This is a genomic window from Thiothrix sp., from assembly GCF_028714775.1.
GTDB lineage: Bacteria > Pseudomonadota > Gammaproteobacteria > Thiotrichales > Thiotrichaceae > Thiothrix.
Genome location: NZ_JAQTLS010000001.1, coordinates 1 through 111,775, shown reverse-complemented (window position 1 = coordinate 111,775; position 111,775 = coordinate 1). Strand labels below are relative to the sequence as shown.

The window sequence follows — 111,775 nt, the reverse complement described above, 5'->3', positions numbered from 1 at the left end:
AACTTTTTTCAGTGCCTCGGATACGTGTGGTGAGGTGTTGCCAGTGATCAGGATAGCGGGAATGCAAGCCCCCGCCTGCTCACGCAATTGCTGGATAGCCTCAATGCCGGATTGCCCTTCCTCTAACTGATAATCGCTGATGATGCACTGAATATGCTGGCAATCTGCCAATACTGCTGGTGTAACGGTAGGTGTGGTGATTGCTTCATAACCCCAGATTTCGAGCAACATCTTGAGTGAGTCGGCAACGTTTTCATCATCCTCAATGACAAGCACCCGTCCTGATTTTTCGGGTTTGTCGTGGAAATAATGTTGGAAATCTGCTGTGTGTAATAGGGGAGTAGGTTTTGCTAACGGCACTGTGACCGAAAATATGGTGGCTTTGCCGGGGGTGGATCGCACATTTATTTCATGCCCCAGCAGATCAAGCAAGCGTTTGACGATGGAAAGTCCCAAGCCCAGCCCTTTGTTGCGGTTACGTTCCGGGTTGTTCAATTGGTAAAATTCGCGGAAAACCTCTCCCAGTTTGGATGCAGGAATGCCCACACCGTTATCCCATACTTCGATACGGAACTTGCCATTATGCCGCCGTCCACCGAGTACAATACGGCCTTTTTGCCCCATGTGTCTGATCGCATTGACAATAAGGTTTTGAATGACCCGTTCCAATTGTTTTGGGTCGGAGTAAAGGTAAACGCTGCTGGGTACGTAGTGCATGGATAACCCTGCATTGGCAGCGACGATGGAATATTGGTAATACAGTGGCCCCAACAGGTCATCGACAGGAAAGGCGTGCGGGCGAATGTCCACTGTACCTGCATCCAGCTTGGAAATATCCAGTAAGGAATCTAATAAATCCGCAAGTGACGTTGTGGACTCCTTGAGTTTATCGAGGATTTGTACTTCGCTGGGGTTTGTCAGTAAGTCCCCTAGCGCGTACTGGAAAAAGTGCATGGCTTGTAACGGTTGGCGTAAGTCGTGGCTAGCAGCCGCCAGAAAGCGGGTTTTATCTTGGTTTGCCTGTTCGGCCTGTTGTTTTTCGTGCGCCAGTTGTTGTGCTAACTGGCTGTTTTTCTCCCTCTGCTCCAAGGTGTTCATCAGGAAATAGTGGACATTTAGCCCAAAGGTCAAACAAACAAAGGTAAAAACGGGAGTACCCACAGCAAACCACGGGTAAAAAATACTATTTTGGGCAAGGGCGCTGAACATGGTGGGTATGACACTACACCCGACGAAGGCAAACATGGTGGGCAGGTGGAAGATGGTTGCCATAACGCCGCCAGCGACCACGGCAATTAAGGCGACGGTGAACATAATTGTGACCGTATCGTTACCGCTGTGTGAAAATAATTCCCATCCGATGCCCCAAATAAGACCTGAAAGTGTGCTGGTTGCGGTAGAAATGTAAGGCCATAACCGTCTTGCTTGTACAAGGTAGCGGGTATATGTACTGGCAAAAGCCAGCCATGTCCCGCAAACAACAACTTGCAGTAAAAACCACCATCCGATGAGATGCGCTGTGGGGTTATTTTGGGGGTAAAAGGCGAACAGTACTGCCGCACCGAGCGTCGCGCCTACCACGCCCAAGCTGGCGTTAGTCCTCTCAAGACGGATGCGCTCATCCAATGCGATTTGGCTGAGCAATGCCATCAGGTAATAAGTCCTAGCAAACGCGCCCGTTGCACCGCTTGGGTACGGTTGGTGGCACTCAACAGTTTGAGGATGCTGTTGAAATGGACTTTTACAGTACCCTCAGTTAGGTTGAGTGCTTGCGCTATTTGCTTGTTGGTTTGCCCGGTAGCGGCTAGCCCCATGATTTCTTGCTGACGTGGGGTGAGGAGTGGCGTTTCCTTGCTTTGGCGGTAAAAGTGTTCCGGTATGTAAATGCCACCAGTCAATACCCGTTTGATGGCAGCAACCATGATGTTGGGATCAACTGTTTTGGGGATGAACCCGGCAGCACCTGCATCCAGTGCTTCGCGTATATAGCGTGGGGAGTCTGCTGCTGAAATCATTACAATCCGTACTGTTGGTGTAACATCCCAGAAGGCTTGTAGGTGCTGAAGGCTGTCTGTGCCGGGGAGGGTGCGGTCGAGTAAAATTAAGTCAACTGAATGGTGCTTGATCTGTTGTTTTGCCAGTTCCAGCGTGTTTGCCTGTAATAGCTTAAAAGCAGGCTCTCGCATTTTGAGGACAAGGCTAAGCCCTTCCATAAACAACAGGTGGTCATCAACGATGAGTAATGTTGGCATACATGCTTACCCTCCAATGGCGACTGGCATGATTCATCAAGAAGCTTAGCAGGGTAATCATGGCACATAGTTTTGGGAAAATATCTATCCAGCGCCCATAAACGCTGGGGGCGGTATCCGTTAGAGCCACGGTTACTGAATATGCGCCAGCTTGGCGGCTATTATCCCGCATTTGCCAATTACCGAGGTAATCAATCACGCCCACCACGCCGGAGGTGCTGGTGCGTACCACCGGACGGCGCGTTTCGATTGCCCGTAGCCGTGCGAAGGAGGCTGCTTGCCAGCTTTCTGTCGCGCCAAAGTGGATGTCGTTGGCTAGGATGAATAACGCATCTGCCCCATCATGTGCCGCGTTTGCTGCCAGATGGGGAAATACCGCTTCATAGCAAATAAGCGGCGATACGGTGAGCGCTTGCCCCGTGCGGGTGGAAAGGTGCAGTGGTGGGCTACTTTGCTTGGCATATTGCATCCGCGCTGGCAGGTATTGTTCCAGCGTTGGGAAAAGGCGTAGCAGTGCGTCAGGTATCAGTTGTAACTCGGTATGTGGCACAAGCCGTTGCTTGCGGTAATGCGGCTCTAACAGCGTCAGTACAGGGCCTTCCATAATCCGCGTTATGGTAGCGTTGTCCATCATCATGGCTGCGGCATATTGATCATCAAAACCGGGGCGGCTCATATTCGGCTGGTTGCCAATGAAGCTTATCAGGATGGGCGTATCCCAGCGACGGATATTGTCAGCAAAGTCTGGATTGTGGAATGGCATATTAGGAAAGATGGACTCAGGCCATACCACCATATCTAACTGGCGTTTATCTAAGGTATCCATTAGGGCATAAATGGCTTTTTCCCCAGCTTGCTGTTGTGCATCAGGTTCGAGTAAGACTAGCCGTAATTCAGCTTTTACCCTTGGTGTGGGGGCGTGAATGTACCATTGCGCATATAGCACGGGGGGGAATAAGAAAGCACAAAGCGTAGCGGCAATAGTGGTAAGCACGCTGGATTTTGCCCAATATTTGTTGATAGCCAGTTGGTAAGCTAATGCGGCATTCAGCGCCACTATCCAAAAGCTGATTCCCCACACGCCAGTCAAATCAACGAACTGCACTAACCACGTTTGATTGGATTGGGTTGCTCCCAATGCTCCCCAAAAGAATGGCTGGTTATTAGCAGCGAACCATTCCCAAGCTGTCCAGCAAAACGGGAGGGTGAATAATCCAGCCGTATAACCTTGCTTGCTGACTTGCCAGCGAAATAACCATAACGGTAGGGCAACAATCAAGCCATGCCACGCGACTGCTAGTAAACCGAGGCTCCAGCTATTCCCTAATGTCCAATGCCCCGCTATCAGGCTGCCGAATACACCAAATAGTAAGGCGGTGTAGAAATAACGCCAGAAGGGTAGTCGCACAGACCGGGGTAAGAGCAATGGTATCAGGGAAATCCACGCCAGTGGTGCAAGCTCTACGCCCTCCCATGATGGAAAAGCTAAGCCGTACAGCAAACCCGCCAGTAGCCAATGCTTCATTCATACCCCGCGTTAGGCCATGTATCAATTAGAACCCAGCATTAGTATTAATACCGCAAGGCGGTAGGTCAATCGGGTATGCATTTATGTCGGGCGGGTTAATTCTGGGGCAGGATTCATTGCAGTATCCAAAATTATTATACCATCCGGGATTGCGACCAACATTTCTTATGAAATTAGTTTTACAGCCCTGATGGTTAAGTCCAAACAGTCCCCAATGTCCTGCGCAAGACTCTGCTGCTGCACTATCTAACATGCTGCATTTGCTCATGTTGCGCATGTAAGGGGGGCGGTGTTTATACATTTCCCGCACTTCCATTAAGCAATTTCCTAATGCACGAGTCGTTCCATCGTTAACAGTTTGGTCTACATCCCGAATATAACCACCACAGAAAGTTCTGACTATTTTGGATTCACTACTGCTTTGATAACCAAAAGTTCCGTCACCATCGCCCCTGCCAGTGCCGCCATTAGCAAATGCTATTTCAGTGTTTGCAAAGATCATCAATAGTAATAAAAAAGCAAGTTTAATTATTGAATGTTTCTGATAAAGCATCGGGCATTACTCCTTGGGTGATTATTAATAATGATTTATGGTAAAGTCTGGCCTGAGAAATAAGCATCGGTATCGTCCCAAGCATAAAATGTTGGTGATTCACCATTTATTTCAACATAAATGCCCGCAGGGTCTAATCGAGTAATCACCGTTGAAGCATTCGCCCCAGTAATTTTGTATTCCCCCATGGTTTGGTCAAAGTCAACCGGACTCGTGGTTTCTACCATAAATGTCCCCTCTAACATCGCTTCACCACTTTCATCTGTGCCGTGACTAGTCACTTTGCCCATTAGGGTTTGTGTTCCGGCTTGCCCATCTACGGTGATGCTGAAGTCTTGTGTGGCAATGCTGTAATTGTAGTTCGTCCCTGTGGAGGTTCTTCCGCGATTGCTTATGCTCATGTTCATATTTTTGATGATGTAGCCCGTGTCGCTGTAGCCAGTGATGAAAGAGCCTTGTTCTGTTATGGCCTCTTCTTCCCCATCACTAGTGGTTGAGCTATCTGTTAGGTTAAAGCTCACCATTTCAGCTTCGGGATAGCCGTCTACTGTGCTGTCAGCAAAAGTAATTGTGCCATTCGTGATGTTTGTTGATGAATAGGCGGGCGTATTGTCCGTCGCCGCAATATTTTCGCTCTCCGTGCAGTTTTCGAAGGTGAGGATAAATTGTGTATCAGTTTGGTCGGTAATGATTTTTCCACCGCCATCACAGGCTTCTTCTTCACGACTGGCGCTCATGCGGGCAGCAATGCCTGCTTGTCTTGCCGTTGTGCGGGCTTCAATGTCTGTCACGACATCAGTGGGGATATCGGATGAGAATCCCTCCATAAAAGACATGACGGCACTGGGGGCTGTCATTGAGAGTTCTGCTGCCTTTGCAGCGTTGCTTGAGGACAGCGTGACCGTCAGCCCATTGCTGCTGGCGGTTGAGCCGCCCCTGCAACCGCTTAAAATAAATACAGCGGTATATAATAGAACCCGGTGTTTTCTCATGATTCTCCCTCGCAAGCCATGGGGGTTAATGTTTTATCACTAGGCTTCTAGTCTACAGTGCGGATTTAGGAGGGGAATATGACTATGGTAGCGGTAACTATAACTATGGATATAGTTGGATATTATTTGAACGCAAAAAAACACAGCCCCCGACGAACGGGGGCAGTCAACACGGGCAAAAGTTATTATTATTGGTATTTATTGTTGTTGTTAGCTTGTTTAGCTTCCCTGCTAACGTTTTTCCTCTTTCGGAAGGAAACCGATGCCCCCTGCGGACAGGGGGTTTCGTTGGGCGAGCAGCAACTTATTGTTATTGATATGCTGTGGCTGCTTTCTACCCTCTTGGGGCTTGCTGAAACTTGTTGTAAAACCACCGGACTCCCGGTTTAAATTTCCCCCGCGTCGTCCGCAGGGGATAGAGGAGTCGAAGTATGGTCAGGCGCTTTATTGTTATTGATGCTTATGCCTGCTCTCTACCTCTTGGGGCTTGCTGGTAAAAATCGTCCTTTAACCCTTTCTTATTGTTTTTGTCGTCCCTTATGCAAATAGGTATTTGCAACCCCCGTGCCAACTCATCCATTAATTAATTAAGTTTATGTTCTATAAGGATAAGTTGGATTTTCTGGTTCGGGCTTGGCAGGTTTGGCAGGCAGTATTTCTGTCAAAAAGTGACAGGATTGACAGATCGCAACTGACAAGAGCGTGTCAGGTGACAATACGGCAGGTGAATACTGTCACTTCAGGCTGGCACGCAGCGCTTGGCGGATCATTTCTTCCACACTCAAGTTCTGGTTTTCGTAAGCGGCAATCATTTGGCTGGCTTGGGTAGGTTTGTACCCCAGTGCCAACAGTGCATTGATGGCTTCGTCACTGTTAGAAACGGTCGGGGTTTGTGGTGTGCTAGGCAACGAAGTGTTGTTGCTGTCGTCAGTTTTCGGCAAACGGTCACGCAATTCGATGACTAGCCGCTCGGCAGTTTTCTTACCGACGCCGGGGATGCGGCTCAAGCGGGCAATGTCTGCCGCGTGGATCACTTGGTTGAATTCCAGCGGATTCATGCCGGAAACGATAGCCAGTGCCATTTTCGGCCCTACGCCATTCACTTTCAGTAGGTGGCGGAACAGTTCGCGTTCGGTTTGGGAACTGAAACCGTAGAGCAATTGGGCATCTTCGCGCACCACAAAATGGGTGTAGAGCGTGACTTCAGCGTGCAATTCCGGCAGGTCATAAAAAGTGGTCATGGAAGCCTGCACTTCATAGCCGACGCCATTCACATCCAGCATCAAGTCGGGTGGTTGTTTGACCAGTAGTGTGCCGCGCAACAGTCCAATCATGCCTGTTCTCTCCTGTATCTTGAGTCTTACATAAGGGTTATGTTACCGCCCGGTGTGGGCTGCTATCCTTGCCACATTTTGGATTGCAGGCATCATACCATGAGCGATACCACTCCTGTTGAATTCACCGGCGGCGCTGATTCCCGTCAATTGCTGAAAAATGAACTCGCGCAACGCCAAGCGCAGCTAATGCAGCTTACCCCCAATAGCAACCCACTGGAACGTGCCAATGTGCAATACGAAATTGCCGAAATCATGCTGGAATTGGAAGAGCCGGGAATGCGCGAAGCCGCGTGGGGCATGACCCGCGAATCGTTTGCCATTTTCCGCGATGGCGAGCGTTGGGAAGAGGCTGTGCGTTGCTGCGATGTGCTGTACCGCTGCGATTTGCCTGCTTCCGTGCCTGCTTTGGGCAATGGTATTTGGCTGGCGGTCACTTACCCGATTGATCCACAACTGACGATTATTATGCTCAACCACTTGATTGATGCCACTCCAGCGCAGGCAGATGGTGCAGCGGTAGCGGCTGCGGTGGCGCATTACATCGCTGATTTACGGTTGGAAGGCGAAAAGCGCGACAGCGTAATGTTCCTTACTGGCGCAATGCTGGCGAAAGTTGCCGAACGTCACAGCAATGTCAACTCGCAGGAAGCAATGAACCTCTGGCTGAACCGCTTGGATTTGCTCAACCCGAAAGTGTTCCTGCCGCGTTTGGGGCAAGTGGTCGATGCTATCGTGGAAGGCCAGTGGTGGTATGACCGGGACGAGTTGCGCTCACGTCTCCCTGTGCATTGAAATAGCGGTAATGCCCAATAATAGGCCAGAAAAACAGCGCATTTTCGATGTTCGTGCCATAACCAACGTTATGCCCCATGAGCGGCACGCCATCCGGGGTTTTGTACTGGGTGGTGATGCCGATATGGCCTTGCCCTTTGCCTAAATCCCAAGCCACCACATCGCCGGGCAGGTAATCGTCCGGGTTGTTGGTAATCGGTAAAGATTTACCCTTACGCTCGAAAAACTTCATCAGGTTGTAGACCCGACGGTGGTCGATATTGGTGTCAGGGGCTTTCATGCCCCATTTTTTCGGATATTCATTGAAAGCCTTGCGCATGTCTTCGTGCAATGCCGCTTGCAGATCAACGCCTTGGGCGCGGAAGGCGCGAACCACCACATCGGCACACACGCCCGTGCTTTCCTTGACATCGCCGCCGGGGTATTTCAAGTTGACATAGCTAGGGTCATACGAGCGGGTAACATCCACTTGTTTGAATACGGAGTTCAGCAGTTTTGTCACGTGTGCGGGTGGAATGGGTTTCAGTACAGGCGGTAAGCTAGGTGTTGTGTAGGGCGGGGTGGGGATCAGTACAACGGGTGGTGTGGGAGGTGGCGTGATGAAATGTCGGTACGCCCAAATACCTGCCATTAACGTAGCAATTATTAGCAGGATAATCAGGGTAACGCGCAATAACATATCAACACCAGAGCTATTATTAAGTCAGGGCAAGGGTGGGGTCTATTTTGCCATTTTCAAGGCTGTTGGTGTATCTCAATACGGGGATGGCAAGGGAATAGGTGGGTTAAACCTGCGCCAGTTTCCCGGCACAGGTTGATTTGCAGTTCAATACTGTTGTATTGCTGTCATTAGTGCTTAGGCGGCTTGCTAAACAAACAGCCGCCAATCATAAGTGACAGTATATGTACCGCCGTGACCAACGAAGCGAGCTTGAAGTTCGGGGCCATCGGTTGCACCATTTGCCCATGTGGCTTCCATTGACGGTATCCCAATACGGGCAATGACAGGATCGAATACATCGTCAGCGAACAAATTACGAATCCAATCAAGAAGCCTTTTGACAACATTCCATACTACAGCAGCGACTTGTGCCCAAAAACCTCTGATGTTACGCAGGTATGTGTCAACTCTTGCCCTTATTTGGTCAAATAGTCGGTTAATGATAGTGCTAAATCCACCCGAATCTTTTTCCGCCAACAGTAAAGCGACAGAATAGTATTTGGGCCAAGTATTTGCACCGTCACGTAGATTAAAGATGTGGAGGCTCATCGGGGGTGTGTAATCTCGATAACGACCATCACTAAATGAACCAACGAAGCGTTCACCAATGGGGTTACTCGTTGCACTCGCTGCATTAGTGGCAATGCCTGCAATGGCAATGCTGTCATCCCCCCACCATTCAGGATCTGTTTCGTCATTGCACATTACGCGGTGGATGCGTAACTCCAACTTGTCACGCACTAATTGCGGCGTTGGGGGAATAACACCACCTCCAGTAATACGATTTCCGCCGAGAATATTGCCATTGATGCTGGATAAATAGTTGGCAGGCAATAACAGGTTATTGAAAGTAGCTGTTGCTTTGAATTGTGAATCAATCGTTACAGCTTTTTTCAAGTCTAACCCGCCGAGATCATTACCGTAGAGGGCTGCCCGTTTTGCGGTTGGCATTGTCACCATGGAAAGTGCTGTCTTTGCAACGGTTACTTTTTTGTCGGCGGGATATTTGTTGAAATAGGTTAGCATGGTTTGCTCTACAGAGTTTGGGTCGGCTGGTAGTTTATATGCCGCATCTGCTTGGGAGGCAAAAGCCTTTTCCGTTTCAACTTTCAGGGTGTTGAGAATTTGGGTTGCAATGTTTTGCAGTTTAGGGTCAGTGATTTCAATGGTATCTGACATGGTAATCTCAGCCATGATACGTTCTCCTTGATTGATGATTAATATATTCCATAGGGTTTCGATCAAATGATCGGGCATATTGGCGTAGCTGGCGCAAGATGTAGCTATAATCCTCCTTTAAGTTTAGAGATTAAGGTATTTCTTGTTTTAATTGATCTGTTGGTAATTAAACAAGTCGCTATGCCACCAGCAAGAACACAAGCAGCGGACGATCCACTTCTCACGGTAATGTCATTATTTTTTGTACATCCAGGAATTAAATAGCCGGGAAATAATAAATCTGGCTTTGGGTTTTCACAGCATTCGGGTAGTTTTCTTCCATCCCAGCCCATTGAGCCAACACTTATCACGGAGGGGTGTCTTGCTGGGAAATAAGTATTGGCAGGGTAGCCATTTCCAGCAGCAGCAAAAACAAATATCCCTAATGAGTTGGCAATGGCGAGCGTTTTGCTGATCTCGGCATGACTTTCTGAACCACCAAAAGGCATAACGATGATATTGGTGTTTAATGAAATTAACCATTTTAATGCTTTATTTACAAGGTTAAAATTGATGGCATTATTAATATCCGTTATGTCAGCATAAATTATTTGCGCATTAGATGTGATTCCTTGGTTTTTATTGGCGGGTGAGTTTGATAATAAGCTTAAAGAGAATGCGCTATGATCTTGTATGCTATCTTTACTTCCGGGATTGAATTTCTTTATTATTATGGCATTGTTTCTTATGCTGCCAATATCAATTAATCCAATGGTTTTATGCTGCCCTTTGGTTTTCATTATTTTCTTGAATTTTCTTATGGTTTCGTATTTGCTATAAAGCTCATGAATTAAGGTTGGCATTTGATGCTCCGCGATGTTTTCTATTGAGCCTATCTTAGGCTTTTTGTGTTTTGTTTTTAAGTATCACTTTGAATGTATTCAAATGAATAGTGCGATTTTTACTTATTGCTGAAATTAGATTTTCAATCAAAAAAAAGCCCCAACAAGTGAGGCTATAAACGGATGATCAAAAAACTCAGATTAATTATTTTAGGAGCGATAACCTTCATCCATGACTGCGTATTAAATTAAATCAGGGCTATTGCCGCTATCGGTATTATCCTGCGGATTGCCGATACCACCAGCACCGCCGCCCGCGCCTGTCGAGCCGCCGCCGTTATTTCCCGAATCCGCAAGACTCTCAATTAACTGCGCAATAATACCCGGCATACCCGGATTCCCTAACTGGCTTGCAGGATTATCCATCAATGCATGAAAACCCTGATAAGGGAAATTAGGCAAGCCTTTTCCACCGCTGACTCCTTGATTAGAAAGAAAGTCAACGTAGGGGCTATTTTCCAGTCTCTCCCACGGTGGTGGTACACGATCGCCTTATTCGTGGTCTTGTGCGTGTGCTTGCGCTCCGCCATTCATATTGATTGGCATAAAACCTCCTTATCTTAGAACGGTGCTCTCCATTTACAACGACAGTCTGTCTGTCATGAGGTTAAGTGTAATCAGTTATTTTCCGTTGCGACACTATCACTTCGGATACATTCGTTTGGGTCATGTGGTTTGTATTGATTTGGTTAAATGACTGAACTCGTAAAGGTTAATGTGTCCGTATAAGTACCTGCTTCAGGTGTGTAATTAATCGTTGCCCTAAAATACAAAGGGGCGGAATAATTGCAAACATCGCCAGTGACATTAGCCGATACTTCTGCTGGATTAATGCCACCGCTATTCAAGGCTAGGGCTGTCGAGCTATTGGTGTGGATGGTGTATGGAATCGGTCTTCCGGGTTGCCCCGCGCCGCTTTGGGTTGCTGTTTCATTCACCAGCATCCAGTTTCTGGTGGATTGGATGGCAACCCTGCACTGGGTGCTGGTTGCAGGTAGACCAGTAGCACTAAATGCCAGTGTCCCCAATGCTATCGAGCCACAGCCCGTTGACCCACCGCCACCTGCACCGCCACCTCCTGCGCCGCCAATGCCGCCAGCACCACCGCCGCCACCTGTACTACCGCAGTTAAAGTTGAAATCGTCGAAGTTGAGATCGGTAGTGGTGATGCCGCCGTTGGTGTTCCCAAACAGGTTAAGCGATATTTCCGGTTCAGGTGCGCCAACCACCAGATTAATCTCGTGATCGCCTGTTTCCTCTGCATGGATTGCACCACTAGAAAACAATAGTAATGCGGTGGTAAGTAATATTTTTCTCATGGTGCGTACCCTCTTAAATAACGGTAATGGTATAAGTAACGGTGTCTGAATAAGTCCCTGATTCTGGTTGATAAGGAATATTAGCTAGAAAGTACAAATTGCGGTCATAACTGCATGAGTTATTGACGACCGGAACAACTTTCGGGACTTGCAAGAAATAGCCTTGGTTGTACCCGTAAAGCATTCCTTGGTTATCTTCTGATGACAGCAAATAGGGAATGGGTCTGCCGGGTTCACCTTCGCCACCTTGAATGGCATTCTGTTTAATCAGAAACCAATTGTTGGTGGAACTGGCGGATAATGTGCAGGTTGTGGCAGCAACAAGGTTTTCGCCACGCATACTTAGCAGCCCCAATGGCGCGAGTAAACGTCCGCTCGGTGCTATTTGGGTTTCCATATCAATATTGACGGTTTCATTTGCCAGCACGATGCTCAGTAAGGGATCAGGCACACCCACTGCCAAATTAATTGTATGCGAACCGCTATCAGCGGCATGGGCAGAAAAACCGCCCAATGCCAACGCCAACAACGGCACAAAAACAACTGCTTTCATGCCATCACCCCTTTAGCTTGCTGATACCGTAAACCGAATAGTATCAGTATATGTGCCAGTAGCAGGTCGCTGAGCTGGATAAAGGTTTTCGGTGGCTATGGTTAGGTCTATGGAGCCATCGCAAGTTTTATTTGGCGCTACAGGTGCGCTAAATTCGCTATCTGTGATTAACCATGATGCGCCAACATGGTTATATCCATACTTTGCTTGTTCTCCAGTGGAATCACTTATTCCATATTTTATACCTGTCGAAATGCCTGGTGCTTTTAACTCCCAAGGAGAACCAAGTGTGCTGTTATCAGAGCTTATATGGAGCCTGCATATCGTTTCATTCGTGAATCCGTTTCCAGTTAGAGTGAACGTACCTAAATTACGACGAAACTGATTGGCTGGCCAACCTAGTCTGTCGACATCAAAAACCCAGTTGGTTGCTCCACCTAAAATACCCGCAGGGGCGGTGAATTCTAAGGTGGAGGTTGGGGCATCAACTGTGAGATTGATTTGGTGGCTACCTTCAGTAGCGGCGAAAGCCGTGCCGCTTACAGCGCAGGCGATAGCGGCAATAATGAGTTGCTTTTTCATGGTATGTACTCCTGTACAAAAGATGAGGGGAGAGTAAATCGCTGGGTCGGGGCATTTCATGAGGTTGCCCTCAAGTCCAGCGTTTGGGTTTCGCCGGGTTTGCCCGTGACCCGTATCGGCGGGTTGCGCAAATCCGGCAGGGAAAACAGTTCGACACGGTAATTGCCTTGACGGATGTGCGATAAGCGCATGACACCTGCGTCGTCGGTGAAGAATTGAATGGGTTTACCGCCCTGTTTGGCATCCAGCGCGATCAATTGCCCGCCTTGCAGTTTGAGCGATTGCCCACTGGCATCGGCTAAATGCGCTTCTAACATTGCGCCGCGTTCCCCGCCCACTTTCACGCGATAGCCGCTTTTGTAATCGGGCATGACATCAAACTCGGTTGCATCGAGGTCAAAGCCTTCCGGCAATACCGCGCTGTCGCTGCTGACGTGTTGCACCTGATACGATGCGAGGTTATTAAGCACCGCTTTGCTGCCCGGTTGCATCACCGCGTCGTAACGCTCCGGCAAGCTGTCGAGCGTGTTTTCTTTGCGTTGGAATAAATTCTTGCCACGGCTGGCTGCCATTGGGTGTTCCAAACCTTCCGGCGGTTCGAGGATGGCGAAACTGTCATGCACCGGGCGGCTCATCGCCACCGCGCCGTCAGCAAACACAATCGCGGTATTCACATTCGCCGAACCGCTGTAACCCACTTTGCTGCTGGCAAGCTGCGGCGTGATGGATAAATTCGCGTCAAACGCTTCGCCTTGGTAGCGCACATCTGCCCCCAACCCGGTTTTGCCGCGTTCGGATTGCAAGCGCACCCCGCCGCTCAAACTGTCCACCCCGCGCTTACCCTTGCCGGAAATGCGGTACGCCAGTTGCGAACGCCCTTTATCATCGTGCGAACCGCTCACCGATTGCCCACGCCCGGAAGCGGTAGCATCCAGCGGCATACTGAAACCGACCCGCACCGACATATCCGCCGCACCCTTGGCATCACGGCTTTGCGAGCCATACACCGACACGTTGAGGTTTTTACCCAAACGGGTACTCACCCCTGCATTGAGATTGGTGCGGGTTTTGCCGTCGTGCTGGGTGGTGTGCGCTACGCCAAGATTGCCGCTGGTGCGGTCGCTAAACGCTTTGCTGACACTGGCATTGAGTTGCTGCTTAACCGCCTGAGTGGAGGTAGTGCTAGTCGTGCCGTCGTCTTGCGGATTGAGGTTTTGGTAATCCGGGGTGAAGCGTTCGGCGGCAATATCCCACTGGATCGGGCGTTGTTTGTCGCCTTCCCCACGATTATCGGGGCGGCGGCTGATTTGCACCCGTGCCGCCTGCCCTTTTTTGCCGTTGCGACTTTGGCTGTGGCTGACCCCAGCGGTGACATTGCCGATTTCCGTTGCCCAAATAATATCGCCGCCGAGTTGATGCGCCTTACCATCGGTTTGCACATCAACCCCGGCGGTGAGATTCTCGGTCACACCTTGCTGGTAATAGGCACTGGCAACCGGGCGTTTGGTGTCGTATTTGAGTTGGTCGGCTTCGCGGCGCGAGGGGAAACCGACGCTAATGGAATAGCGCGAAAATTCCGGGCTTAACAAGCGGCTGTCGGTAAAGCGGCTGAATTCTTGCGTGGTGATTTTACCGAGATCGTCTTTGATGCGCAGCTTGACGCTAGTGCCGCCGAGCGCGTCGAGTTCCGCCAATTCGTGTTCCCCGGCTTGTAAGCGCACACTGCGGTGTAAGCGTCCATCAAGGTAAATATCGACTTCGGCGGGGCTGCTCAGGCTGAAACGCTGGTTGCCTTGCGGGGTGTATTCACCCGAGCTTGCCCAAGTTAAATCGCGTGTCACTTGCACCCCACCGAGGGGTAACGAGCCTTGGAAATTACGGCTCTCGGTGTTGATGTCGCCAATGCGATAGCGGTGTTCCTCTTCCGCGTCGTCGATCACTAAACGGGTGTAATCGCGGGTCAACGTACCCGGTTTACCGTTCGTGCCGTGTTGGTAGGTGTGTTGGTTTTCCAGCACAAAGCCGTGGACATTGACCGCACTTTCCGCCCGCACATTGAGGCTTGGTTCTGCGGAGTTATTGCTGAAATCTTGCGAAATCCCACTGCTGAGGTTGATGTAACCGCTGACTTTAGCAGGGTCAGCCAAGCGTTCGGGAATAACATGCTGCTTGTCACCGGGTAACGCACTGAGTAACGAGCGCATCCGCCGGTTCATGCTTTTTTTGTCGATTTTGACCGCGACGGCTAATTCCTGAATATCGTAACGGGTGCGGATACCCGCCGCTTCAAGTGCGCTGGCACTGAGCCAACCGCTGTTCGCCGCGTTTTTTTCCAGCGACTTGAGCAAAGATTCTTTCAGGTAAGGGCGTAATTTGGGTAGCAATGCCTCGCGCTGCAATTGGGTAATGGTTTTGCCATTGGTGCGGGCGAGGATTGTGCCTTGAACATTGCCATTCACCCGCAAATCGGCTTCGAGTTCGCCGGGGAGTTGCTCGTTTTCTTTACCGAAGGCTTCCCGGAACAGCGCGTCCAACTCTTCTTCGCTGTTGCCATTCGCTGCAATATTAGCGTGACTCGCCCCCGTCGCCAGCAGCAACGGGGAGAGGTAAAGCCAAAGGTGAGGGTTCAGGGCTTTCATGGTGTTAATCGGCAGCGGTTAGCGACCGGCTGCCAATTGCCCCTGCCACTGGACGCGCTCATCAAATCCAGCAGGCAGTGGCATTTGGAAGTGGCGAGTCGCGCCGCCCAACAGGTTTTGCCCTTGCAGGTTGCCGAGTTGCGCACCGCTCAGGTTCAAGGTTTTGATGCCTGCCTTAAGTTGCAAACGGGTGGCATTGAGGATGATGTGTTCTTGCGCGGGGTTATGCACGCTGATAACCAGATATTGCCCTTGCTTGCGTATATCTTGCACTTGCAACATCGCAGGGGTGGTGCTGGTCTGGTTGGCGGCGGCTTCGGTGGCGGCAATTTCTTCGCGGGTAGGGGTGTAATCGTCGCCTTTGCTGGCGGCAGGTGCGCTGTTGCCCGTACCCGGTTTGACGTAAAGCGCACCTTCCATCGTCATTACCACATTGATGCTAATGTCGCCGCCTTGTTCGAGTTTGACCGGCACTTGTTTGGCAATGAAACGGTAGGCTTGTTCGCGGCTGACATTACCGCCTTGCCATTTCACTTTGACTTTTTGCGTGCCACCCGCCGGAATCACCACTTGCGAAGGCTGTACGCTGAAATGGTTATTGGCAGCTTGGCGAGTTTCTGAACCATCGCTGCGCTGTTGGCGGGTGGTAACATCGAACTGGATCGCGGCAGGTTTTTGGGAGCTGTTGGTGAGCAAATACACCTGTTCTGATTTTGGACCCGTTGGCTCAAATGCGGCAACCACGGGGGAAAGCTGGAAAGCATGGGCAACAGGGGCGAGGCTTGCTAAACCGAGTGCAGCCAAGAGTGGCAGGAAAAAGGTACGTGAGGTTTGCATGAGGTATCTCCATCTGACATTGGGGTGATGGAGCTATTGTGGGCTGAAAACCCAGTGCGATGTAACTGCCTAAACGAATATATCCATTTGAATAGTAAGTATTTTTTATGTTTTTATTTTTACTGGGAATGCCAGTCTTTAGCGATTAGGGGCGTTTTATTTCAGATAAGGGGAATGCGTAATACCACGCGATTGTGTGGTTTGGGTTTAGCGCGTAATTGGAATGTCACGTCACCGCCCAGCCGCGCAATCCGTGTTTGAATCGAGCCTAATCCCGTCCCCGCTTGCCATGTGGCAGGGTCGGAAATCTGCCCGTCATTGCCCACCAAAATCCGCAAGGTGCTGGCATCGACATGGAAGCGCAGGCTGAGTTGGGTGGGGGCGGCGTGTTTCAGCGCGTTGCTGACGGTTTCGCGCAATAGCTGGGTGATTTCCAGTACCAGCTTGGGGGTCAAGGCGTGTTCATCTGTGCTTCCCGCTTGTTGCCAATGCAGGTGAGTGCCGGAAGCATCAGCACGCTCGGCGATTTCCACCCGCCAATCCGCGAGGTGATCTTCCAAACGTAACGGCGTGGTTTTCAGCGACAGGCGGATCGTGTCACGCAAAGTCATCAGGGCTTGTTTGGCTGATTCCTTGTGGTGAGGGTCGGGTAGCTGATGGGTCAAGGTCAGCAGTTTTGAACCCAAGCTGTCGTGCAGGTCGTGCATAATGCGCCGCCGTTCTTCCATAATGGTTTGCTGGCGCATTTCGCTGGCATTGCTTGCCATCCGCGCTACAGTCAGCAGCGATTCGGTATTTTTTATGTCGGTGTTGTTGAATAACCGCGCTGCCCGTTGTTTGCCACTGAGCCGATAAGCATGGGTGTTATCAAGGCTGGGGACTTGCAGGTGCAAGCCGTTATCCGACAATTGGGTGTGCGGGACGGGTTCAGGCAAGTGTTCCAGATGTAATGGGTAAAAACGCTGTTGCAGCGATTCCAGCCAGCGTTGTTCAAAGGTGTCTTGGGAAACCGCATCTGACAAGCTGCTACTGAAGGCGGGCAGAAAATCCTGCAAGTTTTGCTTTTCCGCCGGAATCACTTTCCCCAACAGCCATTGGCGCAGCGGGAAATACAAAAAGCCCGCGATCATCACCGACACGCCCAGTGCGTAACTGTCGGAGAGCTGGAACAGTGCGGTGACGCTCAAATCAATCGCCGCCACCAAACAGCCACCGAGTAACCACAGCAGCGATTTCAACCACCAAAATTCAATATCAAACAAGCGGTAGCGCAAGATACCGACCGCTAGCCCGACAGCAATCAGCAAAAACAGCATCAAAATCGACGTATTCCCCACCAAGGGCAGTTTGCCGAACAAAATAGGGAGGACGTGTATCGCCACAATCAGGGTGCTAGGCAACATAAACGATAGGGCTAGCACCAGCAATGCGGCACGTTCAACGGGTTGTTGGCGGGTGCGCCGCCATTGCAGGATGATGGCGGTTGCTGCTGAGATATAAATCAATGGGTGTTGCGAGTAATACATATGCCCCGGTGATTCAAACCAGCGGTAATGGTAATTGGCGATGGCTAATGCCGATCCGCCCAAGGTCAACCATAACAGCCCATTCCCCCGCATCAGCGGTGATGGCGCGTAACACAAGATAATTACCATCAACGGGGCAGCGATGCCGATCCCCACCACTTGCAACAGTAACGCCTGACGCAGTATGTCGGGCGGCAAATAAAATTCCGATGCCACCACACACACGCCACCGATGACAAAGGCGTAGTAAAACAGCCCGTGCATCAGCAACAACGCAGACGCTTGCTGATGGGGGCGGTATGTCCATACCAATACCCCCACCAGCGGCGAAATCAGGTTAATGGCATTCAGCAACCAAAATACCAATGGCAAGGCGGATAGTGGGGTGTATGTCAGTGGTGTCAGCACCACGTTTTCCCCAGAAAGCGTGACAAACGTCACACCCGCCGGATCAGTGAAGGCACGGTGTAAGTCAGCTTGCCGCTGATAAAATGCATCCAATTGCGCGAATGTCGCTGGTGAAAGCGGCGGGAAATCGTAGAGCAGTGGGGCGAGTTTCAATAGCCCTTGCGGGGTTTGTACCCCTGTCAGCACTGCGCCAACAGGTAATTTGCCCGTAGCGGGGGAATCCGCATCCAACGATGCAACCACCACGGTGTCGGGTAGCGTACCAGTCACCGCATTAATCCCCGTCCAAGGTGTTTGCATCAGTAAATAAATGCCAGTGATTTGCGCAACGGTGACGAATAGCAGTACCGCCAACAGCACATTCGCCGGAGTGATGAAGGTTTTGGGTAATGACCAATTCATGGGCATTGCGGTGGTGGTTGGAGCGGGACGCGGATTTGCACCCGATTATGCGGGCGTGGCGTGTGGCGTAACTGAAATTGGATGCCACCACCCAACTGTTGGGTGCGGCTGCGCAGCGTGGTTAAGCCCGTGCCTGCTTTCCACTCGCTGGGTTCAGACACCTTGCCATCATTGCCAATCAAGATGTGTAACTGCCCCTGTTGTACCACAAATTGTAAACTGACAGTGTGGGGCGCGGCGTGCTTGAGCGCGTTGCTAATTGCCTCGCGTAACAATTGGGTGATTTCCAGCACTTGTTTGGAGGTCAGTAAGTGCGGTGCAATGTCGCCGGATTGCTGCCAGCGTAACTGAACCCCAGCGGCTTCAGCACGGTCAGCAATTTCTGCCCGCCAGTCGGCTAAATGGTCTTCCAGTTTGAGCGGGGAGGTTTTCATCGACAAACGGATGGTATCACGCAAGGTCATTAAGGCTTGCTTGGCGGTTTCTTTGCCATCCGGGTCAGTGAGTTTGTGGGTCAAAGTCAGTAATTTTGCGCCGAGACTATCATGCAGGTCACGCATAATGCGCTGGCGTTCCTCGGCAATGGCTTGTTGGCGGGTTTCGCTGGCATTGCTTGCCATGCGTGCAATGGTTAGCAGTGCATCCACATTTTTGACATCCGCCGAATTGAATAGGCGCGAGGCACGTTGTTTACCGCTGAACTGATAAGCATGGTTCGCATCCAACGTGGGGATCAACAAGTGCATCCCGTTATCGGATAACATTGTGTGGGGGATGGCAGCGGGGGACACCTCCCAATGCAGCGGGTGCAAGCGTTGCAGTAAAGTTTCACGCCAGCGTCGCTCAAATTCCGCCAATGAAGTGGCGTTTGCCATCGCATGGCTGAAAGCGGGCAAAGCGGCTAACAAGGGTTGACGTTCCGCTGGCAATAATGTTTCCAACAGCCATTGGCGCAGTGGAAAATACAAAAAACCCGCAATCAGCACCGCGCCGCCCAAAGCATAGGTTGCTGAGGTTTGGAAAATGCCTACCAATACTAGGTCAAGCACCACTACCAGGCTGCCGCCAGCAATCCACAGCAGGGATTTCAGCCACCAGTATTCAATGTCAAATAGCCGAAACCGCAAAATACCCACTGCCCAGCCTGCAAAAATGGCAACCAAGATACTGCGGGTAGCAACATCACCAATAATGGCAGAGCCACCCAACATCACCGGAACGGCGTGGAGCAAAATGATTAACCAAGCGGGCAATAACATCGATAATTGTAATGTTAACAGGGTGGCGCGGCTTAATGGATTGCCGATTGCCTTCTGCCATTGCTTGTAAAATAACCATGTCGCGTATGACACAAAAGGGATGATGGGTAGCATGAAACTGTGGATCGGCACTTCCCACCAGCGCATCGGGTAATTCACTGAATGCAACAGCAACATGGCAGCGAGGAAGGGCAATGCCCAACGCGGCGCAACCCGGTGCGGGTAGTAACACAAAATACTGAACAAGCTCAGCATGAATAAATTAAAGCCAGCCGCCTCAATGCCTGCCATCGTCACGGTCAATTCTGGTGGCAGGTAAAATTCCTTGCTGATCGCAATACGGAACACACTTTCAGCCACGAAATAACTGATGCTTGCCATTAACAGACTGTTGGCTTCTAGGGTGTTGGGTTTGTACGCCCACACAATGACCCCCAGCATCAGCCCCACCACATTGGCTAACAGCATCCACCAGAAAACACCGGGTAAATCTTGGATGTGGGTATGGGGGGAGGGCGTAAATACATGGCGTTGCCCGCGTTGCGTGACCAGCGTTAACGGTTCACCGGAAAGGAATGCCTGCTGCAATTGCCCTTGCGTTGCCAGCAGTGCATCAATATCCGCATAGGTGCGTAAAGTCAGCGGCAAGACCAACAAGGGTTTGGATAGGAGAATGTTTTCCCCGCGAAATTCCAAATGTGATAACACCTCGCCCACCGCCAACGTCGCCGCTAGTGGTGAGTCGGTATCCACCGCTGTGACTGCCACAAACTCGCCTTGAATTTCTAAGCGCACCCCAACCCACGGTTGTTGCAGGCGAATGCCCAACACAACGGCTTCGATCATCATCACAAACAACACCGCCAGCAAAAACACATTGGCGGGGATGAATGACTTGTCGTGCCCTGTTTCCAACATACCCTTACGAGGCTTCGGTGCTGACCAACCCCATGCGGCAGGCTTCCACCGCAGCTTCGGCACGGCTGGAAATATTGAGCTTTTGGTAAACATCGCGGATGTAACGCGCCACGGTATTACCTGATAGCCCTAACAATTCCGCCACTTCTTTGCGGCTCAAACCTTTTGCTACCAACACCAATACATCGCGCTCACGTTGGCTGAGGCTGGTGGTATCTGACGTTTCTGCATGGCTGGGTGTTGCCGTTGCAGGTTTGTTAGTGGGTTGCGAAAAACATTGCAGGATACGGCGGGCAATGCTGGGGGAAAGCGGTGGGTCGCCCGTCAAAATACCGCGCAATTTCTGGATGAAAACTTGTTCGGAAGAGTCTTTTAGCAAGTAACCGTGTGCACCATTGCGTAGGGCGGTAATAATATGCTCGTCGTCATCGAAGATTGTGCTGGTGATGATGTAAGCGTTGGGCGAGGCGTTGCGGATACAGCCAATCAAATCCAAGCCATTGCCATCCGGCAAATTGATGTCAACCAAGGCTACACTGACTGGATTCGTTTTCACAAACTGGCGTGTGGCGGCGCATGTCGGGCAAACCTTCACCGCAACGCCCGTGAATGCCCGTTCTAACAAGGCTTGTAACCATTCCCCGGTCTCAGGAATATCTTCAACAATTAGTGCGGTGTTCATAAGCTATCCTCCCTAAAACACCGCGCTGACGCACAGTATCTTGCCTTGTATTTTTATGTGTATGTAGAGCGCAGCATAGCAAAAATCTTGCTTGTTATTTCGCTAAAATTCGATAAACCCCGTGAACTTTAAGACAAGACGGCTAAATTGGCAGTAAATATCCTGTCATCATTTCACCACTTTCCAATATTTTGGGTATATTCTCAATGCAAGTAATTTGGAAATTATGAAGGGTGAAACCATGCCAGATAGTGTCTGGATTATGTGTTGCGGTGAAGTGGGGCGTCACGTAGCGAAACTTTACCAGCAGGATGGTGTACGGGCGATTGGTTGGGTAAGGACAGGTCATGCACTACGAGCAGGGCAAGCACAGGGAACCAGCCTGCGTCGGGGGAAATTTGATGCCAGTTGCTATATCCCTTTTTACACCCATGAAAACGCGAAAGTATTTTGGTTCGCCCCGCCGCCCGCCCGAGGCGAACAGGACATCCGCTTGCGCCGCTTCCTTTCGGCGACGGGTGGTTCCCTGCAACGCTTGGTATTGCTGGTGCGGGTCGGTTGTGGGCAAGCGAATGCGCGGGGTAAACGTTATGCCGATGCGGAAGCTGCCGCGTGGGAATGGGCGCAACAGCACCGCCGCGAACTGGTGATTTTACGCCTTGCCGATTGTTATAACCCCTGTTCAGCAGATCGCTTGGCAACGGTGTGCAAGTATGCGATGGACGAGGCTGATCACGGTTCCTGCCATGAAGTGGCGTGCGTTTAAAGGGTGATGAAAATACGCCCGTCTTCAATGCTGACTTGGTAGGTTTGCAGTGCAACTTCTGCCGGTTCTGCCAATGCTTCCCCGGTTTTGACGCTGAATTCCCCGCCGTGCAGCGAGCAATGAATCCTGTCACCTTTCAAACAACCCAAGTACAGCGACGAATCTTCGTGCGTACAGCGGTCATCCACTGCGAAAAATTCCCCGCCGACATTGCACACCAAAATGCGTTTGCCGTTGCCAGCCTCCACACGTTTGGTCTTGCCGGGTTTGATTTCGTTTATACTGCCTGCATCAAGTCGGGAGTTGTTCATGGATACGTCTAACCAAAAAGTGTGGATTATGGGCTGCGGTGACATCGGTCGCCGGGTGGCACGGTTATACCAAAACGAGGGTATCAAGGCTATAGGCTGGGTGCGCAGTGAGGAATCCCTCCAATTGGGTTTGGCGCAAGGGTTTGCCATGCGCAAGGGCGATGTTGACCGGGGCAGCTTTTTCCCGATTTTCGCGCTGGATGAGGCATTGGTGTATTGGTTCATGCCGCCGCAGCCGAGCGGGGAAAGCGATGACCGCATCCGGCGCTTCCTCAAAGGTGTGGATGCCGCACCCAAACGGGTATTACTGATCAGCACCACGGGCGTGTATGGAGATTGCGGCGGGCGCTGGATTGACGAATCCGAACCGCTGAAACCCGTGGCAGACCGTGCCAAACGCCGTGCCGATGCAGAAAACGTGGTGCAAGAATGGGCAGCGCGTTTCGGTGGGGAAATCGTGATTTTGCGCGTCCCCGGCATTTACGCCCCTGAGCGTTTGCCGTTGGAACGCTTGCGGCGCGGCGAACCTGTGTTGCATGAGCAAGAAGCGCCGTGGACAAACCGCATCCATGCCGATGATCTGGCGATGGTGTGCAAACGTGCGATGGAAGTTGCCCCGTCGGGTGCTATTTACAACGCCACCGATGGGCATCCCTCAACCATGACGGATTATTTTAATCAGGTAGCGGATTTTGCTGGGTTGCCACGTCCGCCGCAAATCAGTATGGCAGAAGCGCAAACTGCGATGAGCGCGGGGATGTTGTCGTATTTGCAGGAATCGCGGCGCATTGGTAACGAAAAATTGCTGCGGGAATTGGGGGTGAGTTTACGCTATCCGTCGTTAGCGGATGGGTTGGGTTCATCGGCTATAGCCAAAAAACCGTAAGGAAAAGTAATGCCTTTCACGCCGTTCCACATGGGGCCGGGTACAGCAATCAAAGCAGTCACAGGTCGCCATTTCAGCCTAACCATTTTCGGTTTTGCGCAAGTACTGATCGACATTGAGCCGTTGGTGCGGATGCTGCATGGCGATGCGGTACTGCATGGCTTTTCGCATACGTACCTTGGGGCATTATTGTTGGCGATAATCACGGCGGGAATCGGTAAGCCCTGTTGTGGCTGGATGTTACGCAGTTGGAATGCATCAGCACGGCAGGCGCGTTCTACGTGGGCGTGTGTCCATGCCGATATTTCGTGGCGGGTGGCGTGGGTAAGTGCATTGGTGGGAACGTTTTCGCATGTGTGGCTGGACAGTTTCATGCACTACGATGTGCGTCCTTGGTTTCCGCTGAGTGAGGCGAATGGTTTGCTGGCGTTGTTTCCATCCAGTTGGATTTATGTGTTTTGCTTGATGGCGGGGGTGATCGGTTTGGTCATCCTGTTGCTGAAATTCTTGTGGTTGCGGGTGTTGGGCGATGGGGAGGATTGATGGTGTTGCGCCTTTCCTTTAACCGCATCAGTGCGCTCGTGCTGTTATCCATCGTGGGGTTGGGCTTCGTGCTTCCCGAAACGCCGCGCATCCCGGTCAGTGGTGCAAGCCGTTCTGACTGGAACCAGCAATCGTTCTGGTATTACCCGTGGGGACGTTCCGGTACTCACAAGGGCATCGACATTTTCGCGCCGGAAGGCACACCCGTACTCGCCGCTACGACAGGTCTGATTATCAGCACGGGGGAAGACAGCTTGGGCGGGAATTACGTGTTCATGCTGGGGGCAAAATGGCGTTTCCATTACTACGCGCACCTGCAAGAGATTGATACACAAGCGTTGCGCTGGGTATGGGGCGGGAGTGCCATCGGCAAGGTCGGGACGACGGGCAATGCCAAGGGAAAGCCGCCGCATTTGCATTACGACATCCGCACCCCTTACCCGCAGCCGTGGTTGTATGATGCTGCCTTGCCGCAGGCGTGGAATCGCTTGTTTTTCGTTGACCCGAATGTGTTTTTGGTAACGGGCAGATAAACAAAATGAAATCGCTGAACACCCGATTCTAGCAGGAGTTCCGCCAGTGCCATCCGCTTTCCAAGCCCGTTGTAGAAATAATCTGATGTGTTGTGATGCGAGGTATTTTTCCATAAAATCAAGTGCACAAAATTATTAGGCCGTAGCACATGAAAAATAAACTAACAGTCCTTTTTAGCCGCACGTTTTTGCTGGGTGCATTGGCTTGTACACCTTTACTGCAAGCCGCAGAACCCGCATCACCCCCTTCAGCATCAACGCCATCAGCCCAAGAAGTTGCCCAACAAACGGAATTTGAAGCAGCTTCTGCCGCTGCCAACAAGTCCATGCAACGCGGCCCAAGCAATATACCTTTGGCAGGGCAGGCGACCTTGAAGTTGCCGGAACATTACAGTTTCATCCCTGCCGCTGAGGCAAAACGCTTGATGGTGGCAATGGGCAATAGTGCGAATGACACTTTGGGCATGATTGTCCCGCAAGAGGGCGACGCTAATTGGTTTATTGACATCACCTATGAAGATGCTGGCTATATCAAAGATGACGATGCTAAAAGCTGGAACGCGGATGAGTTGCTCACCAGTTTGAAAGAAGGCACGGAGGCAGGCAATGCCGAGCGTAAAGCGCGGGGCTTTACTGAATTTGAAGTGGTCGGTTGGATCGAAAAACCCAAATACGATGCGGCTAGCCGTCAATTGGTGTGGTCTGCTGAAACCCGCGATAAAGGACAAGCCGCCGATGAGGTCAATGGCATCAATTACAATACCTACGCTTTGGGGCGCGAAGGTTATATCAGCATGAATCTCGTGACGGACGTGGCAACTGTCGAAGGTTTGAAACCAACGGCGCAAACCTTGCTCACCAGCCTGACCTTCAATGAGGGAAAACGTTACAGCGATTTCAATGCAGATACCGACAAAGTGGCTGAATACGGGCTGGCGGCCTTAGTTGCAGGTGTGGCAGCGAAAAAGCTGGGTTTGTTGGCAGTCATTGCAGCTTTTGCTGTTAAGTTCTGGAAACTGGGGATGATCTTGTTGCTGGGTGGCGGTACATTTATCCGCAAACTGTTCACGAGAAAAACCGATAATACCTAATTTAAGGGAGCCTTTCGGGTATGGCAAAGTTACTCTTTCTGCTGTTCTCGGCAGGCAAACTTGGCAAGCTGTTAACGACAGGGGGGACAATGATCCTCTCCGTGTTTGCCTATGCCTTGTTCTTTGGCTGGCCTTACGCAGTTGGTTTTGTGGGTTTGATTTTGGTACATGAAATGGGGCATTACATCGCCGCCCGTCAACGCGGGTTGGATGTGGGAGCGCCAACTTTCATCCCGTTCGTGGGGGCATGGATTGAGTTGAAAGAGTTGCCCCATGATGCCGAAACCGAAGCCTACATTGGGTTTGCGGGGCCGTTGGCAGGCTCGGTCGCGGCGCTAGGGTGTTATTTTGCCGCCCGTCATTGGGATAGCCAATTATTGCTAGCCTTGTCTTATGCTGGTTTCTTTCTCAATCTCTTCAACCTGATTCCGCTGTCGCCTTTTGATGGTGGGCGTATCACGGCTGTCCTCAGTCCACGCTTGTGGTTGGTAGGTGTTCCCATTCTGGTTGCTTTGTTTTTTTATCGTCCTAGCCCGATGCTGATCCTCATGGCGGTGTTAGCTGCCCCGCAGGTGATGAAAGCATGGCGGTTTGATCCCAATGCGCCGGAAAATCAGGCGTATTACAGTGTTAAGCCTGAACAACGAGTGACGTATGGTTTTTATTACATTGGGCTGGCAGCATTTCTAGCGATCATGAGCCATGACGTGCATGAAATGTTGGGGGCTGTTGCGACAGGGATATGAATGCCCGAGCTTTGAGCGCACAAAAAACAAGAGCGACACCCCGAAAGATGCCGCCCTCGCTAGGAAGCGTGTTGCCTACCTTGGAAATTACTTCGCAGTAGCGGCTGGAGCAGTTACTGTTGCTGTTGCAGCAGTAGGAGCTACTACTGGAGCAGCAGGTGCTGCTTGCTGTGGTGCTGCTGGCGTCATCATTGGCATTAAGTAGCCGCCGTTGTTGCCTTCTTGTGCAGATTGGCCATTGCCATAAACGTTGCTGTTGCCATTGCCGTAGCCTTGACCGTTGCCAGCACCGTACCAGTCGCCATTGCCTTTGCCGTTAGCAGCCATGTCGCTAGCCATATCAGTTTTGCCTTTGCCTTTGAAGTTGATGCTGAATTCAACTTCGCCGTCAGCGTTGCCCTTACCAGAGCCGAAGCCGTTAGCGGCTGTGTCGCCAGTGCCGTAGCCATTGCCGTTAGCAGCAGCATTGCCAGCACCGTTGCTTGCGCCATTACCAACAGCAGAACCGTTGTCCATGCTGGGGAAGAAGTCACTTGCAGAAGCAGCAGAAGCGAAAGCGACCAGAGCAGCGAAAGCGATAGTTTGCAGTTTCATAATATATGTTTCCTAGCGGATAAAGTTTGTGTGCGTTTCAATATGAGAAGATTCTAATATTAGAATTCTCTAATGTAAAGTCTTTTTTACAAGATTTTTGCAGTTTCGCAAACCATCTGACAAACGGGCGGAATATTGCGAAAATGCTATGCTTTGAACCATGAAGTGATGCCATGCCTGATTTGTTACCCTACCTGCGTGCGGATTTGATCGCTGCGGGGCAATTTTTCCACCATCGAGGGTGGGTTCCCGCCACCAGCAGCAACTTTTCGGCACGTTTGGGGGCGCAAGAAATTCTTGTAACCCGTTCCGGGCAGCACAAGGGCAGGTTGGATGAAAACGGTTTCCTGCGGGCTGATTTGCAGGGGATGTCGCTGGAAGAAGGTAAGCGCCCGTCGGCGGAAACGGGCTTGCACGCTTTGATGTACCAGCGTGATGCGGAAATCGGGTGTGTGCTGCACACCCATTCGGTCAATGCCACGGTGCTGTCGATGCGGCTGGATGCGGTGACGCTGGAAGGCTATGAATTGCAGAAAGCCTTTCCGGGCATACAGACCCACGAAGGGCAGGTGGTGGTTCCGGTATTTGCCAATAGCCAAGACATTCCGGCATTGGCGGCGGAAGTGGCGGCGTATTTGGATATGCACCCTGAAACTGTGGCGTATTTGATCCGGGGGCATGGTGTATATACGTGGGGGGCGACGGTGGCGGATACCCTTCGCCATATCGAAGCGCTAGAATTCCTGTTTGAATGTGTTTACCGGCAATTATTGCTGGATAGGTAATAGCAATGAGTGAATTGAAGATTTACGCGGATAACAACCCGCAAGTGCTGGAAGCGCACAGCGATTACGCCACCATCAGCGGCTTGCTGCAAGCGTTTGGTATCCGTTTCGAGCGTTGGCAGGCGAATGCACCGCTGGCGGAAGATGCGGGGCAGGATGCGGTGATTGCTGCATACCGCGCTGATATTGAGCGGTTGATGGCGGAAAACGGTTTCCAAAGCGTGGATGTGATCAGCTTGAACCCTGATCACCCGGACAAGACGGCATTGCGCCAGAAATTCCTCAATGAGCATACCCATGCGGAATTCGAGGTGCGCTTTTTTGTCGATGGGCAAGGCTTGTTCTACCTGCATTTGGGCGACAAAGTGTATACCGTGCTGTGCGAAAAAGGCGACCTGATCAGCGTTCCAGCGGGAGCAAGCCACTGGTTCGACATGGGGGCGAATCCGCGCTTCAAGTGCATCCGCCTGTTCACCAACCCGGATGGCTGGGTGGGGAACTTGACCGGCAGCGATATTTCTACCCGTTTCCCCTTATTGGAAAACTGATGGCTATCCAAGCGATATTGACCGACATCGAAGGCACAACCACCAGCTTGTCGTTCGTTAAGGATGTGTTGTTCCCGTATGCGGATCAGCACATGCAGGATTTTGTGGTGGCGCACCGTACTGACCCGGCGGTCGCCAAGCTGATCGACGATGTGCGGTTTGAAGTGGGCAATCCGGTACTTTCCTTGAATGACAGCATTGCGCAACTGCGCCAGTGGATTGCCGAGGATAAAAAAGTTACCCCGCTCAAGGCTATCCAAGGGCTGATGTGGGAAGAGGGCTACCGCAAGGGTGATTTCACCGGGCATGTATACGACGATGCGGTGCGTAACTTGCGCCATTGGCACGATGTGGGTTTAAAGCTGTATGTGTACTCGTCTGGGTCTACCCATGCGCAGAAATTGCTATTCGGCTATTCCGACGCGGGCGATTTGATGCCCTTGTTCAGTGGTTATTTTGATACCCAAATCGGGCATAAGCGTGAGGCAGGGGCGTATCAGCGCATTGTCGTGGCAATCGGTTTGCCTGCGGCAGACATCTTGTTCCTGTCTGACATCCGCGAAGAGTTGGATGCGGCGCAACAAGCAGGCTTAAAAACCTATTGCCTCGTGCGTGAAAACCAATCAACCGACGGGCTGCTACATCCTTGGGTCACGGATTTTGACAAAATAGCCCTAGACGGCCTGTAAAACTTAAGTGGTAAAACAATCTGTATGAATATCTTCCCCATCATTTTGGCGGCGGGTCAAGGAACCCGGATGCGTTCCGCCCTGCCGAAAGTGTTGCACCCGATTGCGGGCAAACCGATGTTGCAGCACGTGGTTGATGCTTGCGCCCGTTTGGATGCCAGCCACATGGCAGTGGTGTACGGGCACGGCGGCGAAACCGTGCGCGAACGGATTTCCGGCGAAAACCTGCATTGGGCGCTGCAAGCTGAGCAAAAAGGTACGGGTCATGCGGTTGCCCAAGCGATCCATTTGGTGGCGGCGGATGATGTGGTGTTGGTGGCTTACGGTGATGTACCGCTGATCCGTAGCGAAACTTTGCAGGCGTTGGCTTCGGGTTTGCAAGATGCGGCTTTGTGCATCCTGACCACCACGCTGGCAGTGCCAAAAGGTTACGGGCGCATCGTGCGTAATACGGAAGGGCATGTGCAAGCGATTGTGGAAGAAAAAGATGCCAGTGACGCGCAACGCCTGATTACTGAAGTTAATACAGGTTTCATCGCTGCCCGTGGCGCAGATTTGCAGCGCTGGTTGCAGCAACTGACCCCGCAGAATGCGCAGGGCGAATATTACCTGACCGATTGCGTCAGCTTGGCGGTCACGGAAGGTGGCAAGGTCAACACCGTGTTGTGCACCGATCCGCTGGAAGTGGAAGGTGCGAATAACCGTGTGCAGCTTGCCCGTTTGGAACGTGCTTGCCAGTTACGCCAAGTCGAGGAACTGATGCTCGCGGGTGTTACTGTGGCTGACCCGGCACGCTTGGATATTCGCGGTACGGTTGAGGCGGGGCAAGATTCCTTCATCGACATTAATGTGCTGCTGCTGGGCAAAGTAAAAATCGGTAACAACGTGGTGATCGAAGCCAACTGCGTGATCGAAAATGCCGACATCGGCGACAATACCCACATCAAAGCCAACTGCGTGATCGAAAATGCAGTGATTGCTGCCAACTGCGACATCGGCCCCTTCGCCCGTTTGCGCCCTGGTACGGTGTTGGAAGAAAAAGCCAAGATCGGCAATTTCGTCGAAACCAAAAAAGCCCACATCGGCAAAGGCAGCAAGGTCAACCACCTCAGCTACATTGGCGACACCGAAATGGGCGCTGATGTAAACATCGGTGCGGGAACCATTACCTGCAATTACGATGGTGCGAACAAACACAAAACCGTGATTGGTGATAAGGTGTTCGTCGGTTCTTGTACCCAATTGGTTGCCCCGGTGGAAGTGGGGGACGGTGCTACCATTGGAGCGGGTTCAACCATCACCAAATCTGCGCCTGCCGGGGAGTTAACCTTGTCCCGCGCTAAACAAATGACCTTGAAAGGCTGGCAGCGTCCAGTTAAGGAGAAAAAATAATGTGCGGTATCGTTGGAGCCATTGCGCAACGCCCGGTGGTCGAAATCCTGTTGGAAGGTTTACGCCGTTTGGAATACCGGGGTTATGACTCCGCTGGGGTCGCGGTTGTGCGTGATACGGGCGATCTGGTGCGCAGCCGTGCATTAGGCAAAGTCATTGAACTCACCAATAAACTGGCAGAGGAACCGATTGACGGTAAGTTAGGCATTGCCCACACCCGTTGGGCAACCCACGGTGTGCCTGCCGAGCGCAATGCCCATCCGCATTTCAGTGGTGAATGGGTTGGTCTTGTCCACAACGGCATCATTGAAAACCACGCGGAACTGCGCAAACGTTTGCAGGACGATGGCTACAGCTTTACTTCCGACACCGACACCGAAGTGGTCGCGCACCTGATCGAAGTGTTCCGTCGTCAAGGCATCAGCATGTTGGATGCAGTGATGGCAGCGCGTTGTGAATTGCAGGGCGCGTATGCACTGGCAGTGATTTCCCCCAACGAACCCGACACCTTGATCGTGGCGCGGCAAGGTAGCCCGCTGGTAATTGGGTTGGGTATCGGGGAAAATTTCATCGGTTCCGACATTCAAGCGCTGTTGCCTGTGACCAGCCGTTTCATCTATCTGGAAAACGGCGATGTGGCGAAAATTACCCGCCACAAGATCGACATTTACGACAGCACCGGCGAGCGCGTTACCCGTCCGATGAAAGAATCGAGTGCGGCAATGTGTTCTGCCGAATTGGGTGGCTACCGCCATTTCATGCTCAAGGAAATTTTCGAGCAGCCGCAATCGGTTGCAGCCACGCTGGAAGGGCGCTTGGCGGCTGACCACGTATTGCCTTGCCTGCACGGTATCCCTGATGCGATGGAGCGTTTGGCAAAGGTGGAAGAAATCCAGATCATTGCCTGCGGAACCAGTTACCACGCGGGGATGGTGGGGCGTTATTGGATTGAGGCGAACACCGACATCCCTTGCCATGTGGAAGTCGCCAGCGAATACCGCTACCGCCGTCAGCCGCCACGTAAAAACATGCTGTTGGTGACGATTTCCCAGTCCGGCGAAACCGCTGACACCTTGGCGGCGCTGGAAAAGCTCAAAGCCAGCAATGCTTGCCTAGCTACGTTGACCATTTGCAATGTGGCGGAAAGCTCGCTGACCCGCGAATCCGATATGTCATTGATGACTTTGGCGGGGCCGGAAATTGGTGTGGCTTCCACCAAAGCCTTTACCACCCAGTTAGTGGCCTTGCAGTTGCTGATGGTGTTGCTGATGCAAGCCAAAGGTGCGGATCAGGCCAAAGTTACGCAAATTGTCGAAGACCTACGCAAACTGCCTGCCTTGGTTGAACAGGCGTTGGAGATAGACCCGCAAATCGAAGTGTTGGCGGAACATTTCATCGAGAAACACCATGCGCTATTCCTTGGGCGCGGCGAGTTGTATCCGATTGCGATGGAAGGGGCGCTCAAGCTCAAGGAAATTTCCTACATCCACGCCGAAGCTTACCCGGCGGGTGAACTCAAGCATGGCCCCTTGGCATTGGTTGACAGCGAAATGCCGATTGTTACGGTTGCCCCCAATACCGCCTTGCTGGAGAAGCTGAAATCCAATTTGGAAGAAGTGCGTTCCCGTGGTGGCGTGTTGTATGTGTTTGCGGATAAGGATGCGCACATCCAATCTGCGGATAATTTACACGTATTGGAAATGCCGCATGTGCCTGAATTGCTTGCGCCTATTGTTTATACAGTCCCTTTGCAATTGTTGTCCTATCATGTAGCTGTACAAAAAGGGACTGATGTGGATAAGCCACGTAATTTGGCGAAGTCTGTGACCGTCGAATAGTATTGAAGAATCCTATGGTGGGTGCGCTTTAGCATTGAATCCCTTCGCTGTCACTCTGATAGCAATTTTAGTACAATCTTATATTCTAATGAACCAGCGGCACGCCGCTGGTTTCTTTTTAGGGTATGACATACTAAATCTAAGTTAAGAGGTAAGCACCGCAATGGGTAGCTGGCTAGCGTCGCTGTTGGGCGACTGGAAAGACCGTTTCACACCGTACATGGAGTGGGTCGGCGAGTTGAAGAATCCTGAGGTATTAAAAGCAGACGCGATGGCCGGTTTAACCGTGGCGCTGGTTTTGATCCCTCAGTCGATGGCATACGCACAATTGGCGGGTTTGCCTGCTTACATCGGCTTGTATGCATCCTTTCTGCCAGTCATGGTGGCAGCACTTTTTGGTTCCTCCCGTCAATTGGGTACAGGGCCGGTGGCGGTGGTCTCCCTGATGTCAGCAGCGGCAATGCAGCCGTATGCAGCACTGGGGCCAGATACCGTGATTGCCTATTCCGCAATGTTGGCGTTGATGATTGGGGTGTTCCAATTGTCGTTGGGCTTGTTCCGCTTGGGTATCTTGGTCGACTTCCTGTCGCATCCGGTTGTATTGGGCTTCACCAACGCGGGCGCATTGATTATTGGTACGTCCCAGTTGCCCAAAATTTTTGGGTTAGGCATCAAGGCTGACCAGTTTGATCACCATTATGAGTTTTTGTGGGCAACCTTGACCGCCTTACCTGATACTAAAATGTTGACCTTGATTATTGGTGTGTTTGCCTTGGCAACCTTGATGGTGTTGAAAAAGTATGCTCCGCGCTTGCCGGGCGTGTTGATTACGGTGGTGATTACGACTCTGATTTCTTGGGTGATTGATTTCAAAGGTTTGGGTGGTAGCGTGATTGGTACGATTCCAGAAGGATTGCCGTCATTTTCGATCCCGCTGGTTAGCCTAGATTTCCAGACCTTGAGTTCACTGGCGATGACCGCTGCGGTGATTGGTTTGATCGGGTTCGTGGAAGCCATTTCCATTGCGAAAGCGATGGCCTCCCAAACACGCCAACGCTTGTCCGCTAACCAAGAATTGGTGGGGCAGGGTTTGGCGAACATCACTTCTGGGGTGTTCAGTGGTTACGCGGTATCCGGTTCCTTCTCACGCTCGGCGGTAAACTTCTCCGCTGGTGCGATGACGGGGTTCTCTTCGGTAGTTACTGGTTTGCTGGTGGCGTTGACCTTGTTGTTCTTGACTCCGTTACTGTACCACTTGCCGCAAGCAACCTTGGCTGCGGTCATCATCATGGCGGTCGTGAACCTGATTAAGATTGCACCAATCAAGCACGCTTGGAAAGTGGAACCGCACGATGGTGTGGTGGCAGTGGTAACATTCTTTGCCACCATGATCTTTGCGCCGCATTTGGATAAAGGTATCCTGTTGGGTGTTGTGTTGTCCTTGGGCTTGTTCCTGTATCGCACCATGAGCCCCAATTTGGTCGAGGTCGCACGCGGTGATGATGGAACCATGCGCGATGCAGATGCCCATCACCTGAAAACCAGTGATACCATTTCCGTGTACCGTTTTGACGGGGACTTGTATTTCGCTAATACTGGCTATCTGGAAGGCAAGCTGCTGAACAATGTAGCGAAAAAGCCAAGCCTGAAAGTGTTGGTGCTGGATATGGAATCCATTGACCAAGTAGATTCTACCGGGGAAGAAATGTTGGAAAAACTGGCTGACCGTCTCAGGGCGGCAGGTATTGAGTTTTACATTGCCCGTGCGAAACTGCGTGTGTATGAAGCGTTCCAACGTTCCGGGCTGGCTAAGCATATCGGTGAAGAGCGTTTCTTCCGCGAGCGTAAAGATGCCATCCGCTATGCCAAAGCGCAGTTGGGTGATGCCATTGATATAACGCCATTGCAGCAATACATTCCTGTTTAAGTCAGGTAGCGTATTTCTGGGAAGGCCGCGTTTGCGGCCTTCTTTTTATCTGCCCGTTTGTGTAAGAGGGAATTGTATGTCAGTTAAGGTATTGTTCTTCGCCAGCCTGCGCGAGCGTTTGGGGCATGGGCAAGTCACGCTGGATATTGCTGAACCCTTGAGCGTGCAGGAAGTCTGGCAGCGCAGCAGCGGTGAGGAAACCTTGCCCGCCAACGTGTTGGTATCAGTCAATCAAGACTATGCCGATGCCGCAACGCTGGTGCAACTAGACGATGAAGTGGCTTTCTTTCCACCAGTGACCGGGGGGTAAAATGATACAGATTGAATTACGCGCAACGCCTTTCGATCCGTGGCAGTACCTTGCCGACTGGCAAGCGCAGCAGCACCAAGGCAACACCCATTCCGGCGCGGCTGCGGTGTTTGTTGGCACGATGCGTGATTTCAATGAAGGCGACGATGTTACTCGCATGTATCTGGAGCATTACCCCGGCATGACTGAGCGCCAATTGGATAAAATTGTGGCTGATGCGGTGCGGACATGGAAATTGGATGATGCGTTGGTGGTGCATCGGGTGGGGGAAATAGAACCTGCCCAACCGATTGTGTTGGTTGCTGTATGGTCAGCGCACCGGGGAGAAGCGTTTGATGCTTGCCGCCATATCATGGAAGTCCTTAAACACACCGCCCCTTTTTGGAAAAAAGAAACCCTCCCCGACGGTTCCGTGCGTTGGGTTGACGGGAATACGCCCCTCCAGCGTCAGCCGTTGGCGTGATCCATTGCCACTTTGACAATGTTTTCTGTTTCGCTTTCAACGCGGAAACTTGTTTGCTTGATGATACCATCTAGCCTAACGATTGCGCGGTATTGGCCTGCGCTGAGGAAGACAGTGCCACTGTGACGTGGCAAGGTCGCCGCAGGATGGCGCTGGTCATTTACGCTAAAAATAGTCCAGTTTGCTTCTTGCAGTGCGGGTTGTCCGTTTAGCGTGGCAACCAGTCTGACCCGGTTGAATGCATTGGTATTGGTTGCAGCACTGGCGTTAGCAGCACCCACGGCACACAGAAAAGCCAGCCCTGAAGACACGAGAATACGGGAATAACGCAGTCGCATGTTTTCCCTCCTTACACTTGGTTGTTGCTCTGTAATTTCTAGTCGCCCCATGAAACATAAAAAACACCGCTAAACAACATCGGGCTGACATCTTTTATGTCTAAAAGTTAATCATGTTTCTCAAGGAAAGTACAGCAGGAAATTACGTATGATTCCACTCGCCCGATTTACCACCTGACTTATGCAGCAGATGGATGTTTTCCATGATCATACCTTTGTCGACAGCTTTGCACATGTCATAAATGGTTAGCAAGGTAATTTGTACAGCAGTCAGGGCTTCCATTTCCACCCCCGTTTGACCGCGTGTTTCAACCGTGACTTGGCAGTAAACGCTAGGTGGTTCGGTTTGCGGGGTCAGTTCCACATCAACGCGGGTGAGGGCTAACGGGTGGCACAGAGGGATTAGGTCGGCAGTTTTCTTTGCTGCCATGATGCCCGCAATCCGTGCGATGCCGAGCACATCGCCTTTTTTATGGTTGCCTTGGCAGATTTTTTCCAGCGTGGCGGGGAGCATCTGGATGGTTCCGGCAGCAATGGCAACCCGGTGGGTGGCTTGCTTGTCGCCAACGTCTACCATGTGAGCTTGCCCAGCCTCATTGAAATGCGTCAGCCCGTTCATGGGCGTTGCAGGGCGGCTTCCACTTGTGTGCGTACCGCTTTGCCTTGCAGGGTTTCGACCAATTGCAGGGCAAAATCCATTGCCGTGCCGGGGCCGCGTGAGGTAATGATTTTGCCGTCTACCTCCAGCGGATTGTTTGTCAGGGTAACAGCGCTGGTATCCATGCTGCCCAGTGAACCGGGGTAAGCCGTCAGCGTGCGTCCGCCCATGAGGCCGTTGGTTAGCAATACTTTGGGTGCAGCGCAAATAGCAGCAACATACTTACCTGCGGCTGCGGTTTGACGGATAAGCTGGTGGATGCGCGGGTCGGCATTCAAGTGATCAGCGCCCGGTAAGCCGCCGGGAAGCACGATCAGGTCGAAATCTTCCTGCATGACTTCATCCAGTCGTTTATCCGCCAGCAACACCGTACCGCGTGAGCAACGCACGGGTGCGTCCCGTAAGCTGGCAGTGATAACGTCGATATTTGCCCGCCGCAACAGGTCAATGACCGTTACGGCTTCCAACTCTTCGCAACCGTCTGCCAGTGGTACAAGGACTTTAGGCATCACATTGCCTTTTCAGCAGTAGGGTCTTTGGGCGCAGATGCAGGAGCCGCACGGTTTTGTACCAAGTCCATGCCTTTGAGGATGTTCAGGGCTTCAAACAGTTGGTAATCCTCTTCCGCTAATCCTGCTTTCTTATCTGTTGCTTTGCCTTTGGCGTCCTTATCCTTGCTTTCTGGCTTGTCAGCTTCTGGTGTTGCTGGTGCAGGGGCAGGTTCAGCTTGTTCGGCAGGTTTGGCTGCCTCTTCTGCGGCTTTGCCGTTAGGGTTTGCCAGATGCTTGGTCAAGTTAGCTTCGGATAGGGGATCAAAGTCGTCCGCCGCATCGTTTTCTGCGTCCTTAACTTTTAAAGGCTTAAGCTCAATGTCTGGCACGATCCCTTCTGCTTGGATAGAGCGTCCAGAAGGGGTGAAATAACGGGCAGTGGTCAGTTTGACCGCCGTCTTTTCATCCAATGGCAGGACGGTTTGCACCGAGCCTTTGCCGAAGGTTTTTTGCCCGACAATCAGGGCGCGTTTGTGGTCTTGCAGTGCGCCAGCCACAATTTCGGAAGCAGAAGCGGAACCCCGGTTGACTAGCACCACCATCGGTGCAGAGCCTAAGGAGTCGCCTTTGTTGGCGGTGTATTCCATTTTGGCATCGGCGACGCGGCCTTCGGTGTAGACGATCTTGCCTGATTCAAGGAAAGCATCCGATACGCCGACAGCGGCATTTAATACACCGCCCGGATTGTTGCGCAAGTCGAGGACAATGCCGCGCAAGTTGCCTTTGTTATCCTTTTTCAGGGTATCCAGTGTTTCCAGCAGGGCTTCTGTTGTTTTTGCTTGGAAACTGGTGATGCGCACGTAGCCATAGCCCGATTCGAGTATCCGGCTTTTTACGCTCTTGACTTGGATGATGTCGCGTTTGATGCTGACTTTGAAAGGCTTGTCCTTGCCTTCGCGCACCACCATCAGATTGATGCTAGTGCCGGGTTTGCCGCGCATGAGCTTGACTGCATCATTCAGGGTCATGCCTTTGACGGGGGTCTCATCCAAGCGGATGATTAGGTCGCCAGCTTGTAAGCCTGCTTTTTGTGCTGGCGTGTCATCAATTGGGGAAATGACTTTAACGAAACCGTCTTCCATGCCGACTTCAATACCCAGCCCACCAAACTCGCCGCTAGTGCCGACTTGCAGTTCCTTAAACTCTTCTTCATCCAAGTAGGAGGAATGCGGGTCAAGGCCATTGAGCATTCCCCGGATAGCATTGGTCATCAAGTCCTTGTCTTTGACTTCCTCAACATAATTGTCTTTGATGCGGGAATAGACCTCGGAAAACTGTTGCAACTCATCCAGCGGTGGCGCGGCTTCAACGTTTTGTCTGAAAGCGAAAACATTCAGGCTGATGCTGGTAGTGACACCGATCAGCACGCCAGCCATAGTGCCAGCCAGAATGCGGTAACGTGTATGCATAAATGTCGTTCTCCGGTATTAGTCTGCCTACATCCGTATAGTCAGGTATGTACTTGTCGCGGCGGTGCGCCTGCGTGTTGGCGCAAGTGTACCATCCTGTAGCGGAAATGCACTTTAGTTGTTGTAAAAAGGGCGCAGTTCGGTGGCATTTCCTATATTAACGGCACCAACGGGCAGGGTTTTGCGGGCTTGTGCCTTGGCGGATTGCAAAGTACAGCGAATCTTGGTTTTGCCCGCCGGAATTCCCTACTGTGGCAATGGTTTCGTTGGCATTGACCACCGCCCCTTCTTTCTTGTAAACGGCGCGGTTGTAGCCGTAGAGGCTCATGTATTTATTATCATGGTCAATGATGATCAAGTGTCCGTAGCCATTCATCCAACCCGCAAACGAAACCCGCCCTTTGGCGACGGCCTTGACTTTGGTTCCGCCAGCAGCAGCAATGACCACCCCATCCCAGCGCTGTTTTTCATTGCGGGGGGAGCCGTAACCGTGGATGACCTTGCCTTGGGTGGGCCAAGACAATGCCCCTTTCAGCGAAGAAAACGGTTTGTTGGGGGTGAGGCTGGTGTTGACCGCAATGCCTTGCGGTTCGCTCTTGTTGGGGGCTTTAGTGGTTGGGCGGGGATCGGGTTGGCGGCGCGGGGGGCTGGCCTCGTCCTCAGGTGCTTTTTCCGGTTGCTGGTTAAGTTGCTCAATAATTTGTTGCAGGCTAGCGTCCGCAGCGTGCAGTTTATCCAGTCGTTTTTGCTTGGAGCGCATGTCACTGTTGAGCTTGTTCAAGCTGCTTGAGCGGGCGCTCAATGTCGTTTCAATCTCAGCTTGTTGCTGCTTTTGTTGTTTGTTCAACACCTGAAACTCGGCGTAATCTTTGTCGATGGCGGCGCGGGTAACGTTGAGTTCATTCAGGGTTTTTTGGATGGACTGGATGCGTGTTATCCGGCTTTTGTTCATGTACTCAAAGTAACGGATATTGCGGCTGATTTCGGAGGGTTCATCCTGCCGCAACAAGAGGCGCAGGTGGGACTGCTCCCCGGCGGCGTAAAGCGCCTGAAGCTGCTGGGCTAAGCCTGCTTTTTGCGAATCAAGGTCAGCCTCGTATTTGAGCTTTTTTTGGCTATTTTCCTGAAGCCTTCTGCGGGTCGCGTCGATCTTTTCTTCTGTGCGGTAAAGCTGTTGCGCCACATCGCTCAGTTTTTTTTCTAACTGGGTTACTTCTGCCTGCCAGCTATCTGACACATCTTTTTGTGAGTCAAGATTGACCGACAGTTGGCGAATTTCGCTCTGTAATTGTGCCTGCTTCTGGGGATTGGCGGCATTTGCGGCTGCCCAAGGAAGCAATAGCAGTAGGAGTAAATAGAAGTAACGTTTCACCGCGATTCGGCATTCCGGGTAGTTATACTGAGGTGGAGTCTACCATAAGATACGGTAGGTGTTGAAATGGTTCCCTGCAAACGCAACTGGGCAAAACGTTTGTCGGATAGTGTGCAAAAAACTTGTAAATACCCCCGGTAGGGGTGACACTGCGTTTATCAAAGTATATTATTCTATTTGTCTATACTAATATACCTGTGTTGCCCTAGCCGGGGCATGTTTCAGAATGTCGTTATGCTGGATGAGGAAACTATGGGAACCATAGCTATGGGTAGCACCTGTGATTTTACGATTGATGATATGTTGGTCAAGGAAGAAGACATCGACCGTGCTTCCCGTTCCCTGAAAGCCATTTCTCATCCGTTACGCCTGAAAATTCTTTGTGTGCTGGGCGATAAGGAAGTCAGCGTGCAGGACATCGTGGACAATGTGGGCACATCCCAAAGCAACATCTCCCAGCATCTCGCCATCTTGCGCGACAAGGGTATTCTTGCCTCACGCAAGGATGCTAACCGCGTCTATTACCGTGTGGGCGACTACCGCACGCTGCGCCTGATCAGCATGATGCAGGAAGTGTTTTGCTCGGTTCCGCATTAAGTATCCATTATTAGATTGTAAAATTCTTAAAGCAGGGGTTTACGCCATTCTTCGGGGTGTATATCTTTAGCTCCTGTTTTTAGCTAAAGGGCTTAGTGTGGAAGAGTATCTCGTTTTTGCCCGTAGCCACTCCATGCTAGTGATGGGGTTGGTTGCCATTGTGGGCTTGATCATCTGGACAGAGTTCAGCCGTCTTACCCGTAAGTACAAGCAGATTAGCCCTACGCAGGCGGTATTGGTGTTGAATCGTGATGATTCGGCAGTGCTGGACGTGCGTGAAGAGGCGGAAGTCCGTGCCGGTAAAATCAAAGGCGCACGCCATATTCCGTTGGCGCAGTTAAAATCCCGCATGGCGGAGTTGGATGCGTTCAAGGACAAGCCCGTGCTGGTCTATTGCCGCAGCGGGAACCGTTCTGCCCATGCCTGTAGCTTGATGACCAAGGTAGGTTTTCAGGATGTCAGTAATCTGGCCGGAGGTATTGTGGCATGGGAATCAGCCAGCCTACCAATCAGCAAACGCTGAACAAACCGCCTCATATCAAGATGTACTCCACCCGCTTTTGCCCTTATTGCACGAGGGCGCGGGCATTGTTCAAGAAAAAAGGCGTGGCTTACGAAGACATTGACGTTGGTTCTACCCCCAAACTTTGGCGGGCAATGGAAGCCGTGAGCGGTCGCACTACGGTTCCCCAAATATTTATTGGTAGTTTGCATGTGGGTGGCTATGATGACATGGCGGCACTGGAGCGTGCAGGCAAACTGGATGCCTTACTTTTTAATCAAAATTTATCCCAAGGGGTATGCTCATGAGTACAGAACAACAAGAACAGCAATTCATCATCCAGCGTATCTACGTCAAGGATGTTTCCTTTGAAGCACCGAATTCCCCTTCCATGTTCACCCAAGAGTGGAACCCAGATACTAACCTTGACTTGAATACTGTGGTCAACCCTTTGCCGAATGACAACTATGAAGTTGAATTGGCGATCACCATTGTGGTGAAAAGTGCCGACAAGACGGCGTTTTTGGTGGAAGTGAAACAGGCCGGGGTATTCTTCATCACGGGTTACTCTCAAGAGCAAATTAACCACCTGTTGGCGGCTTACTGCCCGAACATCCTGTTCCCGTATGCGCGTGAAGTGATTGCGAGCCTCGTGTCTAAGGGTAGCTTCCCTGAGTTGCATCTGTCGCCGATCAATTTTGATGCGCTGTATGCTCGCCGTTTGCAGGAAGAGCAAGCTAACGGGGCTGCTGCGTGATAGCGGGGCAAATCCAATCCATTGCGGTTTACGGGGCCGGGTCGTGGGGAACTGCGCTGGCCTTGCAATTGGCGCGTAATGGGTTGGATGTGCTGTTATGGGACATCAGTTCCGAACATATTGCGACGATTAGCCAGCAGCGTTGCAATGCGCATTACCTGCCGGGCATCCCCTTTCCCGATAACTTGAACTGCTCCAGTGACTTGGCGGTGGTGGCGGGCTTTTCCGATTACCACTTGCTGGTTGTGCCTAGCCACGGTTTCCGTAGCCTGCTGCAAAAGATTTCCCCGTTACTGACGCAAGACGATGCGGTTTTGTGGGCAACCAAAGGCTTGGAACTAGATTCTGGCAAGCTATTGCATGAAGTGCTGGAGGAAGAAGTGCCGCAGTGCCGCGCTTACGGTGTGGTTTCTGGCCCGACCTTCGCAGCGGAAGTGGCGCGGGGTTTGCCGACGGCCATGACCGTGGCGGCAACCTCAACAGCATTGGCGCAAGCGGTGGCGACGGCATTCAGTGCTGCCAATTACCGCGCTTACCTCAGTAATGACATTATCGGTGTCGAGTTGGGTGGGGCAATCAAAAACGTGCTGGCGATTGCGGCGGGCATTTCCGACGGCTTAGGGTTCGGCGCGAATGCACGGGTGGCTATCGTTACCCGTGGCTTGGCGGAAATCATGCGGCTGGGGGCAAAACTCGGTGCGCAACCGGAAACGCTGATGGGCTTGGCGGGCGTGGGTGATTTGGTGCTGACTTGTACCGATAACCAATCACGTAACCGCCGTTTGGGCTTGGCATTGGGGCAGGGTAAAGATAAAGATGCCGCCATTGCCGAAATCGGTCAAGCGGTGGAAGGTGCGAAATCTGCCCGTTCCATTGGCAAGCTGGCGGATTTGGCGGGTGTGGAAATGCCGATCTGCCAACAAGTTTACCGCATCCTTTACGAGCAGCTTTCTCCCCGCGATGCGGTGCAGGAATTGCTCGCCCGCGACATCAAAGCAGAATTCTAACGCAGCAGGGCTTGTTCCCATGACTACAGCGCAACACTACGCTATCGGCGTCATTATGGATCCGATCAGCAGCATCAATACCAAAAAAGACAGTACCTTCGCGATGATGCTGGAGGCTCAGCGGCGTGGTTGCCCGCTTTTCCATATCCTGCAAGGCGACTTGTTTGCCGACGATGGGGTGGTCTATGCCAAGATGAACCCTGTTACGGTTAAGGATGATCCAGCGGCTTGGTTTGAATTCGGTGAAGCGGTGATCCGCCCCTTGCACGAATTGCCGGTGGTGTTGATGCGCAAAGACCCGCCGTTCGACATGGAATACATTTACAGCACTTACTTGCTGGAGCTGGTGCAACGGCGCGGTACATTGGTCATCAATCGCCCGGAAAGTGTGCGCGGCGCAAACGAAAAGCTGTTTACTGCGTGGTTCCCGCAATTCTGCCCGCCTACCCGCGTGACCCGTGATATGGGGTGCATCCGTGAATTCCTTGCCGAGCAGCAACATATTGTGGTCAAACCCTTGGATGGCATGGGTGGCTCAATGATTTTCCAAGTGCGGCAAGATGAGCCCAACCGCAATGTCATCCTCGAAACCATTACTGCACACGGCACGCGCACGGTGATGGCGCAACGCTTCCTGCCGGAATACAAGCAAGGCGACAAACGTATCCTATTGATAGATGGTGAGCCATTCCCTCATGCGCTGGCACGGATTCCCGCTGAAGGTGAGGGCCGGGCAAACCTTGCGGCAGGTGGGACAGGCGTCGGCGTTGATTTGACTGCGCGTGAGTTTGAAATCTGCGCAGGCATTGCGCCAGTGTTGCGTGAAATGGGCTTGGTGTTTGTGGGCTTGGATGTGATTGGTGATTACGTCACGGAGATTAACGTTACTAGCCCGACCTGCATCCGCGAGTTGGATAAAATTTATAGTGCTAACATCGCCAGCCTGCTGTTCGATGCGGTTGAGCGCAGGCTGGCGGTGGGTTAATACAGCTTATGCAGCCTGTCTGAGTATGTCATACAGCTCATCTTTCAGGTGCAGGCGTTGCAGTTTCAAGCCCTCAACGAAATCGTCGGCGTGGGCTTCGATTCCCTGTTCAATGCGGTGTAACTGCGCGTCTACTTGATGGTAGTCGTCGAACAGGCGAGCAAAGTGGCGATCCTCCATCTTCAGGGCATGGATACGCTCTTTGTACTCTGGAAATTCGGTTGCAAGATCGTGTGACTCTCCAAACATTTTCTATCTCCTTGTTTAAACTTCGTCTCAGGTTAACAGAGTGTATTTTACACGTTGTGAGAAAAGTCAAACAGCTATCTGTTAGAATCCCTTTTTCGGCAATGATTAGGAAGTAGCGCGTGAAAGCAAGGGTCAAGTGGCTGGATAATATGAGTTTTGTGGGTGAATCCGGCAGTGGGCATTCGGTCGTGATGGATGGGCCACCAGAGCTGGGTGGGCGAAATCTGGGGGTGCGCCCGATGGAAATGTTGCTGTTGGGGTTGGGTGGCTGTGCTTCCTTTGACGTGGTATTGATCTTGCAGAAATCCAAACAGCAGGTCACTGACTGCGAAGTGGATATTGAAGCCGAGCGTGCCGACAAGGAACCCAAGGTTTTCACCCGCATCCACCTGCATTTTATTGTCAAGGGACACGATTTGTCGGCTGAAAAAGTCGAACGTGCCATCCGCCTGTCAGCAGAAAAATACTGCTCTGCCTCTATTATGTTGGGCAAGACGGCGGAAGTAAGCCATGACTTTGAGTTGCGGGCGGCTGATTAAGGTCGCGCTGGTTTCAACTTTCCCCCGCTACCTTGCCGTCGACCATGCGGATGCGCCGTCGGGCGCGTTTGCCAATTTCCGTATCGTGCGTCACCACCACCAAGGTAATGCCCCGCGCATTCAGGTCTTCAAGGATGCGGATCACTTCCGCGCTGGAATGCGAATCAAGGTTGCCGGTCGGTTCATCCGCCAGCAGCAGCGGGGCTTGCAGGATGGTGGCGCGGGCGATGGCAACACGCTGTTGTTGTCCGCCGGAAAGCTGCGCGGGGCGGTGGTCGGCACGGTCGCTTAAGCCTAGGCTTTGCAGCGCAGCCTGTACTTTGGGGGCGCGTTCACTGCTGGGCATTCCGGTCAGCATCAGCGGTAATTCCACATTTTCAGCAGCGCTCAAACGTGGGATCAGGTGGAACGATTGGAAGATGAAGCCGATCTTTTTCCGCCGCACTTGCGCCCGTGCTTCTTCCGGCAGGGTTGCCAGCTCGCGCCCTTCAAAGCGGTAAGAACCCGCATCGGTCTGATCCAACAGCCCCAGCATATTGAGCAGGGTCGATTTGCCGGAGCCGGATGGCCCCATGACGCTGATGTAATCGCCTGCGTGGATGTCGAGGGTAACATGATCCAGCGCGTGGACAGTTTCATCCCCCACCTGAAAGTTACGGCAAATGTCATGCAGGGAAATAAACGTTTCACTCATCCGTCACTGCCTTTGGCTTAGCAGCAGCCCCTTCTTCAACCCCAGCAGCACCCGGCGTGGTGACGATGCTGTCGTTTTCTTCCAACCCAGCGCTCACTTCGGTAAAACTCCAGTTGCTCAGGCCAGCGGTAATCTTGCGCTTTTCCAGCGTACCTACGGGATTGAGGCGGTAAACATACTTGCTTTCCAGCACCGCTTCGGTGGGGACGCGCAGGACATTGGCGCGGGTTTCGAGGATGATGTCCACATCCGCACTGTAGCCAACCAGCAAATCCTTGAGGTCGGCGGGATTGGTGAACGCCAATTCCACTTCGACAGTACGTGCCTGTTTTTCCAAATCAATCACGTAAGAACCAACCCGCGTGACCTTGCCGGGGAAATCACGCCCCCGCCAAGAATCCAGTGTAATGCGGGCGGGTAGGCTGGGTTTGATTTTCGGCGCATCGACTTCATCAATCGGGGCGCTGACGAGGAAACAGCCGGGTTCAATCAGGTCAATGATTGGCAATGTTTGGATGCCGGGTGGCGAGGGCGTGACGTATTCGTTAAGTTCTCCATTAATGTCAGCAATCACCCCGGCGAACGGTGCGGCAAGCACTGTGCGTTCCAGTTGGGATTGCGCGGCCTTGCAATTGGCCTCGGCAACCTTGGCGGCAGTTTGTGCCTGATCCGCTGCTTCGCTGGAAATGCTCGCGGATGTGCGTAAGCGTTCGGCGCGGGTGGCGGCGCGGCGGGTTTCTTCGGCTTGCAGGCAGGCGGCGTTGAGGCTGGCTTGCAAGTCCTTGTTCCACAAGCGTAATAGCACATCGCCGGTATTGACGTGCGCACCTTTGGCAAAAGGTAACACACTGATTTGCCCGCCAATGGAGGGCGATAGTTTGGCACGGCGGCAGGCTTTCACTGTGCCTGCGCGGGTATTGGCTACGCTGGATTCGACCGTGCCATGGCTGACCTTGGCAATGCTGACTTCCAGTGCTGTCGGGTGTTGTTTGTGCCAGAACCACCAGCCAACCCCGGCGATGACCAGCAGAATGAGTAGAATGCGGAGAACACGCATGATGAAACTCCTTGTATGCCCATTTTCATTATAGTCCACAGGGGTCATTGTGCCTGATTCCGGTATTCATTACCCTCTCACCCATCAATGACTTTAAGGATTATGGAAATGAACCCACAAACGATGAATGCGGCAGAAGAACTGCTGTTGAAAGCCCAGTCCGGCGAATTGGACAGCGAAGCTTTCATCCAGCAGTTGATGGAAGTGTCGGTTTTCATGCCGATTTACGAAAAGCACCAAATCGGCGGGCTACAACCCACCACCGGCGACCAAGCCGTGCCGCTGACACTGGACGATGAATCTGGGCAGAAAGTGCTGATCCTGTTCACCAGTCCCGAACGGGCGAAAAACTTCGTGCGTGATTTCCCCGGTTACGGCGGTGGCTTACTGGCAGAATTTAAGTGGGTCATCGAAAAAGTGGGTGTGGGCTACAGCATTTCCATCAACCCCGACAGCGAGCTGGGGATTGATTTGGAAGTGGGGCTGTTGCAGGGCTTGCACTAACTTTCGCCTAAATACTGTGACCAATCGTGGTAATCGCGCCCAAACACGAAGAAGTAAGGGTTCAGCAACGAATCCTTGGTGTTGTAACGCATTGGTTGCATGTCAGTGCGGGTGAAATACCCGCCTGCTTCTTCCACGATGATCTGCGCCGCTGCGGTGTCCCACTCGGAGGTTAGCCCCAAGCGTGGGTAAATGTCCGCCGAACCTTCCGCCACTAGGCAGGCTTTCAAAATACTGCCCATCACCCCGTAATCGTGTGCGCCGATACGTTCCAGAAACTGCGGCATGATCGGGTCACGGTGCGATTTGCTGCCCATTACTTTCAGCGGGCTGGCGGTGGCGCGGGTGGCGATCGGGAAGGTTTCACCTTTGGCTTGTTTGAAAGCGCCATTGCCGAGGCTAGCAAACCAGGTTTCGTCTAGTGCGGGAGCGTGGACAACGCCAATGATCGGCTCATGGTTGTGGATCAGCGCAATCAGGGTGCTGAATTCGCCATTACGCTTGATGAATTCACGGGTTCCATCCAGCGGGTCGACCAGCCAGTAGGTTTGCCATTGGCTGCGTTCGCTGAAGGGCAGTTTCGCCGATTCTTCAGAAAGCACGGGGTATTGCGGTGTCAACGCGGTCAGGGCATCAACAATGTGGTGGTGCGCCGCCATATCAGCCGCAGTCAGCGGGGAAGCGTCGGCTTTGTGCTCAATGCCAAAATCCGCCGAATTGTAAACGGTCATGATTTTAATCCCCGCTTGCTGGGCAATCTGGACGGCGGCGTGCATGAGGGCGGGTAAATTCATTGCGTGGTTTCCTAGCCGTGTTGTTTTAGCCAATCTCGTGCCAAATACAGCGCTAGCAGGCTGCGGCCTTCGGTGAAATCGGGTTGTAATAATAATTCGTCAAAATTGTCGAGCTTCCACGGTACGACTTCCAACGGTTCGGGTTCGTCGCCCTCGCAGCGGTGTGGGTATAAGTTGCGGGCGAGCACGAGGTTGGTGTGGTGCGCCATGTAGCTGGGGGAAACGCTGACGCTGCGTAACAGGTGCAATTCGTGCGCCGCGTAGCCGACCTCTTCCTGAATTTCGCGGTTGGCAGCGTCGAGTATGTTTTCGCCGCGTTCGACGTGGCCTTTGGGGAAAGCAAGTTCGTAACGTTCGGTTCCGGCAGAATACTCGCGGATCAGCAATAACGTGTCGTCATCCAGCAGCGGCACGATAAGCACCGCGCCGTGACCCCGGTTGGCAAGGCGTTCGTAAATGCGCCGTTCACCGTTGCTGAATTCCAAGTGCACCTCTTCCACATGGAACAGGCGGCTGCTGGCAACGGGGCGCGTTTCGTGTATGGTTGGCAATTTTGACATGCGAAGATTCTAGCACGATGAATGATACAAAAAATGAATTCCTGCCACCGATCAAACTGGACTGGGACGATATTCAAACCGTGTTTTTGGACATGGACGGAACCCTGCTGGATTTGCATTTCGACAACCATTTCTGGCTGGAACATTTGCCAGTACGTTTGGCACAACAGCGTGGCACAACCCCGGCGGAAGTCAGTGCATGGCTGCACCAACGTTACACTGAAATGGAAGGCACGCTGGAATGGTACTGCTTGGATTACTGGCAGCAACACTTGGGCACGGATTTAGTGGCGCTCAAGCACGAAATCGCCGACCGCATCGCCATCCGTGCGCATGTGGAAAGTTTCCTCGAATCCCTGCACCAGCGCGGCAAGCGGGTGGTGTTACTGACCAATGCCCACCAGAAAAGCGTCGGCCTGAAATTCGGCTATGTGGCGCTGGAGCGTTACTTCGACCACATCATTACCTCGCACTCGCTGGGTTTGCCGAAAGAGGATGCTAATTTCTGGCAGAAACTGCATGAAGTGGAAGCCTTCGACCCGGCACATTCACTGTTCATTGACGATAATTTGCACGTACTACGTTCGGCGCAAGCACATGGGGTGCGTTATTTGCTGGCAATCCATCAGCCGGATTCGCAACAGCCGCCGAAAAATACCGAAGAATTTACCGCCGTTGCGTGTTACACCCAGTTGATGGGATAACGTGTGTGAAATCACACAGTTTCAGCATTTGCAAAGTTTGCTACGATGGCTATACGTAACCATCGACAGGAGAAAATACTGATGAAGCCTTTGTTCCGTGCCGCCGTTTTGGGCGTATTGATTTCCCTGACTGCCGCTTGCAATGCTGAAAATGACGCCGGGAAAGCCGCAGCGCCAAAAGCTGCTGCCGTTGCTGCGAAAGCGGCTGATAGTGTCAAAGTTGAAAACCCGTATGCCCGCGCAGTGCCGCCGGGTCAGCCTAACAGCGGCGCATTCATGACCTTCGTGAATACGGGGGATGTTGATCACAGCGTGAAATCGGCTGCCAGCCCAGTTGCCGCGACGGTGGAATTGCACACCCACACCAACAACAATGGTGTGATGGAAATGCGCCAAATCCCACAAATTGATGTGCCAGCGAAAGGGCGCACCGAATTAGCACCGGGTGGCTTGCACATCATGCTGATCGGCCTGAAACAAGACCTGAAAGCAGGCGAAAATGCGCAAATCACCCTGTCCTTTGAAGACGGTAGCACTACGGTAGTGAATGCCCCCATCAAGGAAGTCACCCCGCCTGCAATGGGCGGAATGCATCACTGATGGCATAGAAGAAACTCCTCCTCTTGTTCCTCCCTTGATAAGGGGAGGTTAGGAGGGGTTTTTCAGGAATACATAGGGCGGCAAGCACCTTGGATGCGCCCGAAGCCGACCAAACGGCGTTTCCAATAGCCACTTAATTTGCTGGTAGTAATGCTTTTGCCTGTGCGCGGTGCGTGGATGAAGCGGTTGTCACCGAGGTAAATGCCGACATGGCTGACCCGTTTGCCGCGTGTTTTGAAAAACACCAGATCACCTTTCCGCGCTTCCGTCTCGGATACTTTCGTGGCGGCGCTGTATTGTGCAGCGGCGGTGCGAGGGAGACTGACGCCCGCCCCTTGCTGGAAGGCGTATTGGGTCAGGCCGCTGCAATCAAAACCCGTTGTCGGGCTGCTGCCACCCCAACAATACAGTTTGCCTTGCTGCTTGCGGGCGCACCACGTCACTTTTTCCAAGGTGTTATTGCTTGCTTTACCCGAGCGTACCAGTAGCGTTTTGTGCGGTTTCGCGGATTTGTGTGCTTGCGCTTGCCGGTTTTTATCCGGTTGCGTGGTTTGTGCGGGTGTTGCACCCGCCATGTTGCGTGGATTGACACTGCATCCTGCGAGCACCAACATTGCGCCGCCCAACAGGGAATATTTCAACGCTGAGATTTTATCTTGCCACATGTTCCATACCTCCAGTAATGAAACCCGTATGCAACCAGTTTGGTTGACAGGCTTTGGAGGTGGGTATGCATTCCCGACATGAGGCGCAAAACAGGCGCTGCCCTGAAAAGGCTGCGCTCGCTGTTACGCCATCGCTTGTTTTTTCAGCCGATAGTTCAGCGCGTCGCGGCTAATCCCCAACAGTTTGGCGGCGTGGGTTTTGTTGTTTTGGGTGCGTTCCAGCGCTTGGTTGAGCAGGTCGCGTTCCAATTCGTCCAGATTGACGCCATCTTCCGGCAGGTTGAAGGGGTTGGTGGAAACGACCCGTTTGGCAGGTGAGCGGATGTCCGCTGGCAAGTTGTGGAAACCGATTTCGCGCCCTGCGAGCAAGATGCTCAGGCGTTCGCACAGGTTGCGCAGTTCACGCACATTGCCTGTCCAGCCGTAACGCAACAGGTGTGCGGAAGCCTCCCGGCTCAAGGTGGCGGCAGGTTGCTTGTGCTGGCTGGCAAATTGTTGCAGGAAATGTTTCAAAAGCAAGTCAACGTCTTCGCGGCGGTCACGCAAGGGCGGGAGTTCGACCGGGATGATGTTGAGGCGGTAAAATAAATCTTTGCGGAATGTTCCTTGCCCTGCCATCGCATACAAATCGCGGTGGGTGGCGGCAAACACACGCACATCCATGCGTTTGGGTTGGGATTCGCCCAGTGGCAAGACTTCGCCGGATTCGAGGAAACGCAGCAGTTTGGCTTGCAAGTTCAACGGCAGTTCGCCGATTTCATCCAGAAACAGTGTGCCGCCCTCGGCAGCACCGATCAGGCCGGATTGGCTGTTGTCTGCGCCCGTAAATGCACCTTTGCGATGCCCAAACAGCAGGGATTCCGCCAAAGTTTCAGGTAAAGCCGCGCAATTGACCGCAATGAAGGGGCGCTTGCTGCGTGGGCTGGTCGCGTGCATGGCATGAGCCACCAATTCCTTGCCCGTGCCGGATTCGCCCGTAATCAACACGCTGGCATCAGTCTGCGCAATCAGGTGCGCGGAACGCAACACGGCTTCCATCAACGGGGATCGGGTTAGGATGTCATCAAAATGCATGGCAACGGCTACCAGTTTTATGTAAACAGGGGAAAACGGGCGTAATTTACCACTATTCCCCGGTTGAGAGTCATGACTTATTTCAAGTTTTGTGCTATTTGCTAACACAATCAACACAATAAGGTGGTGTGTGTGCATATTGGAATCGACCTCGGCGGTACAAAAATCGAAGCCTTGTTGTTGGATGGGCAAGGTCATGACTGTTTCCGCAAGCGTTTGCCCACACCGCAAGGGCAATACGACGCGACTTTGCGGACTATCCGGCAATTGGTGGAGGAAGCGGAACAGGTGGCAGGGCAAGCCTGTACGTTGGGTATCGGTACGCCCGGTGCGATTTCCCCCGCCACCGGCTTGATGAAAAACTCAAATTCGGTGGTGTTGAACGGCAAACCAGTGCGCACGGATTTGGAGAGCTTGTTGCAGCGCCCGATCCGACTGGAAAACGATGCCAATTGTTTCGCCTTGTCGGAAGCCACTGATGGCGCGGCAGCAGGGGCTTCTGTGGTCTTCGGCGTCATCGTCGGCACGGGTACGGGGGCGGGTATCATCGTGCATGGCAATGTTTTGACGGGTGCAAATGCCATCGGCGGCGAATGGGGGCACAACCCTTTGCCGTGGCCTCAAACGTCAGAATTACCCGGAAAACCTTGTTATTGCGGCAAAAACGGCTGCATCGAAACTTGGCTTTCCGGCCCCGGCTTTGAAGCAGAATACCGCTTGGTAACGGGCGCGGCATTTTCCGCTGCTGCCATCGTGCAACTTGCCGCGCAGGGCGACACGCAGGCTGAACAACTCATGCAGGCTTACGAAGAACGGATGGCGAAAAGCCTTGCGCACATCATCAATATCCTCGACCCAGACGTGATCGTGCTGGGTGGTGGCATGTCCAACATCCTACGTTTGTATGAAAACGTGCCGCAACGCTGGGGGCGTTATGTGTTTTCTGATCACGTCGCGACCCGCCTGTTGCCGCCGCTGTACGGTGATGCCAGCGGGGTACGCGGTGCGGCGTGGTTAGGCGCTGTAACCGCCCCGGTAAAAACGGTTATTGACCCGCGTTGGTGCGGTAGCGGGGATGGCTGCGGGTAACGGCGCTTTTTCTATGGGGCGTTCAAACGGCAAGACGGGGCAGATGCCGAGGATGTCCAACGCGGATTGGTGGGGGATTGCTGCTTCGGCACGGAACGGCACAAACTGGCTTTCCGAAAAAGAGCAGGAGCCACCACCGATATTGAGCAGGCTGTGGATGGCTGCTACGCCGTGGTCACGCCCGTGGGTGCAATGGGTGATTTTGCCGCTTTCCAGTGAAAACCGGCACGATGTATTGGCATCGGTAGCAATGAAAAACGTGCCAGATTGTTTCCAGCCCAGAATCTGTGCCAGCCGTGCCAGCATTTGGGCTAACGTTAATTGTGAATTCCTTTCCATGAATCGCCTCGCCTGTGGGACTATGTTTATTGATTACCGTTGGAAAGGAAGCAATAAGCGTACCACCTGTGCGAAATCTTCGGGTAAATCACCAGAAAGTGTTAGCGTTTCCCCGCTGTGTGGGTGTGTGCAATGCAAGCTGGCAGCGTGCAGCAGTAGGCGTTGCACCGAAAATTGCTCGCGGAAGAATTGGTTATGCTTGCCATTGCCGTGGGTGGTGTCGCCAATCATGTGGTGGGAAATGTGTTTCATGTGGCGGCGAAGTTGGTGCTTGCGCCCGGTTTTGGGGCATAGTTCCACCAGCGAGTAACGGCTGCTTGGATGGTGGTCAACACAGTACGGCAGTTCAAATTGCATCAATCGCCGGTAATGGGTGACGGCGGCTTGCGCAGGTTTGTTTTGGTCTGCTGCGGCATCGGCGATTTTATCCAACTCCTCTTTCAGTGGGTGGTCAATCACGCCTGCGTCATCGGTGTAACCACGCACGATGGCGAGGTACGTTTTCTGGATAAGTCCGGCGGTAAACTGTTCCGTCAGCCGCCGCGCCGTGTCGCTGTCGAGCGCGAATAGCAAGACGCCGGAGGTGGGTTTGTCGAGCCGATGTACCGGGTAGACTTTTTGCCCGATCTGGTCGCGGGTTAGCTGGATGGCGAAACGGGTTTCGTGCCGGTCAATCAGGCTGCGGTGTACCAGTAGGCCGGAAGGTTTGTTGATGGCGACGAGGTGGTCGTCGCGGTAGAGAATGTCGAGCATGATGGGGCGCTATTTGCTGTGCGAGGGGCAATATATCATCTGTTTTGTGGCTGTTGTCAACAGGGCGACCGTGTGTTGGGGTAATTTGAATTATTATTTCACTTGCACCTAAGGGCGTTGTTTTGCATAGTTCGCATCCATGCTGATTGCCCGGCAGTCAGTGGGGTTTGTGCCTGATAGGTGCGATCTTTCCCTTACCGAATTTGAGAGGACCACGAGAGTTGGTTGAGCGTCATCAAAAGCAGATCCGCCTGCACGGTTTCAATAACCTCACAAAAACCCTGAGTTTCAACATTTATGACATTTGCTATGCACGAAGTCCGGCGCACCGCGAAGAGTACTTGGCGTACATCGACGAGGAATACAATGCTGACCGTCTGACCAAAATACTGACGGACGTGGCGGACATCATCGGGGCAAACATCTTAAATGTGGCTAGGCAGGACTACGATCCGCAAGGTGCGAGCGTAACCATTTTGGTCTCAGAAGAGCCAGTGATTGCCGAGGACAAGTTGTCCAACTCGGCGAAACCCGGCCCTTACCCCGAAGATGTGGTCGCACATTTGGACAAAAGTCACCTGACGGTACACACCTACCCGGAAAGCCACCCGGACAATGGCATCAGTACATTCCGTGCTGACATCGACGTGTCGACCTGTGGACGCATCTCGCCGCTGAAAGCATTGAATTATTTAATACATAGTTTGGAGTCCGATATTGTCATCATGGACTACCGCGTGCGCGGCTTTACCCGTGATGTGAAGGGCAAGAAGCACTTCATCGACCACAAGATCAACTCTATTCAGAACTTCCTCTCGCCGGAAACAAAGCGTGCTTATTCGATGATGGACGTGAATGTTTACCAAGAGAATATTTTCCATACGAAGATGATGCTGAAAGATTTTGATCTGGATAACTACCTGTTTGGTCTGGGGAAAAACGATTATTTCGAGCGTGACCTGAAGCAGATTGAAGTGCAGTTACGCAAAGAGATGCAAGAGATTTATTACGGGCGTAATACAGGCAGCCTTTGACCGTATTGGTGTTAAAGAATCAGAATATTAGTTTATTCTTATATTCTGATTCTTCTTTGCTTAGTATATGATTTTAGTTGGTTATTTAAATAAAGTGGCGTATTTACAACAGAGTTGCTTATTTAAAACAATTGAAAGATTTAATATAAGAACATAATGAAATGTTGTCCAATTGCATTGTATTCCGCTCAAATTGTCTGTTAAGGTAGCTCCACGTCGGGAAGACGTGATATTCCTGAAATGGACGTCCTCAGGTTTTGTACCTCGGAAAGGTCAGATTCAAGATGAGTAGTGTTAGTGTGAAACCATTTATTCTGTGTACTGTTGGACTAGCCGTTGCCGTTTTGGCGGGCTGTTCAGAAAACACCAAATCAGCAGATGCCCTAGATAGTGATGGCTATGTTGTCCGTTTGGCTCATGCTAAAAATGCGCCAACCGTGTTCTCCAGAGCGCCGACATCCTTGAGTGGGGATGTGACGACTGTGGATCGGGTTGTCTGGAATGCGCAAAAGCAACAAGGCAAAATGTACCGCTATGGCGGCGAAACCCCTCAAACAGGCTTCGATTGCAGCGGCTTGACCCAGTTTGCTTTTGGTCAGGGTGCGGGTGTTTCCCTGCCTCGGACTGCCGCAGCCCAGTATAATGCCGCGATGAAAATCTCCCAAGATCAAGCGACTAAAGGTGATCTGGTTTTCTTCCATACGCACGGTAGCCGTGTCAGCCATGTAGGTATTTACCTTGGTAATGGTAAGTTTGTCCATGCACCACGCACGGGCAGGGCGATTACCACGGAAGCGCTGGATGGCTATTGGGCGCGGAAGCTGATTGGCTTTGGGCGCGTTCCCGGAGCTTGCAGACCTTCGCTTTCTTGATTAAGCGATAAAAAAGGCCGCATCATGCGGCCTTTTGCTTTTCTGGTTTGGTCTGTTTAGAGTGGTAGACTATTCAGCCAGTTGACGACAACGGCGGTCAGTTCTGAACCTTTGTCCGTGAAATTGTGGTTTGCTTCCGGCAATACCATTTGTTTGGATTGGGGGTTGGCTGCTTTTTGTATCATTGCCAGCCGTTCTGGCGCGGTATTGATGACTTGCGTGTATTCTTTTTCACCGTAGACATCCAAGACCGGCACTTTCATTTTGTCTAAGGGGAATGGCTTGATCAGGTCTTGATCGGTGTCCGTATCTCCCATGCCAAGGCCGATATAGGCGACAATTTCCCCATCACCCTTATTATCTATCCAGTCCATTGCCATGTGTGCGCCACAACTGTGCGCTGCCAGCACAATCGGTGCAATCCCTTTTTGTTTCAGGAACGCGATGCCAGCGTCGATGCGTTTGTCTGCATTGGCGAACAAGGGCACGTAGTCGAAATATTTGGCGTTATTGTCGAGTGCTGGCATTTGCAGGGAAAGGGTTGCCCAGCCTTTTTCCGCCAAACCTACCCGTAAGGGGTGGGTAACATCCGCCCAGTCAGGATGGTTGCCGCACCCGTGCAAGACGATAACTGCGCCGCGCGGTTGTTCGGCAGGGGTGAATATGCCCATGAAATCGTGGTTGCCATCGTTTAGGGTGGTGATTTCTCCGCCTGCGATGGAGCCTTTGATTTCATCCGCCATGCGTTGTTCGCGTTCGTAATCGGGTTTGGCATTGTCATCCGGTGCGGGTTTTGCTGGGGAAGGGGGCGTTGGTGTCGCAGTTGGTGTTGCCGTATTTGCAGGCGGTGGTGCGAAGACTGCGGCAGGAGGGGCTTTGGCTGCTGTGGGCATGGATACTTCAACGGGCGGGCGCATGACCATCAGGGTCAGCACTGCGGCAGAAGCTAGCGTGTAAAGGGCTGCGGCAGCTTTCATTTTCTCTCCTGAAATTTTCTATGTTTGTTTAAATAGATTGAAACATTCAAAATATACGATTGGAATCGGGTTGTGCTTTTGCTTTAGAGTACAATGCACCGAATAGTTTAATCAACCAACCAAATCTAGGAGTCCATCATGGAACTGAAGGGAAGTAGAACAGAAGATAACCTGAAAGCCGCATTTGCGGGTGAATCCCAAGCTAACCGCCGTTACCTGTACTTCGCAGCCAAAGCCGACGTTGAAGGCTACAACGATGTTGCCACGGTTTTCCGTTCCACGGCGGAAGGTGAAACAGGCCACGCGCACGGTCACTTGGAATATTTGGAAGTGTCTGGCGATCCGGCAACTGGCTTACCTATCGGCCCTACAGCAGCGAACCTGAAAGCGGCTATTGCGGGCGAAACCCACGAGTACACCGATATGTACCCCGGCATGGCGAAAGAAGCGCGTGACGAAGGTTTCGACGAAATCGCTGACTGGTTTGAAACACTGGCAAAGGCTGAGCGTTCACACGCCAACCGTTTCCAAAAAGCGTTGGATAATCTGGACGCTTAATGTCTTGGTAGGGGCGAATAATCATTCGCTCCTACACCCCACCGGAGAACAACAACATGGCAACCCCAACCCGCGAAGGCAGTCTCAAAGCCCCCACCCGTCACCCCCTCGATTGGAAAAACCCCGAATTTTATAGCGAAGATGCCGTCCTGCACGAAATGGAGCGCGTCTTTGATCTCTGCCACGGTTGCCGCCGTTGCGTCAGCTTGTGCAATTCCTTCCCCACTTTGTTTGATCTCGTCGATAATTCCGAGAGCATGGAAGTAGATGGCGTAGCCAAAAAAGATTACTGGCAGGTCGTTGATCATTGCTATCTGTGCGACCTGTGTTACATGACCAAATGCCCGTACATTCCGCCGCACGAGTGGAATATCGACTTCCCGCACCTGATGCTGCGAGCCAAGGCGGTGAAGTTCAAACAGGGCGAAACCAAATTACGCGACAAAATCCTCAGTGCCACCGATTTGGTGGGAACATTGGCGGGGATTCCGGTGGTTTCCGGCGTGGTGAATGCCATGAACCAGAACGCGCTGTTCCGCAAAGGTTTGGAAAAAGTCTTGGGTGTCCACCCCGATGCGAAAATCCCGTCGTATTACAGCGATACCGGGCGTAAGCGTGTTGCCCGTAGCGCAACGCTGGTGGCGGAATCGGCAGTGCCAGCGGGGCGTACCAGTGGCAAGGTGGCGATTTTTGCTACCTGTTACGGCAACCGTAACGAGCCACATATCGTGGAAGACTTGGGCAAAGTATTCACGCACAACGGCATTCCGGTCACTTTGTTGGACAAGGAGCAATGCTGTGGGATGCCTAAGCTGGAGTTGGGCGATCTGGAATCTGTTGCCGCAGCTAAGGAGGTCAATATTCCTGCAATGATGAAACTCATCAACGAGGGTTGGGATATTGTTGCGCCCGTGCCGTCCTGTGTGCTGATGTTCAAGCAGGAATTGCCGCTGATGTTCCCCGATGATGCGGATGTGCAAACGGTGAAAGCGCGGATTTTCGATCCGTTTGAATACCTGATGCTGCGCCACAAGGAAGGTAAGCTGAATACCGATTTCAAGCAGCCTTTGGGTAAAGTCAGCTACCACACCTCTTGCCATTTGCGCGTACAGAATATCGGTTATAAGACCCGCGAACTGCTGGAATTGATCCCCGATACCAAGCTGGAATTGCTGGAACGTTGTTCTGGGCATGACGGCACGTATGCGGTGAAAAGCGAATTCCATGAGATTTCGATGAAAATTTGCCGCCCGGTGTTCAACAAGGTCAAGCAGGCTAAGCCGGATTATTACGGCAGCGATTGCCCGATGGCGGGGCATCAGATTGAAAATGGGCTGGGGGATGATGCACAAGCACCAACCCATCCGCTGACGATGTTGCGCATTGCTTACGGATTGTGAGGAAAGGGAAATGGATAAACTGACACGCGCTGATTTGATGGGCTTGGAGCAATATGCAGTCGAGCGTAAGGCATTCCGCGAGAAACTGATGGCGCATAAGGCAAACCGCAAGGTGCATATCGGCCCGAATGCGACGTTGTATTTTGAAGACCGCCTGACCATGCAGTACCAGATTCAGGAAATGCTGCGCATCGAGAAAATTTTCGAGGCAGCGGGGATTCAGGATGAGCTGGATGCTTACAACCCGATGATCCCCGATGGTGGCAACTGGAAAGCCACGTTCATGGTGGAGTTCCCGGATGTGGAAGAGCGCAAGGTTTGGCTAGGCAAGCTGATTGGGATTGAGCGCCAAACGTGGGTGCGGGTGCAAGGTTTCGCCAAAGTTTACCCGATTGCCAATGAAGATTTGGAGCGTGAAACCGAGGAAAAAACCTCGTCGGTGCATTTTCTGCGTTTTGAGTTAACGGCGGAAATGGTGGCGGCGGTAAAAGAGGGGGCGGCAATCCAGATGGGGATTGGGCATCCGCATTATGCGTATGAGGTGGAGGTGGCAGAAGCTACCCGTGCCTCACTTGCGGCGGATTTGGCTTAATGGCTGCGGTTAATTGCAAACCATGACAGTGATTCCAGTGCTTGCCTGTACGCGCTATCCGGCAGGCATTGCAAGCTGGCAATTGCCCGCTCCGCTTCCGCTTTCGCCAATTCCAGTGTGTAATCAATCGCTTTGGTGGCGGTGATCGCTTGCATGATGGTGTCGATGTGTTCCAAACCACCTTGTTCGATGGATTGGCGTAACAGTGCGGCAGTGGCAGCATCGCTGCGCTGCATGGCGATAATCAGCGGCAGGGTCGGTTTGCCTTCTGCCAAATCATCACCCACGTTTTTGCCCATTTCGGCGGCATCGGCGGTGTAATCCAACACGTCATCGACTAACTGGAATGCCGTGCCCAAGTGCATTCCGAAGTTTGCCATCGCCTGTTCTTTGTCGGTATCTAAGCCCGTCAGTACCGCGCCCAATTGGCACGCAGCCTCAAACAGTTTCGCGGTTTTGGAGTGGATCACTTCCATGTAGCGCTGTTCGGTGGTGTCGGGGTCGTGGCAGTTGAGCAATTGCAGGACTTCACCTTCCGCAATGGTGTTGGTGGTGGTGGAAAGTATTTCCATGATGCGCATACTGCCGACATCCACCATCATTTCAAACGAGCGTGAATAGAGGAAATCGCCTACCAGTACCGCCGCTTGGTTGCCCCACACGTTGTTGGCAGTTTCCTTGCCCCGGCGCATGTCGGATTCATCCACCACGTCGTCGTGCAGCAGGGTGGCAGTGTGGATGAATTCCACGATGGCAGCGACATCCACATGCCGTTCGCCTTGATAGCCGCACGCACGCGCCACCAGCAAGGCCAGTAAAGGGCGTAAGCGTTTGCCGCCGCTACCGATGATATAGTGGCTGAGCTGGTTGATGAGGACGACATCGGAATGCAAGCGACGCTGAATCAGCGCATTGACCGCTTGCATGTCTGCATCGGCAAGTAGGCGTATTGAGTTGAAATCCATGATAATGCAGGCTGCGGTAAAGCCCCGAATGCTAGGAATAGCACCCCCGTATGTCAAGCGATACGCTCAATCCGCGCCAATATTTATTTGCTGTTTGACCTGCGGTGGCTTTACAGCTACAATCCTGCGGCTCTTTAACAGGACATTTTTTGGAGATTCGTTAATCATGTATGCGGTCATCGTAACGGGCGGTAAACAGTACCGCGTCGCTCAAGGCGACAGCATCTTCGTTGAAAAACTGGATGCAGAAGAAGGCGCAGATATTGATTTCGAAAATGTCCTGATGGTCGGGGAAGGTGATTCCGTGCAAATCGGCGCACCTTACGTTGCAGGCGCGAAAGTAACTGCTAACGTTGTGGCCCAGACTCGCGGCGTCAAAGTGCGGATCATGAAATTCCGCCGCCGTAAGCACCATCAGAAATGTACTGGTCACCGCCAGTACCTGACACAGATCGAAATCACTGGTATTTCAGCAGCGTAAGGGGATACAGCAATGGCACACAAAAAGGCAGGCGGTAGTACCCGCAACGGTCGTGATTCAGAATCCAAGCGACTTGGCGTAAAACGCTTCGGTGGTCAATTGGTTCTGGCTGGCAACATTTTGGTACGTCAACGCGGCACTCGCTTCCACGCTGGTGACAACGTTGGCCTTGGTAAAGACCATACCCTGTTTGCAAAAGCAACGGGCATTGTGGTTTTCCAACGTAAAGGCCCAGAAAGCCGCAAGTATGTTAGCATTCAGCCAGTAGCGGTTGAAGGCTGTTCAGCTTAAGGCATCTGTCGCAAGACGATTTGCTTAAAGCCCCGCTTGGTCGGGGCTTTTTGCGTATGTAGGCACGAAATATGAGATTTGTTGATGAAGTAACCATCCGTGTCAAAGCGGGTGATGGTGGCAACGGTTGCGTGAGCTTCCGCCGCGAAAAGTACATCGAATTCGGTGGCCCCAACGGCGGCGATGGCGGTGATGGCGGCGACGTGTATTTGGTTGCCGAGCGTAACTTGAATACCTTGGTCGATTTCCGTCAAGCGCGTTATTTTGAGGCGCAGCGCGGTGAAAATGGTGCGGGTGCTAACATGACCGGCAAGCGTGGTGATGACCGGGAAATCAGTGTTCCTGTCGGCACGGTTGCTTACGACGAAGAAACCAGCGAGCTGATCGGCGACCTGACTGAGCCGGGGCAGCGTTTGCTGGTGGCGAAAGGTGGCTGGCATGGCTTGGGTAACTTGCGTTACAAAAGTTCGGTAAACCGTGCGCCGCGCCAATCGAAACCGGGTACGCCGGGTGAGTTGCGTGTATTGCGCATGGAATTGAAGCTGCTGGCGGATGTCGGTTTGCTGGGCTTGCCGAATGCGGGCAAATCCACCTTGATTAGTGCAGTGTCGGCGGCGCGTCCCAAGGTTGCTGATTATCCTTTCACCACTTTGTACCCGAATCTGGGCGTGGTGAGTGTTGGTGCATTGCAAAGTTTCGTGATGGCGGATATTCCCGGCTTGATCGAAGGTGCGGCAGAGGGCTTGGGTTTGGGCATCCAGTTCCTAAAACACCTTTCGCGTACCAGTTTATTGCTGCACATGGTGGACATTGCGCCAATGGCGGAAGAGAATGAGCCAGTGCGTGCCGTGCGTACCATCGAGGCGGAACTGGAAAAATACAGTACGGAACTGGCGAGTTACCCGCGTTGGTTGGTACTGAACAAAATTGACGTATTGCCAGCGGAAGAGCGCGAAAGCCGTTGTCAGGAAATCGTCGATGCGCTCGGCTGGGATGGCAGGGTGTTCAGGATTTCTGCTGCGACTGGCGAAGGCACGCAAGACCTGTGTTTCCAAATCATGCAATATCTGGACGAGAATGCTCAAGCGAACTGAATTCATGCCCAAGACCCAGCGTTGGGTCGTCAAAATTGGCAGTGCCCTGCTGACCCGTGATGGCGAAGGGCTTGACCGTGCTGCACTGGCTGATTGGGCGGGGCAAATGGCGCGTCTGCACAAATCCGGTGTGGAAATTGTGCTGGTGTCTTCCGGCGCGGTTGCTGAAGGCATGAGCCGCATGGGGTGGAAAACCAAGCCCAAAGCTTTGTTTGAAAAGCAGGCTGCGGCTGCGATTGGGCAAATGAGCTTGATCCATGCTTACGAAGTGGTGTTCCAGCAGCACGGTTTCCACGCGGCACAGGTCTTGTTGACCCACGATGACCTTGCTAACCGCCGCCGTTACCTCAATGCGCGTAGCACCCTTACTACCTTGATTGACCTGAAAGTGATCCCCGTCATTAATGAAAATGACACAGTGGCTTTCGACGAAATCCGGCTGGGGGATAACGACACGCTGGGTGCGTTGGTGGGAAATCTGGTCGAGGCCGATGTGCTGGTAATCCTTACCGACCAATCCGGTTTGTATGACAAAGACCCGCGCAAGTTTAGCGATGCCCAACTGATCCATGAAGGGCGTGCCAATAACCCGGATTATCTGGAATTTGCCGGTGGTGCGGGGACGTTGATTGGCAGTGGCGGGATGCGCACCAAAATTCTGGCGGCACAACGGGCTTCGCGTTCTGGTTGCGCGACGGTGATTGCGTCCGGGCGTGAGCCGCAAGTGCTGGAACGTCTCCGTGCTGGCGAAGAATTGGGAACCTTATTGTTACCGGATGCTGCCCCGATTGCCGCACGGAAACAGTGGATTGCGGGGCAATTGGCTGCGAAAGGTTCATTGTGGCTGGATGCGGGCGCGACGGATGCGATCCTCAATACCGGCAAAAGCCTGCTACCTGTCGGGGTGGTGCGGGTCGAAGGTGTGTTTGACCGAGGCGAAGTGGTCAGTTGCGTGGCAGAAGATGGTCGCCTGATCGCCAAGGGGCTGGTGAATTATTCCAGCGAAGAGGCTGACCGCATTAAGCGCCATCCGAGTAAATCAATTGAACAAGTTTTGGGCTATGTCGATGCGCCGGAACTGATTCACCGTGATAATTTGGTGCTGTTATAAGCGAAAGCCCGCATTGGTCGGGTTTTATTAGGGTTTCCGTTAGGGCTGCTGTATGTTTAGCCTTCCACGTGTGTAAAAGGGTGTCGAAATGGATAGCGAACGCTACAACATTCAGGTTTCTGTCGAAAGCCACTATATCGAGAAAGAATCTGATCCTGACCAAAGCCGTTATGTTTTTGCTTATACAGTTACAATCCTTAACCAAGGCAGTGTTGCTGCTAAGCTGCTGACCCGTCATTGGGTGATTTCAGATTCGGATGGGCGCACCCAAGAGGTTCGCGGCGAAGGGGTGATTGGTGAGCAGCCTTACCTGAAGGCGGGTGAGGGCTTCCGTTATACCAGCGGTACGATTCTGGACACGCCATTAGGGGTCATGCAAGGCACTTACCAAATGCTGGCAGATGATGGTGAGCGCTTTGATGCCCGGATCCCTCCCTTCCGTCTGGCAAACCCCCGCTTGCTGCACTAAAACGCCATATTATTTCCCGCAATAAAAAGGCTCGCGCACTATAAAAATGCGCAAGCCCGATTGCGGTATCACGATCCCTATGAATCCCCGCGAAACTAAGACAGATCAGAACCGCCTTGTTTGAGTGTAGGACACCAGTGGCGAAAAGCAACTTCGCCGCTTATCTGATGTGTTGGACACGGGTTAAAACGGAGGGATATAGTGTGATAACAGAGCAAATCAACAGATTGAGTGTTAAGCAAAAGATAAAAATTCCCCGGTAGATGTGAATACTGATTAATAAATAAAAACAATAAGTGGTAGCAATGAATAACCCAGACAAGTCGCGTCATGCCCATGGTGTTCTTGCGCTGTCTTTCCTGTGCGGTGTTGGTGTTACGGCACATAGCCAGTCGGCGGAAGCCGCGATTTACACCTACGTTGACAAAGAAGGGACACGCTGGTTAACCAATACGCCTAAACAAGGCAAAAAATACAAGCTGGTTGCGAAATACGGTGCGCCACAAAAAGCACGTCCGCGAACCGTAACGCCGCCGCCGATGCCCCGCAATTATGCCGCTACTAACGTGCCCGTTGCGTTTTCTGGAGGCATCCCGCCGCACCATTGTGGCAGACAAAGCCACGATCAACTGGAGCGCAAGTTCATCTCGCATTTGTCCTCCGTGCGTGCTTATGCCCAACAGTACGGGGTCGATGTAAATTTGGTGCGGGCGGTGATGAAGCAGGAGTCTTGCTTTAACCCCAATGCCCGCTCGAAGGCGGGGGCGATGGGGTTGATGCAACTGATGCCGGATACCGCAAACCACTTAGGCGTGGGGAATGCATGGGATCCGCAGCAAAATATCGAAGGCGGCATCAAGTATTTGGCGCAAATGTTGCGCGAATTCAATGGCAATAAGGCATTGGCGTTAGCGGCCTATAATGCCGGGCCTGGTGCGGTGCGCAAGTACAATGGGATGCCGCCTTACCGCGAAACCCAAAACTACGTCGCCAAGATTATGGCAGAGTATAACCGCACGCCGACGATGCCGAGGCTCGCGGCAGCAGGCTACCAGCGTAATGCGCGTGTGCCTGCGGGTGGTGGGCGCGGCTATGGCTGGGCGCGTCCTGTGCAGGAGTTCACGGTATTCCAAGGTTTAACGCCGGGCGAAGTGTAAGCGTTTTTTCATTTGGTATTTCTCCCTGCCTCGCTGGAACCAGCGGGGCTTTTTTTTCGTCCGTGATCCGCTGTCACGGTCTGGCAACAATTTCAGACTGCGTGTATCCTTTGACGTTTCATTTTGTTGTGGAGATAAGCAATGTCGATGTCCGACCGCGATGGCCTGATCTGGCTGGACGGCGCAATGGTTCCTTGGCGCGAAGCCAAAACCCACGTCCTAACCCATACCCTTCACTATGGCATGGGCGTTTTTGAAGGTGTGCGGGCGTATAAGACCGAACAAGGCACTGCCATTTTCCGCTTGCAGGATCATACTGACCGCCTGTTCAATTCCGCCAAAATCATGCGTATGCCGATGCCGTTCAGCAAAGAAATCTTGAACGACGCGCAACGGGCAGCGGTACGTGAAAACAAGCTCGACTCCGCCTATATCCGCCCCATGTGTTTCTACGGTTCCGAAGGTATGGGCTTGCGTGCCGATAATCTGGAAACCCACGCGATGGTTGCTGCATGGACATGGGGTGCTTACCTCGGTGCGGAAAACATGGAAAAGGGTATCCGCATCAAGACTTCCTCTTTCAACCGTCATCACGTCAACGTTACCATGTGCAAGGCGAAAGCCAACGGTAACTACATGAATTCGATGCTGGCGCTGCGTGAAGCACTGGACGACGGCTACGACGAAGCACTGGTGTTGGATGTCGATGGTTTTGTTTCTGAAGGTAGTGCAGAAAACTTCTTCCTCGTCAGAGATGGCGTCATTTATACCCCTGACCTGACCTCCGCACTGGATGGGATTACCCGTAAAACCGTGGTGACGTTGGCACGTGATTTGGGCTTTGAAGTCCGTGAAAAACGCATTACCCGTGATGAAGTGTATGTCGCGGATGAAGCCTTCTTCACTGGTACGGCAGCGGAAGTTACCCCGATCCGTGAACTGGATCGTCGCTCGATTGGTTCAGGGGCACGTGGCCCGATTACTGAGCAATTGCAAACACTGTATCTGGATATTGTGCATGGGCGCTCTGAAAAATACCGTCACTGGTTGACCCTTGTATAACTGATTGTGTTGGAGGCCGTATGTCCGCACCGAGCATTGCCGATTACAAACGTTTAGGGGAAACCCGCGAAGTGGTGGTCAAGCGGCAGGATTTGCCCTTGCATTGCCCAACCGATGAAACTGCGTTGTGGTGTTCGCACCCGCGAGTCTCATTGGCGATTGAGCGTAGTGCTGACAAGACTGCCCGTTGCCCTTATTGCGGTACGCTCTACCGTTTGATCGACTAAGCGCAATGCCATTTGCCCCGCAGCGTTGCCTGATCGTCGGCCCTTCGTGGGTTGGCGATATGGTGATGGCGCAAAGCCTGTTCATGGCGCTGCGTGGGCGTTTCCCCGACCTGCAAATTGATGTGCTTGCCCCTGCGTGGAGCAAGCCGATACTGGCTGCGATGCCACAAGTCCATGCTGCACTTGAAATGCCCTTGTCACACGGAATGTTGGCACTGGGCGAACGTTATCGGCTGGGCAAGTCTTTGCGCAGCAATGCATACGATTGGGCAATCGTGCTGCCGCGTTCCCTCAAGTCTGCACTCGTGCCATTCTGGGCGAATGCCAAGGTACGTACAGGTTTCAAGGGGGAAATGCGTTATGGGCTGCTGAACGACATCCGTCCGTTGGATAAGTCGGTGCTGACCATGACGGTGCAGCGTTTCGTTGTCTTGGGTTTGCCGCAAGATGCTGCGTTACCGCCGGAAATCCAGCAGCCGCATTTGGTGGTGACAGAAGTACAGCGTGATGAGGTACGGCAGAAGTTTCTGGCTTCCACCTCCCGTTTGCTTGCCCTGTGTCCCGGTGCTGAATACGGCGGGGCAAAACGTTGGCCTGCCGAATATTTTGCGGAAGTTGCCAAGCATTGGGTTGCGCAAGGCGGGCAAGTTGTCTTGCTGGGTTCAGGCAAAGATGCACCTGTGACTGCTGAAATTGCCGCAACTACCCATTCCCCTGCGTGCATTGATCTCGCCGGAAAAACCAGCTTGCAGGAAGTATTGGCCTTACTATCACTGTCTGATCAAGTGGTGAGCAATGATTCTGGCCTGATGCACGTCGCGGGAGCGGTGGACGCGCCCGTTATTGCTTTGTATGGTTCTTCCGATCCTACCTATACCCCTCCGCTAAGTGACCACGCACAAATCCTGTCTATGGGTCTGGAATGCAGCCCTTGCTTCAAGCGTGAATGCCCGCTAGGGCACTTGAATTGCTTGAAAAAGATCACGCCAGAACACGTCATTTCCTTGCTATAAGGCACGAAAATTACCGCTTTCCTATGCTATGCTGCCTCGCACAATCTACATGCTAGGATGGACGACCGATGGAAGTTGAACAGCTCGAAATCCGTGATTATTTGGCAAAGTGCCCGCCGCTGACGGAGCTGCCCGCCGATTATTTGAATGAAGTGGCACAAGGCTTGGAAATCCAATATGTCCGGCGTGGTACGGATGTGTTGAAGGCCGGGGGGATTAACCATCACAGCTTTTTGATCCGCAGTGGGGCGATGGAAGTGTTCCTGCCCAACGGCGAACTCTATGGGCGTTTCAGTGAGGGGGAATGGGTTGGCTACCGTTCCGTGATGCGCGATGGTAAGGTCAGCATGGATGTTAAAGCCATTGAAGATACCCTGCTGTATGCGGTTTCCGGTCAGATGTTCCTAGAAATGCTGGAACGTTTTGAGCGGGTACGTAAGTATTTCACCGACGGCAAGCCGGAGCGTTTACGCCGTGCGATCCAAGAAATCCGGGGGGCGGATGACGGTTTCGCCATGATTACCCTGCACGTGCGGGATTTGATGAAACTGCCGATGTTGGTGGGGCGCAATGAGAGCATCCAGCAGGTTGCCCGCCAGATGAGCGAAGTCAACGCCCAGACCGCGATGGTGACAGAAGACGATGCGAGCTTGTGCGGTATTGTCACGGATGTGGATTTCCGCCGCCGGGTGGTGGCTGAAGGTTTAGGTGTGCATTTGCCGATTGCGGACATCATGACTGTCAATCCGCTGACCCTTTCCTCGCGTGACCAAGCATCAGAAGCCTTGTTGCTGATGGCGCGGCGTAATATCCGTCATGTGCCAGTTATGGATGGTAAGGACGTGGTGGGCGTCATTTCCGCTTCCGATTTGCTGCGCAGCCAAAGCCACAATGCGGTCTATCTGGTCGGTGATATTTTTGCCGCTGCGCACGTTGAGCGTTTGGCGGAACTGAGTAAAGTGTTGCCGAAGGTGATGGTGGGGCTGGTCAAGAACAGTTTGCCCGCGAGTGACATTGGGCAGGCGATCACTTCCATTGGGCAGGCGATTGTGCGGCGTATGTTGGCGTTGGCGGAAGAGAAATTCGGTGCGCCGCCCGTGCCTTACGCTTTCGTTGCCGCAGGGTCATTGGCACGGCGCGAACAGACGGCGCATTCTGACCAAGATAACGGCATGATTTTGTCGGATGATTACAATGAAGCTGAGCACGGCGAGTATTTCCGTAACCTTGCGCGTTACGTCAGTGACGGCCTGAATGCTTGCGGCTATGTGTATTGCCCCGGTGATGTCATGGCAACCAACGACCAGTGGCGGCAGCCGTTGGCGGTCTGGCGTGGTTACTTTGAGACATGGATCAATAAGCCAGAAGCGAAAGCGTTGATGTACGCCAGTATCTTCTTCGATTTGCGCTGCCTGCACGGGGATGAAAGCCTGTTGACCGATTTGCAGGAAGAAATCCTCAAGAAAACCAAGGCCAGTACTTTGTTCCAAGCGTTCATGGCGAGTAACGCGCTGAGCCACCGTCCGCCGTTGGGCTTCTTCCGGGGCTTTGTGCTGGACAAAGAAAAAGACGGCAGCGATGAAAAAGGCATGGACATGAAAAAGCGCGGTGTCGTGCCAGTCATTGACCTTGCACGGGTATTTGCGCTGGCTGGCGGGCTTAGCCCCATTAATACGTGGGAACGCCTTGATGCGATTGCCGATGAAGGGGTATTGTTGTCACAAGCTTCGGTCAATGATTTGCGTGATGCCTTTGAGTTTATTAGCATGGTACGCTTGCAGCATCAGGCCAAGCAGATTGAAAAAGGCCAAAGCCCGAACAACTACGTACCGCCAGAGGAATTGTCAGCCTTGGAACGCCGCCATCTGAAAGACGCTTTTGAAGTGATTGCCACCACCCAAACCATCATGGCTAGCCGTTATCAGGCCGACAGGTTCCGCTGATGTGGTGGCGCTGGTTTTCCCCGGAAGCCCAGAAGCAGCGCCTATTGAAAAAGGTGGAGCACCCGCTCGCCCGCGCTTACTTGGAAACGCCATTCCCTGACAAAAAGCGCAATGCGTGGGAATTGGATTATTTGGTGCTGGATTTCGAGACGACCGGGCTGGATGCCTCGAAAGATGCCATCTTGAGCATGGGTTACACCGAAATCCGGGGCGGGCGGGTGCAGATGGATGGCTGCATCCACCGCATCATCAAGCTGAATATCCCACTGCCGCCGGAAACGGTGGTTATCCACAAAATCACCGACGACCGCATGAATGCAGGCATCCACTTACACGATGCCCTGCATGAGTTGCTGGAACGCATGACTGGCAAAGTGGTGGTGGTGCATTTCGCACACATCGAAAGCACCTTCCTGCACGCTGCGATGGAACGGGTTTACGGGCAAAAACTGCCGTTACTGATGTTGGATACGCTAGCCATCGAGCGGCGCTGGCGGGAACGCACCCAGCAAGTCATTATTCCCAACCAATTCCGACTGGGCAATTTGCGCAATGCTTATAGTCTGCCGCGCTACGGGGCGCACAGCGCATTGATGGATGCGATTGCTACCGCTGAACTGTTTCTGGCAGAAATGAGTTACATGCAGTGCGAGAAAGACGGCATCCGTTTAGGGGATTTGCTGGGCTGACAATTTTTAAGGTTGACCTCGTTTATAATCAGGCTTAATGTAGGTCGGCTTGATGGATTACTTTTGCAGAGCATAAATAAATGGCACGTATCACCGTAGAAGACTGCTTAGCGCACGTCGAAAATAATTTTGAACTGGTATTGAAAGCGGCGAAACGCGCACGCGACATTTCCCACGGGGCACAACCACTGGTCGCGGAAGAAGGCGACAAGCCAACCGTCGTGGCTTTGCGCGAGATTGCTGAGGGCTTGCTAAGCAAGAAACCTGTGGTTATTACCCTTCAGGACTAAGTACGGCAACGCTGGCAGTGAGTACTGGTTAGGAGGAGTGGTATGAAGAATGTGTTCCGCGCCCAAGACCTGACCCGCCTGATTGAACGTTACATGGAAGAGGCGGGCGTGCGTAAAGTCTATGAGGCTTTCCTGCTCGCGGCTGAAGCACACGACGGCGTATTCCGCAAAGACGGCGTTACCCCCTACATTACCCATCCGCTGGAAGTGGCACACATTCTGGCGGATTTGCATTTGGACGCTGATACCATCTGTGCGGCATTGCTGCACGATGTGTTGGAAGATACCCCTTACCAGCGTGATGAACTCGTGGTGCATTTCGGCGAAGCGGTTGCCGATATGGTCGAAGGCGTCACCAAGCTGGAAAAAGATGAGGTGCTGACCACCAAGCAGGCCGTGACCATCGCCAGTTTCCGCAAGATGATGCAGGCGATGACGGAAGATTTCCGGGTGGTGCTGATCAAACTGGCTGATCGCCTGCACAATATGCGTACCCTCGGTAATATGAAAGCCGATGCGCGGCGACGCATTGCCGAAGAAACTTTCGCTACCTACGTGCCCTTGGCACGGCGCATGGGGATGAATGACATCCGCCGCCAACTGCAATCACTTGCCTTCCAGAATTTATACCATTGGCGCAGCCAGATATTGCAACACGCGCTGGATGTGTACCTGACCACCCACGAAGAAAAACACGAGCGGATTGTACAAAAGGTGACAGATGTGCTGTCAGCGGCAATGCCCGGCACGTCGGTGTTTCCGTGGGACAAAAACCTGTTCAGGATTTACGAGCAATGCAAGCGCGAAGGCACGAACTTCCGCCAGCAGTGTGATTTGCTGGAAATCCGCATATTGGTGCGCGAACGCAACGAGTGCTATCAGGCGCTTGGCGTGATCCACGAGCTTTACCGCCCGCGCATGGGTATGTTTAATGATTTCATTGCCACGCCCAAAGGCGGTTATGGTTTTCAGGCATTGCAGACCGTGGTGATGGCTTCCGGTCAGCAGTCGGTGCGTTTCCAAATCCAGACCCGCGAAATGTACCAAACCGCGCAATACGGCATCGCCGCGCAATGGCGTTACCCCGACATGCGTACCACGCGCAAGGCCGAATACACCCAAGCGGTGTTGGGGCGTTGGTTGGTGCATGTGAAGGAGTTGGATTACCAAGCCGGGAACCCCGACGAATTCTACGAAGACATGCAGGCCGACCTGTTCCAGACCGAAATTTACGCCTATACCCCCGCAGGTGATGTGAAAGAATTCCCCAAAGGCGCGACGCTGGTGGATTTTGCTTACGCCGTGCATACCCAAGTGGGGCATCATTGCATCGGCGCGAAAGTGGATGGGGTGGAACGCCCTTTGCGTACCCGCATCCCCCATAACATGGCAGTGATTGAAATCATCACCGATAAGCACGCCAGCCCGCAGCCATCGTGGTTAAATTTCGTGGTGACAGGGCGGGCGAAATCTTGTATCCGTAACTGGTTACGCCAGCAAACAGCAGGTGAGCAATTGGTGCTGGGGCGTGACCGCTTGGTGAGTGCCTTGCAAAGCCGTGGTAGCCAGCTTGATGCCCTCGACCCTGCGCATTTGGAAGCAAGCCTGAAAGCCCTCGGTTACGCTGACCAAGATGCACTTTTCATGGCGGTTGGGCGCGGCGATGAATGTTCGCGCTTGCTGTCAGAACGCTTGCTGGGAAATATGCCTGCCGCCGAAACCCGCCAAGATGCACCACTGCTCATCAAAGGCACGACCGGGCTGGCAGTGAAATTTGCCACGTGTTGTTTGCCATTGCCGCCTGAAAACATTTTGGCGCACCAGCACCGCACCCGAGGGCTGGAAATCCACCGCGCTGATTGCCCGCACATTGCCCGCATTGAAACCTCCGACGACGTGTTCGCGGTGGCGTGGGCGCAGGAAATGTTGGGGCAAAAATTCTCTGCCGGGGTGGTGGTCGATGTGCGGGATGTCAAAGGCATGTTGCGCCAGATTACCCAATGCCTGGAAAACATGGACGTGAACATCATCGACCTGAACATTACCGGCGAAGGGCAGGTCAAGCAGGACACCCTAATCATTCAGGTAAATGATTTGGGGCATTTACAAGAGGTCATGCGTCAGCTAAAACACATCCCTAATGTGTTAAATGTTTCCCGACTGACGAAAAAGGATTCCCATGACCCGAACAATCATTTCCACGACTGACGCCCCACAAGCGATTGGCACGTATTCGCAAGCCGTGCGTACCGGCAACACTGTTTACCTTTCCGGGCAAATCCCCTTAGTCCCCGCAACCATGCAGATGGTGGAAGGCGACATCGCCGCGCAAGTGCGCCAAGTGTTCCAAAATTTGTCAGCCGTTGCCCAAGCCGCAGGCGGGACACTGAATGATTGTGCGAAAGTGCATGTGTTCCTCACTGATCTGGTCAATTTCCCAGTGGTCAATCAAGTGATGGCGGAATTTTTCACCGAACCTTACCCTGCGCGTGCTGCTATCGGCGTGGCTTCGCTGCCGCGTGGGGCAGAAGTGGAAGTCGACGCGATTATGGTACTGGAATAAATCATGCGTAAATTGGCGGCGATTGACCTTGGCTCTAACAGTTTCCACATGATCGTGGTGCAACTGGATGCCCAGGGGCAGGTGACGATCCTCGACCGGCTGCGTGAGCCAGTGCGCTTAGGCGGCGGTTTGGATGCCAAAGGTAATCTGACCAAAGAGGCGCAGCAGCGGGCGGTGGCTTGCTTGCAACGTTTTGGTGAACGCTTGCGCGATTTCCCCTCGGAAAATGTCGCGGCGGTGGGCACGAACACCTTGCGCATGACCAAAAATGCCCGTGAATTCCTGTTACTGGCGGAAGCGGCATTGGGGCATCCGATTGCCATCATCAGCGGACGTGAAGAAGCCCGCCTGATTTACCTCGGCGTGGCGCATTCTCTGGCACAAGATCAGCGCGGTAAGCGTTTCGTTATGGACATTGGCGGCGGCAGTACAGAGCTGATTATCGGCAAGGGTTTCGAGCCGCTGCATCTGGAAAGTTTACGCATGGGCTGTGTCAGCAGCAGCCAGCGGTTTTTCCCCGATGGCAATTTGGGCAAAGCGTGCTGGGAAAAAGCCCTGACCGCCGCGCATCTGGACTTGTTACCCGTCAAAGCCAGTTACCGCGAGATTGGCTGGGAGTCTGCCACGGGTGCTTCCGGCACAATCCGCAGTGTGAAAAAGGTCATCCAGCAAACCGGCTTAGCACCTTACGGCATTACGTTGGATGATATGCAGAAAATCCGTGCGATGATGACCGAGGCGGGGCATATCGACAAACTCAAGCTTGCGGGGCTGAGCGATGACCGCAAGCCGGTATTCGCCGGGGGTTTGGCAATCCTGATTGCGGTGTTCGAAGCGCTGAAAATCCGCCGCATGTTCGTGTCGGATGGGGCATTGCGCGAAGGGTTGATCTACGACCGGCTTGACCGCTACCAGCACGAAGACTTACGCGACAAGACCGTGCGGGGTTTGCAGCAACGTTTTCAGGTTAATTTGCCGCAAGCCGAAGTGGTGCAAAAAACTGCGCACAAGCTGTTTAACCGCTGCCGCGATGATTGGAAGTTGCCGGAACATCTGGACACCTTGCTGTGCTGGGCGGCGGATTTGCATGAACTGGGTTTGGCGATTTCCCACAGCAGTTACCACAAACATGGCGGTTATTTGCTGGAAAATGCGGACTTACCGGGTTTTTCCAGCGAGGAGCAGCGTTGGTTAAGTGTGCTGGTGCGCACTCACCGCCAGAAGATTTCCCCCAAACTGTTCGATGTGTTGGATGGTCGTCATCGGCAAACCGCGCTGTATTTGAGCGTATTACTGCGCTTGTCGGTGTTGCTGCACCGTTCCCACAACGAACATGCGCCGCGTATTGAGCGCATCAAACTGGGCAAAAACCGTATCGAACTGCGTTTCGCCGAACCCGATCTGGCGGGCAAACGCCCCTTGCTGCTGGCAGACTTGGAGCGTGAAAAAGCGTTTCTGGCGGCGGTGGATGTTGATCTGGTGTTTTAGCCCGCTTGCCGGAATTTACCGATGAGCGCGGTTGCAGGGGTAATAACGGCAAGCACCAATGCACCCGCCAAGACGCCGCAAAGGCCGCCCAAGAGTGTTGGGGTAATTGCTGCCAACACGCCACCAATCCAGCCGACTTGGTGCACAAACAGTTCCGCCCCGTGCGTGAAGTCGTGCGCGTGCGGGATGCCGTGCAACAAAATTCCGCCACCAACGAGGAACATGGCGGCTGTCCCCACCACCGATAAGGCTTTCATCAGCCACGGCGCGAACCACAATAGACCCCGGCCTATGGCTTGGCGGACGCTAGTCCAACCACTGGCAACGCGGTCTTTGAGCAGGTGGTAGCCGAGGTCGTCGAGTTTGACGATGCCCGCGACAAAGCCGTACACGCCGATGGTCATAATGATGGCAATGGCAGAAACGGTGATGGCTTGGGTCACGAGAGTGGCCTTTTCGACCGTGCCGAGGGCAATCACGATGATTTCAGCGGATAGCACGAAGTCGGTGCGGATTGCGCCTTTGATCTTGTCTTGCTCAAACGCCACCATGTCGATGTCAGGGTCATGCGCCACTTCGAGGAGTTCGGCATCTTCGGCGTGTTCTTCCGCGTCATTGTGGGTGAGGTTGTGGTAAATTTTCTCGAAACCTTCAAAGCACAAATACGCACCACCCACCATCAACAGTGGCGTAATCAACCACGGCGCAACCGCGCTGATCAATAGGGCAGCGGGCACAAGGATCAGTTTGTTGATGAACGAACCTTTGGCAACCGCCCATACTACCGGCAATTCGCGTTCGGCTTGTACGCCAGCCACTTGTTCGGCGTTCAGGGCAAGGTCATCCCCCAATACGCCCGCAGTTTGCTTTGCCGCCACCTTGGTCATGACGGAAACATCGTCGAGTACGGTAGTAATGTCGTCGAGTAAGGCTAAAAGGCTTCCGGCCGCCATGCGAAACTCCTGATTTCATGGATTTATGTGTTGGGCGATATGCTACACGGATGCGGCGGGAGGGTCTATCGCCATACGCGCCAACTTAAGCCCCAATCCCATAGGTTAAACACGGCTCATCCCCATTTCCCGGCATTGGTTCAATAGCTCAAGAATGGGGCTTGGCAAACATTGTAACTTTCGCTTTCTGGGGCGTTCGCTCAAACTTTTGATGTTGTCATCACTGAAGCGGCTATCGACCGGGAAACAGGCTTTTATGCCTGCTTTCAACCTATCAGCGACGGTTTCCAGAGTCGCCAATCGGTGATCTGACGGGGATTGTCGAGTTTGCGTTTGGCCTTGGCAACGCGGCTTTGCGTCATCTTTTCCAGAACTGCCGCGTACAACAATTTGCCATGGAGGTACAGTTCAGCCAGTTTTGAACCCTTGTGCGCCCGTAGCCCGTCGACATCCAGCAAACTTTTGAGGCGTTTGATCACCAGTTCTACCTGCCAGCGGACACGGTAGAGTGCGGATGCGGTGGCGGTGCTGAGCAATTCCGGCGGCAATGAGGTGAAAATCAGTACCCACTCGCTGAGGTAGAGGGCTTCAGTGCTGGGTTTGCGCCCTTTGTCTTTGGCACGTTGGCGGGCAGCGCGGCGGGCTTCGGCAGCTTTTTCTGCTGGCAAGGGGATGGCGTGAAGGTAGCCTTGCATCCGTTTGTTGCCGTGGCATAACCAGACAGGCTCACAACTGGGATGGTTGCCCAGTTTGCGTAAACGGGCATACCAGTCGATTTTGACCATACGTCCGGCATCCTCGCCTGTGCCATCCTCATACAGGTTCATGCTGTGGGCGTTGTAGCGCAACACCACGTCACCACCCCGGTCGATGAAAGGCACTAACGTTTTGGGTTGGTTGTAACCCCGGTCAACCAGCACCACATCGCCTGCTTCCAACTGGTAATGGTCGAGGTTTTCGCCTTCCTTGTCGGTGGTGACTTCAACTTGATGGATGCTCAGGTTGACCAAATCAATGGCAATATGCAGGCGGTATGTCGTGGCGGTTGCACCCGGTTCTTGCACAGTCGAGCCGTCGATGACAATGAAGCGGCAGTTTGCCGCTGTCGACAACCTCCGCCAGCCCAAATACACCTGCCAACAGGGATTTTACCCAAGGGGTGCAGGCTTCCAGTCTTTTTTTACCGCCGTATCACTCAGGTAGCCCTGCATCTGGGCTATTTCCCCGGCACAACTGCGCAACGACAAGTCCAAGCCGCAGTATGCCAGCACTAGCTGGAGCAGTTGCAGCGGGCTTTTGATCTTGCGGGCGCGGGCAAACGCCTTGAATTCATACGCTTGTTGGTGATAATCGGCGGGCAGGGCTTGCAGGAATTGGGCAAAACGGCTATCTAGTGTGGATGGCAACTTCATAGGGACTTTCACTTTGGCCAGTAAAAGCATCCTATATGGGGTTGCCACACCCAGTTTCCCAATGTTTAACAACAGGTTGCAAGCTTAAGTTGGCGCTTATGGGGTCTATCGCTAGGGTTTTGTTGAAATATTGGAGTTGAACTCCAGATATTCCGGGGTTATGGCCTAACAGTATGATTGTGCGAACTATTACCTTGCACGGTAAATTACACGCTGTTCAGCCAGTGCGGTTTCGACTAGGCTGCGGTCACGCTCCAGTTCCAGCCGCAATTCTTCCTCAGTCGGCAGGTACAAGCTGTATTTGCTGGCAAACAAGTGCGGGTTGTCTGCCAGTTGTGAATATTTGGCTACCGCTTGGTTGCGCTCGGAGCACAATAGCAGCCCCAGTGTTGGGTTGTCGCTTTCACCCCGGTATTGCTCCTCGAACACGCGCACGTACATATCCATTTGCCCTACGTCCTGATGCGTCAGTTTGCCGATTTTTAGGTCAATCAGCACAAAGCATTTCAGCAGGTAGTTGTAGAACACCAGATCGACGAAGAACGTTTCGCCTTCAACCCGCAGGTGTTTCTGCCGTGCTACGAAAGCAAAGCCTTTGCCCAGTTCCATCAGAAATTGTTGCAGTTGGTCGATCAATCCCTGTTCCAAATCTTTTTCGTACAAACCCGCATCCACTTTGGCTTGCAGGAATTCCAGTACGTAAGGGTCACGGATGAAATCACGCGGGTCAGGAGGAGCTTGTTCGGCAATCAGTTGCTGGGCTTCGGCAGCAACAGCCGCTTTATGCGCGTCACCACTGGATAACAGGCGTTCGTAAAACAAGGTGCTGATCTGGCGATCAAGGGCGCGGGTGTTCCAGCCTTGGGTGATCGCTTCGTTGGCATGCCAGTCACGGGCTGCGGGGTTTTCAACCCGCAAGAGGTGGCGGTAATGTGTCCACGTCAATTTCGCACTCACTGCGTGCGAAATTGGGTAAGCCAGATAAAACGCCCGCATGTATTGGATATTGCGCTCTTTGAAACCGTTGCCAAACTCCCGACTGAGCTTGTTGGAAAGGTATTGCAAGGTCTGTTTGCCGTATTCCGCCCGCGCTTCACCACCTTGCTCATATTCCACGATCATGCGCCCGATGTCCCAATAACAGTGCAACATCGCATGGTTGACGGCTGCTTGCACTTGCGTTTGGGCAGCCTGCAATACTTGGCGGATTTGGGCGTAGAGTTGTTCGGGCGGGTTGGCTATCGGTGTTGCGGGCATCGGGTATCCTTTACGGTTTGGATGTGTCCGATAAGTTTAGCGCACTCGCGGCCTATCCGGTTTGCAGCCCATCCGAAATACAGGGCAGTTTGGATGACGCATGAATTGTCCACCTAGATCATCACACGGCGCTCCAGTGGTTTTTTGTGTTGCCACTTTCGCGGAAACTTTCAAGTGAATTAGCGTGACCAATAAATTTCCGCGTGCCCTGAGTGCGGGGTACTTGGCTGCCCAATAATAGCGGTAACAGGGTTACGGGAATGCCCCATCGAACGCAACCATTCGTTGCCAAGGTTGGCGGAAGAAAGCCATGCCAATGCCACCGTGTTGAAGATCACTGTCATCCAAAATAGAGTTTGAAACGGCTGTTTTCTCGATTTATGGTGCAACAAGCGTTGTGCCACTAATGCGCCAGCCCAACCTCCTGCCAAGGCAAGTAAGTGCAAGGTATTTTCTGGGGTGCGCCAGCGTTGTTTACGGGCTGCATTTTTGTCGCTGGCATAAACCACGAGCGTCAGTAAGCTGATCAGGGCATAAAATCCCAATACGGCTGTTGGCAGTTTGCCGAGATAAACCATGCCCGCCAAGCTGACAAAGAACAGTGCAACCAATGCAAAATACATTTTGTCATGCTGTTTATCGGTATCTTGTGGTGAAGGGTTTGCTGCAAACCGGATGTTGATGGCTTGCGGACGTTTTTGGGCATCCAACCTGACTTCATAAGTAACGACTTCATGGTTGAACGGGCGGCGCTGGCGGAACTCGGTGGCGTGGGCAAACACAGGTTTGCCGCCATTGTCAGGGGTAATGAAGCCGAAACCTTGTTCGTCTTTCCAGTGGTTTATTGTGCCTTGGTAACGCATGTGACAGTTTTAGGGTGTTGTTATTGCTGCCTCATTAAAACCGTAACTGGACAGATCGACAAGCCTTTCTATGATGAACGGAACTTATGATATTGTCTGAAACGCCCCCGCATACCGAAACACCTCCCCAAACCACGGGTGCGTCAGCCGGAAGTCCATCGCAAAGTTGGCGTCATCCAGCGCCGTTTCCACGACGGTGGTATGCCCCAGCACCAGCCATTCGGGGATAGGCAGCAGCACGCTACCCAGCTTCAGCACGTAATGCCTGCCCGCGTAGTTCAATTTGCCGTCTTCCACCGTGACCGCCATGCGCATTCCTAGGAAGGCATTGACGTACTCGATCAATTCATTGCCGCCTGCGTACACGCAAGTGCTGTTGAACAGGATTTCTTGGCCGTCGGGAAAGTGCAGGGTGCGTTTCCAGCGTTGCCTGCTGCCCTCCATCCGGGTCTCTACTGTGATTGGAATAGCTTTGCCGCGCCGGTTGACTAATGCTCCCAGCAGGCGCATGAAGCTGAGGTAGGGTTGCATGAAGCCCGGATATTCAATATCCAGTTCACCAACCTCGGTATTGGGATCGTGCTGGTAATGCGCCTTCAAGGTGGGCGGCAATTGTTCCCATTGTGAACCAAGAGCCTGCTGCATTAAGGAAATATTGCTCATCTCAGTCTCCGAAGTTGTATTTGAAAACCATCAATAACACCACTGCCGGCATCGCCGTAAACGCCGGGACACCGAGCCAAAACCACAGACGTGCATAGCGCCAGTATTGGGCGGGTAAGGCGGTTTGGGAAATGAGTGCAGTGTCCGCAAGGTTGCGCATCCGAATTTGCAGCCACACCACGGGCAACCAGCACGCACCCGCCAGCACATACAGCGTCAGGCTGATGGCAATCCACGGTGTTGCCAGCGGCAAGCCCAACAGATACACCAGCCATAAGCCGCTGATGGGTTGGAAAATTACCGTGGGCGTGGTGAAAATCCAATCCGCCAGCACCACATGGCGGTTTACCACCGCGATATGCGCCAGATTGCCGCTGCGGTCTGCCATCCACTTGTAAAACGCGCTGCCCAAGCCCGTACCGAACAGCAGCACCATGCTCAAAATGTGTAGGTATTTCAGCAGCAAGTAAGTCATTCTTGCTCCCCCTCGCCCCTTAAGGGAGAGGGGGCTGGGGGGTGAGGGGGTCTTCCCAGAAATTCCGTCAGTGGTTGCACGTCCGCGACGTTCCCGCGTTGCAACATGCGCAAATTATCCGGGTGCAACATCGGCACGATAAAGCGCATCAGGTGTGCATTTGCCATGATCAAGGGCAGCGGAATGGGTAATGTCAGCGCCGCTGTTTTGCCATTTTTGTGGCGCATCAATTGCAGCCATTCGACGAAGGTCAGCGGATATGCCCCCACCACATCCAGCGTGCGTTGCGCCGGAACGGCACGCAAACAGTGCAGTACCGTTGCCACCACATCGCTGACATGTACAGGCTGGATACGCTGCTTGCCATCCCCCACCAGCGGAATGATGGGCAAGTTTGCCATGCGTTGGAACATTGCCATGCTCGCGCCACCTTCCCCATACACCAGCGAAGGGCGCAAGACGAACCAGTCCAGCGGCAAACTGCGTAAGACATCATCCGCCGATTTCTTAGTCAATTGGTAGGGTGTGAAAGCCTGTTCATCTGCACCGAGCGCGGAAATTTGCACCACCCGTTTTACCCCAGCTTGCGCACAAGCACGGAATAAGGCGGCAGGGGCGTGGAAATGCAGTGCTTCAAACGTCTGCCCACGGGTTTCGGCAATAATCCCCACGCTGTTGATGACTGCATCCACGCCTTGTAAGTGTGGCAACCAGTCTTCCACTGCCAGCATTTGCTTGAAATCGAAACCGTCACGGCGGGTAACGGGAACGATTTCATGCCCAGCCGCTTCCAGCGCTCGGCGGATATGTCCGCCGATGAAGCCGCTTGCGCCGGTCAGCATGATTTTCATGGGTGTTCCTTATGCTTGTCTGAGGTGGTCAGCATAAGGCATGGGAAGGGGAAAAACTTCCGCGTTGATAGATCAGGAATGATCTGGCTTACGGAAAGCTCATTCCGCTACTTGCAGTTTATTGATCTTGCGGTACTGTCCCGGTGACATCCCGGTCATTTCGCGGAAGGCATCGTAAAAGTTTGACTGCGACGCAAACCCAACTTCCATCCCCACGCTCAGCACCGGCATGGAGGGTTTATCCAGCAGCAAATCTTCCGCCGCTTCCACCCGGTATTCGCGGATGTAACGGGAAAAGCCTTTGCCCAAGCGGGTATTGATCAGTTCCGACAGTTGGTGGGGGGAAAGCTCCATCTGTGCTGCCAGCATCGGCAGGTCAAGTTCCGTTTGTTGGTAAAGCTGTTCCTGATCCATCAGGTTGGCAAGGCGGGTCAGCATGGCGTCGCAATCGACATTGCTAAGGGTGGAAACCGCATACGTTTCACGCGCCGCTTCTTCCACTTCGGTGGAGAGGCGCGGAGTGTGCCACAGTGCCAGATTCACCAGCACGAAGGCCGCACCAATGGCACTGGCATACAGGCTGAAAAACAGCGGTTCCGATACTAGTGGTAGGCTTAGCCCCATCAGCATTACGCCCAGCGCCAAGACGAATACACTACCCAACGCCCACAGTTCCCATTGGAAATAACTGCGTTGCGCCCGTAAGGCATACACGCTGTGCGCTAGCCACAGTAAATAGCCCGCACCGATGGCAAATGCCAAAGGTAAGGCGAGTGAAAACGGCAAAAACGGCGCGGCGAGGATCGGCAACAAATGCAGTAATTGCAGCAGTGGGTTGCCCGTCTGCGCTTGCAACAGTGGTTTGCTGAATAGGTAAAAAGTGGGGGCTACGGCAAACAGCAGCACCTGATACACCGGGCTGTGGATAAACAGCGAACCCTGTTGCAGGTAAGCAAAATGACTAAGCTGCAAGCCCGCCAGTATCAGTAACAGCAAAACGCCCATGACCTGCGCGAGCAGTTGCCCCTTGTAGTTGTCACCACGGAAATGTTCCAGTGCAACGAGCAGGGCGCTGAAAACGGAAAAGCCAGTAAGCAGGAGGGCGAGCGTGTGCATATTACGTCCGGTTATATTGCGGGTCGTTCGGTCTGCATTTGGCGTTTGCCCGGATCAGGGCATTGATTTGTTCAGGGCTTAATTTGCCTTGGGTACGCATGGCCTCATCGGCAATTTCCTGAATGCTTTTGGGTTGGGAAACACTGCTGACGTTGGTCATTTTAGCCGGAGCCGTAGCGGAACAGCCCGCCGACAGCAGGGTTGCCGCCAGTAAGCCAAGACTGGTCGCCAGTCTGACGTGGAGTTTTTTCATGGTTTGTGCCCTCAATAAAAGATTGTGCGCTAGAAATAACACATTCAGCGGCTGAGGTAATATTGTGTTTACGAATATCGGCATTTATTGCCGATAGACGGAAAACGGGTAGGGCTATATCAAGTTTTGATCACGCCAAGCAGCGCTTGTTGTGCTTGTAATTGTTTCAATATGTGCACGCCAAAGCCCATCAACTGTTGCGGGTCGGGGTGCTGCATTTCCTGCGCAAGCTGCCCAAGTGCGGCACGGGCATTTGTGCCTTCCTGCAACAATTGCAACAGCCGTGCGGTGACGGCATTCAGTTCCACAAACGTGATTTTGCCCGCCGTGTTACGTAGCAAAAGCAGGTGAGTAGGCTCCGGCGTTTGTGGTTGGCAATCGGCACTGATTTTGTGTACGGGGTATTGGTAAGTTTGCAGCAGCATCACTGGGTTCAGTGCCAGTTGCCCATCCAGCAAGTCGCCATCCGGGTCAATGCTGTTCCAGTCGGTTTCGCTGTCATCAAGGGAAAGCGGAATTTCCACCCATTCGTAATGCGCCAGTTCCAGCAGGAACGGCGGGAAGTTGGAAAGGTCAGTAGCACTGAGCCACTGCACGAATTCGCCGGGAATTTCACGGAAATAGGGCGTTTGGCAAGCGTGTCCAGCGTAAAACTGGCGTACCAGCGTATTCCATTGCGCGTCGTCCAAAATACTGCGCAGCACCGGAAAACAGCTACGCAGGAAATCATCCACATTATTGAACAGCAGTTTGGTGTACACCCCGATGCGTTGGGCATCCACGCCTTGCGGGGGCGAGTTTACATCCGGGTTGCGCAAATGCGCGGCGAAAGTGCGTTGGTAATGTTCGGTGGCGTTCATGCGGCGTATTTCCTTTGCAAATGGGCGATCTGCGCCACTTCTGGCACGAGTTCCTCCAGCGGTGGGATGTTGTAATCGCGTTCCAGCAAGGTGGGAAATACCCCGAATTGTTGGTAGGTGAAATCCAGCAAATCCCACACCGGATCAATTACCGCTTCGCCGTGGGTGTCGATCAGCAGGTCTGGCGCTTGCTGGTAATGCCCTGCCATGTGCAAGTACACCACCCGTTCCTTGGGCAATTTGCGCATGAATGCGTAAGGGGCGTAAGCGTGGTTGACGCTGTTGACGTAGACGTTATTCACATCCAGATGCAGCAGGCAATCGGCTTCCGTCAGTATCGTGTTGATGAAGGTGGCCTCATCCATCTCATTGAGCGGTGCTTGCAGGTAGAAAGACGCATTTTCGAGGCCAATGCGCTGTTCCAAAATGTCTTGCGCTTGGCGGATGCGGGCAACCACGTGCTTAATGGCATCGTCAGTAAACGGCAGCGGCAACAAGTCATACAACATGCCGTGGTCGGAACACCACGACAGGTGTTCGGTGTACAGCGGCATTTGGTGTTCGCGCATGAAATGCTTGATCTTGCCCAGCAGTTCCGTATCTAGCGGGGTCAGGCCGCCGAGTGACAGGGAAAGCCCGTGGCAAACAAAAGGGAAGCGTTCGGTGAAAGCCCGCAGGCGTTTGGCACTGGTTTTATCCGTGCCGATCCAGTTTTCCGGGGCGACTTCAAAGAAATCAATGCCGTCAGGAACTTGCTGTTCCAGTGCATTCAGGTGGTCACGCCGGAAACCAAGACCTGCACCGTGTAAAGGGGGGCTGTGCATGTTTACATCCCTGAAAGTTTGCTGCCAAAAATTGCTATTGCTTTGCGCATTGTTGCGGAGGTGTTGGGTTGGAAGCAAGCGATTTGTATTTTGTGGTGCTGGCCTTGAATATGCCAATTTTTATGCAGTAAACCTTGGATCAAGCCATCATTAACCGCATAATGCCCCCGGTGTGTCAGAACTGACTGGTAGTAGGACTTATAGGGCGGAGGGACGCGAGTGAAAAGACAACAATGGATCATTTATCTGTTTTGGGTAGCAATGGTTTTCTTTCCCCTTTCATCACTCGCTAATACATCAGTAAACGACCCCAGCCGTTCGATTGTCGAAATCACCATAACGATGACTTCTTACGAAGAGTCCTCACCATGGCGTACAGAATGGGATACCCACGTTGGTACAGGTTTCATTATTGATGGTAAGCGCATCCTCACCACTGCCGGATTGGTAGAAAATGCCGTTTATATTGGTATCCGCCCCAACGGGGTAGCCAAGAGTTTTGAGGCTGAAATTGAAAACATTTCCCATGAAGCGAATCTTGCCATCTTGAAATTGAAAGACGAGTCCTTTTTCACGGATAGGCCGCCGTTGGAATTGGGTGACTTACCGACTCCAGAGCAGAAAGTCAGTTTGTATGGCTATCCGGTTGGCGGTAGTAGCATGAGTATTACGCAAGGTATTGTTTCGCGGATTGAATACCACACGTATGTGCATAGCGGCCTTACTTTTCAGGCCATTCAAGTGGATGCGGCAATTAATTCAGGTAATGGCGGTGGCCCAGCACTCGTTGATGGCAAAGTGGTGGGCATAGCATCAGATTTTTTTGACGGGCTTGAGAATATTGGCTACCTGATACCCACATCCCGGATCAAGCAATTACTGGAAGACTTGAAGGATGGCGCGTTGGATGGTATCCCTGAGCTTTGGTTGGATTACCAATTCATCACTAATCCGACCCACAAAAAATACCATAAATTGACCGATAGGCAGTCAGGTATTTTGATTAATGAACTGTGCGCCCATACCGATGCCGCGTTAGTGCTCGATAAGGGGGATGTCATTACCGCCATTGACGGAAAACCCATTACCGAGGAAGGTTTTATCCAAACCAATGGTAAGCAATACAGTAATTTTCAAAGTCACATCGACTTACGCCAAGTGGATGATATTGTCACGCTCGACATCCTCAGTAACGGTTACAACCTTAAACGTAACGTTAAGCTGAACAAAAGCAGCCGCTCCACCAAGCTGAAGGAAAGTACGCCGCGTTACTTCATTTTTGGCGGCTTTGTTTTTCTTGCCACTCACGCCGCCCCCGTCTGTGAATCCGTTGCGGATGATGAAACAGGTGCGCTTTCTGATGCGAAAGATGATGTGAAAATTGTACACGTGCTGCCTTCCTACACCAGCAACATCGGCTTCCATGAGGCAGCGCCGATGAATATCAGCACGGTTAATGGCAGCACCTTCGACAGCTTTGAAGACTTTCACCGTTTGGTCAAATTTGGAAGCAGCAAAACCATTGTGCTAGAAAGTGGGAATGGCTATCAGGTTGTCATCAACCGTCAGTTAGCAGAGAGCGAACACGATAAGCTGTTAGAAAAGTACGAAATTAAAAAGCCACAATCGGCGGATGTTGAGGGGTGGGAATAGTACGGCAGTCATGAAAACACCTCCCCCCGTTCCCTGCGGCTATGGTCAGGGCGGGGGAGGTTATCAGCAGTTGGAAAAATTACTTTTTCTCTTCCGCCGCTGGTGCTGCTGCGGGTGCAGCAGCCGGAGTTTCTTGCTTGGCTGCATCGTCAGTTTTCGCGCCGCCGCATTTGCCTTCTGCCATTTTGCTGTGCAGGGCTTTGCGCTCGTCAGCATCTAGCGAGCCGTCTTTGTTGGCGTCGGCTTCGTCAAACATGGCTTCGTGGTGCTTGAGGAACTCTTCCTTGGTCACTTTGCCATCTTTGTCGGTGTCAGCAGGGCAAGTGTCGCCGTCAGCCGCAGCGCCTTTTTTCATGTTGCCGCCGCACATGCCCGCGCCGCATTTCATTTCGCCGCCTGCTTTGTTTTCTGCCAGTTGCATGTAGCCGCTGTCCAGTGTTTTGGCAGAAAATGGATTGTCAGCAAGTGCTTGTGCCGCGCCGAGTGCGATACCCGCTGCGATGGTTGTCCCTAAAGCCAGTTTCAGTGATGTTTTTGTATTCATTCAGTGCTCTCCAATAAGTCGGTAAGGGTTGCTTAGTGATCAGTTGCCTGACCAGCGTGATTGTACGTGAAGCTGCTGAATGTGGGTGTAAGTATCGAAAAATACAATCGTAAGCCAGCCCACATTTGAAAAATTTTTCAGGTAGGGGCTGAATGCCTGAAGTCCGTACTGGTACTGGATTTTTGTCAGTTATCCACAGGCTTTGCACAAGTTAATGACAACATCTTGTGCTTGACCCCTCATAAAGACACATCCTATAGTATTTATCCAAAAGAAATCAACCAAGCCGTGTTTCGACACTGAGGATAAAAATGCAAGCTGCCAGCGTACAGGAAACAACACTAAAAGGCTCAGCCGCCTACGCCATTTCACCCGTCCAAACACAGATCAAATGCAAGGTTATCCGCCGCAATGGGCAGGTCACAGACTTTGACGGCAGCAAAATCCAGATTGCCATGACCAAGGCATTCCTCGATGTGGAAGGCAGCCAAGCGTCCGGTTCTGCCCGCATCCACGACACCGTGCGCAAGCTCACCGAACAGGTGCTGGAAGCCTTGCTGCGCCGTACCCCGGAAGGCGGCATGGTGCATATCGAAGACATCCAAGACCAAGTGGAACTGGCGCTGATGCGTGCCGGTGAGCACAAAGTAGCGCGGAGTTACGTGCTGTACCGCGCCGAACGCGCCCGTTTGCGTGCTGAAAAAGATGCCAAGAGCAAGAAAAAAGGCAAGAAATCCGAAAACATCATCCACGTTAAAAACGCTTCCGGCGACCTGAAACCGCTGGACGAAGAGCGCCTGCGTAAGATCGTGGCAGAAGCAGTCGAAGGGCTGGAAGGCGTCAGCGCCGAACAGGTCATGACGGCCACCATGCGCAACCTCTACGACGGCATTTCTGAGAAAGAAGTGGCAACCGCGTTGGTAATCAGTACCCGCGTGCTGATTGACCGCGAACCAAATTATTCGCAAGCTGCCGCGCGGATGTTGATGGATAGCTTGCGCCGAGAAGCCCTGAGTTTCCTCGAAGGCCATCATACCGAAGCGACCCAGCACGAAATGATTGAGCTGTACCCGGAAGTCCTGAAAAAAACCATCCAAACCGGGGTGCGGGTAGAACGCTTGGCGGATGATCTGGGGCGTTACGATCTAGTGAAACTGGGCGCTGCGATCCGACCGGAACGCGATTTGCAGTTCACTTACCTCGGCTTGCAAACCTTGTATGACCGCTATTTCCTGCATCACGACGGGGTGCGTTTCGAGCTGCCGCAGGTGTTTTTCATGCGCGTGGCAATGGGCTTGGCAATCAACGAAGTCGAGCGGGAAGACCGGGCGATTGAGTTTTACAACCTGCTGTCCAGCTTCGATTTCATGAGCAGCACGCCGACCTTGTTCAACTCCGGCACGTTGCGCCCGCAGTTGTCATCTTGCTACCTGACCACGGTTGCCGATCATCTGGAAGGCATTTACGACGCGATCAAAGACAATGCCTTGCTGTCGAAATACGCCGGTGGTTTGGGTAATGACTGGTCACGGGTGCGCGGCATGGGGGCGCACATCAAGGGCACGAATGGCAAGTCGCAAGGTGTCGTGCCGTTCTTGAAGGTGGCGAATGATACGGCGGTAGCGGTGAACCAGTGTTTCGCACCGGATACCTGCATCCATACGGCTGATGGCATTAAAGCTATCCGCGAGGTGAAGGAAGGCGACTTGGTGCTGGGAATCAGCGGCACGTACCGTGAAGTCAAACGGGCAATGGTGTACAACCAGCACGATGCAATGGTTGCCGTCGATGTAAAACATTCCATCGAGCCAGTGAAAGTTACCGCAGGCCATCCGTTCTACGCCATCCGTGGTGTGCCGTTGGAGCAAGCCAACAGCCGTACCCTCAACTGGCTGGAAAAAGGCAAGGTCAAACCTGAATGGGCGGAAGCTGGTCAATTGCAGCAAGGCGATTACGTTGCGCAAGTGATCCCGACCGAAACCGTGATGGTGGAAGGCTTCGACGCAGAAGATGCACGGCTGTACGGTATTTTGTTGGGTGATGGGCATTTGTCCAAGGACGGGATGCAGTGGGGTGTTTCCGGCAATCCGCAAAATGACTCACACCTCGATTTCGTGCGTGACTATTTGGTTGAACGTGGTATCCATTGCTGGGAAACAGCACGTGGCGAAACTTACGCGCAAATCCATTGGGCAAGCGGTCGCGGCGTGGTGCGTAATGCCACTAACGGGCGCATTGTTGGCGCGGGTGCAGCAACGTTGCCGTTTACCTATGATGATATTTACAACGCTCAGGGCGAAAAGCGTATTTCGCGCCGTTTCAGCCATTTGCCACAAGCGCAAACATTGGCTTTGATTCAAGGCTTGTTGGAAACCGACGGCGGTGTAAGTCGCGGCAAGGAAATGTATTTCACCAATACCTCGCGTCAACTGGCTGAAGGCTTGCGTTACCAGTGCTTGCGTTTGGGTGTACCAACGGCTGGGCAATACCGTGAACGTGAGAATGCCCATACAGGTACACGTTCTGATGGCACAGCAATCGAATTTAACGGTGTAACCAAGGCGTTCGACATCCGTATTCCTGCCGTGCCAGAAATAGCGGCGTTGGTTGATTGCCAACCTGTCGAGAAGCGTAACTGGTTGACCTACAATGGTTGCGTGTTCAGTCGGGTGCGTAGTGTGGAGACCATTCCGACCCTACCATTCGTATTCGACCTGATTGTGGAAGGCGACGAGTCTTACATGACTACGGCGGCGCTGGCTCACAATGGCGGCAAGCGCAAAGGCGCAGTCTGTGCCTACCTCGAAACCTGGCACATCGACATCGAAGACTTCCTCGAACTGCGCAAAAACACGGGCGACGAGCGCCGCCGTACCCACGACATGAACACCGCCAACTGGATTCCTGACCTGTTCATGAAGCGCGTGGCGGCAGAAGGTGATTGGACGCTGTTCTCGCCGGACGACGCGCCTGACCTGCACGACCTGACCGGCAAGGCGTTTGAAGCGCGTTACAAGGAATATGAAGCCAAGGCCGAACGCGGCGAAATCAAGCTACACCGCAAGGTCAAAGCACTGACCCTATGGCGCAAAATGCTGGGCATGATCTTTGAAACCGGGCATCCGTGGATTACTTTCAAAGACCCGTGCAACATCCGCTACACCAACCAGCACATGGGTGTGGTGCACAGCTCCAACCTGTGTACCGAAATCACCCTGCATACCAATGACAGCGAAATTGCGGTTTGCAACCTCGGCTCGGTCAACCTGACCGCACACGTCATCGACGGCAAGCTCGACGTGGCGAAACTGGAACGCACCGTGACCACGGCGATGCGGATGCTGGATAACGTCATCGACTACAACTACTACAGCGTGCCGCAAGCGAGGAAATCGAACCTGCGTCACCGTCCGGTCGGTATGGGCATCATGGGTTTCCAAGACGCGCTGTACAAAATGAACCTTGCCTACGCCTCGACCGAAGCGGTGGAATTCGCCGACCAAAGCATGGAAGCGGTGTCCTATTTCGCCATCCGTGCCTCCAGCAACCTTGCGGCAGAACGCGGCAAATATCCGAGCTACAACGGCTCGTTGTGGAGCAAGGGCATCCTGCCTATCGACTCGTTGGAATTGCTGGGCGAAGAGCGCGGCGAATACTTCATCGTTGACCACACCCAAACGCTAGACTGGGACGCACTGCGCAACCAAGTCAAAACGCAGGGGATGCGCAACTCCAACGTGATGGCGATTGCCCCGACCGCGACCATTTCCAACATCTGCGGCGTGTCGCAATCCATCGAACCGACCTACCAGAACCTGTTCGTCAAATCCAACCTGTCGGGCGAATTCACCGTCATCAACCCGTATCTGGTGCAAGACTTGAAAGCACTCGGCATGTGGGATGAAGTAATGATCAACGACCTCAAATACTTCGACGGTTCGTTGCAACCGCTTGACCGTGTGCCAGATGCGGTCAAGGCCAAGTATGCCACCGCGTTTGAAATCGACGCCCGCTGGCTGGTCGAAGCTGCCAGCCGCCGCCAGAAATGGATCGACCAAGGCCAATCCCTCAACCTGTACATGAAAGAGCCGAACGGCACGAAACTCGACAACCTCTACAAACTGGCATGGGTACGCGGGCTGAAAACTACCTATTACCTGCGTACTTTGGGCGCTACTGGCGCGGAAAAGACCAGTTCGGATGATTCTTCTGCTGCCAATAGCATGGCAGGGATCAAGCGGGCAGCAAATCTGGTATCGGTAGGGTCAGAAGCACCGAAGGCGTGTTCGTTGCTTGATCCAGACTGCGAAGCGTGCCAGTAAAGAATAAAAAAATAGCGACTAACAGTGTTTAGTTGGCGTTAAGAATTCAGGAGAGATAAAATATGATGCTGAACTGGGACAACCCCCTTGCCGCTCCCGTGCCACACGCGAACGGTCACAAGCCACAAGTGAAAGTGGTGAACGAATCTTTTGTTGACGAACCTACTGTGGAGGTAGATGAAAGTGAGCTCAGTGCAAAAACCCAAGTCGCAATTGAGTCGCCAGCGGAGTCGGCGGCGTTTGCAACGGCGGTAATTGGCGCGGCTTCCAGCAACACGGACGGGCATGTGGAAGCCGCTACGATAAGCACACGGGCTGAACGTAAGCCGTTCGCGCCAGAGCCTTTCAAACCTCAACAGCCGATCCGCGCCGAAGATAAGCGCGTCGTCAACGGCAGTGGCGACATTAACCAACTTGCGCCATTCAAGTACCCGTGGGCATGGGAGTTTTTCCTCAATGCCAACAAAAATCACTGGACACCGCTCGACATCAACATGGCTCAGGATGTGCATGATTACCATCACAAACTGACGCCCGAAGAGCTGCATGTGTACGAAAACGTGCTCGCTTACCTCACCACTTCCGACATCCTCGCCATGCGCAACATCGGCCTTGCAGTCATGGAAAAAATGACTGCGCCGGAACTGCAAATTTACCAAGCGCGGCAGGTATACGAGGAAGCGCTGCATACGTGGACGTACCAACATTGCATCGAAACCATCGGCCTCGACCAAGGTGAAATCTACAACCGCTACCGCGTCGTACCGGAAATCAATGCCAAAATCCAGATCAGCAACCGCCGTTTGAATGATGCGTTGCGCCACGACATCGACTTGAAGAATGCTGACGATCTGCACAATTTCGTGCTGTCGTATACGTTCTTTGCCGGTATTTTTGAAGGTTGCTGGTTCTACAACGGCTTCTCGCCGATTTTTGCCCTGCAACGCCGTGGCATGATGAAAGGCACTGCCGAGCAGTTACAATACATCATGCGCGACGAAGTGCTGCACTGCTCCTTCGGCATCCGCGTAGTACGCCAAATCATGCAGGAAGAAAACGTCAAGCTCGATCCGCAAGCCGTTCGCGATATGTGGGACGAAGCCGAAGCGGCGGAAATGGGTTATGCCAAATACTTGTTGCCGAAACCGATCCTCGGCTATTCAGCGCAAGACCATCACGAACAGTTCCGTTTCATTGCCAACCGCCGTGCGCGTCAGTTAGGAATGGATGAACCGTTCCCCGGCGCACAAAACGCGCTGCCGTGGCTGGATGAGCAATCCAACATGCGCAAGGAAAAGAACTTCTTTGAAACCCGTGTGACTGAATACCAAACGGGTGGGGCGTTGAAGTGGGATTGATTCTGCTGTCGCTGCAATGAAAAAAGCCCGGTTTGTCCGGGCTTTCTTTTGGGCGTTAAAGCTTTGACATCCACTGCTCGTGGAACTGCGTTTCCGGTAATTGCCAGACCTGCGTGTGGAGTTGCGTGAGCATATCCGCATCTTCCAGAATCACCAGCCGTTCGCTGTTAGAAATGGCGCTGGGGCCTTGTTCCAACAAGCGTACCATCCATTCCGCCCGTTGTTGGCGCGTAGACGCCGGGACATTGGAGCGTTGCGGGATGTAAGTCATGTGCTGCTTGAAGGCCAGCGGATCAACAATTACGCGGGTGAAGAGGTCGCGGGTGGAAATGCATGGGTTGTTCAGCAGTTGCGCATGGTTTTCTTCAAAGGCTTGCAGGATGAAATCGGGTGCGACTTCATCCGGGGTGCGGAACAGCTTACTTTGCAGGCTGGTCTGGATGCTGGTCAGCATTCCCATTGGTACGGCGAGTGCGAGTCCCGCCAGTACTGGCGACATCCACAGGAAAGCCATCGGGTTAAATACCGCCAAAATCAGTGTCCACAGCAAGCCGATGCTGCTGACCCAACCGTATTCACGCATGGCATCACCGAAGGCCAAACCGCTACCGCCAGTCCGTTGCTGCGTACCCCACGTTGCGCGTTTGCCCTGCAATATTTGTAATACAAACTTGCTGTAATACATCATGACCACGGGGGCAGTGAGCATTGAGAGCGCTGTTTCGGTGCTGACACTCGCGGCTAGCCCTTCCACACCGCCGAATTTATCCACATTTTTCTTGCGGGCAGCCAAAGCCAAGCCGAAGGTTTTGTAGAAAAACAGCAAGATAATGGTCAACACCAGCAAGGCACTATTCCCTGCCGTCAGCGGGATCAATGTCAGCTTGGGGTAAAACACCGCAATGGTGGTCAATACCAGCAGCCAGCCTAACCAAATCAAGGAACTGAGGTAGGACATAATGCCGCCCAGTAACAAGAAGCGGTGCAGGTTAGGAATGCCGTGCGACCAGATGATCAGCCAGTGTTGCAGGTTGCCCTGACACCAGCGGCGGTCACGTTTGAGTGCATCGGTCAGGCTTGGCGGTGGACGCTCGAAGCTGCCTTCTAGGTCGTAAGCTAACCACGTTTCCCAGCCAGCGCGGTTAAGCAGGGCGGCTTCCACAAAGTCATGGCTGAGGATTTCCCCGCCGAGTTTGCCGCCTTCTGGCAGTTTGGGCAGGTGGCAATGCGCCATGAACGCTTGGGTGCGGATGATGACGTTATGCCCCCAGTACTGGCTTTCGCCCAGCCACCAGAAATGCAATCCGGCAAAGAATACTGGCCCGTAGAGGCGGTTGACGAACTGTTGCCCGCGAGCGTACAGCGTATCCAACCCGATGGTGTACAACGGAGTTTGCACTAAGCCAACACGCGGGTTGCGCTCCATTGCGTCGACCATGCGTACCAGTGCGTCACCTGTGATCAGGCTGTCGGCATCGAGAACCACCATGTAAGGGTGTCGGCGTCCCCAGCGGCGGCAGAAATCCATGACATTGCCGCTTTTTTTCTTGGTGCGGTGTTTGCGGCGGCGGTAGTGGATGCGTTCGGTATTGCCGAGGTCACGGCACAGTGCTGACCACGCGGCCTCTTCGCGCAGCCAGTTACTGGCATCATCCGAGTCCGAGAGGATGTAAAACTCGAAGTGTTGCAAATACCCGGTCTTTTCCAACGATTGGTAGATGCTCTTTATGCCTGCGTAGACATAGGCAATGTCTTCGTTATAGATCGGAATCAGGATCGCGGTGGTTTCATGCGCGTGAATCTGCGGCAGGGGTGTGCCGGGGGCGCTGGCGATGCGGTAGCGGTCGCCGTGCATAAGCACCCACAAACCCGCCAGAGCGGTGACGAAACCCAAGGAGAGCCAAAAAAACAGGATGGTAAATGGCAAGATAACCAGTGCCTTCCAGATGAAAGGCAGCGCGGCGGGCAGGTTAAAGCCTAGCCAAAAAGTTGCCAATCCTGTCAGGAAAGCGATTCCTGCGAAAAACACGAAACGCCGCTGGATGGCGGCGGTTCTCCAGTTTGCCGACTTGCGCTGTTCGTCCATTCAGGTCAGTGGTGGCTGCGGTGCTGACGGGAACGCAACGGAAGCAGGGTAATGGCACGTAACGGTGCGACCCGGATGCTGCTGCGCTCGAAACGCGGCCCGGTTTGGGTGCGTGCTTCCGCTTTCTGTGCCAAGGTTTCAGCATCATCTTCCAAGTCATACGCAGCATTCGATGGCTCGTATACAGCGGCAGGCTGGGCTTGCTTTTGCGCATCCAACTCTTCTTGTACCGTGCGGATGAATAGCTGGATTAGCTCATGGTCAGGGCAAGGCGCGGTGCGGGTTAACTTGTGCGCAACACGTGCCAGCAATTGCTCGCGTTCTGTACCGGGTAGGCGGTGCAGTTTCAAGTAATCATCGGCGCGTTTACGGGCTTGCGCCCACGCATCCATACGCAGTGAGGAGTCCGGGGCGGACTGGCTAGCTGAAAAAGTTGTATGTTGTACCATCGTTTTTACGTTCTATCTGTTTTAGGTTACATAAAGTCAGGCAATTTTTATGCCATCACTCGGGTTGTGTTTCCCATCAGGTCATGGTGCATTGCACAATTCCTGTGGTATCGGGTAAGACCATGTTTCGCTCACCGGGGTTCCACCGTTTGTCAGGCGAATGCTCAATCCCGTTGGACTCTCGCAATCTTCCGGGAATGCCTGTGCAATTACGCGCCAGCCCTTAATATAGGGGTTTTCTTGCACAACTGCCTGTTTAGTTTGGCCTTTGCCGCTAAATTTTACCTCCGCCTTCGGGGGTTGCGCCAGTTTTGGCAGCCCATTGAAGTCAACGATGAAGCGGATACGGCCTTTGTGTCCGGGTAAACCATCCACAGCGCGGTTGGTGGCGCGGGTGGAGTATACCTTGCCTAAGGTGTCAGCGGGAGGATCATCGGAACGCCACGACAAGCGGTAATGCAAGTGACGGAAGGCTTGCCCCGCATCACTTTTCCAGTAGGCCACGATGTTGTCCACAATGTCAGATTCGGTGTGCAGGCGCAGTAATTGGACGCTGCCTTTGCCCCAGTCTTCCAACGGTTCGACCCAGACGCTAGGGCGTTGATGATACCACGCCTCCAAGTCCTGATAATGCCCAAACTCCCGGTCACGCTGCATCAGGCCGAAACCGGAAATATTATCCATCGGCAGTGATTGGAAGTTGAAGTAGGGCACTTCCAGCAGTGGCTGCCAGCGCCAATCCTTGCCTTGCTGGATTAATAGGCCATCAGAATCGTGCACTTCTGGACGGTAGTCACCGTATTGGTGCACTGAGTTCTCACCGTGGAAGAACATGCTGGTCAGTGGCGCAATGCCAATTTCGGCAATCCCATCCTTACGCGGGTAAAGCTGGGTTTCCACTTCCATCTCGGTGGATTTGCCGGGGGTGATGACGAAACGGCTAGCAGCGGTAAGTGATGGGGAGTCGAGCAAAGCGCACATCACCAATTGTTTGGCATCACTGGCAGGTTTTTCTAACCAGAAACTGGTGTAATCGGGGAATTCTTCCTGCCCTTCCAGCGAGGTATTGATGGCTAGCCCACGCGCCGACAGGCCATAACGTTGGTCTTGCCCCAAGACGCGGAAGTAGCTTGCCCCTTGGAATACCATGGTTTCATTGTACGGTGCGTCAGCTTCTGTTTTGCCTAACTTGGATAAGATGCGGAAGCCCGTAAAGCCCATTTTGGCTTCGTCTTGCTGGATGTTGAGGTCTTTGACTTCGGTATAATCATAATAGTCACTGGAAAACTTGATGGGTTGGGCGGCATCATTTTCCCACGTAAACAGTTCAATCGGGCGGATGAAATGCATCCCCGGATGCATGAATTCCAACTGGAACGGCAAGTCTTCCGAGCGCCAGAAGGTCTTATTTTGGCGGAACTTGATATGTTGGTAGTGGTCGTAAGTAATCCGTCCGGTATCAACTTGCATCATGGGCGTTTTGACGAACGCTTGGCTGGCTTTTTGTTCTGCTACCTGTTGGACGTGAGCAAAACAGCCTGTATCCTTCGCTTGCGCTGGCATTGCTAAGCTAAGCAGTAGCAGCAAGGGTAACAGGGTCAAATGGTAAATGTTTGATTTCATGATGTCGGGGATCCGAAGCGGCTGAAAACCGTTGTAGACCAAGGATATGGCGCGAGAATTGTAGAGTAGAATGGCTGGCAGGTACAGCATTGCTTGCAGATTGTTTGCTGTCATTTTGATTTCTTTGTAACCGTAACCGCCGAGTAGGCAAGGAAGTAAGGTTTTAATGAACCGAGACCTGTCGTTGGACATCTTAAGGGGGATCATGCTGATCATTATGGCGGCTGATCACTTCGGCGAGCCGGTGTTCCAGCATTTGTATGAGTTTGCCGGTTACGTGAGTGCCGCCGAGGGCTTTGTGTTCCTTTCTGGGATGTTGGTTGCCTTGGTTTATAGCCGTTACCACAACGCTGGTGGGGCGCTGCTGGAACAGCGGGTTTGGCATCGCGCCGGGGTCATTTACCTGTATCACCTGATGGTCTTGCTGGCGGTGTTTGTGTTTACCGTGCTGACGGACATTTCCGGGGCGTATTGGAAAAGTTTCGCCACGGAAATGCAGGCGGAGCCGATCCGGGGATTATTGTCGGGGGTATTCCTGACCTATAAGCCGCCGATGCTGGATGTCTTGCCTTTGTACGTCATCCTGATGCTGTTTGCCCCGTTTGCCTTGCGTTGGATGACGCAATACCGCCATGTTGGGGTAACGATGGTGCTGCTGGGGAGTGGCGGTATTTGGTGGGCGGCGCAGTATATGTTCGGCGATACCTTGCAGGCGTTGTTGCCGGGGGCGCTGATGCTGCGTACTGGTGCTTTCCATCTGTTGGGGTGGCAGTTCGTGTTTGTGTTAGGGATGGTGCTGGGTTTCCTGCGGTTTGACAGTAAAGATGCTTTTCCACGGGTCAATGGTTGGTTGGTCGCCTTGAGCGTTGCCCTTGTGGTTTACCTGTTCCTGCAACGGCACGGTTATCTGCATGAAGCCGCGCAACATTCGCCGTTGTTGGCGTGGTTACAGGAATACCGCCATATTGCCCGCGATAACATGGCGTGGATGCGTTTGCTGAATTTCCTCGCGTTTGTCTATATTGCGGCTACGCTGATTGCGTTGCATAAGCGTTATGGCATTTTTAACTGGTTGGCGTTGCCGGGGCGCTGGTTGGCGTTTTTGGGACAGCATTCCTTGCAGGTGTTTGCTTACCATCTGGTGGTGTTGTATTGCTACATCCCGTTCCGCTGGGGGGATTGGGCGCTCAGCGATAACCAGAAATGGGTGTTGCTGGTGGTGTTCCTCGCCAGCTTGAGCTTGCCTGCGTGGTGGCATCAGCGTTACCTGAAGCAGAAAAAGGCGTCTGCAAACCGGGATTTACAGGATAAAAGGATTAACGCGATGGGAGCACTTCCCCAATCTTGCTAATCCCTAAATCCTGTGAATCTTAGTTCAGAACTTGAAGCCCCTGTGCAAGGCTACGATGCCGCCGGTCATGTTGGTGTAAGTGACACGTTCAAACCCGGCGGCTTCCATCATGCCTTTGAGCGTTTCTTGGTCAGGATGCATACGGATGGATTCCGCTAAATAGCGGTAACTTTCTTCGTCATTGGCAATCAGTTTGCCCATCAGTGGCAGCAGTTTGAAAGAATACTGGTCGTAAATCGGCCCTAAACCCGGTACGGCAGGTTTGGAAAATTCCAGCACCAGCAAGCGCCCGCCCGGTTTCAATACCCGGTACATGGAGCGTAAGGCCGCATCTTTATCGGTCACATTACGTAAGCCAAAGGCAATGGTAATGATGTCGAAATGGTTGCTGGCAAACGGTAGGCATTCCGCATTGGCTTGCACGTAGCGTACATTCCCGCCAATTCCCATATCAGTCAGGCGTTCCCGCCCGTTTTCCAGCATCGAAGCATTGATGTCGGAAAGGATCACTTCTCCTTCATCCCCCACGATCCGCGCAAACTTGGAAGCCAAGTCACCCGTACCGCCTGCGAGGTCAAGCACGCGGTTGCCACGTTTCGCCCCGGCGACATCAATGGTGTGGCGTTTCCACAGCCGATGGACACCGAATGACATTACGTCGTTCATTACGTCGTACTTATCGGCTACTGAGTGAAACACGCCCGCGACTCGGTTAGCTTTTTCCTTGACGGGCACTTGTTGAAAACCGAAGTGGGTGGTTTGTTGCTGTTCTGTCATGCGGCATGGTTCCAGATTAAGTCGGGCTTTGCAGGCATTGTAACAGGCTAAAGCCTTTTCTTCATGGAGTTGGATTATGAAAAAGTTGATTGCAGGTTTTGTTTTGGTGTTTATGGCGGCTCCCGCTGCACAAGCTTGGACGGGCGGTATCGAAGATATGCGTGCGATGGAAGCCAACCAGCGTGGGCCAGTGGTAAGGATTAAAAGCCATACGGTTTCCACCTGTCGGTGTCATGCCCGTTGCAAGCCAGTGGTGCATCGTGGGCAGCAGTGCCGTCTCCGCCCCCACAATGCTCCCGGCGCACATCAGGTTGTGCAACGTGCCGTTGCTCCGCCTCCGCCAAGTACTCACATTGCCCAACGGGTGGTCAGCGAAAAAATCTATGTGCAGAATGTGAAACGCTACCCTGCAAAGGTTTGCCCTACAGCGCGTTGAATACGGCTAGCATTAGTCACACTACCTATTGGTGTTGAGCATATATTGCACAGATCCTGCCGTTTTCGGTGGATATGTGCTATTTCAAAGGGAAGTACCGTTAACACATAGGGAATGACATGAAAAAAGAAACTGTTTTGGCATTGTTGTTAGGCGTGTCCTTGACGGCATTCGCTTTTCCGGTCAGCGCGGAAGATGCTGCCCAACCGGCTGACCCGATGGCGGCTTACTATTACAACGCACCCGCGAATAGTTGGTATGCGGCGAAGATCAAGCCCAAGCTGAAGGCGCAAATGCGGGCAAAGGTTCCCGCTGCACCGCCTGCCGAGGTAGCTGCTCCCAGCTATACGATGCCAACCAATACGCCGGTAGCCAGAAGCGTGGAGCCCATGCAGGCGCTTCCGTTTTGGGCGGATGTGCCTGCTAAAAAGTAATGTTTCCGCTGCTTAAAATGGCATGAAAATGCGAGTCATGTAGGCAAGGATGCCTTCATGCCATACCACAGCTACAAATCCTGCCAGTGCCAGCCACGGGCCGAAGGGCATGGGGAGGCTTTCGCCCTTGCCTTTCACCAGCATCCACAAAATGCCGAATACTGCACCAAACAGGGAAGATGCGAAAATCACGAAAGGCAGGATTTGCCAACCACCCCATGCCCCCAGTGCCGCCAGCAGTTTGAAATCACCATAACCCATGCCTTCCTTGCCCGTCAGTAAGCGGAACAAGTGGAAAATTGACCACAGTGACAGGTAGCCAAAGGCAGCGCCTAATACCGCATCCGGTAATGGGACAATCAGGCCATTCATGTTCAGCAATAAGCCCGCCCACAACAAGGGATAAGTCAGCATGTCGGGCAACAACATGGTTTTTGCGTCAATCACCGACAGTGCAATCAGTGTCCACGTAAAGCCCAGCAGGGCAAGTAAGAGGATGCCGTAGCCTGCTTCCCACGCAATCAGTATTGAGATCAGGGCGGTTGCCAATTCAATCAGGGGGTATTGCGCAGAAATGGGGGTCTTACACCCTGCACATTTGCCACCAAGAAACAGGTAGCTGAATAGTGGGATGTTTTCCAGCGCAGTAATACTATGCCCACAAGTGGGACATTGGGAACGCGGTGTCACCAGATTAAAGTGCCCCGGTGTCATTTCCAGCGCTTGTTGCTGGTCTTGCCATTCGTGGCAATCCTGTTTCCACTGGCGTTCCAGAATGATTGGTAAGCGGTAGATGACTACGTTGAGGAAGCTGCCAATCAACAACGAAAACAGTCCAGTGATAGCCAGCAGCCAAGCTTTGCTAGTGCTTAATAAGTAAATTAATTCCATTCTTTTTCTTCTGGTGGTTAGACCACTGCCCCAAGTTTGAAAATCGGTAGGTACATCGCAATGACCAAGCCGCCCACGATGACGCCCAAGACCGCCATGATCAGGGGTTCGATCTGTTTGGATAAGGTATCCACCAGATTGTCGACCTGTTCTTCGTAATAATCGGCTACTTTGCCCAGCATGTCTTCTAAGCGCCCGGATTCTTCACCGATGTGGGTCATTTGGATCACAAAATTGGGGAAAACCTGCGTGGTTTGCATCGCTGTGTTTAATTGTACACCGCTGGCAATATCATTTTTCATTTGAAATATGGCGTCTTCATAAATCGCGTTGCCTGCTGCGCCTGCAACAGAATCCATCGACTCAACCAAGGGTACGCCTGCTGCAAACATGGTAGATAGGGTGCGCGAAAAACGGGCAATGGCTGATAAGTTAAGGATATTCCCTACAATTGGCAATTTTAGTGAAACCCTGTCAAGGAAACGGTCGAATGACCTCGAATTGCGTTTGGCGGTGGCAAAACTGTAGCCGATAGCAACCATGCCCAGTAATGGTGCCCACCAATAGGCTTGCAACCAGTCAGAGATGCCGATGACAAATAGGGTGAAGGCCGGTAGGTCAGCGCCGAAGCTGCTGAACACTTCCTTGAATTGCGGAATGACCCAAATCAGCAGGATAGCAGAGACGACTACAGCGGCAATAATGACAATAATTGGATACATCATCGCTTTTTTGACTTTGCCCTTGAGCGCCTCGCTTTTTTCCTTATAGGTGGCTACTTTCTCCAACATGGCTTCAAGTGTACCCGCCTGTTCGCCTGCCTTGACCAGATTCACGAACAGTTTGTCGAAATATTTAGGCTGTCGTGACAGTGATTCCCCAAGGCTTGCGCCGTTTTCGATGTCAATGGCTATTTTTTTTACTAGGTCACGGACGGAAGGGTTGCTGGTGCTGGTGGCAATCATTTGTAAGGACTGTACCATCGGCACGCCGGAACGCATCATCGTGGTCAATTGGCGGGCAAAATGGGCGATGTCTGCCGGTTTGATCGCAGGTTTGAACAGTGTTGCTGGTTTGCGGTAAACCCGTCCGGGGTTTATACCTTTACGCCGCAACTCCGCCCTTAGCCAGTTAGGGTTAACGGCTTGGGTTTCTCCGCGTATCTTGACGCCATTACGGTTTACACCTTCCCAGACGTACACGGGGCGTTGCGCGGATGGGGTGGCGGCTGCTGGCATACTTTTTCTTGAGGAAGAACTGGTCTGCATGAGCTTGCTTCTGTGTTATTTTTATAATCTTGCCCCGAGTGTAACACGACATAGCCGGTGGGGCTTTGCTTTGCAGATAATTGGTAAGCCTTAGTCGGTAGTGACTCGCGCCAGTTCTGCCAGCGAGGTAATGCCCAAACGGACTTTTTCCAGCCCCGCCCGGCGTAAGTCGAGGATACCTTCCTTGCGTGCTTGGTCCGCTAGTTCCATGGAATTGCAGCCATTCATGACCATGCGCCCCATGTCGGGGGAAATCGGCATAACTTGATAGATGCCGACCCGGCCTTTGTAGCCGTGGGAACATTCCGTGCAGCCGTAGGGTTCGTAGATTTTCAGGGTGTTCACTTCTTCGGGCTGGAACCCCAGTTTGATGAGTGCTTCACCCGGTATGTCGGCAGGGCGTTTGCACTTTTCGCATAAACGTCGGGCAAGGCGTTGGGCAATAATCAGGTGTACGGATGAGGCGATATTGAACGGCGGAACGCCCATGTTCAACAAGCGCGTCAGGGTTTCCGGGGCGCTATTGGTATGCAGGGTGGAAAGCACCAAGTGCCCGGTTTGCGCGGCTTTGACAGCAATTTCTGCCGTTTCGAGGTCGCGGATTTCCCCCACCATGATCACGTCCGGGTCTTGGCGCAGGAAAGCCCGTAAGGCATCAGCAAAAGATAGCCCGACTCTGGGGTTGACGTTGACTTGGTTGACGCCGGGCATGTTGATTTCTGCCGGGTCTTCGGCGGTTGAAATGTTCCTTTCCGGGGTATTGAGGATGCCTAAGCCAGTGTAAAGGGTGACGGTTTTGCCGCTCCCGGTTGGCCCTGTTACGAGGATCATGCCATCCGATTTTTGCAGGGCTTTCATGAAATCTTGTTGTTGGCGTGGGTCAAAGCCAAGCTTTTCAACCCCCAGCGCGGCATTGGAAGAGTCGAGTATCCGCATGACCACCTTTTCACCGAACAAGGTCGGCAGGGTATTGACGCGGAAATCAATTTTTTTCTTGGCATTCAGGGTGAAACGGATACGCCCGTCTTGGGGCACGCGGCGTTCTGAAATATCCATACGGGCAAGCACTTTGATGCGCGAAATCAATTGCTGTGCAGCGTCATTGGGAGGGGTGGCAACCACTTGCAGGATGCCGTCGATGCGGTAACGGATGCGCAGGCTTTTTTCAAACACTTCCAAGTGAATGTCGGATGCTTTGGCATTGATGGCGTGCGCCAGTAGCTTGTCGAGGAACTCAACAACCGCCGATTCTTCGTTGTCGCTTTTGGCTTTGAGTTCGCGCGTATCCAGCACGATGGCGTCTGCGGAAACGGGTGAGGCGGTATTTGCTTTGGTGTTTGCCGGTGTTGTGGCAGTTATTTCGCCGTTATCGGGGTGCAGGTAGCGTTGTAATTTATCGTACTCGACAAACACAGGTTCGGGCACGAGGCCAGTGGCGAATTTGACATCATCCAGATTGGTCAGGAAAGAGGGGTCGGCAAGCCCCACCATCAAGGTTTTCCCACCGCGATACATCGGGACGAGATTGAGCTTTTTCATTTGCTCGGCATCAAGCAGGCTTGCCACTGCGGTAGAAATGTTGACTTGATCAATATCCACCATGCTCAAGCCGTATTCCATGCTGGCGGCGTAAGCAATGTCTTTGGGCGATGCCAAGCGTGATTGGACGAGCCACGCAACCAGCGAGGTTTTGTCGGCGCGTGCTTTTTGCATGGCTTGGCTAGCCTGCTCTTGGTTCAGGATTTCCTGTTCGACCAGTTGCCGGAGCAGGCCGGGTAGCGGGATGGATGATGTTAGCGGAATCATGGGTCAGCTTGTTATGTTGTTATGATGACATGCTTTGCATGATAGCGCGTTGAAAATGGCTGGGGAATGAATTGCCGCAACGGGACGACGTGCGGCAGTTTGTTGCATTGCAATAGGCTACCCTAATTGCCACGGGTTGATGTCAATCACACCCACGGGCTTGCCTGTTTCTCGGCTAAGTGCCCAGATTACATCTTTTTCCTTGCCGCTCAAGGGAAGGAAGGCGTAGTCGCTGGCAGTCTTGCCGTGTTCGCTCAGGAATTGCGCCAGTTTTTGTCGGTTGTTGTCAGAAGATGTTAATTTCTCAGCGGCAATACCATGCTTCAGTACATCTTGTATGAATTTTTCAAAGGGTTCGTAGTACTCTGGGCGTGCGTCAATGTCTGGCTTGCCAGATAGTACTTCAAATACAATGGCTTGCGTTATTTTTGGGTCTGTGGGGGGCTTGACGTAAACAAACTTGGGTTTCCACCAGCCCGAAACGTTTAATTCTTTATGTTTTGTTTTTGCTGAATTTACATCTGTCACATTGATAAGTGTAAAACGATCTACCGTATAGGCTACGTACACGGGGTGGCCTTGATAAATCGTGAACATGCCGTAAGCGAGAGCAGCAATTTGTACTAGTCCAATAAAAGTCAAATCAAATTTTAAGCTGGGTTTCTGAGGCTTAAATACAACAAATGTAAGAAGTGGACCGAGAATAAGGTCAACAGTCAGTAAAATTATAATAATATCTTTTAGTCCAGAGATTTCGAGGAGTGGCGATGGATACCAGATTTTTATGGAAAATATCAAGAAGCAGCCAACAATAAATGTACTAATAGTTAAATGAATTGAGAGTGCTTTTAGTTTTTCTTTAAACATGGCAGTGTTACCTTGGTCTGTTAGCTTAAATGCGGCAAGCGGCAGGTCGATAAATCTGGTCTAGTGTTCCACCTTGGCACTCTACGGTAATGTGGTTCGCGGTTGTGGTGAAATTAAAAATAATAGTGTCTCCATTGGCATTTGTTCCCATGTTTTTGAATACGACTAGGATGTTGGCGTTGTCTGGGCTGATTTTGTTATAAGTCGCACTGCTAATGAATTTTGAAGACATCATCATGTTCTCAATGTCTGTCATGATTTGTTCAGATTCTTCGGGCATAGTGGCAACCCCGTAGTAGGCTTCCCATATAGTTGTTTTGGCAGCATCTATGAACTGTAGTGCTTCGAATGTTTTTGCGCGGATGGCATAATTTTGATAGGTGGGAAGTGCAATTGCAGCAAGAAACCCGATAATGCCAACAGCCATCATGAGTTCAATAAGCGTAAAACCTTGTTCGTTCCTCTTTTTTGCTTGCATGATTGGCCTCCACTTGACTTCCGATAAAAGCAAACCCGCACAGGGCGGGCTTACTTCTAGCCTAAGCAGTTAGGTATTAGCTACCAGTACGGCAAGTGGCAGGACGATATTTGTTGGCTAAAGTGCCGCCAGTACAGCCCATAGTCATTTGGTTAGCATCGCCAGTGAAAACAAGAACCATGGTTTTAGCGTTTGCTTGTGTACCTACGTTTTCAAGCGTAGTTGTGATGGTTGCAATGTCAGCAGATGTTTGGGCATAGGTTGTGCCTGTCATGTATTGTGAAGCATCCATCGTGGCTTTTAGACCAGTCACGATGTCATTGGCAGCGGCTGGCATTGTGCCACGGGCATAATAGTCTTCCGCTAGCGTGGTTTTTACTGCTGCTGAGTGACCCAGAACTTCAGAAACTTTGGAACGGACGGTGTAATCTTGGTATGCAGGCAGTGCAACAGCAGCCAAAATACCGATGATGGCAACAACGATCATCAATTCGATCAGGGTGAAGCCTTGTTGGGCTTTTGCTTTCATGCTCATTTGAATCATTCCTTATTATTAGGATTAGTTGGGGTTTTATTTAATGTCCTGAAGACACACTGAGTAATGCAGAATACGTGCCAAGTTCCTGTCGATGATTAGCGGTTCGGTTTTCTGGATTTTCGGTGTTTTTGGTGGGTTTTGGGTAATCCCTTTGTCAGATTTTGACAGCATGTTGATAGGTTGTGACACTGACAGTCCGTGTGGGCATTGGTGGTTTGGTTGTTATTTCGGCTGTATGGCAAGCGGGTGTTATGGTAGAGTTTTGCGCTCAACCAATAATAATTAAAAGAGTTGTTATGATGCGCAATGTGTTGCTTGCCCTAATTTTCTTCTGTTTGCTGATGCTTACAGTGCTGCCCTTTGAGTTGGCGGCTCCTTACCACGATTCACAACGTCTTATCAGCACGGTAATGGTGGCTGTAGCGCTCAGTGCCAGCATCTGGTTCGCGCGGTTGTCGCGTAGGGCGCTGTGGGGACTCGTAGGGTTGTATGTGTATGGTGGTTTGCAGGTGGTGTTTTCCCCCATTGCGGTCTGGTCGCTGGTCGAGTTTTCTCTGTTGTTTTCAGTCGTGTTGTTGGCAGTAACGCTCCTTTCCGAAGTTAGTCGGCGGGACATGACAGTACTGGCGGTATTTTTTACGCTGATCCAAGCGTTTTACCTTACCCGTAATCTGACCAACTATGTCTTTGTGATGGCGACAGGGGCTGAGTTGGATGCTTTCGCATTGGTAGACGGTTTTTCCAATGTCCGGTTTTATGGTCAGTTTTTGCTGTGGACAATACCTTTTGTGTTAGGGGTGTTGGTGACGCATGAGCGTTTGCCTTACCGCTATGCCATTGTTGCTGTCCTGAGTCTTGGTTGGGGATTTGAGTTTTTGACAGGAACACGGGCATTCGTTTTGGGGATGCTGGTGAGTGTGCCAGTTGTGGCATGGGTAGCCAGAGGGTATGGGTGGCGTTACTTGCAATATTGTGTACCGACGGCTGCGCTAGGGTTTGGGGTGTACTATTTAATGGCATTTGTTTTGCCAGAATGGCTTGGAAATGCCGATAAGATGACGGCGATGCTGGCGCAGTCTGTTGGGCGGGATGTGGCTTCATCACATGACCGGATAACCTTGTGGTTGGATGCAGCTAGGTTGATGTTAGCGCATCCTTTATGGGGGGCGGGGCCTATGTCCACTGCCGTGCAGGGTGTTTCTGATATTGCGGCGCATCCCCATAACTATGTGGTGCAGTTGATGGCTGAATGGGGAATGCCTTTTACGTTGTTACTCGCTGTTGCGGCAATAAGGGGAATTATCCGCTGGAGGCAATGTGTACAGGTTGATGCAGTTGGGCGTGCGCCATTGGCAGTGCCTATTGCTGCTTCTGCCGGAGCGGTATCCGTTGGCGGTTTGGTGGATGGTTTCTTGGTAATGCCAGTCAGTTTGATTTACATGACGCTGGTATTGGCAGTGGCGGTGGGGTTGTGGCGTAAATGGACGCCGCAGGTGGAAAGAATGCCTATCCCGGTATGGGGAGCAGCATTGTTATTGCTGCCTGCATTATTTCTGGCGGCATTCACCGGCGTCAGTTGGTCGGGGGTAATGGGAGATGATGTGGCGGTGACAGGATTCCATGCGCTGGATGATGGTCATCCGAGGTTTTGGATACGTGGGCGGATTGTGGTCGAGAATTGGGAGCAGTTGTTGTGTTCGTCCTGATTGGGCGATATGTTAATACGCTTTTAAACCCTGTCTGAAAGTGAGTACAACGTGGCTCCAACCGCCTTCGTCAGCCCGCCCAAATCCCTGCTACGCCAAGTTGGCAAAGCCATTGGCGATTACCAACTCATCCGCGCGGGCGACCGCATCCTGTTGGGTTTGTCCGGCGGAAAGGATTCGCTGGCGCTGCTGCACATTTTGCGCCATTTCCAACGCCATGCGCCGATCCGCTTTGAGTTTGCTGCCGTCACCATTGACCCGCAGTCGGACAGTTTCGACCCCTCCGCGCTGATTCCGTACATGGAAAGCCTTGGCGTTCCCTACCACTACGTGCGTGAGCCGATTGTGGAGCTGGCGGAAACGCACATGGATAACGATTCCTACTGTGCCTTTTGTTCGCGCATGAAACGGGGCTTGATGTACCGCACGGCGCGTGAACACGGTTACAACGTGCTGGCATTGGCGCAACATCTGGACGATCTGGCGGAAAGTTTCCTCATGTCGGCGTTTCACGGTGGGCGGCTGAAAACCATGAAGGCACATTACCGTATTGATGCTGGGGATTTACGGGTGATCCGTCCGCTGGTGTTGGTGCGCGAACGCCAAACGGCAGATTTTGCTAAGGCTGCGGCGTTGCCAGTGATCGTGGAAAACTGCCCAATGTGTTTCGATATGCCCACCCAGCGCCAGCATATGAAGGAATTGTTGGCGGCAGAAGAGCGCCAAAACCCGAATATGTTTAAAAGCCTGTTGACAGCTATGCAGCCTTTGATGCGTGTAGGGCTGGAAAACACATGAATTGTCGACAATCTTAGGTTTTTTGTCCGTGTGGCTGGACACTGGCTGCTTATTATATGAAGATACGGTCACAACAATTACACATAGCCTGCGGCATCACAGAACTGTAGAGATAGAGAGTTACGCGACTAGATTGAGGAGTCTACAATAATGTCCGAAGTAAAAACCTTTCCTGTCCCCGCCGAATTTGCAGCACAGGCCAATATCAACGCAGAACAATATGCTGCCATGTATCAACAGTCTGTTGATGATCCGGCTGGTTTCTGGGGCGAACAGGCCGAAAAATACCTGAGCTGGTCCAAAAAATGGGACAAGGTACTCGACTGGAGTTTTGCCGCCGATGACCTGCACATCAACTGGTTCACTGGCGGTAAACTGAACGTTTCCTACAACTGCCTTGACCGTCACCTCGACACTCGTGGCGACCAAGTGGCGATCATTTGGGAAGGCGACAACCCGAACGAAGACCGCAAAATCACTTACCGTGAATTGCACGCAGAGGTATCCAAATTCGCTAACGTGCTGAAAGGCCGTGGGGTGAAAAAGGGCGACCGTGTTTCCATCTACCTGCCGATGATCCCGGAAGCAGCCGTTGCAATGCTGGCTTGCGCCCGTATCGGTGCGATGCATTCTATCGTATTCGGTGGTTTCTCCCCGGATGCACTGCGTGACCGTATCCAAGATGCGGAATGCGCCGTGGTCATTACTTCCGACCAATCCATGCGCGGTGGCAAAAAAGTGCCATTGAAAGGCAACGCCGATAAAGCGATGGATCAGTGCCCAACTGTCCACACTTGTATCGTTGTCCAACGCGGTGGCGACCCAGTTAAGTGGAATGACAACCGTGACATCTGGTATCACGACGCGATGGCTGCGGCTGATGCGGTTTGTGAACCAGAAGACATGGATGCTGATGACCCACTCTTCATCCTTTACACTTCCGGTTCCACAGGTAAGCCTAAAGGCGCATTGCACACCACTGGCGGCTACTTGCTGCAAGCGGCAATGACCCACAAAACCGTATTTGACTATAAAGACGGCGAAGTTTACTGGTGTACGGCTGACGTAGGTTGGGTAACAGGCCACTCCTACATCGTTTACGGCCCACTGGCGAACGGCGCAACGTCGCTGATGTTTGAAGGCATCCCAACTTACCCAGATGCTGGGCGTTTCTGGGATGTGTGCGACAAGCATGACGTTTCCATTTTCTACACTGCGCCAACTGCGATCCGTATGCTGATGGGCATGGGCGAAGCGTTTGTTGACCGCGCCAAACTGAGCAAACTGCGCCTGTTGGGTACGGTTGGTGAACCGATCAACCCAGAAGCATGGCACTGGTACAACCGTGTAGTAGGCCGCAACCGTTGCCCAATCGTGGACACTTGGTGGCAGACTGAAACCGGCGCACACATGCTGACCCCGCTGCCGGGCGTAACTGCGCTGAAACCGGGTTCTGCTACCACCCCATTCTTCGGCGTGCAACCTTGCCTGCTGGATGAAAAAGGTGAAGAAATCGAAGGCTGCCCAGCCGAAGGTTTCTTGGCGATCAAAGCGCCGTGGCCTTCCATGATGCGTACCGTATACGGCGACCACAAGCGTTTCTTTGAAACCTATTTCGCCATGTATCCGGGCTACTACTTCACAGGTGACGGTGCTCGCCGTGACGAAGACGGTTACTACTGGATCACTGGGCGCGTCGATGACGTACTCAACATTTCCGGTCACCGTTTGGGTACGGCAGAAATCGAATCTGCACTGGTACTGCATCCGAAAGTGGCGGAAGCGGCAGTCGTTGGCTACCCACATGAACTGACAGGTCAAGGCATCTACGCTTACGTCACCCTGATGGCGGGCGAAGAAGGCACGGATGAGCTGAAAGTTGAGCTGAACAATCTGGTACGTAAGGAAATCGGCCCAATTGCTAAGGTCAACATTATCCAGTGGGCACCTGGCCTGCCAAAAACCCGCTCCGGTAAAATCATGCGCCGTATCCTGCGTAAGATTGCTGCGAACGAAGTTGACGGTCTGGGCGATACCTCCACGCTGGCTGACCCAAGTGTTGTTGATAACCTGATCGGCAACCGCGAAAACAAGTAAACCCCGTTTGCTTGCTATAGCCTCTCGCCCGCTTCGCGGGGGAGAGGTTGGAGTAGGGGTTTTCTAATCCCGTTCCTGCACCAATACCCACGGTGCAACTACTACCGCCCACAGTTCTGGCTGGCGATCCACCCAATCCCGCGCATTATCATCTGACAATTTACTAATTTGTTGTGTGCTTAGCCACTGCTGTACTGCCGTGCTGTTATCTGCGGCAAAGCCTGCCGCGACTTCGATCAAATCCAATGCGGCTACCACATGAATGACCCGTCCGCCTGCGAAATAGCGTTCCAATTCAGGCCAAGTGATGCGGGCTGTTTCTAAGTTCAGGCGGTCAGTTAGGGGGAGTGCTTCTTCCATTAGGTTGTTCGCTGTTGGCAAAAGCGCATTTTAATGGAGATATTGGACGTATGGCATAAAAAAAGAGCCTGCGTAGGCAGGCTCTTGATGGGTGATGCAGTGGGCTAACTAACTTAGCCGCAGATGCCCCAGCCACGGGTAGGCGTGTGTCCGCTGCTGCCGCAACCACTGTTGGAATTGCCGCCAGCATTCCCGTGTGAATTGCCAGTACCGCAACCGTTGTTGGAGTTGCCATTGTTGTGGGAGCCACCAGCATTGCCGTGTGAATTGCCAGTACCGCAACCGTTGTTGGAGTTGCCGCCGTTGTGGGAGCCACCAGCATTGCCGTGTGAGTTGCCAGTACCGCAACCATTGTTGGAGCCATTGTTGTGGGAACCGCCAGCATTTCCATGTGAATTGCCAGTACCGCAACCGTTGTTGGAGTTGCCATTGTTGTGGGAACCACCAGCATTGCCGTGTGAGTCGTTAGTGCCGCAACTGCCACCTGTGCTGCCAGTGCCGGTGCTTCCGCCAGTGCTGCCAGTACCACAGCTACCACCTGTGCTACCAGTTCCAGTGCTTCCACCTGTGCTACCCGTGCCGCAAGTTCCTGTCCCAGTGGAGCAGACAGTACCGCCGGGGCTGACAGTGCCGTAGTTGCCGCTGTCGTAAGTGATGCCAGTGCTGCTATTAGTGTGGCTACCGCTACCCGTGCTGCCAGTAGTTCCGCAACCGCCGGTGCTGCCACCAGTATTGCCAGTGCCGCAACCACCAGTGCTGCCGCCGGTGCTGCCGCCGGTACTACCAGTGCCGCAGCCGCCTGAGTTGCCACCGTTGTTACCGGAGTTGCCATTGCCACAGATGCGGTGGAGCAAGTTTTGCACGAGGCTTGAAGGGCTGCCGCAACCATGGCTCAGGGCACTGGAAAAGCAATTGCCTTGGTTTCCTGTTGGCGTGGGGCGAGTAGGGGTGTTATTGGTGCTGCATGTGTTGGTCGGGTTATTTGAGATTGAAGTACACATCGTATATTCCTTTATAGACAGAGCAAATCGCGATATTTTCGACTTAAATGGCAGGTTTGTTAACATTGGCAAACCTGCCTTGGATAGTAGGTTTATTGAATCCCGCCCGGTTGTTCTTCAAAGATGAACGGGTGAATTTCCACGATAAGGCTGGAATCAATTGCGTTAAATTGTTACTAATCCCGATTGTTCCTGACCTTTTAATGCAACCAAATCGGCATGGACATAAAGGATATTATTTTGCTTATGCCAATCTGTTTGGAATGCCTGCCATAGGCGTGTGCCTTGGAATCGGCAATTTATTTCAGGGATAAGGCGTGCTTGTTCCCGTTGCGTGTAGTACCAGAATGAGTTGGCGTTCCAAAACGATTGGTGGGTTGGGTCTTGGAATGCGCCGCGCCCATCAGTTGAGGGCGTGCTGGAAATCAGCCAGCCACCGGGAACCAATACCCGATAGATTTCGTTCATCATTTCAATGGTTGAAAGCGGTTTCGGTTCCTGTGTTTGCGCATGTGGCAAGGTACTGTGGCGCTGTACGTGCTGCAAAAAATCAACCGCCCGCACGCATCCCACGGAGTTGTCGGGTAGCGGAATGCCGTAGCGTGGGTCGCCAGTGATGGGGGAATTTTCCAGTGCTACCTGTTGGTAGGCAGGTGGGCATTCCGCCGGATGACCGAGGTTGATCATTGGGTGGTTATGGCGGCGACACCATTCGGTAATGAGCTGGTAAGTGTATTTGTTGGATACTTCCTGCTGCATACGCTGGATGTCGTCGTTCATTTGCAGGTAGGAATTTTGATCGCCCTCTTGCAGCCGGTACAAATACAGGCACTCTGGAATGTGGTGGAATGCCGCGCCGGTCAGGTAGGTTCTGCACAGCAAGTCATGGTCATCAACCACATGCATTTTAGGGTCGTGTCCGCCCGCCTTAAAGTAGGCATCCCGCGACCACACCCGCACATGGTTGGGGGCATGGAAGATCAGGTGCAAGGAACAGGCATTGGTGGCGAATGCACGCATGGCGGTGTAAGTGTGCCCACGGAATTCAAAGGGGTAGTTTTTCCAGCCATAGGCTTCACCAAAAATCTGGCAGCTTCCATCAGGGTAGAAGTTGGTGAAATCGGAGTAAATAAAGCCAGAGCCGGTGTCTGTTGCGGCTTGGTCAATGGCTTTGAGGGCGTTGGGGGTGAGGATGTCATCGTGGTCTAACTCAATGAAATAGTCACCGCTGCATTGCTGGCAGGCAAATAATTTGAGTGCGCCAATACCTTGTTTGGCAAGTTCGGTTGATGCTGGAATAACTTTGACTTGGGGGTGTGATGCGATGTGCTTGGGTATTTCTACCGTTGAGCCGTTGGCGCTATTGGGGATGATGACCCATTCCCAGTCGGAAAAGGATTGTTCCAGTAGGGATTCAAAAGCGTCGTTAAGGTAAATGGGGCGGTGTGTTGGGGTGAAAATACTGAGACGCATGAATATAACTCCTGCTATTTTTTATGTTGTGAGCTAGACGGTATTTAAGTTTATAGGGTTTATGTATTGAGGTAATTACCGTTGGTCTAGCATTTTAATACTTGTGTCCATCTATAAAAAAGGCCCCGCAAGGGGGGAACCCTGCGGAGCCTTTTATTAGTTCGGGGAGCTGATTAGCACCAGCCGCGAACCCATGCTTGAACGTCTGCTGCGTTGATCTTGCAGTCGTGGTTGATGTCGCCAACATTGCAGGCGAACCAATCCATGAAGCCTTGACCGTTGGAGCCGTTAGCACCTTGAGCGCCGGTAGCGCCTTGAGCACCAGTTGCACCAGTTGCACCTTGAGCGCCGGTAGCACCTTGAGCACCAGTCGCGCCAGTTGCACCTTGAGCGCCGGTAGCGCCTTGAGCACCACTTGCACCTGTAGCGCCGGTAGCGCCTTGAGCACCAGTTGCACCTTGAGCGCCGGTAGCGCCTTGAGCACCAGTTGCGCCTTGAGCGCCGGTAGCGCCTTGAGCGCCGGTAGCGCCTTGAGCACCAGTCGCGCCTTGAGCGCCGGTAGCGCCTTGAGCGCCGGTAGCACCTTGAGCACCAGTCGCGCCAGTGCAGCCTGTAGCGCCAGTTGCACCTTGAGCGCCGGTAGCGCCTTGAGCACCAGTTGCACCAGTTGCGCCTTGAGCGCCGGTAGCGCCGGTAGCGCCGGTAGCGCCGGTAGCGCCTTGAGCGCCTTGAGCGCCGGTAGCGCCTTGAGCACCAGTTGCACCTTGAGCGCCGGTAGCGCCTTGAGCACCAGTAGCGCCTTGAGCGCCGGTAGCACCAGTTGCGCCGGTAGCACCTTGAGCACCAGTTGCGCCTTGAGCGCCGGTAGCACCTTGAGCACCAGTCGCGCCAGTGCAGCCTGTAGCGCCAGTTGCACCTTGAGCGCCGGTAGCGCCTTGAGCGCCAGTTGCACCTGTAGCGCCGGTAGCGCCTTGAGCACCAGTTGCGCCTTGAGCGCCGGTAGCGCCTTGAGCACCAGTTGCGCCTTGAGCGCCGGTAGCGCCTTGAGCGCCGGTAGCACCAGTCGCGCCTTGAGCG

The 111,775-nt window shown here is 52.7% G+C and carries 119 protein-coding genes (1 of these 119 cut by a window edge); 56 read left to right on the top strand and 63 right to left on the bottom strand.

What is annotated here, in order from left to right:
• The 5 genes in view from PHE17_RS00595 to PHE17_RS00575 are tightly spaced (at most 35 nt apart) and all read right to left on the bottom strand, a layout consistent with a single transcriptional unit that may run on beyond the window.
• Positions 1-1,650 carry the 5' portion of an ATP-binding protein gene (locus tag PHE17_RS00595; protein ID WP_301013840.1) on the bottom strand. It extends 90 nt beyond the left edge of the window, so only the first 1,650 of its 1,740 coding nucleotides appear in the window; it begins with the start codon at positions 1,648-1,650; the stop codon falls past the left edge of the window.
• On the bottom strand, positions 1,650-2,252 hold the full coding sequence (locus tag PHE17_RS00590; protein WP_301013838.1) for a response regulator transcription factor: 603 nt from the start codon (positions 2,250-2,252) through the stop codon (positions 1,650-1,652). Before PHE17_RS00590 ends, PHE17_RS00595 begins: the two co-directional genes overlap by 1 nt.
• Positions 2,230-3,777, bottom strand: a complete 1,548-nt coding sequence (gene lnt, locus PHE17_RS00585) for an apolipoprotein N-acyltransferase (protein WP_301013837.1) — start codon at positions 3,775-3,777, stop codon at positions 2,230-2,232. Before lnt ends, PHE17_RS00590 begins: the two co-directional genes overlap by 23 nt.
• A 28-nt stretch (positions 3,778-3,805) precedes the next feature.
• Positions 3,806-4,333, bottom strand: coding sequence for a hypothetical protein (locus PHE17_RS00580; protein WP_301013836.1), 528 nt, complete (start codon positions 4,331-4,333; stop codon positions 3,806-3,808).
• Positions 4,334-4,368: 35 nt separating this feature from the next.
• Complete coding sequence (locus PHE17_RS00575; protein WP_301013835.1) at positions 4,369-5,325, bottom strand: hypothetical protein; 957 nt, start codon at positions 5,323-5,325, stop codon at positions 4,369-4,371.
• A 78-nt stretch (positions 5,326-5,403) separates the two neighbouring features.
• Between PHE17_RS00575 and PHE17_RS00570 the strand changes: the two genes are divergently transcribed.
• Positions 5,404-5,715 carry a hypothetical protein gene (locus PHE17_RS00570; RefSeq protein ID WP_301013834.1) on the top strand — a complete coding sequence of 104 codons (312 nt, stop codon included), beginning with the start codon at positions 5,404-5,406 and terminating at the stop codon, positions 5,713-5,715.
• Positions 5,716-6,059: 344 nt separating this feature from the next.
• Here the strand turns inward: PHE17_RS00570 and ruvA are convergent, their stop codons facing one another.
• The gene (gene ruvA, locus PHE17_RS00565) at positions 6,060-6,659 is read right to left on the bottom strand and encodes a Holliday junction branch migration protein RuvA (protein WP_301013833.1); all 600 of its coding nucleotides are present in this window, start codon (positions 6,657-6,659) and stop codon (positions 6,060-6,062) included.
• A 99-nt stretch (positions 6,660-6,758) separates the two neighbouring features.
• Here ruvA and PHE17_RS00560 point away from each other — a divergent pair, with 99 nt between their 5' ends.
• Entirely contained in the window at positions 6,759-7,454 is a 696-nt protein-coding gene (locus PHE17_RS00560) for a hypothetical protein (RefSeq protein WP_301013832.1), read from the top strand.
• Here the strand turns inward: PHE17_RS00560 and PHE17_RS00555 are convergent.
• The 12 genes from PHE17_RS00555 to PHE17_RS00500 all read right to left on the bottom strand — a co-directional run bounded on the left by PHE17_RS00555 (position 7,390) and on the right by PHE17_RS00500 (position 21,360).
• The gene (locus PHE17_RS00555) at positions 7,390-8,133 is read right to left on the bottom strand and encodes a DUF1287 domain-containing protein (protein WP_301013831.1); all 744 of its coding nucleotides are present in this window, start codon (positions 8,131-8,133) and stop codon (positions 7,390-7,392) included. The two genes, PHE17_RS00560 and PHE17_RS00555, sit on opposite strands and share 65 nt — an antisense overlap.
• A 189-nt stretch (positions 8,134-8,322) precedes the next feature.
• Complete coding sequence (locus PHE17_RS00550; protein ID WP_301013830.1) at positions 8,323-9,369, bottom strand: hypothetical protein; 1,047 nt, start codon at positions 9,367-9,369, stop codon at positions 8,323-8,325.
• Positions 9,370-9,458: 89 nt separating this feature from the next.
• Positions 9,459-10,196 carry a S8/S53 family peptidase gene (locus PHE17_RS00545; protein ID WP_301013829.1) on the bottom strand — a complete coding sequence of 246 codons (738 nt, stop codon included), beginning with the start codon at positions 10,194-10,196 and terminating at the stop codon, positions 9,459-9,461.
• Positions 10,197-10,418: 222 nt separating this feature from the next.
• Positions 10,419-10,637 (bottom strand): hypothetical protein, encoded by a 219-nt coding sequence (locus PHE17_RS00540; RefSeq protein ID WP_301013828.1) that lies wholly within the window; start codon positions 10,635-10,637, stop codon positions 10,419-10,421.
• 287 nt (positions 10,638-10,924) lie between these two features.
• Positions 10,925-11,554 (bottom strand): spore coat protein U domain-containing protein, encoded by a 630-nt coding sequence (locus tag PHE17_RS00535; protein ID WP_301013827.1) that lies wholly within the window; start codon positions 11,552-11,554, stop codon positions 10,925-10,927.
• A 13-nt stretch (positions 11,555-11,567) separates the two neighbouring features.
• The gene (locus tag PHE17_RS00530; protein WP_301013826.1) at positions 11,568-12,107 is read right to left on the bottom strand and encodes a hypothetical protein; all 540 of its coding nucleotides are present in this window, start codon (positions 12,105-12,107) and stop codon (positions 11,568-11,570) included.
• A 12-nt stretch (positions 12,108-12,119) separates the two neighbouring features.
• Positions 12,120-12,689 carry a hypothetical protein gene (locus tag PHE17_RS00525; protein WP_301013825.1) on the bottom strand — a complete coding sequence of 190 codons (570 nt, stop codon included), beginning with the start codon at positions 12,687-12,689 and terminating at the stop codon, positions 12,120-12,122.
• Positions 12,690-12,745: 56 nt separating this feature from the next.
• The gene (locus PHE17_RS00520) at positions 12,746-15,328 is read right to left on the bottom strand and encodes a hypothetical protein (RefSeq protein WP_301013824.1); all 2,583 of its coding nucleotides are present in this window, start codon (positions 15,326-15,328) and stop codon (positions 12,746-12,748) included.
• A gap of 18 nt (positions 15,329-15,346) precedes the next feature.
• On the bottom strand, positions 15,347-16,165 hold the full coding sequence (locus tag PHE17_RS00515; protein ID WP_301013823.1) for a fimbria/pilus periplasmic chaperone: 819 nt from the start codon (positions 16,163-16,165) through the stop codon (positions 15,347-15,349).
• A 161-nt stretch (positions 16,166-16,326) separates the two neighbouring features.
• On the bottom strand, positions 16,327-18,501 hold the full coding sequence (locus PHE17_RS00510; protein ID WP_301013822.1) for a hypothetical protein: 2,175 nt from the start codon (positions 18,499-18,501) through the stop codon (positions 16,327-16,329).
• Entirely contained in the window at positions 18,498-20,678 is a 2,181-nt protein-coding gene (locus PHE17_RS00505) for a hypothetical protein (protein ID WP_301013821.1), read from the bottom strand. The genes PHE17_RS00510 and PHE17_RS00505 overlap by 4 nt, the downstream gene beginning before the upstream one ends.
• Before the next feature lie 4 nt (positions 20,679-20,682).
• Positions 20,683-21,360: a response regulator transcription factor gene (locus tag PHE17_RS00500; RefSeq protein ID WP_301013820.1), complete on the bottom strand. Its 678-nt coding sequence runs from the start codon at positions 21,358-21,360 to the stop codon at positions 20,683-20,685.
• A gap of 241 nt (positions 21,361-21,601) precedes the next feature.
• Between PHE17_RS00500 and PHE17_RS00495 the strand changes: the two genes are divergently transcribed.
• The gene (locus PHE17_RS00495; protein WP_301013819.1) at positions 21,602-22,126 is read left to right on the top strand and encodes a hypothetical protein; all 525 of its coding nucleotides are present in this window, start codon (positions 21,602-21,604) and stop codon (positions 22,124-22,126) included.
• Here PHE17_RS00495 and PHE17_RS00490 read toward each other — a convergent pair.
• On the bottom strand, positions 22,123-22,437 hold the full coding sequence (locus PHE17_RS00490; RefSeq protein ID WP_301013818.1) for a non-heme iron oxygenase ferredoxin subunit: 315 nt from the start codon (positions 22,435-22,437) through the stop codon (positions 22,123-22,125). The genes PHE17_RS00495 and PHE17_RS00490 overlap by 4 nt on opposite strands.
• On the opposite strand from PHE17_RS00490, the gene PHE17_RS00485 reads away from it, so the two are divergent.
• The 5 genes from PHE17_RS00485 (at position 22,436) to PHE17_RS00465 (ending at position 26,236) form a co-directional block, all read left to right on the top strand.
• The gene (locus PHE17_RS00485; protein ID WP_301013817.1) at positions 22,436-23,323 is read left to right on the top strand and encodes an SDR family oxidoreductase; all 888 of its coding nucleotides are present in this window, start codon (positions 22,436-22,438) and stop codon (positions 23,321-23,323) included. The genes PHE17_RS00490 and PHE17_RS00485 overlap by 2 nt on opposite strands.
• A gap of 9 nt (positions 23,324-23,332) precedes the next feature.
• Positions 23,333-23,866, top strand: a complete 534-nt coding sequence (locus tag PHE17_RS00480; protein ID WP_301013816.1) for a DUF4184 family protein — start codon at positions 23,333-23,335, stop codon at positions 23,864-23,866.
• A gap of 2 nt (positions 23,867-23,868) precedes the next feature.
• Positions 23,869-24,399 (top strand): M23 family metallopeptidase, encoded by a 531-nt coding sequence (locus tag PHE17_RS00475; protein WP_301013815.1) that lies wholly within the window; start codon positions 23,869-23,871, stop codon positions 24,397-24,399.
• Between the two features lie 149 nt (positions 24,400-24,548).
• Positions 24,549-25,490, top strand: coding sequence for a DUF2167 domain-containing protein (locus PHE17_RS00470; protein WP_301013814.1), 942 nt, complete (start codon positions 24,549-24,551; stop codon positions 25,488-25,490).
• 20 nt (positions 25,491-25,510) lie between these two features.
• A complete protein-coding gene (locus PHE17_RS00465) occupies positions 25,511-26,236 on the top strand; it encodes a site-2 protease family protein (RefSeq protein ID WP_301013813.1) in 726 nt (241 codons plus the stop codon).
• An 87-nt stretch (positions 26,237-26,323) separates the two neighbouring features.
• Here the strand turns inward: PHE17_RS00465 and PHE17_RS00460 are convergent, their stop codons facing one another.
• Positions 26,324-26,830, bottom strand: a complete 507-nt coding sequence (locus PHE17_RS00460; protein ID WP_301013812.1) for a hypothetical protein — start codon at positions 26,828-26,830, stop codon at positions 26,324-26,326.
• Between the two features lie 173 nt (positions 26,831-27,003).
• On the opposite strand from PHE17_RS00460, the gene PHE17_RS00455 reads away from it, so the two are divergent.
• The 8 genes from PHE17_RS00455 (at position 27,004) to PHE17_RS00420 (ending at position 34,782) form a co-directional block, all read left to right on the top strand.
• Entirely contained in the window at positions 27,004-27,615 is a 612-nt protein-coding gene (locus tag PHE17_RS00455) for a methylthioribulose 1-phosphate dehydratase (protein ID WP_301013811.1), read from the top strand.
• 5 nt (positions 27,616-27,620) lie between these two features.
• Positions 27,621-28,163 carry a cupin gene (locus PHE17_RS00450; protein WP_301013810.1) on the top strand — a complete coding sequence of 181 codons (543 nt, stop codon included), beginning with the start codon at positions 27,621-27,623 and terminating at the stop codon, positions 28,161-28,163.
• A complete protein-coding gene (gene mtnC, locus PHE17_RS00445; protein ID WP_301013809.1) occupies positions 28,163-28,852 on the top strand; it encodes an acireductone synthase in 690 nt (229 codons plus the stop codon). Before PHE17_RS00450 ends, mtnC begins: the two co-directional genes overlap by 1 nt.
• A gap of 24 nt (positions 28,853-28,876) precedes the next feature.
• A complete protein-coding gene (gene glmU / locus PHE17_RS00440; protein ID WP_301013808.1) occupies positions 28,877-30,244 on the top strand; it encodes a bifunctional UDP-N-acetylglucosamine diphosphorylase/glucosamine-1-phosphate N-acetyltransferase GlmU in 1,368 nt (455 codons plus the stop codon).
• Positions 30,244-32,082: a glutamine--fructose-6-phosphate transaminase (isomerizing) gene (glmS, locus tag PHE17_RS00435; protein ID WP_301013807.1), complete on the top strand. Its 1,839-nt coding sequence runs from the start codon at positions 30,244-30,246 to the stop codon at positions 32,080-32,082. Before glmU ends, glmS begins: the two co-directional genes overlap by 1 nt.
• Positions 32,083-32,245: 163 nt before the next feature.
• Entirely contained in the window at positions 32,246-34,009 is a 1,764-nt protein-coding gene (locus PHE17_RS00430) for a SulP family inorganic anion transporter (RefSeq protein WP_301013806.1), read from the top strand.
• A gap of 76 nt (positions 34,010-34,085) precedes the next feature.
• Positions 34,086-34,319 (top strand): MoaD/ThiS family protein, encoded by a 234-nt coding sequence (locus PHE17_RS00425; protein WP_301013805.1) that lies wholly within the window; start codon positions 34,086-34,088, stop codon positions 34,317-34,319.
• A gap of 1 nt (position 34,320) precedes the next feature.
• Positions 34,321-34,782, top strand: coding sequence for a molybdenum cofactor biosynthesis protein MoaE (locus PHE17_RS00420; protein WP_301013804.1), 462 nt, complete (start codon positions 34,321-34,323; stop codon positions 34,780-34,782).
• Here PHE17_RS00420 and PHE17_RS00415 read toward each other — a convergent pair.
• The 5 genes from PHE17_RS00415 to PHE17_RS00395 form a co-directional block, all read right to left on the bottom strand.
• Positions 34,767-35,120 carry a hypothetical protein gene (locus PHE17_RS00415; RefSeq protein WP_301013803.1) on the bottom strand — a complete coding sequence of 118 codons (354 nt, stop codon included), beginning with the start codon at positions 35,118-35,120 and terminating at the stop codon, positions 34,767-34,769. The two genes, PHE17_RS00420 and PHE17_RS00415, sit on opposite strands and share 16 nt — an antisense overlap.
• 142 nt (positions 35,121-35,262) lie before the next feature.
• Complete coding sequence (gene moaC, locus PHE17_RS00410; protein ID WP_301013802.1) at positions 35,263-35,739, bottom strand: cyclic pyranopterin monophosphate synthase MoaC; 477 nt, start codon at positions 35,737-35,739, stop codon at positions 35,263-35,265.
• Positions 35,736-36,287, bottom strand: coding sequence for a DJ-1 family glyoxalase III (locus PHE17_RS00405; protein ID WP_301013801.1), 552 nt, complete (start codon positions 36,285-36,287; stop codon positions 35,736-35,738). The genes moaC and PHE17_RS00405 overlap by 4 nt, the downstream gene beginning before the upstream one ends.
• On the bottom strand, positions 36,287-37,738 hold the full coding sequence (locus PHE17_RS00400; protein WP_301013800.1) for a S41 family peptidase: 1,452 nt from the start codon (positions 37,736-37,738) through the stop codon (positions 36,287-36,289). Before PHE17_RS00400 ends, PHE17_RS00405 begins: the two co-directional genes overlap by 1 nt.
• A 157-nt stretch (positions 37,739-37,895) precedes the next feature.
• Positions 37,896-39,110, bottom strand: coding sequence for a peptidoglycan DD-metalloendopeptidase family protein (locus tag PHE17_RS00395; RefSeq protein ID WP_301013799.1), 1,215 nt, complete (start codon positions 39,108-39,110; stop codon positions 37,896-37,898).
• Between the two features lie 252 nt (positions 39,111-39,362).
• On the opposite strand from PHE17_RS00395, the gene PHE17_RS00390 reads away from it, so the two are divergent.
• The 6 genes from PHE17_RS00390 (at position 39,363) to gshB (ending at position 42,958) form a co-directional block, all read left to right on the top strand.
• A complete protein-coding gene (locus PHE17_RS00390) occupies positions 39,363-39,707 on the top strand; it encodes a metalloregulator ArsR/SmtB family transcription factor (RefSeq protein WP_301013798.1) in 345 nt (114 codons plus the stop codon).
• A gap of 97 nt (positions 39,708-39,804) precedes the next feature.
• The gene (locus PHE17_RS00385; RefSeq protein WP_301013797.1) at positions 39,805-40,230 is read left to right on the top strand and encodes a rhodanese-like domain-containing protein; all 426 of its coding nucleotides are present in this window, start codon (positions 39,805-39,807) and stop codon (positions 40,228-40,230) included.
• The gene (gene grxC / locus PHE17_RS00380) at positions 40,194-40,517 is read left to right on the top strand and encodes a glutaredoxin 3 (RefSeq protein WP_301013796.1); all 324 of its coding nucleotides are present in this window, start codon (positions 40,194-40,196) and stop codon (positions 40,515-40,517) included. Before PHE17_RS00385 ends, grxC begins: the two co-directional genes overlap by 37 nt.
• Positions 40,508-40,966, top strand: coding sequence for a protein-export chaperone SecB (gene secB, locus PHE17_RS00375; protein WP_301013795.1), 459 nt, complete (start codon positions 40,508-40,510; stop codon positions 40,964-40,966). Before grxC ends, secB begins: the two co-directional genes overlap by 10 nt.
• Positions 40,963-41,973 (top strand): NAD(P)H-dependent glycerol-3-phosphate dehydrogenase, encoded by a 1,011-nt coding sequence (locus PHE17_RS00370; protein WP_301013794.1) that lies wholly within the window; start codon positions 40,963-40,965, stop codon positions 41,971-41,973. The genes secB and PHE17_RS00370 overlap by 4 nt, the downstream gene beginning before the upstream one ends.
• 19 nt (positions 41,974-41,992) lie before the next feature.
• Positions 41,993-42,958 (top strand): glutathione synthase, encoded by a 966-nt coding sequence (gene gshB, locus PHE17_RS00365; RefSeq protein ID WP_301013793.1) that lies wholly within the window; start codon positions 41,993-41,995, stop codon positions 42,956-42,958.
• Positions 42,959-42,964: 6 nt separating this feature from the next.
• On the opposite strand, the gene PHE17_RS00360 is transcribed toward gshB, so the two are convergent.
• Entirely contained in the window at positions 42,965-43,207 is a 243-nt protein-coding gene (locus PHE17_RS00360; RefSeq protein ID WP_301013792.1) for a YdcH family protein, read from the bottom strand.
• Positions 43,208-43,326: 119 nt separating this feature from the next.
• On the opposite strand from PHE17_RS00360, the gene PHE17_RS00355 reads away from it, so the two are divergent.
• Positions 43,327-43,746: an OsmC family protein gene (locus tag PHE17_RS00355; RefSeq protein WP_301013791.1), complete on the top strand. Its 420-nt coding sequence runs from the start codon at positions 43,327-43,329 to the stop codon at positions 43,744-43,746.
• A 13-nt stretch (positions 43,747-43,759) separates the two neighbouring features.
• Here PHE17_RS00355 and PHE17_RS00350 read toward each other — a convergent pair whose 3' ends face one another.
• Positions 43,760-44,440, bottom strand: coding sequence for an ABC transporter ATP-binding protein (locus PHE17_RS00350; protein ID WP_301013790.1), 681 nt, complete (start codon positions 44,438-44,440; stop codon positions 43,760-43,762).
• Entirely contained in the window at positions 44,433-45,497 is a 1,065-nt protein-coding gene (locus PHE17_RS00345) for an efflux RND transporter periplasmic adaptor subunit (RefSeq protein ID WP_301013789.1), read from the bottom strand. The genes PHE17_RS00350 and PHE17_RS00345 overlap by 8 nt, the downstream gene beginning before the upstream one ends.
• Before the next feature lie 108 nt (positions 45,498-45,605).
• Between PHE17_RS00345 and PHE17_RS00340 the strand changes: the two genes are divergently transcribed.
• On the top strand, positions 45,606-46,001 hold the full coding sequence (locus tag PHE17_RS00340; protein WP_301013788.1) for an SseB family protein: 396 nt from the start codon (positions 45,606-45,608) through the stop codon (positions 45,999-46,001).
• Here PHE17_RS00340 and cysQ read toward each other — a convergent pair.
• Positions 45,998-46,795, bottom strand: a complete 798-nt coding sequence (cysQ, locus tag PHE17_RS00335) for a 3'(2'),5'-bisphosphate nucleotidase CysQ (protein WP_301013787.1) — start codon at positions 46,793-46,795, stop codon at positions 45,998-46,000. The genes PHE17_RS00340 and cysQ overlap by 4 nt on opposite strands.
• A gap of 11 nt (positions 46,796-46,806) precedes the next feature.
• The gene (nudE, locus tag PHE17_RS00330) at positions 46,807-47,355 is read right to left on the bottom strand and encodes an ADP compounds hydrolase NudE (RefSeq protein WP_301013786.1); all 549 of its coding nucleotides are present in this window, start codon (positions 47,353-47,355) and stop codon (positions 46,807-46,809) included.
• Positions 47,356-47,372: 17 nt separating this feature from the next.
• Between nudE and yrfG the strand changes: the two genes are divergently transcribed.
• Together yrfG and PHE17_RS00320 are read left to right on the top strand one after the other, a co-directional pair.
• On the top strand, positions 47,373-48,059 hold the full coding sequence (gene yrfG, locus PHE17_RS00325) for a GMP/IMP nucleotidase (protein WP_301013785.1): 687 nt from the start codon (positions 47,373-47,375) through the stop codon (positions 48,057-48,059).
• A gap of 81 nt (positions 48,060-48,140) precedes the next feature.
• A complete protein-coding gene (locus tag PHE17_RS00320) occupies positions 48,141-48,659 on the top strand; it encodes a copper chaperone PCu(A)C (protein ID WP_301013784.1) in 519 nt (172 codons plus the stop codon).
• A 62-nt stretch (positions 48,660-48,721) separates the two neighbouring features.
• Here the strand turns inward: PHE17_RS00320 and PHE17_RS00315 are convergent, their stop codons facing one another.
• Together PHE17_RS00315 and PHE17_RS00310 are read right to left on the bottom strand one after the other, a co-directional pair.
• A complete protein-coding gene (locus PHE17_RS00315; RefSeq protein WP_301013783.1) occupies positions 48,722-49,324 on the bottom strand; it encodes a C40 family peptidase in 603 nt (200 codons plus the stop codon).
• 123 nt (positions 49,325-49,447) lie between these two features.
• Entirely contained in the window at positions 49,448-50,398 is a 951-nt protein-coding gene (locus tag PHE17_RS00310; RefSeq protein WP_301013782.1) for a sigma 54-interacting transcriptional regulator, read from the bottom strand.
• Positions 50,399-50,530: 132 nt separating this feature from the next.
• Here PHE17_RS00310 and PHE17_RS00305 point away from each other — a divergent pair, with 132 nt between their 5' ends.
• Entirely contained in the window at positions 50,531-51,487 is a 957-nt protein-coding gene (locus PHE17_RS00305; protein ID WP_301013781.1) for an ROK family protein, read from the top strand.
• Here the strand turns inward: PHE17_RS00305 and PHE17_RS00300 are convergent.
• Both PHE17_RS00300 and truC read right to left on the bottom strand, forming a co-directional pair.
• On the bottom strand, positions 51,413-51,826 hold the full coding sequence (locus tag PHE17_RS00300; protein WP_301013780.1) for a hypothetical protein: 414 nt from the start codon (positions 51,824-51,826) through the stop codon (positions 51,413-51,415). The genes PHE17_RS00305 and PHE17_RS00300 overlap by 75 nt on opposite strands.
• A 33-nt stretch (positions 51,827-51,859) precedes the next feature.
• On the bottom strand, positions 51,860-52,579 hold the full coding sequence (gene truC / locus PHE17_RS00295) for a tRNA pseudouridine(65) synthase TruC (RefSeq protein ID WP_301013779.1): 720 nt from the start codon (positions 52,577-52,579) through the stop codon (positions 51,860-51,862).
• Between the two features lie 221 nt (positions 52,580-52,800).
• Here truC and speD point away from each other — a divergent pair, with 221 nt between their 5' ends.
• Complete coding sequence (gene speD / locus PHE17_RS00290) at positions 52,801-53,613, top strand: adenosylmethionine decarboxylase (RefSeq protein WP_301013778.1); 813 nt, start codon at positions 52,801-52,803, stop codon at positions 53,611-53,613.
• A gap of 299 nt (positions 53,614-53,912) precedes the next feature.
• Positions 53,913-54,485: a C40 family peptidase gene (locus PHE17_RS00285; RefSeq protein WP_301013777.1), complete on the top strand. Its 573-nt coding sequence runs from the start codon at positions 53,913-53,915 to the stop codon at positions 54,483-54,485.
• A 56-nt stretch (positions 54,486-54,541) separates the two neighbouring features.
• On the opposite strand, the gene PHE17_RS00280 is transcribed toward PHE17_RS00285, so the two are convergent.
• Complete coding sequence (locus PHE17_RS00280) at positions 54,542-55,462, bottom strand: DUF3530 family protein (RefSeq protein ID WP_301013776.1); 921 nt, start codon at positions 55,460-55,462, stop codon at positions 54,542-54,544.
• A 138-nt stretch (positions 55,463-55,600) separates the two neighbouring features.
• On the opposite strand from PHE17_RS00280, the gene PHE17_RS00275 reads away from it, so the two are divergent.
• The 3 genes from PHE17_RS00275 to PHE17_RS00265 are packed head-to-tail and all read left to right on the top strand — an operon-like array spanning position 55,601 to position 58,012.
• Entirely contained in the window at positions 55,601-56,020 is a 420-nt protein-coding gene (locus PHE17_RS00275; RefSeq protein ID WP_301013775.1) for a rubrerythrin family protein, read from the top strand.
• A 56-nt stretch (positions 56,021-56,076) separates the two neighbouring features.
• On the top strand, positions 56,077-57,420 hold the full coding sequence (locus tag PHE17_RS00270) for a heterodisulfide reductase-related iron-sulfur binding cluster (protein ID WP_301013774.1): 1,344 nt from the start codon (positions 56,077-56,079) through the stop codon (positions 57,418-57,420).
• Positions 57,421-57,430: 10 nt separating this feature from the next.
• Positions 57,431-58,012 carry a DUF3501 family protein gene (locus PHE17_RS00265; protein WP_301013773.1) on the top strand — a complete coding sequence of 194 codons (582 nt, stop codon included), beginning with the start codon at positions 57,431-57,433 and terminating at the stop codon, positions 58,010-58,012.
• Here the strand turns inward: PHE17_RS00265 and ispB are convergent.
• Positions 58,009-58,977, bottom strand: a complete 969-nt coding sequence (gene ispB, locus PHE17_RS00260; protein ID WP_301013772.1) for an octaprenyl diphosphate synthase — start codon at positions 58,975-58,977, stop codon at positions 58,009-58,011. The two genes, PHE17_RS00265 and ispB, sit on opposite strands and share 4 nt — an antisense overlap.
• A 166-nt stretch (positions 58,978-59,143) precedes the next feature.
• On the opposite strand from ispB, the gene rplU reads away from it, so the two are divergent.
• The 15 genes from rplU to ppx all read left to right on the top strand — a co-directional run bounded on the left by rplU (position 59,144) and on the right by ppx (position 72,855).
• A complete protein-coding gene (rplU, locus tag PHE17_RS00255; RefSeq protein WP_301013771.1) occupies positions 59,144-59,458 on the top strand; it encodes a 50S ribosomal protein L21 in 315 nt (104 codons plus the stop codon).
• Between the two features lie 12 nt (positions 59,459-59,470).
• A complete protein-coding gene (gene rpmA / locus PHE17_RS00250; RefSeq protein ID WP_301013770.1) occupies positions 59,471-59,749 on the top strand; it encodes a 50S ribosomal protein L27 in 279 nt (92 codons plus the stop codon).
• A 71-nt stretch (positions 59,750-59,820) separates the two neighbouring features.
• Positions 59,821-60,843: an Obg family GTPase CgtA gene (cgtA, locus tag PHE17_RS00245; protein ID WP_301013769.1), complete on the top strand. Its 1,023-nt coding sequence runs from the start codon at positions 59,821-59,823 to the stop codon at positions 60,841-60,843.
• Complete coding sequence (proB, locus tag PHE17_RS00240) at positions 60,827-61,954, top strand: glutamate 5-kinase (RefSeq protein WP_301013768.1); 1,128 nt, start codon at positions 60,827-60,829, stop codon at positions 61,952-61,954. The genes cgtA and proB overlap by 17 nt, the downstream gene beginning before the upstream one ends.
• A gap of 88 nt (positions 61,955-62,042) precedes the next feature.
• Positions 62,043-62,423, top strand: a complete 381-nt coding sequence (gene apaG, locus PHE17_RS00235; RefSeq protein WP_301013767.1) for a Co2+/Mg2+ efflux protein ApaG — start codon at positions 62,043-62,045, stop codon at positions 62,421-62,423.
• Between the two features lie 305 nt (positions 62,424-62,728).
• Entirely contained in the window at positions 62,729-63,580 is an 852-nt protein-coding gene (locus PHE17_RS00230) for a lytic transglycosylase domain-containing protein (protein ID WP_301013766.1), read from the top strand.
• Positions 63,581-63,721: 141 nt separating this feature from the next.
• Complete coding sequence (locus PHE17_RS00225; protein ID WP_301013765.1) at positions 63,722-64,642, top strand: branched-chain amino acid transaminase; 921 nt, start codon at positions 63,722-63,724, stop codon at positions 64,640-64,642.
• A 20-nt stretch (positions 64,643-64,662) separates the two neighbouring features.
• Positions 64,663-64,869 (top strand): zinc-finger domain-containing protein, encoded by a 207-nt coding sequence (locus PHE17_RS00220; RefSeq protein ID WP_301013764.1) that lies wholly within the window; start codon positions 64,663-64,665, stop codon positions 64,867-64,869.
• Positions 64,870-64,874: 5 nt separating this feature from the next.
• Entirely contained in the window at positions 64,875-65,882 is a 1,008-nt protein-coding gene (waaF, locus tag PHE17_RS00215; RefSeq protein WP_301013762.1) for a lipopolysaccharide heptosyltransferase II, read from the top strand.
• A 68-nt stretch (positions 65,883-65,950) separates the two neighbouring features.
• A complete protein-coding gene (locus PHE17_RS00210) occupies positions 65,951-67,825 on the top strand; it encodes a DUF294 nucleotidyltransferase-like domain-containing protein (RefSeq protein WP_301013761.1) in 1,875 nt (624 codons plus the stop codon).
• Positions 67,825-68,514, top strand: coding sequence for an exonuclease domain-containing protein (locus tag PHE17_RS00205; protein WP_301013760.1), 690 nt, complete (start codon positions 67,825-67,827; stop codon positions 68,512-68,514). The genes PHE17_RS00210 and PHE17_RS00205 overlap by 1 nt, the downstream gene beginning before the upstream one ends.
• A gap of 80 nt (positions 68,515-68,594) precedes the next feature.
• Entirely contained in the window at positions 68,595-68,804 is a 210-nt protein-coding gene (gene rpoZ, locus PHE17_RS00200) for a DNA-directed RNA polymerase subunit omega (protein WP_301013759.1), read from the top strand.
• 42 nt (positions 68,805-68,846) lie between these two features.
• The gene (locus PHE17_RS00195) at positions 68,847-71,012 is read left to right on the top strand and encodes a RelA/SpoT family protein (RefSeq protein WP_301013758.1); all 2,166 of its coding nucleotides are present in this window, start codon (positions 68,847-68,849) and stop codon (positions 71,010-71,012) included.
• A complete protein-coding gene (locus PHE17_RS00190; RefSeq protein ID WP_301013757.1) occupies positions 70,984-71,367 on the top strand; it encodes a RidA family protein in 384 nt (127 codons plus the stop codon). The genes PHE17_RS00195 and PHE17_RS00190 overlap by 29 nt, the downstream gene beginning before the upstream one ends.
• A 3-nt stretch (positions 71,368-71,370) precedes the next feature.
• The gene (ppx, locus tag PHE17_RS00185) at positions 71,371-72,855 is read left to right on the top strand and encodes an exopolyphosphatase (RefSeq protein ID WP_301013756.1); all 1,485 of its coding nucleotides are present in this window, start codon (positions 71,371-71,373) and stop codon (positions 72,853-72,855) included.
• On the opposite strand, the gene PHE17_RS00180 is transcribed toward ppx, so the two are convergent.
• The 12 genes from PHE17_RS00180 to PHE17_RS00125 all read right to left on the bottom strand — a co-directional run bounded on the left by PHE17_RS00180 (position 72,852) and on the right by PHE17_RS00125 (position 82,382).
• Entirely contained in the window at positions 72,852-73,808 is a 957-nt protein-coding gene (locus tag PHE17_RS00180; RefSeq protein ID WP_301013755.1) for a DUF808 domain-containing protein, read from the bottom strand. The genes ppx and PHE17_RS00180 overlap by 4 nt on opposite strands.
• Positions 73,809-74,074: 266 nt before the next feature.
• Positions 74,075-74,920, bottom strand: coding sequence for a transposase (locus PHE17_RS00175; RefSeq protein ID WP_301013754.1), 846 nt, complete (start codon positions 74,918-74,920; stop codon positions 74,075-74,077).
• A gap of 36 nt (positions 74,921-74,956) precedes the next feature.
• The gene (locus tag PHE17_RS00170; protein ID WP_301013753.1) at positions 74,957-75,220 is read right to left on the bottom strand and encodes a hypothetical protein; all 264 of its coding nucleotides are present in this window, start codon (positions 75,218-75,220) and stop codon (positions 74,957-74,959) included.
• Positions 75,221-75,409: 189 nt separating this feature from the next.
• Entirely contained in the window at positions 75,410-76,477 is a 1,068-nt protein-coding gene (locus PHE17_RS00165; RefSeq protein ID WP_301013752.1) for a PDDEXK nuclease domain-containing protein, read from the bottom strand.
• Positions 76,478-76,656: 179 nt separating this feature from the next.
• Positions 76,657-77,340: a DUF1294 domain-containing protein gene (locus tag PHE17_RS00160; RefSeq protein WP_301013751.1), complete on the bottom strand. Its 684-nt coding sequence runs from the start codon at positions 77,338-77,340 to the stop codon at positions 76,657-76,659.
• Between the two features lie 84 nt (positions 77,341-77,424).
• Positions 77,425-78,003 carry a DUF4166 domain-containing protein gene (locus PHE17_RS00155; protein ID WP_301013750.1) on the bottom strand — a complete coding sequence of 193 codons (579 nt, stop codon included), beginning with the start codon at positions 78,001-78,003 and terminating at the stop codon, positions 77,425-77,427.
• A 1-nt stretch (position 78,004) separates the two neighbouring features.
• Positions 78,005-78,478: a DUF2269 domain-containing protein gene (locus PHE17_RS00150; RefSeq protein WP_301013749.1), complete on the bottom strand. Its 474-nt coding sequence runs from the start codon at positions 78,476-78,478 to the stop codon at positions 78,005-78,007.
• A complete protein-coding gene (locus PHE17_RS00145; protein ID WP_301013748.1) occupies positions 78,475-79,329 on the bottom strand; it encodes a complex I NDUFA9 subunit family protein in 855 nt (284 codons plus the stop codon). The genes PHE17_RS00150 and PHE17_RS00145 overlap by 4 nt, the downstream gene beginning before the upstream one ends.
• A 99-nt stretch (positions 79,330-79,428) precedes the next feature.
• Positions 79,429-80,445 (bottom strand): helix-turn-helix domain-containing protein, encoded by a 1,017-nt coding sequence (locus PHE17_RS00140; RefSeq protein ID WP_301013747.1) that lies wholly within the window; start codon positions 80,443-80,445, stop codon positions 79,429-79,431.
• A 1-nt stretch (position 80,446) separates the two neighbouring features.
• Positions 80,447-80,698 carry a hypothetical protein gene (locus PHE17_RS00135; RefSeq protein ID WP_301013746.1) on the bottom strand — a complete coding sequence of 84 codons (252 nt, stop codon included), beginning with the start codon at positions 80,696-80,698 and terminating at the stop codon, positions 80,447-80,449.
• Between the two features lie 119 nt (positions 80,699-80,817).
• Positions 80,818-81,558, bottom strand: a complete 741-nt coding sequence (locus PHE17_RS00130; RefSeq protein ID WP_301013745.1) for a putative DNA-binding domain-containing protein — start codon at positions 81,556-81,558, stop codon at positions 80,818-80,820.
• On the bottom strand, positions 81,555-82,382 hold the full coding sequence (locus PHE17_RS00125; protein WP_301013744.1) for a DUF692 domain-containing protein: 828 nt from the start codon (positions 82,380-82,382) through the stop codon (positions 81,555-81,557). The genes PHE17_RS00130 and PHE17_RS00125 overlap by 4 nt, the downstream gene beginning before the upstream one ends.
• A 219-nt stretch (positions 82,383-82,601) precedes the next feature.
• Here PHE17_RS00125 and PHE17_RS00120 point away from each other — a divergent pair, with 219 nt between their 5' ends.
• A complete protein-coding gene (locus PHE17_RS00120; RefSeq protein WP_301013743.1) occupies positions 82,602-84,035 on the top strand; it encodes a S1C family serine protease in 1,434 nt (477 codons plus the stop codon).
• A 79-nt stretch (positions 84,036-84,114) separates the two neighbouring features.
• Here PHE17_RS00120 and PHE17_RS00115 read toward each other — a convergent pair whose 3' ends face one another.
• Complete coding sequence (locus PHE17_RS00115; protein WP_301013742.1) at positions 84,115-84,579, bottom strand: EF-hand domain-containing protein; 465 nt, start codon at positions 84,577-84,579, stop codon at positions 84,115-84,117.
• A 311-nt stretch (positions 84,580-84,890) separates the two neighbouring features.
• Between PHE17_RS00115 and PHE17_RS00110 the strand changes: the two genes are divergently transcribed.
• Both PHE17_RS00110 and PHE17_RS00105 read left to right on the top strand, forming a co-directional pair.
• On the top strand, positions 84,891-88,901 hold the full coding sequence (locus tag PHE17_RS00110) for a ribonucleoside-diphosphate reductase subunit alpha (protein ID WP_301013741.1): 4,011 nt from the start codon (positions 84,891-84,893) through the stop codon (positions 88,899-88,901).
• A gap of 62 nt (positions 88,902-88,963) precedes the next feature.
• A complete protein-coding gene (locus tag PHE17_RS00105; RefSeq protein ID WP_301013740.1) occupies positions 88,964-90,259 on the top strand; it encodes a ribonucleotide-diphosphate reductase subunit beta in 1,296 nt (431 codons plus the stop codon).
• A gap of 55 nt (positions 90,260-90,314) precedes the next feature.
• Here the strand turns inward: PHE17_RS00105 and mdoH are convergent, their stop codons facing one another.
• The 3 genes from mdoH to PHE17_RS00090 form a co-directional block, all read right to left on the bottom strand.
• On the bottom strand, positions 90,315-92,345 hold the full coding sequence (gene mdoH, locus PHE17_RS00100) for a glucans biosynthesis glucosyltransferase MdoH (protein ID WP_301013739.1): 2,031 nt from the start codon (positions 92,343-92,345) through the stop codon (positions 90,315-90,317).
• A gap of 5 nt (positions 92,346-92,350) precedes the next feature.
• Entirely contained in the window at positions 92,351-92,794 is a 444-nt protein-coding gene (locus tag PHE17_RS00095) for a hypothetical protein (protein ID WP_301013738.1), read from the bottom strand.
• 81 nt (positions 92,795-92,875) lie between these two features.
• Positions 92,876-94,417 (bottom strand): glucan biosynthesis protein G, encoded by a 1,542-nt coding sequence (locus tag PHE17_RS00090; protein WP_301013737.1) that lies wholly within the window; start codon positions 94,415-94,417, stop codon positions 92,876-92,878.
• Between the two features lie 166 nt (positions 94,418-94,583).
• Between PHE17_RS00090 and opgC the strand changes: the two genes are divergently transcribed.
• Positions 94,584-95,768 carry an OpgC domain-containing protein gene (opgC, locus tag PHE17_RS00085; RefSeq protein WP_301013736.1) on the top strand — a complete coding sequence of 395 codons (1,185 nt, stop codon included), beginning with the start codon at positions 94,584-94,586 and terminating at the stop codon, positions 95,766-95,768.
• A gap of 24 nt (positions 95,769-95,792) precedes the next feature.
• On the opposite strand, the gene ubiE is transcribed toward opgC, so the two are convergent.
• On the bottom strand, positions 95,793-96,545 hold the full coding sequence (ubiE, locus tag PHE17_RS00080) for a bifunctional demethylmenaquinone methyltransferase/2-methoxy-6-polyprenyl-1,4-benzoquinol methylase UbiE (RefSeq protein ID WP_301013735.1): 753 nt from the start codon (positions 96,543-96,545) through the stop codon (positions 95,793-95,795).
• 76 nt (positions 96,546-96,621) lie between these two features.
• On the opposite strand from ubiE, the gene PHE17_RS00075 reads away from it, so the two are divergent.
• Both PHE17_RS00075 and PHE17_RS00070 read left to right on the top strand, forming a co-directional pair.
• Entirely contained in the window at positions 96,622-96,981 is a 360-nt protein-coding gene (locus tag PHE17_RS00075) for a hypothetical protein (RefSeq protein WP_301013734.1), read from the top strand.
• 119 nt (positions 96,982-97,100) lie between these two features.
• The gene (locus PHE17_RS00070) at positions 97,101-97,415 is read left to right on the top strand and encodes a hypothetical protein (protein WP_301013733.1); all 315 of its coding nucleotides are present in this window, start codon (positions 97,101-97,103) and stop codon (positions 97,413-97,415) included.
• Positions 97,416-97,427: 12 nt separating this feature from the next.
• Here PHE17_RS00070 and PHE17_RS00065 read toward each other — a convergent pair whose 3' ends face one another.
• The 6 genes from PHE17_RS00065 to PHE17_RS00040 form a co-directional block, all read right to left on the bottom strand.
• Positions 97,428-98,306: an A24 family peptidase gene (locus PHE17_RS00065; protein WP_301013732.1), complete on the bottom strand. Its 879-nt coding sequence runs from the start codon at positions 98,304-98,306 to the stop codon at positions 97,428-97,430.
• Between the two features lie 17 nt (positions 98,307-98,323).
• Positions 98,324-99,544, bottom strand: coding sequence for a type II secretion system F family protein (locus tag PHE17_RS00060; protein ID WP_301013731.1), 1,221 nt, complete (start codon positions 99,542-99,544; stop codon positions 98,324-98,326).
• Positions 99,545-99,664: 120 nt separating this feature from the next.
• Positions 99,665-101,380, bottom strand: coding sequence for a type IV-A pilus assembly ATPase PilB (gene pilB, locus PHE17_RS00055; RefSeq protein WP_301013730.1), 1,716 nt, complete (start codon positions 101,378-101,380; stop codon positions 99,665-99,667).
• A 117-nt stretch (positions 101,381-101,497) separates the two neighbouring features.
• A complete protein-coding gene (gene tfpZ / locus PHE17_RS00050; protein WP_301013729.1) occupies positions 101,498-102,247 on the bottom strand; it encodes a TfpX/TfpZ family type IV pilin accessory protein in 750 nt (249 codons plus the stop codon).
• 25 nt (positions 102,248-102,272) lie between these two features.
• Positions 102,273-102,725, bottom strand: a complete 453-nt coding sequence (locus tag PHE17_RS00045) for a prepilin-type N-terminal cleavage/methylation domain-containing protein (protein ID WP_301013728.1) — start codon at positions 102,723-102,725, stop codon at positions 102,273-102,275.
• Positions 102,726-102,801: 76 nt separating this feature from the next.
• A complete protein-coding gene (locus PHE17_RS00040; protein ID WP_363320048.1) occupies positions 102,802-103,260 on the bottom strand; it encodes a pilin in 459 nt (152 codons plus the stop codon).
• A 299-nt stretch (positions 103,261-103,559) separates the two neighbouring features.
• Here PHE17_RS00040 and PHE17_RS00035 point away from each other — a divergent pair, with 299 nt between their 5' ends.
• The 3 genes from PHE17_RS00035 (at position 103,560) to acs (ending at position 107,864) form a co-directional block, all read left to right on the top strand.
• A complete protein-coding gene (locus PHE17_RS00035; RefSeq protein WP_301013727.1) occupies positions 103,560-104,969 on the top strand; it encodes an O-antigen ligase family protein in 1,410 nt (469 codons plus the stop codon).
• 51 nt (positions 104,970-105,020) lie between these two features.
• Positions 105,021-105,767 carry an ATP-binding protein gene (locus PHE17_RS00030; RefSeq protein ID WP_301013725.1) on the top strand — a complete coding sequence of 249 codons (747 nt, stop codon included), beginning with the start codon at positions 105,021-105,023 and terminating at the stop codon, positions 105,765-105,767.
• A gap of 150 nt (positions 105,768-105,917) precedes the next feature.
• The gene (acs, locus tag PHE17_RS00025; protein ID WP_301013724.1) at positions 105,918-107,864 is read left to right on the top strand and encodes an acetate--CoA ligase; all 1,947 of its coding nucleotides are present in this window, start codon (positions 105,918-105,920) and stop codon (positions 107,862-107,864) included.
• A 63-nt stretch (positions 107,865-107,927) separates the two neighbouring features.
• Here acs and PHE17_RS00020 read toward each other — a convergent pair whose 3' ends face one another.
• The 4 genes from PHE17_RS00020 to PHE17_RS00005 form a co-directional block, all read right to left on the bottom strand.
• Complete coding sequence (locus PHE17_RS00020; RefSeq protein WP_301013723.1) at positions 107,928-108,224, bottom strand: DUF2288 domain-containing protein; 297 nt, start codon at positions 108,222-108,224, stop codon at positions 107,928-107,930.
• Between the two features lie 113 nt (positions 108,225-108,337).
• Entirely contained in the window at positions 108,338-109,225 is an 888-nt protein-coding gene (locus PHE17_RS00015; protein ID WP_301013722.1) for a hypothetical protein, read from the bottom strand.
• Positions 109,226-109,390: 165 nt separating this feature from the next.
• Positions 109,391-110,698, bottom strand: coding sequence for a glycosyltransferase (locus PHE17_RS00010; protein ID WP_301013721.1), 1,308 nt, complete (start codon positions 110,696-110,698; stop codon positions 109,391-109,393).
• A 94-nt stretch (positions 110,699-110,792) separates the two neighbouring features.
• Positions 110,793-111,775 (bottom strand): hypothetical protein (locus PHE17_RS00005; protein WP_301013720.1); only part of this gene is annotated, 983 nt, incomplete at its 5' end.

Excerpts from the sequence above, each read along its gene's own strand:
- secB (WP_301013795.1), top strand. The coding sequence starts at position 40,508 with ATGCTCATGAGTACAGAACAACAAGAACAGCAATTCATCATCCAGCGT.
- PHE17_RS00170 (WP_301013753.1), bottom strand. The coding sequence starts at position 75,220 with ATGAAGTTGCCATCCACACTAGATAGCCGTTTTGCCCAATTCCTGCAA.
- PHE17_RS00340 (WP_301013788.1), top strand. The coding sequence starts at position 45,606 with ATGAACCCACAAACGATGAATGCGGCAGAAGAACTGCTGTTGAAAGCC.
- PHE17_RS00155 (WP_301013750.1), bottom strand. The coding sequence starts at position 78,003 with ATGAGCAATATTTCCTTAATGCAGCAGGCTCTTGGTTCACAATGGGAA.
- PHE17_RS00035 (WP_301013727.1), top strand. The coding sequence starts at position 103,560 with ATGATGCGCAATGTGTTGCTTGCCCTAATTTTCTTCTGTTTGCTGATG.
- PHE17_RS00425 (WP_301013805.1), top strand. The coding sequence starts at position 34,086 with ATGTCAGTTAAGGTATTGTTCTTCGCCAGCCTGCGCGAGCGTTTGGGG.
- PHE17_RS00485 (WP_301013817.1), top strand. The coding sequence starts at position 22,436 with ATGGATACGTCTAACCAAAAAGTGTGGATTATGGGCTGCGGTGACATC.
- PHE17_RS00180 (WP_301013755.1), bottom strand. The coding sequence starts at position 73,808 with ATGGCGGCCGGAAGCCTTTTAGCCTTACTCGACGACATTACTACCGTA.
- PHE17_RS00225 (WP_301013765.1), top strand. The coding sequence starts at position 63,722 with ATGTCGATGTCCGACCGCGATGGCCTGATCTGGCTGGACGGCGCAATG.
- PHE17_RS00520 (WP_301013824.1), bottom strand. The coding sequence starts at position 15,328 with ATGAAAGCCCTGAACCCTCACCTTTGGCTTTACCTCTCCCCGTTGCTG.
- PHE17_RS00230 (WP_301013766.1), top strand. The coding sequence starts at position 62,729 with ATGAATAACCCAGACAAGTCGCGTCATGCCCATGGTGTTCTTGCGCTG.
- nudE (WP_301013786.1), bottom strand. The coding sequence starts at position 47,355 with ATGTCAAAATTGCCAACCATACACGAAACGCGCCCCGTTGCCAGCAGC.
- PHE17_RS00010 (WP_301013721.1), bottom strand. The coding sequence starts at position 110,698 with ATGCGTCTCAGTATTTTCACCCCAACACACCGCCCCATTTACCTTAAC.
- PHE17_RS00510 (WP_301013822.1), bottom strand. The coding sequence starts at position 18,501 with ATGAATTGGTCATTACCCAAAACCTTCATCACTCCGGCGAATGTGCTG.
- PHE17_RS00300 (WP_301013780.1), bottom strand. The coding sequence starts at position 51,826 with ATGGAAAGGAATTCACAATTAACGTTAGCCCAAATGCTGGCACGGCTG.
- PHE17_RS00555 (WP_301013831.1), bottom strand. The coding sequence starts at position 8,133 with ATGTTATTGCGCGTTACCCTGATTATCCTGCTAATAATTGCTACGTTA.
- PHE17_RS00125 (WP_301013744.1), bottom strand. The coding sequence starts at position 82,382 with ATGCACAGCCCCCCTTTACACGGTGCAGGTCTTGGTTTCCGGCGTGAC.
- cgtA (WP_301013769.1), top strand. The coding sequence starts at position 59,821 with ATGAGATTTGTTGATGAAGTAACCATCCGTGTCAAAGCGGGTGATGGT.
- ruvA (WP_301013833.1), bottom strand. The coding sequence starts at position 6,659 with ATGATTGGACTGTTGCGCGGCACACTACTGGTCAAACAACCACCCGAC.
- rpmA (WP_301013770.1), top strand. The coding sequence starts at position 59,471 with ATGGCACACAAAAAGGCAGGCGGTAGTACCCGCAACGGTCGTGATTCA.
- PHE17_RS00140 (WP_301013747.1), bottom strand. The coding sequence starts at position 80,445 with ATGCACACGCTCGCCCTCCTGCTTACTGGCTTTTCCGTTTTCAGCGCC.
- PHE17_RS00265 (WP_301013773.1), top strand. The coding sequence starts at position 57,431 with ATGGATAAACTGACACGCGCTGATTTGATGGGCTTGGAGCAATATGCA.
- PHE17_RS00095 (WP_301013738.1), bottom strand. The coding sequence starts at position 92,794 with ATGGTACAACATACAACTTTTTCAGCTAGCCAGTCCGCCCCGGACTCC.
- PHE17_RS00415 (WP_301013803.1), bottom strand. The coding sequence starts at position 35,120 with ATGCGACTGCGTTATTCCCGTATTCTCGTGTCTTCAGGGCTGGCTTTT.
- ubiE (WP_301013735.1), bottom strand. The coding sequence starts at position 96,545 with ATGACAGAACAGCAACAAACCACCCACTTCGGTTTTCAACAAGTGCCC.
- PHE17_RS00465 (WP_301013813.1), top strand. The coding sequence starts at position 25,511 with ATGGCAAAGTTACTCTTTCTGCTGTTCTCGGCAGGCAAACTTGGCAAG.
- PHE17_RS00350 (WP_301013790.1), bottom strand. The coding sequence starts at position 44,440 with ATGAGTGAAACGTTTATTTCCCTGCATGACATTTGCCGTAACTTTCAG.
- tfpZ (WP_301013729.1), bottom strand. The coding sequence starts at position 102,247 with ATGTTTAAAGAAAAACTAAAAGCACTCTCAATTCATTTAACTATTAGT.
- rpoZ (WP_301013759.1), top strand. The coding sequence starts at position 68,595 with ATGGCACGTATCACCGTAGAAGACTGCTTAGCGCACGTCGAAAATAAT.
- PHE17_RS00220 (WP_301013764.1), top strand. The coding sequence starts at position 64,663 with ATGTCCGCACCGAGCATTGCCGATTACAAACGTTTAGGGGAAACCCGC.
- glmU (WP_301013808.1), top strand. The coding sequence starts at position 28,877 with ATGAATATCTTCCCCATCATTTTGGCGGCGGGTCAAGGAACCCGGATG.
- PHE17_RS00315 (WP_301013783.1), bottom strand. The coding sequence starts at position 49,324 with ATGTGGCAAGATAAAATCTCAGCGTTGAAATATTCCCTGTTGGGCGGC.
- PHE17_RS00280 (WP_301013776.1), bottom strand. The coding sequence starts at position 55,462 with ATGAAAGCTGCCGCAGCCCTTTACACGCTAGCTTCTGCCGCAGTGCTG.
- PHE17_RS00090 (WP_301013737.1), bottom strand. The coding sequence starts at position 94,417 with ATGAAATCAAACATTTACCATTTGACCCTGTTACCCTTGCTGCTACTG.
- PHE17_RS00130 (WP_301013745.1), bottom strand. The coding sequence starts at position 81,558 with ATGAACGCCACCGAACATTACCAACGCACTTTCGCCGCGCATTTGCGC.
- mtnC (WP_301013809.1), top strand. The coding sequence starts at position 28,163 with ATGGCTATCCAAGCGATATTGACCGACATCGAAGGCACAACCACCAGC.
- lnt (WP_301013837.1), bottom strand. The coding sequence starts at position 3,777 with ATGAAGCATTGGCTACTGGCGGGTTTGCTGTACGGCTTAGCTTTTCCA.
- PHE17_RS00110 (WP_301013741.1), top strand. The coding sequence starts at position 84,891 with ATGCAAGCTGCCAGCGTACAGGAAACAACACTAAAAGGCTCAGCCGCC.
- grxC (WP_301013796.1), top strand. The coding sequence starts at position 40,194 with ATGGGAATCAGCCAGCCTACCAATCAGCAAACGCTGAACAAACCGCCT.
- glmS (WP_301013807.1), top strand. The coding sequence starts at position 30,244 with ATGTGCGGTATCGTTGGAGCCATTGCGCAACGCCCGGTGGTCGAAATC.
- PHE17_RS00500 (WP_301013820.1), bottom strand. The coding sequence starts at position 21,360 with ATGAACACCGCACTAATTGTTGAAGATATTCCTGAGACCGGGGAATGG.
- PHE17_RS00400 (WP_301013800.1), bottom strand. The coding sequence starts at position 37,738 with ATGCATACACGTTACCGCATTCTGGCTGGCACTATGGCTGGCGTGCTG.
- PHE17_RS00360 (WP_301013792.1), bottom strand. The coding sequence starts at position 43,207 with ATGTTTGGAGAGTCACACGATCTTGCAACCGAATTTCCAGAGTACAAA.
- ispB (WP_301013772.1), bottom strand. The coding sequence starts at position 58,977 with ATGGATTTCAACTCAATACGCCTACTTGCCGATGCAGACATGCAAGCG.
- PHE17_RS00165 (WP_301013752.1), bottom strand. The coding sequence starts at position 76,477 with ATGCCCGCAACACCGATAGCCAACCCGCCCGAACAACTCTACGCCCAA.
- moaC (WP_301013802.1), bottom strand. The coding sequence starts at position 35,739 with ATGAACGGGCTGACGCATTTCAATGAGGCTGGGCAAGCTCACATGGTA.
- PHE17_RS00210 (WP_301013761.1), top strand. The coding sequence starts at position 65,951 with ATGGAAGTTGAACAGCTCGAAATCCGTGATTATTTGGCAAAGTGCCCG.
- PHE17_RS00270 (WP_301013774.1), top strand. The coding sequence starts at position 56,077 with ATGGCAACCCCAACCCGCGAAGGCAGTCTCAAAGCCCCCACCCGTCAC.
- PHE17_RS00470 (WP_301013814.1), top strand. The coding sequence starts at position 24,549 with ATGAAAAATAAACTAACAGTCCTTTTTAGCCGCACGTTTTTGCTGGGT.
- PHE17_RS00550 (WP_301013830.1), bottom strand. The coding sequence starts at position 9,369 with ATGGCTGAGATTACCATGTCAGATACCATTGAAATCACTGACCCTAAA.
- PHE17_RS00570 (WP_301013834.1), top strand. The coding sequence starts at position 5,404 with ATGACTATGGTAGCGGTAACTATAACTATGGATATAGTTGGATATTAT.
- waaF (WP_301013762.1), top strand. The coding sequence starts at position 64,875 with ATGCCATTTGCCCCGCAGCGTTGCCTGATCGTCGGCCCTTCGTGGGTT.
- acs (WP_301013724.1), top strand. The coding sequence starts at position 105,918 with ATGTCCGAAGTAAAAACCTTTCCTGTCCCCGCCGAATTTGCAGCACAG.
- PHE17_RS00430 (WP_301013806.1), top strand. The coding sequence starts at position 32,246 with ATGGGTAGCTGGCTAGCGTCGCTGTTGGGCGACTGGAAAGACCGTTTC.
- PHE17_RS00450 (WP_301013810.1), top strand. The coding sequence starts at position 27,621 with ATGAGTGAATTGAAGATTTACGCGGATAACAACCCGCAAGTGCTGGAA.
- truC (WP_301013779.1), bottom strand. The coding sequence starts at position 52,579 with ATGCTCGACATTCTCTACCGCGACGACCACCTCGTCGCCATCAACAAA.
- PHE17_RS00145 (WP_301013748.1), bottom strand. The coding sequence starts at position 79,329 with ATGAAAATCATGCTGACCGGCGCAAGCGGCTTCATCGGCGGACATATC.
- PHE17_RS00045 (WP_301013728.1), bottom strand. The coding sequence starts at position 102,725 with ATGCAAGCAAAAAAGAGGAACGAACAAGGTTTTACGCTTATTGAACTC.
- PHE17_RS00115 (WP_301013742.1), bottom strand. The coding sequence starts at position 84,579 with ATGAATACAAAAACATCACTGAAACTGGCTTTAGGGACAACCATCGCA.
- ppx (WP_301013756.1), top strand. The coding sequence starts at position 71,371 with ATGCGTAAATTGGCGGCGATTGACCTTGGCTCTAACAGTTTCCACATG.
- PHE17_RS00105 (WP_301013740.1), top strand. The coding sequence starts at position 88,964 with ATGATGCTGAACTGGGACAACCCCCTTGCCGCTCCCGTGCCACACGCG.
- PHE17_RS00040 (WP_363320048.1), bottom strand. The coding sequence starts at position 103,260 with ATGAGCATGAAAGCAAAAGCCCAACAAGGCTTCACCCTGATCGAATTG.
- PHE17_RS00205 (WP_301013760.1), top strand. The coding sequence starts at position 67,825 with ATGTGGTGGCGCTGGTTTTCCCCGGAAGCCCAGAAGCAGCGCCTATTG.
- PHE17_RS00135 (WP_301013746.1), bottom strand. The coding sequence starts at position 80,698 with ATGAAAAAACTCCACGTCAGACTGGCGACCAGTCTTGGCTTACTGGCG.
- mdoH (WP_301013739.1), bottom strand. The coding sequence starts at position 92,345 with ATGGACGAACAGCGCAAGTCGGCAAACTGGAGAACCGCCGCCATCCAG.
- PHE17_RS00190 (WP_301013757.1), top strand. The coding sequence starts at position 70,984 with ATGACCCGAACAATCATTTCCACGACTGACGCCCCACAAGCGATTGGC.
- PHE17_RS00580 (WP_301013836.1), bottom strand. The coding sequence starts at position 4,333 with ATGCTTTATCAGAAACATTCAATAATTAAACTTGCTTTTTTATTACTA.
- PHE17_RS00505 (WP_301013821.1), bottom strand. The coding sequence starts at position 20,678 with ATGTTGGAAACAGGGCACGACAAGTCATTCATCCCCGCCAATGTGTTT.
- PHE17_RS00275 (WP_301013775.1), top strand. The coding sequence starts at position 55,601 with ATGGAACTGAAGGGAAGTAGAACAGAAGATAACCTGAAAGCCGCATTT.
- PHE17_RS00195 (WP_301013758.1), top strand. The coding sequence starts at position 68,847 with ATGAAGAATGTGTTCCGCGCCCAAGACCTGACCCGCCTGATTGAACGT.
- apaG (WP_301013767.1), top strand. The coding sequence starts at position 62,043 with ATGGATAGCGAACGCTACAACATTCAGGTTTCTGTCGAAAGCCACTAT.
- PHE17_RS00460 (WP_301013812.1), bottom strand. The coding sequence starts at position 26,830 with ATGAAACTGCAAACTATCGCTTTCGCTGCTCTGGTCGCTTTCGCTTCT.
- PHE17_RS00405 (WP_301013801.1), bottom strand. The coding sequence starts at position 36,287 with ATGCCTAAAGTCCTTGTACCACTGGCAGACGGTTGCGAAGAGTTGGAA.
- yrfG (WP_301013785.1), top strand. The coding sequence starts at position 47,373 with ATGAATGATACAAAAAATGAATTCCTGCCACCGATCAAACTGGACTGG.
- PHE17_RS00310 (WP_301013782.1), bottom strand. The coding sequence starts at position 50,398 with ATGCATTTTGATGACATCCTAACCCGATCCCCGTTGATGGAAGCCGTG.
- PHE17_RS00345 (WP_301013789.1), bottom strand. The coding sequence starts at position 45,497 with ATGCGTGTTCTCCGCATTCTACTCATTCTGCTGGTCATCGCCGGGGTT.
- PHE17_RS00590 (WP_301013838.1), bottom strand. The coding sequence starts at position 2,252 with ATGCCAACATTACTCATCGTTGATGACCACCTGTTGTTTATGGAAGGG.
- PHE17_RS00495 (WP_301013819.1), top strand. The coding sequence starts at position 21,602 with ATGCCAGATAGTGTCTGGATTATGTGTTGCGGTGAAGTGGGGCGTCAC.
- PHE17_RS00015 (WP_301013722.1), bottom strand. The coding sequence starts at position 109,225 with ATGTGTACTTCAATCTCAAATAACCCGACCAACACATGCAGCACCAAT.
- PHE17_RS00065 (WP_301013732.1), bottom strand. The coding sequence starts at position 98,306 with ATGGAATTAATTTACTTATTAAGCACTAGCAAAGCTTGGCTGCTGGCT.
- proB (WP_301013768.1), top strand. The coding sequence starts at position 60,827 with ATGCTCAAGCGAACTGAATTCATGCCCAAGACCCAGCGTTGGGTCGTC.
- PHE17_RS00490 (WP_301013818.1), bottom strand. The coding sequence starts at position 22,437 with ATGAACAACTCCCGACTTGATGCAGGCAGTATAAACGAAATCAAACCC.
- PHE17_RS00420 (WP_301013804.1), top strand. The coding sequence starts at position 34,321 with ATGATACAGATTGAATTACGCGCAACGCCTTTCGATCCGTGGCAGTAC.
- PHE17_RS00535 (WP_301013827.1), bottom strand. The coding sequence starts at position 11,554 with ATGAGAAAAATATTACTTACCACCGCATTACTATTGTTTTCTAGTGGT.
- PHE17_RS00560 (WP_301013832.1), top strand. The coding sequence starts at position 6,759 with ATGAGCGATACCACTCCTGTTGAATTCACCGGCGGCGCTGATTCCCGT.
- gshB (WP_301013793.1), top strand. The coding sequence starts at position 41,993 with ATGACTACAGCGCAACACTACGCTATCGGCGTCATTATGGATCCGATC.
- PHE17_RS00525 (WP_301013825.1), bottom strand. The coding sequence starts at position 12,689 with ATGAAAAAGCAACTCATTATTGCCGCTATCGCCTGCGCTGTAAGCGGC.
- PHE17_RS00515 (WP_301013823.1), bottom strand. The coding sequence starts at position 16,165 with ATGCAAACCTCACGTACCTTTTTCCTGCCACTCTTGGCTGCACTCGGT.
- PHE17_RS00060 (WP_301013731.1), bottom strand. The coding sequence starts at position 99,544 with ATGCCAGCAGCCGCCACCCCATCCGCGCAACGCCCCGTGTACGTCTGG.
- pilB (WP_301013730.1), bottom strand. The coding sequence starts at position 101,380 with ATGATTCCGCTAACATCATCCATCCCGCTACCCGGCCTGCTCCGGCAA.
- PHE17_RS00545 (WP_301013829.1), bottom strand. The coding sequence starts at position 10,196 with ATGCCAACCTTAATTCATGAGCTTTATAGCAAATACGAAACCATAAGA.
- PHE17_RS00530 (WP_301013826.1), bottom strand. The coding sequence starts at position 12,107 with ATGAAAGCAGTTGTTTTTGTGCCGTTGTTGGCGTTGGCATTGGGCGGT.
- PHE17_RS00160 (WP_301013751.1), bottom strand. The coding sequence starts at position 77,340 with ATGCGTTACCAAGGCACAATAAACCACTGGAAAGACGAACAAGGTTTC.
- PHE17_RS00320 (WP_301013784.1), top strand. The coding sequence starts at position 48,141 with ATGAAGCCTTTGTTCCGTGCCGCCGTTTTGGGCGTATTGATTTCCCTG.
- PHE17_RS00075 (WP_301013734.1), top strand. The coding sequence starts at position 96,622 with ATGAAAAAGTTGATTGCAGGTTTTGTTTTGGTGTTTATGGCGGCTCCC.
- cysQ (WP_301013787.1), bottom strand. The coding sequence starts at position 46,795 with ATGAATTTACCCGCCCTCATGCACGCCGCCGTCCAGATTGCCCAGCAA.
- opgC (WP_301013736.1), top strand. The coding sequence starts at position 94,584 with ATGAACCGAGACCTGTCGTTGGACATCTTAAGGGGGATCATGCTGATC.
- PHE17_RS00020 (WP_301013723.1), bottom strand. The coding sequence starts at position 108,224 with ATGGAAGAAGCACTCCCCCTAACTGACCGCCTGAACTTAGAAACAGCC.
- PHE17_RS00070 (WP_301013733.1), top strand. The coding sequence starts at position 97,101 with ATGAAAAAAGAAACTGTTTTGGCATTGTTGTTAGGCGTGTCCTTGACG.
- PHE17_RS00575 (WP_301013835.1), bottom strand. The coding sequence starts at position 5,325 with ATGAGAAAACACCGGGTTCTATTATATACCGCTGTATTTATTTTAAGC.
- rplU (WP_301013771.1), top strand. The coding sequence starts at position 59,144 with ATGTATGCGGTCATCGTAACGGGCGGTAAACAGTACCGCGTCGCTCAA.
- PHE17_RS00480 (WP_301013816.1), top strand. The coding sequence starts at position 23,333 with ATGCCTTTCACGCCGTTCCACATGGGGCCGGGTACAGCAATCAAAGCA.
- PHE17_RS00390 (WP_301013798.1), top strand. The coding sequence starts at position 39,363 with ATGGGAACCATAGCTATGGGTAGCACCTGTGATTTTACGATTGATGAT.
- PHE17_RS00150 (WP_301013749.1), bottom strand. The coding sequence starts at position 78,478 with ATGACTTACTTGCTGCTGAAATACCTACACATTTTGAGCATGGTGCTG.
- PHE17_RS00455 (WP_301013811.1), top strand. The coding sequence starts at position 27,004 with ATGCCTGATTTGTTACCCTACCTGCGTGCGGATTTGATCGCTGCGGGG.